111 protein-coding genes and 1 tRNA gene (1 of these 112 cut by a window edge) are annotated in these 114,280 nt (G+C 62.9%); 62 read left to right on the forward strand and 50 right to left on the reverse strand.

The features are described from left to right. The 4 genes from KGJ62_10295 to rpmH form a co-directional block, all read right to left on the reverse strand. Positions 1-943: membrane protein insertase YidC (locus tag KGJ62_10295; GenBank protein MDE2126968.1), on the reverse strand; the 943-nt coding region annotated here is incomplete at its 3' end. A 21-nt stretch (positions 944-964) separates the two neighbouring features. After that, positions 965-1,162 (reverse strand): membrane protein insertion efficiency factor YidD, encoded by a 198-nt coding sequence (gene yidD / locus KGJ62_10300; protein ID MDE2126969.1) that lies wholly within the window; start codon positions 1,160-1,162, stop codon positions 965-967. A gap of 56 nt (positions 1,163-1,218) precedes the next feature. Beyond that, positions 1,219-1,566: a ribonuclease P protein component gene (gene rnpA / locus KGJ62_10305; GenBank protein ID MDE2126970.1), complete on the reverse strand. Its 348-nt coding sequence runs from the start codon at positions 1,564-1,566 to the stop codon at positions 1,219-1,221. Between the two features lie 186 nt (positions 1,567-1,752). Further along, entirely contained in the window at positions 1,753-1,887 is a 135-nt protein-coding gene (gene rpmH, locus KGJ62_10310) for a 50S ribosomal protein L34 (protein MDE2126971.1), read from the reverse strand. A 129-nt stretch (positions 1,888-2,016) separates the two neighbouring features. Between rpmH and KGJ62_10315 the strand changes: the two genes are divergently transcribed. From KGJ62_10315 to KGJ62_10330, 4 genes are read left to right on the forward strand one after another with little or no spacing between them, the layout of a single operon-like run. Then, a complete protein-coding gene (locus KGJ62_10315) occupies positions 2,017-2,775 on the forward strand; it encodes a WecB/TagA/CpsF family glycosyltransferase (GenBank protein ID MDE2126972.1) in 759 nt (252 codons plus the stop codon). Then, a complete protein-coding gene (locus KGJ62_10320) occupies positions 2,765-3,820 on the forward strand; it encodes a Gfo/Idh/MocA family oxidoreductase (protein MDE2126973.1) in 1,056 nt (351 codons plus the stop codon). The genes KGJ62_10315 and KGJ62_10320 overlap by 11 nt, the downstream gene beginning before the upstream one ends. A gap of 58 nt (positions 3,821-3,878) precedes the next feature. Beyond that, positions 3,879-4,172 (forward strand): Dabb family protein, encoded by a 294-nt coding sequence (locus KGJ62_10325; protein ID MDE2126974.1) that lies wholly within the window; start codon positions 3,879-3,881, stop codon positions 4,170-4,172. A gap of 35 nt (positions 4,173-4,207) precedes the next feature. After that, positions 4,208-4,930: an NAD(P)-dependent oxidoreductase gene (locus KGJ62_10330; protein ID MDE2126975.1), complete on the forward strand. Its 723-nt coding sequence runs from the start codon at positions 4,208-4,210 to the stop codon at positions 4,928-4,930. 7 nt (positions 4,931-4,937) lie between these two features. Here the strand turns inward: KGJ62_10330 and hslV are convergent, their stop codons facing one another. Next, positions 4,938-5,477, reverse strand: a complete 540-nt coding sequence (gene hslV / locus KGJ62_10335) for an ATP-dependent protease subunit HslV (GenBank protein MDE2126976.1) — start codon at positions 5,475-5,477, stop codon at positions 4,938-4,940. A 161-nt stretch (positions 5,478-5,638) separates the two neighbouring features. On the opposite strand from hslV, the gene KGJ62_10340 reads away from it, so the two are divergent. Continuing rightward, complete coding sequence (locus KGJ62_10340) at positions 5,639-7,912, forward strand: right-handed parallel beta-helix repeat-containing protein (protein MDE2126977.1); 2,274 nt, start codon at positions 5,639-5,641, stop codon at positions 7,910-7,912. Between the two features lie 109 nt (positions 7,913-8,021). Here KGJ62_10340 and KGJ62_10345 read toward each other — a convergent pair whose 3' ends face one another. The 4 genes from KGJ62_10345 to KGJ62_10360 form a co-directional block, all read right to left on the reverse strand. Beyond that, complete coding sequence (locus KGJ62_10345) at positions 8,022-8,570, reverse strand: SRPBCC domain-containing protein (GenBank protein MDE2126978.1); 549 nt, start codon at positions 8,568-8,570, stop codon at positions 8,022-8,024. A gap of 35 nt (positions 8,571-8,605) precedes the next feature. Further along, positions 8,606-8,911: a winged helix-turn-helix transcriptional regulator gene (locus KGJ62_10350; protein MDE2126979.1), complete on the reverse strand. Its 306-nt coding sequence runs from the start codon at positions 8,909-8,911 to the stop codon at positions 8,606-8,608. A 146-nt stretch (positions 8,912-9,057) separates the two neighbouring features. Further along, complete coding sequence (locus tag KGJ62_10355; GenBank protein ID MDE2126980.1) at positions 9,058-9,390, reverse strand: YnfA family protein; 333 nt, start codon at positions 9,388-9,390, stop codon at positions 9,058-9,060. A gap of 24 nt (positions 9,391-9,414) precedes the next feature. Further along, the gene (locus KGJ62_10360) at positions 9,415-11,358 is read right to left on the reverse strand and encodes a phosphoesterase (GenBank protein MDE2126981.1); all 1,944 of its coding nucleotides are present in this window, start codon (positions 11,356-11,358) and stop codon (positions 9,415-9,417) included. Between the two features lie 225 nt (positions 11,359-11,583). On the opposite strand from KGJ62_10360, the gene KGJ62_10365 reads away from it, so the two are divergent. From KGJ62_10365 to KGJ62_10375, 3 genes are all read left to right on the forward strand, one after another. After that, complete coding sequence (locus KGJ62_10365; protein MDE2126982.1) at positions 11,584-12,900, forward strand: DUF1015 domain-containing protein; 1,317 nt, start codon at positions 11,584-11,586, stop codon at positions 12,898-12,900. Positions 12,901-12,911: 11 nt separating this feature from the next. Further along, positions 12,912-15,128, forward strand: coding sequence for a UvrD-helicase domain-containing protein (locus KGJ62_10370; GenBank protein MDE2126983.1), 2,217 nt, complete (start codon positions 12,912-12,914; stop codon positions 15,126-15,128). 324 nt (positions 15,129-15,452) lie between these two features. After that, the gene (locus KGJ62_10375) at positions 15,453-16,295 is read left to right on the forward strand and encodes a VIT1/CCC1 transporter family protein (GenBank protein ID MDE2126984.1); all 843 of its coding nucleotides are present in this window, start codon (positions 15,453-15,455) and stop codon (positions 16,293-16,295) included. A gap of 17 nt (positions 16,296-16,312) precedes the next feature. Here the strand turns inward: KGJ62_10375 and KGJ62_10380 are convergent, their stop codons facing one another. Next, positions 16,313-17,740 (reverse strand): hypothetical protein, encoded by a 1,428-nt coding sequence (locus KGJ62_10380; protein MDE2126985.1) that lies wholly within the window; start codon positions 17,738-17,740, stop codon positions 16,313-16,315. Between the two features lie 169 nt (positions 17,741-17,909). On the opposite strand from KGJ62_10380, the gene KGJ62_10385 reads away from it, so the two are divergent. Both KGJ62_10385 and KGJ62_10390 read left to right on the forward strand, forming a co-directional pair. Further along, positions 17,910-18,284, forward strand: a complete 375-nt coding sequence (locus KGJ62_10385) for a hypothetical protein (protein ID MDE2126986.1) — start codon at positions 17,910-17,912, stop codon at positions 18,282-18,284. Next, positions 18,277-19,695 (forward strand): amidase, encoded by a 1,419-nt coding sequence (locus KGJ62_10390; GenBank protein ID MDE2126987.1) that lies wholly within the window; start codon positions 18,277-18,279, stop codon positions 19,693-19,695. The genes KGJ62_10385 and KGJ62_10390 overlap by 8 nt, the downstream gene beginning before the upstream one ends. Before the next feature lie 80 nt (positions 19,696-19,775). Here KGJ62_10390 and KGJ62_10395 read toward each other — a convergent pair whose 3' ends face one another. The 3 genes from KGJ62_10395 to KGJ62_10405 form a co-directional block, all read right to left on the reverse strand. After that, on the reverse strand, positions 19,776-21,830 hold the full coding sequence (locus tag KGJ62_10395) for a M13 family metallopeptidase (GenBank protein ID MDE2126988.1): 2,055 nt from the start codon (positions 21,828-21,830) through the stop codon (positions 19,776-19,778). A gap of 438 nt (positions 21,831-22,268) precedes the next feature. Beyond that, on the reverse strand, positions 22,269-24,542 hold the full coding sequence (locus KGJ62_10400; GenBank protein MDE2126989.1) for a copper-translocating P-type ATPase: 2,274 nt from the start codon (positions 24,540-24,542) through the stop codon (positions 22,269-22,271). Positions 24,543-24,551: 9 nt separating this feature from the next. Then, a complete protein-coding gene (locus KGJ62_10405) occupies positions 24,552-24,833 on the reverse strand; it encodes a metal-sensitive transcriptional regulator (protein MDE2126990.1) in 282 nt (93 codons plus the stop codon). Positions 24,834-24,929: 96 nt separating this feature from the next. Between KGJ62_10405 and KGJ62_10410 the strand changes: the two genes are divergently transcribed. Continuing rightward, entirely contained in the window at positions 24,930-25,796 is an 867-nt protein-coding gene (locus KGJ62_10410; protein MDE2126991.1) for a phosphodiester glycosidase family protein, read from the forward strand. On the opposite strand, the gene KGJ62_10415 is transcribed toward KGJ62_10410, so the two are convergent. The 5 genes from KGJ62_10415 to KGJ62_10435 all read right to left on the reverse strand — a co-directional run bounded on the left by KGJ62_10415 (position 25,793) and on the right by KGJ62_10435 (position 30,248). Then, the gene (locus tag KGJ62_10415) at positions 25,793-26,350 is read right to left on the reverse strand and encodes a sigma-70 family RNA polymerase sigma factor (GenBank protein ID MDE2126992.1); all 558 of its coding nucleotides are present in this window, start codon (positions 26,348-26,350) and stop codon (positions 25,793-25,795) included. The two genes, KGJ62_10410 and KGJ62_10415, sit on opposite strands and share 4 nt — an antisense overlap. A gap of 245 nt (positions 26,351-26,595) precedes the next feature. Then, on the reverse strand, positions 26,596-27,252 hold the full coding sequence (locus KGJ62_10420; GenBank protein ID MDE2126993.1) for a DUF1559 domain-containing protein: 657 nt from the start codon (positions 27,250-27,252) through the stop codon (positions 26,596-26,598). Positions 27,253-27,316: 64 nt separating this feature from the next. Then, complete coding sequence (locus KGJ62_10425) at positions 27,317-27,823, reverse strand: hypothetical protein (GenBank protein ID MDE2126994.1); 507 nt, start codon at positions 27,821-27,823, stop codon at positions 27,317-27,319. 335 nt (positions 27,824-28,158) lie between these two features. Further along, positions 28,159-29,883, reverse strand: a complete 1,725-nt coding sequence (locus tag KGJ62_10430; protein MDE2126995.1) for a GMC family oxidoreductase — start codon at positions 29,881-29,883, stop codon at positions 28,159-28,161. Further along, positions 29,835-30,248, reverse strand: coding sequence for a gluconate 2-dehydrogenase subunit 3 family protein (locus KGJ62_10435; GenBank protein MDE2126996.1), 414 nt, complete (start codon positions 30,246-30,248; stop codon positions 29,835-29,837). The genes KGJ62_10430 and KGJ62_10435 overlap by 49 nt, the downstream gene beginning before the upstream one ends. A 100-nt stretch (positions 30,249-30,348) precedes the next feature. Here KGJ62_10435 and KGJ62_10440 point away from each other — a divergent pair, with 100 nt between their 5' ends. Continuing rightward, on the forward strand, positions 30,349-31,698 hold the full coding sequence (locus KGJ62_10440; protein ID MDE2126997.1) for a hypothetical protein: 1,350 nt from the start codon (positions 30,349-30,351) through the stop codon (positions 31,696-31,698). Between the two features lie 173 nt (positions 31,699-31,871). Further along, complete coding sequence (locus KGJ62_10445) at positions 31,872-32,480, forward strand: transposase (GenBank protein MDE2126998.1); 609 nt, start codon at positions 31,872-31,874, stop codon at positions 32,478-32,480. A gap of 922 nt (positions 32,481-33,402) precedes the next feature. Here the strand turns inward: KGJ62_10445 and KGJ62_10450 are convergent. Then, positions 33,403-35,199 carry an ABC transporter ATP-binding protein gene (locus tag KGJ62_10450; protein MDE2126999.1) on the reverse strand — a complete coding sequence of 599 codons (1,797 nt, stop codon included), beginning with the start codon at positions 35,197-35,199 and terminating at the stop codon, positions 33,403-33,405. A gap of 234 nt (positions 35,200-35,433) precedes the next feature. On the opposite strand from KGJ62_10450, the gene KGJ62_10455 reads away from it, so the two are divergent. Then, on the forward strand, positions 35,434-36,045 hold the full coding sequence (locus KGJ62_10455) for a malonic semialdehyde reductase (protein MDE2127000.1): 612 nt from the start codon (positions 35,434-35,436) through the stop codon (positions 36,043-36,045). A gap of 66 nt (positions 36,046-36,111) precedes the next feature. Here KGJ62_10455 and KGJ62_10460 read toward each other — a convergent pair whose 3' ends face one another. Continuing rightward, on the reverse strand, positions 36,112-36,900 hold the full coding sequence (locus KGJ62_10460) for an SDR family oxidoreductase (protein ID MDE2127001.1): 789 nt from the start codon (positions 36,898-36,900) through the stop codon (positions 36,112-36,114). A 78-nt stretch (positions 36,901-36,978) separates the two neighbouring features. On the opposite strand from KGJ62_10460, the gene KGJ62_10465 reads away from it, so the two are divergent. Next, positions 36,979-37,968 carry an alpha/beta fold hydrolase gene (locus tag KGJ62_10465; protein MDE2127002.1) on the forward strand — a complete coding sequence of 330 codons (990 nt, stop codon included), beginning with the start codon at positions 36,979-36,981 and terminating at the stop codon, positions 37,966-37,968. Here the strand turns inward: KGJ62_10465 and KGJ62_10470 are convergent. Further along, positions 37,965-39,032, reverse strand: a complete 1,068-nt coding sequence (locus tag KGJ62_10470; protein MDE2127003.1) for a DUF1385 domain-containing protein — start codon at positions 39,030-39,032, stop codon at positions 37,965-37,967. The two genes, KGJ62_10465 and KGJ62_10470, sit on opposite strands and share 4 nt — an antisense overlap. Before the next feature lie 78 nt (positions 39,033-39,110). Beyond that, a complete protein-coding gene (gene rpmE / locus KGJ62_10475; protein ID MDE2127004.1) occupies positions 39,111-39,317 on the reverse strand; it encodes a 50S ribosomal protein L31 in 207 nt (68 codons plus the stop codon). Between the two features lie 492 nt (positions 39,318-39,809). Here rpmE and KGJ62_10480 point away from each other — a divergent pair, with 492 nt between their 5' ends. Further along, complete coding sequence (locus KGJ62_10480; GenBank protein MDE2127005.1) at positions 39,810-40,481, forward strand: SGNH/GDSL hydrolase family protein; 672 nt, start codon at positions 39,810-39,812, stop codon at positions 40,479-40,481. Here the strand turns inward: KGJ62_10480 and KGJ62_10485 are convergent. Genes KGJ62_10485 through KGJ62_10505 form a run of 5 tightly spaced genes read right to left on the reverse strand, consistent with a single transcriptional unit; the run spans position 40,478 to position 44,883 of the window. Next, a complete protein-coding gene (locus KGJ62_10485) occupies positions 40,478-40,708 on the reverse strand; it encodes a CDGSH iron-sulfur domain-containing protein (protein ID MDE2127006.1) in 231 nt (76 codons plus the stop codon). The two genes, KGJ62_10480 and KGJ62_10485, sit on opposite strands and share 4 nt — an antisense overlap. A gap of 36 nt (positions 40,709-40,744) precedes the next feature. Next, complete coding sequence (locus KGJ62_10490) at positions 40,745-41,857, reverse strand: aminopeptidase P family protein (GenBank protein ID MDE2127007.1); 1,113 nt, start codon at positions 41,855-41,857, stop codon at positions 40,745-40,747. Positions 41,858-41,880: 23 nt separating this feature from the next. After that, positions 41,881-43,257: a cysteine--tRNA ligase gene (gene cysS / locus KGJ62_10495; GenBank protein ID MDE2127008.1), complete on the reverse strand. Its 1,377-nt coding sequence runs from the start codon at positions 43,255-43,257 to the stop codon at positions 41,881-41,883. Positions 43,258-43,297: 40 nt separating this feature from the next. Continuing rightward, the gene (locus tag KGJ62_10500) at positions 43,298-44,188 is read right to left on the reverse strand and encodes an 8-oxoguanine DNA glycosylase (GenBank protein ID MDE2127009.1); all 891 of its coding nucleotides are present in this window, start codon (positions 44,186-44,188) and stop codon (positions 43,298-43,300) included. Beyond that, entirely contained in the window at positions 44,185-44,883 is a 699-nt protein-coding gene (locus tag KGJ62_10505; protein MDE2127010.1) for a GNAT family N-acetyltransferase, read from the reverse strand. The genes KGJ62_10500 and KGJ62_10505 overlap by 4 nt, the downstream gene beginning before the upstream one ends. Before the next feature lie 233 nt (positions 44,884-45,116). Here KGJ62_10505 and KGJ62_10510 point away from each other — a divergent pair, with 233 nt between their 5' ends. Both KGJ62_10510 and KGJ62_10515 read left to right on the forward strand, forming a co-directional pair. Next, the gene (locus KGJ62_10510; GenBank protein MDE2127011.1) at positions 45,117-46,754 is read left to right on the forward strand and encodes an Hsp70 family protein; all 1,638 of its coding nucleotides are present in this window, start codon (positions 45,117-45,119) and stop codon (positions 46,752-46,754) included. A 143-nt stretch (positions 46,755-46,897) separates the two neighbouring features. Further along, a complete protein-coding gene (locus KGJ62_10515) occupies positions 46,898-48,136 on the forward strand; it encodes a tetratricopeptide repeat protein (GenBank protein ID MDE2127012.1) in 1,239 nt (412 codons plus the stop codon). Here KGJ62_10515 and KGJ62_10520 read toward each other — a convergent pair. Continuing rightward, positions 48,131-49,345, reverse strand: a complete 1,215-nt coding sequence (locus KGJ62_10520) for an MFS transporter (GenBank protein ID MDE2127013.1) — start codon at positions 49,343-49,345, stop codon at positions 48,131-48,133. The genes KGJ62_10515 and KGJ62_10520 overlap by 6 nt on opposite strands. 26 nt (positions 49,346-49,371) lie before the next feature. Between KGJ62_10520 and KGJ62_10525 the strand changes: the two genes are divergently transcribed. Together KGJ62_10525 and KGJ62_10530 are read left to right on the forward strand one after the other, a co-directional pair. Beyond that, positions 49,372-50,688, forward strand: a complete 1,317-nt coding sequence (locus tag KGJ62_10525) for an RsmB/NOP family class I SAM-dependent RNA methyltransferase (protein ID MDE2127014.1) — start codon at positions 49,372-49,374, stop codon at positions 50,686-50,688. A 65-nt stretch (positions 50,689-50,753) separates the two neighbouring features. After that, positions 50,754-51,485 carry an LON peptidase substrate-binding domain-containing protein gene (locus KGJ62_10530; GenBank protein ID MDE2127015.1) on the forward strand — a complete coding sequence of 244 codons (732 nt, stop codon included), beginning with the start codon at positions 50,754-50,756 and terminating at the stop codon, positions 51,483-51,485. A gap of 10 nt (positions 51,486-51,495) precedes the next feature. Here KGJ62_10530 and KGJ62_10535 read toward each other — a convergent pair whose 3' ends face one another. Beyond that, complete coding sequence (locus tag KGJ62_10535) at positions 51,496-52,380, reverse strand: tyrosine recombinase (protein ID MDE2127016.1); 885 nt, start codon at positions 52,378-52,380, stop codon at positions 51,496-51,498. Positions 52,381-52,406: 26 nt separating this feature from the next. Between KGJ62_10535 and KGJ62_10540 the strand changes: the two genes are divergently transcribed. Further along, on the forward strand, positions 52,407-52,766 hold the full coding sequence (locus tag KGJ62_10540; GenBank protein MDE2127017.1) for a VOC family protein: 360 nt from the start codon (positions 52,407-52,409) through the stop codon (positions 52,764-52,766). Between the two features lie 37 nt (positions 52,767-52,803). On the opposite strand, the gene KGJ62_10545 is transcribed toward KGJ62_10540, so the two are convergent. Genes KGJ62_10545 through KGJ62_10560 form a run of 4 tightly spaced genes read right to left on the reverse strand, consistent with a single transcriptional unit; the run spans position 52,804 to position 56,145 of the window. Continuing rightward, positions 52,804-53,631, reverse strand: coding sequence for a hypothetical protein (locus tag KGJ62_10545; protein MDE2127018.1), 828 nt, complete (start codon positions 53,629-53,631; stop codon positions 52,804-52,806). Next, positions 53,628-54,512 carry a hypothetical protein gene (locus KGJ62_10550; GenBank protein ID MDE2127019.1) on the reverse strand — a complete coding sequence of 295 codons (885 nt, stop codon included), beginning with the start codon at positions 54,510-54,512 and terminating at the stop codon, positions 53,628-53,630. Before KGJ62_10550 ends, KGJ62_10545 begins: the two co-directional genes overlap by 4 nt. Further along, a complete protein-coding gene (locus KGJ62_10555; protein ID MDE2127020.1) occupies positions 54,513-55,328 on the reverse strand; it encodes a hypothetical protein in 816 nt (271 codons plus the stop codon). A 37-nt stretch (positions 55,329-55,365) separates the two neighbouring features. Continuing rightward, the gene (locus KGJ62_10560; GenBank protein MDE2127021.1) at positions 55,366-56,145 is read right to left on the reverse strand and encodes a hypothetical protein; all 780 of its coding nucleotides are present in this window, start codon (positions 56,143-56,145) and stop codon (positions 55,366-55,368) included. On the opposite strand from KGJ62_10560, the gene KGJ62_10565 reads away from it, so the two are divergent. Then, positions 56,084-56,398, forward strand: coding sequence for a hypothetical protein (locus KGJ62_10565; protein ID MDE2127022.1), 315 nt, complete (start codon positions 56,084-56,086; stop codon positions 56,396-56,398). The two genes, KGJ62_10560 and KGJ62_10565, sit on opposite strands and share 62 nt — an antisense overlap. Before the next feature lie 26 nt (positions 56,399-56,424). Here the strand turns inward: KGJ62_10565 and KGJ62_10570 are convergent, their stop codons facing one another. Continuing rightward, positions 56,425-56,913: a hypothetical protein gene (locus tag KGJ62_10570; GenBank protein MDE2127023.1), complete on the reverse strand. Its 489-nt coding sequence runs from the start codon at positions 56,911-56,913 to the stop codon at positions 56,425-56,427. Between the two features lie 256 nt (positions 56,914-57,169). Here KGJ62_10570 and infC point away from each other — a divergent pair, with 256 nt between their 5' ends. The 5 genes from infC (at position 57,170) to pheT (ending at position 61,561) form a co-directional block, all read left to right on the forward strand. Next, positions 57,170-57,706, forward strand: coding sequence for a translation initiation factor IF-3 (infC, locus tag KGJ62_10575; GenBank protein MDE2127024.1), 537 nt, complete (start codon positions 57,170-57,172; stop codon positions 57,704-57,706). 99 nt (positions 57,707-57,805) lie between these two features. Further along, positions 57,806-58,009 carry a 50S ribosomal protein L35 gene (gene rpmI, locus KGJ62_10580; GenBank protein MDE2127025.1) on the forward strand — a complete coding sequence of 68 codons (204 nt, stop codon included), beginning with the start codon at positions 57,806-57,808 and terminating at the stop codon, positions 58,007-58,009. A gap of 3 nt (positions 58,010-58,012) precedes the next feature. Continuing rightward, positions 58,013-58,393 carry a 50S ribosomal protein L20 gene (gene rplT, locus KGJ62_10585; protein MDE2127026.1) on the forward strand — a complete coding sequence of 127 codons (381 nt, stop codon included), beginning with the start codon at positions 58,013-58,015 and terminating at the stop codon, positions 58,391-58,393. A gap of 105 nt (positions 58,394-58,498) precedes the next feature. Beyond that, positions 58,499-59,491 carry a phenylalanine--tRNA ligase subunit alpha gene (gene pheS / locus KGJ62_10590; protein ID MDE2127027.1) on the forward strand — a complete coding sequence of 331 codons (993 nt, stop codon included), beginning with the start codon at positions 58,499-58,501 and terminating at the stop codon, positions 59,489-59,491. A 3-nt stretch (positions 59,492-59,494) separates the two neighbouring features. Next, positions 59,495-61,561: a phenylalanine--tRNA ligase subunit beta gene (pheT, locus tag KGJ62_10595; GenBank protein MDE2127028.1), complete on the forward strand. Its 2,067-nt coding sequence runs from the start codon at positions 59,495-59,497 to the stop codon at positions 61,559-61,561. An 8-nt stretch (positions 61,562-61,569) separates the two neighbouring features. Here the strand turns inward: pheT and KGJ62_10600 are convergent, their stop codons facing one another. Beyond that, positions 61,570-62,475, reverse strand: coding sequence for a metallophosphoesterase (locus KGJ62_10600; GenBank protein ID MDE2127029.1), 906 nt, complete (start codon positions 62,473-62,475; stop codon positions 61,570-61,572). Between KGJ62_10600 and KGJ62_10605 the strand changes: the two genes are divergently transcribed. The 5 genes from KGJ62_10605 to KGJ62_10625 all read left to right on the forward strand — a co-directional run bounded on the left by KGJ62_10605 (position 62,474) and on the right by KGJ62_10625 (position 67,025). Then, the gene (locus tag KGJ62_10605) at positions 62,474-63,553 is read left to right on the forward strand and encodes a YchF family ATPase (protein ID MDE2127030.1); all 1,080 of its coding nucleotides are present in this window, start codon (positions 62,474-62,476) and stop codon (positions 63,551-63,553) included. The two genes, KGJ62_10600 and KGJ62_10605, sit on opposite strands and share 2 nt — an antisense overlap. A gap of 6 nt (positions 63,554-63,559) precedes the next feature. Then, on the forward strand, positions 63,560-64,687 hold the full coding sequence (locus KGJ62_10610) for a rhomboid family intramembrane serine protease (protein ID MDE2127031.1): 1,128 nt from the start codon (positions 63,560-63,562) through the stop codon (positions 64,685-64,687). A gap of 100 nt (positions 64,688-64,787) precedes the next feature. Continuing rightward, the gene (locus tag KGJ62_10615) at positions 64,788-65,363 is read left to right on the forward strand and encodes a sigma-70 family RNA polymerase sigma factor (GenBank protein ID MDE2127032.1); all 576 of its coding nucleotides are present in this window, start codon (positions 64,788-64,790) and stop codon (positions 65,361-65,363) included. After that, a complete protein-coding gene (locus KGJ62_10620; GenBank protein ID MDE2127033.1) occupies positions 65,360-65,938 on the forward strand; it encodes a zf-HC2 domain-containing protein in 579 nt (192 codons plus the stop codon). Before KGJ62_10615 ends, KGJ62_10620 begins: the two co-directional genes overlap by 4 nt. Positions 65,939-66,053: 115 nt before the next feature. After that, the gene (locus KGJ62_10625; protein ID MDE2127034.1) at positions 66,054-67,025 is read left to right on the forward strand and encodes a hypothetical protein; all 972 of its coding nucleotides are present in this window, start codon (positions 66,054-66,056) and stop codon (positions 67,023-67,025) included. Here the strand turns inward: KGJ62_10625 and KGJ62_10630 are convergent. The 3 genes from KGJ62_10630 to KGJ62_10640 are packed head-to-tail and all read right to left on the reverse strand — an operon-like array spanning position 67,022 to position 68,880. Continuing rightward, positions 67,022-67,723 carry a zf-HC2 domain-containing protein gene (locus tag KGJ62_10630; GenBank protein MDE2127035.1) on the reverse strand — a complete coding sequence of 234 codons (702 nt, stop codon included), beginning with the start codon at positions 67,721-67,723 and terminating at the stop codon, positions 67,022-67,024. The genes KGJ62_10625 and KGJ62_10630 overlap by 4 nt on opposite strands. A gap of 42 nt (positions 67,724-67,765) precedes the next feature. After that, positions 67,766-68,353, reverse strand: a complete 588-nt coding sequence (locus KGJ62_10635) for a sigma-70 family RNA polymerase sigma factor (GenBank protein MDE2127036.1) — start codon at positions 68,351-68,353, stop codon at positions 67,766-67,768. A gap of 32 nt (positions 68,354-68,385) precedes the next feature. After that, entirely contained in the window at positions 68,386-68,880 is a 495-nt protein-coding gene (locus KGJ62_10640) for a DUF4446 family protein (GenBank protein ID MDE2127037.1), read from the reverse strand. Between the two features lie 72 nt (positions 68,881-68,952). On the opposite strand from KGJ62_10640, the gene lepB reads away from it, so the two are divergent. Both lepB and KGJ62_10650 read left to right on the forward strand, forming a co-directional pair. Then, complete coding sequence (lepB, locus tag KGJ62_10645) at positions 68,953-69,495, forward strand: signal peptidase I (protein ID MDE2127038.1); 543 nt, start codon at positions 68,953-68,955, stop codon at positions 69,493-69,495. 51 nt (positions 69,496-69,546) lie between these two features. Next, entirely contained in the window at positions 69,547-70,047 is a 501-nt protein-coding gene (locus KGJ62_10650; protein ID MDE2127039.1) for an NUDIX domain-containing protein, read from the forward strand. Here the strand turns inward: KGJ62_10650 and KGJ62_10655 are convergent. Next, positions 70,044-70,811 (reverse strand): ThuA domain-containing protein, encoded by a 768-nt coding sequence (locus KGJ62_10655; protein ID MDE2127040.1) that lies wholly within the window; start codon positions 70,809-70,811, stop codon positions 70,044-70,046. The two genes, KGJ62_10650 and KGJ62_10655, sit on opposite strands and share 4 nt — an antisense overlap. Before the next feature lie 16 nt (positions 70,812-70,827). Then, on the reverse strand, positions 70,828-71,928 hold the full coding sequence (locus KGJ62_10660) for a DUF2961 domain-containing protein (protein ID MDE2127041.1): 1,101 nt from the start codon (positions 71,926-71,928) through the stop codon (positions 70,828-70,830). A gap of 170 nt (positions 71,929-72,098) precedes the next feature. On the opposite strand from KGJ62_10660, the gene KGJ62_10665 reads away from it, so the two are divergent. From KGJ62_10665 to KGJ62_10685, 5 genes are all read left to right on the forward strand, one after another. After that, the gene (locus KGJ62_10665; GenBank protein ID MDE2127042.1) at positions 72,099-73,031 is read left to right on the forward strand and encodes a TIGR01777 family oxidoreductase; all 933 of its coding nucleotides are present in this window, start codon (positions 72,099-72,101) and stop codon (positions 73,029-73,031) included. Between the two features lie 72 nt (positions 73,032-73,103). Continuing rightward, positions 73,104-73,940, forward strand: coding sequence for a mechanosensitive ion channel (locus KGJ62_10670; protein ID MDE2127043.1), 837 nt, complete (start codon positions 73,104-73,106; stop codon positions 73,938-73,940). Between the two features lie 89 nt (positions 73,941-74,029). Further along, positions 74,030-74,494 (forward strand): hypothetical protein, encoded by a 465-nt coding sequence (locus KGJ62_10675; protein ID MDE2127044.1) that lies wholly within the window; start codon positions 74,030-74,032, stop codon positions 74,492-74,494. Positions 74,495-74,551: 57 nt separating this feature from the next. Next, entirely contained in the window at positions 74,552-75,571 is a 1,020-nt protein-coding gene (locus KGJ62_10680; GenBank protein ID MDE2127045.1) for a Gfo/Idh/MocA family oxidoreductase, read from the forward strand. A gap of 74 nt (positions 75,572-75,645) precedes the next feature. Beyond that, a tRNA-Val gene (locus KGJ62_10685) sits at positions 75,646-75,717 on the forward strand. Positions 75,718-75,819: 102 nt separating this feature from the next. On the opposite strand, the gene KGJ62_10690 is transcribed toward KGJ62_10685, so the two are convergent. After that, positions 75,820-77,625: a VanW family protein gene (locus KGJ62_10690; GenBank protein MDE2127046.1), complete on the reverse strand. Its 1,806-nt coding sequence runs from the start codon at positions 77,623-77,625 to the stop codon at positions 75,820-75,822. Between the two features lie 168 nt (positions 77,626-77,793). Then, the gene (locus KGJ62_10695; GenBank protein MDE2127047.1) at positions 77,794-78,567 is read right to left on the reverse strand and encodes an N-acetylmuramoyl-L-alanine amidase; all 774 of its coding nucleotides are present in this window, start codon (positions 78,565-78,567) and stop codon (positions 77,794-77,796) included. 164 nt (positions 78,568-78,731) lie between these two features. On the opposite strand from KGJ62_10695, the gene KGJ62_10700 reads away from it, so the two are divergent. From KGJ62_10700 to ndk, 8 genes are all read left to right on the forward strand, one after another. Then, positions 78,732-79,001 (forward strand): hypothetical protein, encoded by a 270-nt coding sequence (locus tag KGJ62_10700; GenBank protein MDE2127048.1) that lies wholly within the window; start codon positions 78,732-78,734, stop codon positions 78,999-79,001. Between the two features lie 28 nt (positions 79,002-79,029). Next, a complete protein-coding gene (locus tag KGJ62_10705) occupies positions 79,030-79,290 on the forward strand; it encodes a hypothetical protein (GenBank protein MDE2127049.1) in 261 nt (86 codons plus the stop codon). 307 nt (positions 79,291-79,597) lie between these two features. Continuing rightward, a complete protein-coding gene (locus tag KGJ62_10710) occupies positions 79,598-80,074 on the forward strand; it encodes a TM2 domain-containing protein (GenBank protein ID MDE2127050.1) in 477 nt (158 codons plus the stop codon). A gap of 90 nt (positions 80,075-80,164) precedes the next feature. Continuing rightward, the gene (locus KGJ62_10715; protein MDE2127051.1) at positions 80,165-80,635 is read left to right on the forward strand and encodes a TM2 domain-containing protein; all 471 of its coding nucleotides are present in this window, start codon (positions 80,165-80,167) and stop codon (positions 80,633-80,635) included. 250 nt (positions 80,636-80,885) lie between these two features. Continuing rightward, positions 80,886-82,952, forward strand: coding sequence for an excinuclease ABC subunit UvrB (gene uvrB / locus KGJ62_10720; protein ID MDE2127052.1), 2,067 nt, complete (start codon positions 80,886-80,888; stop codon positions 82,950-82,952). Further along, entirely contained in the window at positions 82,949-83,992 is a 1,044-nt protein-coding gene (locus KGJ62_10725) for an NAD(P)-dependent glycerol-3-phosphate dehydrogenase (GenBank protein ID MDE2127053.1), read from the forward strand. Before uvrB ends, KGJ62_10725 begins: the two co-directional genes overlap by 4 nt. 390 nt (positions 83,993-84,382) lie before the next feature. Next, entirely contained in the window at positions 84,383-86,740 is a 2,358-nt protein-coding gene (locus KGJ62_10730; protein MDE2127054.1) for a DNA translocase FtsK, read from the forward strand. Between the two features lie 44 nt (positions 86,741-86,784). Then, positions 86,785-87,204: a nucleoside-diphosphate kinase gene (ndk, locus tag KGJ62_10735; protein ID MDE2127055.1), complete on the forward strand. Its 420-nt coding sequence runs from the start codon at positions 86,785-86,787 to the stop codon at positions 87,202-87,204. Positions 87,205-87,223: 19 nt separating this feature from the next. Here ndk and KGJ62_10740 read toward each other — a convergent pair whose 3' ends face one another. Next, the gene (locus KGJ62_10740; GenBank protein MDE2127056.1) at positions 87,224-89,050 is read right to left on the reverse strand and encodes a tetratricopeptide repeat protein; all 1,827 of its coding nucleotides are present in this window, start codon (positions 89,048-89,050) and stop codon (positions 87,224-87,226) included. Further along, entirely contained in the window at positions 89,017-90,339 is a 1,323-nt protein-coding gene (locus tag KGJ62_10745; protein MDE2127057.1) for a tetratricopeptide repeat protein, read from the reverse strand. The genes KGJ62_10740 and KGJ62_10745 overlap by 34 nt, the downstream gene beginning before the upstream one ends. 430 nt (positions 90,340-90,769) lie before the next feature. Here KGJ62_10745 and KGJ62_10750 point away from each other — a divergent pair, with 430 nt between their 5' ends. Both KGJ62_10750 and KGJ62_10755 read left to right on the forward strand, forming a co-directional pair. After that, positions 90,770-92,461, forward strand: coding sequence for a hypothetical protein (locus KGJ62_10750; GenBank protein ID MDE2127058.1), 1,692 nt, complete (start codon positions 90,770-90,772; stop codon positions 92,459-92,461). Between the two features lie 46 nt (positions 92,462-92,507). Further along, positions 92,508-93,449 (forward strand): aldo/keto reductase, encoded by a 942-nt coding sequence (locus KGJ62_10755; GenBank protein MDE2127059.1) that lies wholly within the window; start codon positions 92,508-92,510, stop codon positions 93,447-93,449. A gap of 121 nt (positions 93,450-93,570) precedes the next feature. On the opposite strand, the gene KGJ62_10760 is transcribed toward KGJ62_10755, so the two are convergent. Genes KGJ62_10760 through KGJ62_10775 form a run of 4 tightly spaced genes read right to left on the reverse strand, consistent with a single transcriptional unit; the run spans position 93,571 to position 96,591 of the window. Beyond that, positions 93,571-93,831: a hypothetical protein gene (locus KGJ62_10760; GenBank protein ID MDE2127060.1), complete on the reverse strand. Its 261-nt coding sequence runs from the start codon at positions 93,829-93,831 to the stop codon at positions 93,571-93,573. Positions 93,832-93,834: 3 nt separating this feature from the next. Further along, positions 93,835-94,617 carry an alpha/beta fold hydrolase gene (locus KGJ62_10765; protein ID MDE2127061.1) on the reverse strand — a complete coding sequence of 261 codons (783 nt, stop codon included), beginning with the start codon at positions 94,615-94,617 and terminating at the stop codon, positions 93,835-93,837. A gap of 26 nt (positions 94,618-94,643) precedes the next feature. Next, on the reverse strand, positions 94,644-95,147 hold the full coding sequence (locus KGJ62_10770) for a DinB family protein (protein ID MDE2127062.1): 504 nt from the start codon (positions 95,145-95,147) through the stop codon (positions 94,644-94,646). A 25-nt stretch (positions 95,148-95,172) separates the two neighbouring features. Next, positions 95,173-96,591: a hypothetical protein gene (locus tag KGJ62_10775; protein ID MDE2127063.1), complete on the reverse strand. Its 1,419-nt coding sequence runs from the start codon at positions 96,589-96,591 to the stop codon at positions 95,173-95,175. A gap of 374 nt (positions 96,592-96,965) precedes the next feature. Here KGJ62_10775 and murA point away from each other — a divergent pair, with 374 nt between their 5' ends. The 13 genes from murA to KGJ62_10840 all read left to right on the forward strand — a co-directional run bounded on the left by murA (position 96,966) and on the right by KGJ62_10840 (position 111,592). Beyond that, on the forward strand, positions 96,966-98,261 hold the full coding sequence (gene murA / locus KGJ62_10780; protein MDE2127064.1) for a UDP-N-acetylglucosamine 1-carboxyvinyltransferase: 1,296 nt from the start codon (positions 96,966-96,968) through the stop codon (positions 98,259-98,261). Beyond that, positions 98,249-99,271: a rod shape-determining protein gene (locus KGJ62_10785; protein MDE2127065.1), complete on the forward strand. Its 1,023-nt coding sequence runs from the start codon at positions 98,249-98,251 to the stop codon at positions 99,269-99,271. Before murA ends, KGJ62_10785 begins: the two co-directional genes overlap by 13 nt. 25 nt (positions 99,272-99,296) lie before the next feature. Continuing rightward, positions 99,297-100,046: a hypothetical protein gene (locus tag KGJ62_10790; protein ID MDE2127066.1), complete on the forward strand. Its 750-nt coding sequence runs from the start codon at positions 99,297-99,299 to the stop codon at positions 100,044-100,046. Between the two features lie 137 nt (positions 100,047-100,183). Continuing rightward, positions 100,184-100,588, forward strand: coding sequence for a hypothetical protein (locus KGJ62_10795; GenBank protein MDE2127067.1), 405 nt, complete (start codon positions 100,184-100,186; stop codon positions 100,586-100,588). 15 nt (positions 100,589-100,603) lie between these two features. After that, a complete protein-coding gene (egtD, locus tag KGJ62_10800) occupies positions 100,604-101,587 on the forward strand; it encodes an L-histidine N(alpha)-methyltransferase (GenBank protein MDE2127068.1) in 984 nt (327 codons plus the stop codon). Further along, positions 101,584-102,867 (forward strand): SUMF1/EgtB/PvdO family nonheme iron enzyme, encoded by a 1,284-nt coding sequence (locus KGJ62_10805; GenBank protein ID MDE2127069.1) that lies wholly within the window; start codon positions 101,584-101,586, stop codon positions 102,865-102,867. The genes egtD and KGJ62_10805 overlap by 4 nt, the downstream gene beginning before the upstream one ends. Continuing rightward, positions 102,864-103,610 carry an ATP-binding cassette domain-containing protein gene (locus KGJ62_10810; GenBank protein MDE2127070.1) on the forward strand — a complete coding sequence of 249 codons (747 nt, stop codon included), beginning with the start codon at positions 102,864-102,866 and terminating at the stop codon, positions 103,608-103,610. Before KGJ62_10805 ends, KGJ62_10810 begins: the two co-directional genes overlap by 4 nt. Beyond that, positions 103,607-105,097 (forward strand): ABC transporter permease subunit, encoded by a 1,491-nt coding sequence (locus KGJ62_10815; GenBank protein ID MDE2127071.1) that lies wholly within the window; start codon positions 103,607-103,609, stop codon positions 105,095-105,097. The genes KGJ62_10810 and KGJ62_10815 overlap by 4 nt, the downstream gene beginning before the upstream one ends. Beyond that, entirely contained in the window at positions 105,094-105,828 is a 735-nt protein-coding gene (locus KGJ62_10820; GenBank protein ID MDE2127072.1) for a dipeptidase, read from the forward strand. Before KGJ62_10815 ends, KGJ62_10820 begins: the two co-directional genes overlap by 4 nt. Beyond that, positions 105,825-106,385, forward strand: a complete 561-nt coding sequence (locus KGJ62_10825; protein MDE2127073.1) for an NUDIX hydrolase — start codon at positions 105,825-105,827, stop codon at positions 106,383-106,385. The genes KGJ62_10820 and KGJ62_10825 overlap by 4 nt, the downstream gene beginning before the upstream one ends. Positions 106,386-106,930: 545 nt before the next feature. After that, positions 106,931-108,292, forward strand: a complete 1,362-nt coding sequence (locus KGJ62_10830; protein ID MDE2127074.1) for a hypothetical protein — start codon at positions 106,931-106,933, stop codon at positions 108,290-108,292. A gap of 438 nt (positions 108,293-108,730) precedes the next feature. Next, positions 108,731-110,095 (forward strand): hypothetical protein, encoded by a 1,365-nt coding sequence (locus KGJ62_10835; protein ID MDE2127075.1) that lies wholly within the window; start codon positions 108,731-108,733, stop codon positions 110,093-110,095. 372 nt (positions 110,096-110,467) lie between these two features. Further along, positions 110,468-111,592 (forward strand): hypothetical protein, encoded by a 1,125-nt coding sequence (locus KGJ62_10840; protein ID MDE2127076.1) that lies wholly within the window; start codon positions 110,468-110,470, stop codon positions 111,590-111,592. Between the two features lie 74 nt (positions 111,593-111,666). On the opposite strand, the gene KGJ62_10845 is transcribed toward KGJ62_10840, so the two are convergent. Continuing rightward, positions 111,667-112,914: a hypothetical protein gene (locus tag KGJ62_10845; protein MDE2127077.1), complete on the reverse strand. Its 1,248-nt coding sequence runs from the start codon at positions 112,912-112,914 to the stop codon at positions 111,667-111,669. Next, on the reverse strand, positions 112,911-114,280 hold the 3' portion of the coding sequence (locus KGJ62_10850) for a hypothetical protein (GenBank protein MDE2127078.1). 1,048 nt of this gene lie beyond the right edge of the window; the window shows 1,370 of its 2,418 coding nt (coding positions 1,049-2,418); the start codon falls outside the window, past its right edge; its stop codon occupies positions 112,911-112,913. The genes KGJ62_10845 and KGJ62_10850 overlap by 4 nt, the downstream gene beginning before the upstream one ends.

The raw sequence follows: 114,280 nt of genomic DNA on the forward strand, positions 1-114,280 counted from the left end.
CGGCGTACAGAATAAGAATCGGGTAGTCGAATGTGGCCAGGTTGGTGGCCAGCACGTTTGGCATGTGATGCGAAAGCGCGCTGCCAATCCACAGAAACGTGCCGTTGGCGAAGTGGAACTGATAGAGCCGGATCACGCTATAGACCCACCAGGTAAGTGGAAGCGGGATCAACATGGGGATGCACCCGGCCATGGGGTTCACCCCATGCTCCTTGTACGTCTCCATGATCTTCATATTCAGGTCTTTGCTGCCCTTCATTCGCTTCTGCAGGTCCGCGATGATCGGCTGGATCCGGCGCATCTCCCGCTGACTGGCATACGACTTGAGGTAGAAGGGAAATGTGATTGCCTTTACGGCAAGTGCGATGAGTACCAGGGCAAACCAGTAGCTGAAGCCCGGCAGGCTGCCGGTAAGGCTGACGACGGAATTGAGCAGCTTGTAGCTGATGTACCGCGAGTTGCGCAGGTCGATCTCGTTCTCTATGGCGCGGCGCAGGTCCACGTTTCCGGCGGCGCCGTAGATGTGCTGGCGCGCCTGATCCGCCTCCGGCGAATCGCTGTAGGTGCTGAGAAGCTGATTCAAAACGCCATCGGCCTTGTAGCCGAGGCCGGTCAGTTCGTCTTCCTTCTCGGTGCCGCCAATCTGCCGCAGCGTTACCTGGTAGTTATCGGCATGCAGCGCGTTCCATGCCATCAAAGCCGCGCGCAGCAGCGCATCGGCCTGCACGGGCCCGTTCGTGCCGGAGTGATTCTTGACGCTGATATAGGCATCAAAAGCCCGGTCCAGTTCGTTGGAGGCCGCATCCCGCTGAGCCTTGGCAAACCGGCTGTCGAACTGCGGATTCTGCGCGCTGGCGGGCATGCCAACGGCCATCAAAACCACAAAAAGTGGAAAGAAGCGAAGAGCTGTTGTGAAGGTGAGGGTTGGTTTAGAGCGAAGCATAAATGGTGATATCGCAGGCGTTCACGGAACGGGATCGAAACCGCCGGAAGAGAAGGGATTGCAGCGCAGAATCCGACGGAAGCCGAGCGCCACTCCGTGCCACACACCGTATCGGATAATTGCCTGTGCGGCATACTCCGAACACGTGGGAGAGAATCGGCAGGATGCCGGACGGAACCGGCTGCCGGATTGATAGATGCGGATCAACCCGGTGGCGATGCGGCGCGCCGCCGGCGGCGGCTGCGCGGACCCTGAGCCTCCGATCACACCCTGGCCTAATCGCACGTTACCGGTCCTCCCGCCACGCCGGCGGCGCACAATGACTGCGCAACTTCGGCACACAATGCGCTCCACGGCGCGCGGAGCGCTTCCTTCCGACAGATTACGGCAACATCACCGGCAGCGGATCCCGGCGCCGGCGCAAAGGCGCGCACCGCTTCGCGAAGCCGCCGCTTCATGCGGTTGCGCTCCACGGAACCGCCCTGCCGTTTGCTGGCGATATAGGCAAACCGGCTTGCCGAGCCTCCGCCGGATCGGCGACGAAGTACGCGCAGAACGCAGAAACTGCCCGCTATCCTGCGGCCGCTTGCGACCGCCTTTCGCACGTCGCGGCCGGCGGCCATGGAGGGTGGCGGTTTTCCATGCGGCTTGAGGTTGCACATCGCGATAAGGGCGCGGCGCAAACCCGCAGCATGTCGCCGGCTATCCGGCGCCGACAACCAGCGGTTGCGCATCAGCACGCAAAACACTGACGAAATCGGCCCGCGCCCGGTTTCCCGGCAATCAGGGAGCCGTGCAAAGGAGGCCGTCTATTTGATCAGCTCGTGCCGACCGCGCTGGCGCCGCCTGCGCAGCGTATTCCGCCCATCATGCGTCCGCATCTTGCGGCGAAAGCCATGCACTCTTGCGTGACGGCGGTTATGCGGCTGGTAGGTTCGCTTCATCCTTGCGTCTCAATCCTGCGAGAAAGTCCAACCAGTATAGCACACACTACAGCCATCGCGCATCATCCGGATTCCGCGGAGCCGGCCAGCCTGAAAGGCAGAATCCGCAATGGGTATACTGCCACCGTTATGACCACAGTGGTGGAGCGTCCCGCGTTACCGCATATCCAGGTACTGGGTTTCGCCGTGCACGATCTTGGCATGGATGGTGCGCTCGACGCTATCGACACCTTCATCGCGGAGGGTTCGCCTCACATTGTTGTTACCGCCGACTCCTCGATGCTGGTTATGGCGCAGCACGATGAGGAGCTTGCGGCCATTCTGCGCAAGGCCGCCCTGGTTACCGTAGACAGCGCCGGCGTTCTGTGGGCGGCGCGTCGCAATGGCGCCTCGCTCCGGACGCGCGTCTCCGGCGTGGAACTGGTTGAGCAGCTCTGCAAGCACTCACAGCAGCGTGGTATCCGCCTCTACTTTCTGGGATCCGCGCCGGGAATCGCGCAGGGCGCGGCCGCGGAGATGGAGCGGCGGTATCCCGGCGCGGTCATGGTGGGTGCGTACCATGGTTACTATCCCGCCGAAGAGGAGCAGTTGGTTTGCGACGAGGTTCGCAGGGCCAGGCCCGATGTCTTGTGCGTGGCAATGGGCATTCCCAGGCAGGAGAAGTGGATCAACCAGCATCAAAACGAGATCGGCGTGCCCGTGGCGATTGGTGTCGGCGGCACCTTCGACGTGCTCTCGGGATCGGTGCGGCGGGCGCCTCGCTGGATCCAGTCCGCTCGCCTGGAGTGGCTCTGGCGCACGCTGGCCAATCCGAAAAAAGCCCACAAAGCGGCTCTGCTGCCGAGATTTGTGGTAATGAACCTGCTCAGGCGCCGTAATGGCTGCTGAAGCAGCCGCGCCGGTCAGTGTCGCGCTGGTCGGCTGCGCCACCGGCTGGCCACTGTGGGGCGCGGCGCTGCGCGTCAATCGCGCACTGAACGTTACAGCGGTTATGGATGGCGATGACTTTGCCGCTCGCACCGCCGCGCGCGGGCTGCGCAAGCCCGCCATTCACCACACCGTCACGGATCTGCTCGCCGGCGACAAGCCGGTATCGGCCGCCCTGGTAGCTCTGCCGCCGGCGGAGCGCGGTGTGGCTATAGCACGGCTCATCGAACGGGGCATGCACGTACTGGCGGAAGCGCCGATTGCCGCCACGTTGGGTGAGGCAGAGGCACTGTGCCGTGACGCGGAAGCGCAAGGCGTACTGCTGATGCCTGCATTCACGCGCCGGTTTGAACCCGATATCAACGAGCTGGCCGCAATGGCCCGCGAAGATCGTGCCCGCGAGCAGCAGGCGCGCTGCGAATGGTGGCTCCCCACCGACCGTGATCGCGACACCACCGGAGACCTGCAGCCGGAGTGGCCCGATTGGCGCGACGTATGGCGCTCGGCCGCGCTTCAGGCCGCCGACGTTGGCCGTATGCTGCTGGGAGACGCCGAGAGCGTGAGCGCGGATCTGGATGAACCGAAGGATTCGGGGCCCGGGAAGGGGCGATCGATGCAGGCCCATCTCATCGTGCGGCACCGGCACGGCACCGGTGTTCAGCATATCGGAACTACACCCGGGGTGCATACACTGGAGCGCTATACACTGGTTTGCCAGGGCTCACGGCTGCAGATCGATATCAGCCCCTGGCGCGATACCGGCGATGCGGAGGGTGAGGCGCTTGAGCGCCATACTCGCATGCTGACTCACTTTGCGGCGGCCGTGTCCGGCGCCGAAACCGCAGAGGTCACGTGCCGCGATGCCGTCGCTGCCCAGGAGATCGTAGAGGCAGCCCGAATCTCCTCGCGCGACCACATCAAGACCGCGCTGCCGCTGTTTCCGATCGATCCGGCGCGTGGCGGCGGCGGGCAGGAAGCGGAGACGGACGAGCCGGCGCGGATTTGAGGGCCACATCGGCATCGGGCTTTACAACCCGGCAGCCATCTGGAGAGGGAGAAGCAGCGTGATCGAGCATCTGGTTCTATTCAAGTGGCGCGACACCGTTACGCCACGGGACGTTGCGGAAATCCGCGAGGCGCTGCTCGGCATGCGGGGACGCATAGACGGTCTGCAGGACCTGGTGTGCGGTGAGAACTTTTCGGAGCGGGCACAGGGCTGGCAGTTTGGCCTGGCGGTGCGGTTTGAGACCCGTGAAGCGCTGGAAGCTTACGCAAGGGATCCGGTTCATGAGAAGGTTGTGGAGCAGTTCATTAATCCGGCGCGGTCCGAGGTTTTGGCGCTGGATTTCGAGATATAGCGGACCTGCCTCGCCGCAGGCCGATGGAGGGTGGAATGCGCGTGCTTGCGGTAGGTGGATCGGGCTATGTCGCCGGGCTCACGCTCCCGCTGCTGGCCCCTCGGTTCCAGTTTCGCGTTTTTGACCGGCAGCCGCCTCCGCCCGACCTGCCATGTGACTACCTCGCCGGCGATGTCCGGGATCCGGCCGCGCTTGAGCGCGCCATGACGGGATGCGACGCGCTGCTTTACATGGCGATGGGCTGCAAGGAGTTCCGATCTCCGGAGGGCGCCCTGAGCGCGTTCGATGTGAATGTTACCGGGCTCTACCTGGCGCTGCGGGTTGCCCAGGATGCCGGGATCCGCCGGGCGGTGGTCACGAGTAGTATGTCGGTCTACGAGGGCCTTTGCAAAACGCGGATTGACAGCGAGGATGAGCCGGCTGACGCCATGGGCGTATACGGGCTCACGAAGCGGCTTGGTGAGGAGGCGTGCCAAGCGGCTGCCTCGCAGTGGGGTATGCACGTGGTCACGCTTCGCCTATGTCTGCCGGTGAGCGCGGCAGAGTGGATGGAGAAGAACCCGGGCGGCGAACCGACGATTATGACGGAGGCCTCCGACACGGCGCGCGCCATCGAGGCGGCGCTTCTGCGCGATGGCGAAGGATTCGAAGCCTTTATGATCAGCGGCGACTACACCGGGAAGCACATGAGCCTGCGTAAAGCCGAACAGCTGCTCGACTGGCGGCCGATGATGCGGCCCGAAACCGCCGCCACGTGATGCGGACCTACTCGAGCTCCTCCACCACTACCTGGTCGTTGGTATAGATGCAGATTTCCGCGGCAATCGCCATAGCCCGGACGGCGATCTCGCGCGCGGTCAACTTGGTACTCCGCACCAGCGCCTTGGCCGCCGCGGCCGCATACGGCCCGCCCGATCCGATGGCGGCGATACCGTCATCCGGTTCGATTACATTGCCGTCGCCGGAGAGCACGTAGATCGTCTCGCCATCGGAAACAATCATCATCGCCTCCAGACGGCGCATCATCCGGTCGGTCCGCCAGTCCTTGGCAAACTCGATGGCGGCGCGCGTCAGGTTGCCGCTCACCGTTTCCAGCTTGCGTTCAAAGTGGTCGGCCAGTGCCTGAGCGTCGGCAACCGACCCGGCAAAACCGGCCAGGACTCTGCCCTGGTACAAACGGCGCACTTTCCGGGCGGTGTGCTTCATCACCGCATTCTGAAGCGTTACCTGCCCGTCGCCGGCCAGGGCCACGCGGCCGCCCGCCTTCACGCCAACAATGGTGGTGGATCGAATTCGCTTGGTCATGGCTGAATAGCATACCCACGGCGTGCCGCCCGCTGCGGCGCAGGAAACGCGGCGCCTCACGCGGAAGTGACCGTGAATCACAAAACCGTCACCTGCCGCCCCCTCGTTCACCCATGCCCCACTTGCTGCGCGCAGCAGCGTCCATCAGCCTGCTGATTAGCATGCAGTCTTCGCTTGCCGACACGGTTTACGTCTCGCCCTCGGGCAGTGACGGCGCCGCCGGTACCCGCGGCGCCCCGGTGCGCACGATCTCGCAGGCGCTCAGCCGCCGGGCGAACCGCATCGTACTGGAGGCTGGCCTATACCGCATCGAGGCGCCGATCACGATCGGTCCGGAGAGCAGCGGCCTTACCATTGAGGCCGACGCCGGCGCTCATCCGGTGGTCACGTCGGCGGAGCGACTGCGGCTGGTGTGGCGGCGGTGGCAGGGAGGCGTGTACCGGGCTTCCGTGCCCACGCACGTGCGCGCGATCGACAGCCTCTGGGTGGCCGGCCGCCATGAGGTGCTGGCGCGATACCCGAACTTCGACGCCGACGCGCCCTATCTCAACGGCGCCTCCTCCAGCGCCCTCTCGGCCGACCGTGCCGCGCGCTGGTCGGATCCGCGCGGGGCTATTGTTCACGCCATGCAGCAGGGTTTGTGGGGTGATGAGTGGTTTGAGATAACGGGGAAGTCGCCGGATGGCGAGCCGCTGCTGAGCCCCCCGTGGGGCAACAACCGTCCATCGCCGCCGCATCCGAACTATCGTTACGTGGAAGGGCTGCTGGAGGAGCTGGACGCTCCGGGCGAGTGGTATTTTGATGCCGCTCGCCACTTTCTGTACTACTACCCGCATATCGGAATGGATCTCGCCACGGCGGATGTGGAGGCTTCCGAGAGCGCGGAGCTGTTCCACATCGACGGCGGCGCCGGCGGTACGGTTCGCGGTGTGACGCTGAGTGGGCTCAGCTTTGAGCGCACCGCGCGCTCGTTTCGCGATACGCGCGAGCCACTGCTGCGTAGTGACTGGGAGATCGCCCGCCGAGGCGTGGTGGTTCTGGAGAACACCGATGGCTGCCGAATCGACCGGTGCCGGTTTGTGGACGTGGGCAGCAACGGCGTGTTTGTATCGGGCAGAAACCACCGCGCAGTTGTGAGCGGCTGCCTGTTCCAGGATGTAGGCGCCAGCGGCATCTGCTTTGTGGGTCGGCCCACGGCCGTGCGCAGCCCGCTCTTCCACTACTCGGAGCGCCTGGCGCTTGACCAGGTCGACCCCACGCCGGGTCCGCGTGGCGATGCCTACCCGATGGAGTGCATGGCTCAGGACTGCCTGATGCTCCGCACGGGCCGCGTCGAGCTTCAATCTGCGGGTGTGGAAATCTCGATGGCGCGGCGGATCACGGTGGACCACTGTACGATTCGCGACGTGCCCCGCGCCGGCATCAATATCGGCGACGGCTGCTGGGGCGGAGACCTGATCGAGAACTGCGATGTGAGTGACACGGTGCTGGAGAGCAGCGACCATGGTGCGTTCAACTCATGGGGCCGCGATCGCTATTGGGGCGTCGATTTCGCCGGCAAACCGATGCCGCCCGGCATGCCCGAGTGGGACACGATTGAGCCGAACGTACTGAGGCATAACCGTTTTCAGTGCGCACACGGGTGGGATATCGATCTGGACGATGGCAGCAGCAACTACGTTATTGAGGATAACCTCTGTATGCAGGGCGGCCTCAAGCTCCGCGAAGGCTACGACCGAACCGTGCGCAACAACCTGATCCTGTTCAATGGATTGCACCTGCACGTATGGTTCACCGCCAGCCACGATATCATCGAACGTAACCTGGTCTCCTCGCCCTACGCGCCGATTGAGATGCCGGCGGTGTGGGGCACGGCCGTAAATCGCAACTTCCTGTGCCTGCCTGGTCAGCCCGTGCGAACCGCCGGCGAACTGCAGCGCGTCAGTCACGCCGACGCCGACTCCCTGGAGGGCGATCCCGGCTTTGTCAACGCGGCCGCCGGTGACTATCGGCTCATTCGGAATGCTCCCGCGCTGGCGACCGGCTTTGTGCCGTTTCGGCTTTCCGGATTCGGCGTAACCGATCCGGCGCTGCAGCGGCTTGCTTCCGGCATGGTGCAGGGCGGCGCCACGCCGCCGGTGGATGGCGCCAGGCGGCGAGCAGAGCAGGCCTTTCTGGGCGGGCGCGTGGAGAACCTGACCGGCATGGGTGACGTTTCGGCCACGGGTATGTATGCCGAGACCGGTGTGCTGGTGCTGGAGGCGCCCGATGGTTCGGAGCTGCGCGAGTTGGGAATCACCGCGCGAGACGTGGTGCTCGCCTGGGACGAGACTCCGACGCCGGACGTTGGATCGTTGGTTCAGGCGGCGCGCAGGCAGCTGCACCCTGCGCAGATCACCGTGTGGCGCAGCCAGAAACGCACGCCGATTCCGTAGGCGCAGCGGCGGCGGTGCGGTTGCGTTCCAGGCTGGACGACAAACGGCATCATCCCACTGAGGTTCTTCCACGATGCGTGGGGGCGCGTAGGTTGTATGCGCAGCGCGGTTACCAGGCCGGCGGCTCGACACCGAACTGGGCCGCATACTCCTTGTTCAGGCGCTGCCAGCCGCCGAACTTCATTGCATCGCCGGCAACCATGCGGCCGATCGGCGCCCCGCTGAGCATGCGATCGAGAACGTCGAGGCAGATGTGCCAGCCCGCGGCGCCCATGGAGATATACCGGCGACCGATCCTTGCACGCAGCGTCAGCCGTGTGCCATCCGGCAGCGCTTCCAGCTCCCAACGGGTATCGAGACCGTTCCACGCGAACTCCAGCAGAGTCGGCGCCTCGGCGTGGGTCACGGTGGTCTCGGTGACGTGCGGCGACGGCGCTCCAACCGTGGTCAACTTCACCACAGCTCCTACCCGGTCCAAACTCACGTCGGCATCAAACGGCGCCCACTCGCGCAGCTGAGCCGGGTCGGTTATCGCCTTCCAGACTTTTTCCGGCGAGTGGTGCAGTTCTCTCACGAGAACGAGCAGCCAGTTCTCTCCGTCCTTCTGTACTTCCGCCCCGAATGCAGGGGCCGGCATATATGGATCGCGATCGGTCATCTTCTGCTCCTTGAGTTCCATGTTGGTGGTACAGGCTATTCGACGCGGTCCAGATGGCGCTCGAGCGCGTCCACGTGCGCGGACAAGAGCCTGCGAAACGGAGTGAGCCACGCATCAACTTCCTGCAGCGCCTCCGGTTTCAGGCGGTAGAGGCGGCGCTGTGCATCCACCGTGCACTCCACCACGCCGGCCTCCCGTAGAACGCGCAGGTGCTTGGACACAGTGGGTTGAGACATGCGCAGACGACGCTCGATCGTCCCGACCGAATGCTGCGACGAGGCAAGCAGGCTCAGTATTGCCCGGCGGTTTGGTTCCGCAATCACGTCGAACACAGATTCCATGCCAATAATATACCCATTTAGACATATACGTGTCAAGGCATATATCACGTTGAGATGATGATAGAACCACGAAACAACCGATTCCGGAATCGCGGCCGGCTGCTTGCCGCGGCCGGCCCGCGACGCGATATGGCCAAAAGACAGGCTTACCGGCGGGGCCAGTACATGATGACGGCCACCCCGACCAGGCAGATGCAGGCGCCCCAGCATTCGGCAGGGTCGGGCACTCGGCCGTCGAGCCGCCAGCCCCACAGCAGCGACATGATGATGAAGACGCCGCCGTACGCCGCGTAGATCCGGCCGAAACTGCCCTCCGGCTGCAGAACGGGCAGTACGCCATACAGCGCGAGAAGGATGGCGCCGAGGAGACCGAGCACCGGAGGTTGACCCTTCCGGAGCCACTGCCACATCAGCCAGCCGCCGCCAATCTCAAAAAGGCCGGCGCCAAGGAAGAGCAGCGCCGACCTTAAAACTATCAACGGACTGATGATGCGCGTCGCACGCTAATTCGGCGCGGGAGTTGGGTCGGTGGATGGCCTCGGATTGAAATCGGGCGGGATATTGTTCGGAATTCCCAGCCGGATATCCACGGGCGTCACGCCGGCAAGCCGGCATGGCTGTGACCCACCGGGAGGCAGACCGAGCACCACCGACTCCGGTATCTCCACGTACGAGGCAGGAAGCGGGGCGGCGATGCCTTCCAGGCGCGCCGGATCGAACGCCGACGCAAGATCGGTAACGCCTGGCGTCAAGGCGTCGGCCGGACCCAGATTGGCCAGCCCGTACCGGGTTTTGCCCAGATGACGGGCGTGTAGTTCGTCCGGCAGTTTCGCCAGCGGGATGAGTTGGAAAACGTTATCTACAAACTTCACCACCGAAGCCTGGTCGCCCTCAGCGTGCGCCACATAGTGGACGCGAGCCCACGGCGATATAAGCAGCAATGGAATCCGCGGACCATCGGTCATGCGGGATCCGTCCGGCCCAAACGTGCGGGCCGGCGGCGGGATGTGGTCGTAATCACCCTCGGAGTCATCCCACGTGATAATGATGGCGCACTGCTTCCAGTATGGGCTTTTTGCTATACGATTGATGGTGTCTGCCGCCATCGCTTCACTGATCTGCGAGTCGGAGTCGCCGGGGTGGTCGTCGTCACCTTCAAAGTCACCTGACCGGCGCGCCCTGGGCTGAACCGGTTTCAGGCCAAGCTCATTCTGGCTTCCACCCTTGATGAAGAAGACCCCGCCCGCGGCCGGCAGGGCGTGGTGAGCCACGTCCGCGGCGAAATCGTGCATGCCGTGCATTTCGGAGCGCATCCGCGGGTTGTTGGCGATATAGCCGAAATACTGCGGACCGTCGTGGTGCGTCACGAAGGAAAAGTGCTGACCTTCGGCATCGACCCGGCCGTTATCTGCCGGGCGCTTGTCATACCCCTCCTGATACCATCCGAAGCCGACCGGCCGCCGGTTTGCAGCCGTAACCGCCCGAATATCGTGGTGCACGTCGGCAAGGTCTTGAGCGGCGTTGGTATCGGCGGCGGCCGTCCGCTTCAGGCTCCGGCCGCGCAGCGTCAACGGGATGGTGGCGTATGTGAGGTTGATCTGCGGATGCGCGGAACCGCGGCCGCCTTCCGCCGGCATCTTGTTGGGGCTCGTATCCTTTTTGGATCCCCAGAAAGGATCGGCATCTCCCAGTACGGGTACGCCGCTGCCGTTTGAGCCGGGGGCGTTGAACGCCTCGTCCGGATGCAGCACCCACTGGGTTTCGCCCGATTGGGCCCCAATAATCGCCAGGTTGCCCGGCGTGGATGGGCCGGCTATCAGCTGGAATATGTGATCGAACAGAACGAAACGGTTCGCGTAGCGCCACAGCAGCGGAATCGTTGAGCAATCCTCGTGCGCCATCGTCAATTCGCCATATTGCCGGGCCTTGAGCGATGGGTTTCCGGTGTGCGTGATGCGCCGCTCTTCGGTGACGGCATACCGATCCATGCGTGGCTTGCCGCCTACTACGTCCATTTTGGCCAGAATGGCGGTATGCGCGTGTGTGACGTCGTCCTGGTCCGCGGCGTACTGCGCCGGGCCCATTCGAAACGGCTGGATGGTACCGACCGAGCCGTCGGTATTGATCAGCAGTTGATGGAAGCCTGGTGTATCCTGCGATGGGCGCGAGTAGATTCCATCGGCGCCGGGAAACGTACCGAAGTAGGAGTCGAAGGAGCGATTCTCTTGATAGATAACAAAGACGTACTTGACTCTGCGTCGAAGCAATTGCCAGATGCGCTGTGCTGAAAGGTGCGGTTCACGCGCGGCGGCGACAACAAACGGCCGGATGGCCGCATCGGGTGGGGCCGCGTGGTAGTTGACGCGCACCGGCGCATCGGCCGACGCAGACAGAACGAGCACGCCAAGCGCGCACAATGCGGGCATCACAGGTTGTAAAAGCTTCATGACGAGAGCTTCCTCCGAGTCTCATGGCGGGCGCCGGGTTTGTGCCGATCTGCGTCCGGCCGCCCGCCTCCATGGTACCTGTTGACCCGGGCCAACGCCTGTGACACAGTGGGCCGGAAAGGTTAAGTCTCGGTTAAACTGCCGTTCGAGCATACCCGGGGAGGCAGGCGGTCGCCGCGGGTATACTTGCCGACACCCGGCGGCAGGATTCTGAAAGGAGTGTCTATGGCGGTCGTTCGTCCGTTTTGCGGCATCCACTTCGATGGGGAGCGCGTCGACCTGGCTCAGGTCGCGGCGCCTCCTTACGACGTGATCTCGCCCGCCGAGCAGGAGGCTCTGTACGACAGGAGCCCGCACAACATCATTCGGCTGATCCTGAACCGCGCCGAGCCGGGAGATTCGGAGCACGCGCGGTATGACCGGGCTGGAGCCTGGCTGCGCACGGAGTTGGACGAGCAGATTCTGCGACGCGACACGCAGCCGGCGCTTTACGAATACGTACAGCGCTTCAACGATCCGATCGCACCCGCCAAGGTCCATGAGCGCCGGACGCTGCTGTGCACCCTGGAGCTTCAGCCCTACTCTGCCGGCGTGGTTCTGCCGCACGAAGAGACCCACTCGAAGGCGAAGGCCGACCGGCTGATGCTCATGACGGCCACACAGTCCAACCCGGAACCGATCTACGGCCTGTATGAGGATGCCGCCGGCGATGTCGCGGCGGCACTGGATGGGGCCACCCGCTCAGCCGCGCCACTGCTGCAACTGGGTGCGCCCGGCGACGCCGAAACGTGCGGTGAGCACACCGTCTGGCGCCACGCCGATGAGACTTTGTGCCGGGAGATCGTCGCCCTGTTTGCGCCCCGTCGCGTTTGGATTGCCGACGGCCACCACCGTTACGAAACCGCGCTTGCGTATGAGGAGCGGCAGCGTGCCGCGGGACGCGCCACCGGCGGCAGCAGTTCGCAGATACTGATCGGCCTCACAGCCTTTGAAGACCCGGGGATTGTGGTGCTGCCCACGCACCGGATGGTTCTGCGCGGCGCCATGGCTGCCGCGCACATGCCCGGCCTGTTGAATCTGCTCGGCAAGTGGTTCTCGGTCACGCGCGATGTCGATCCGGAGAGTTTCCTGGCGGGGCGCGGTGGAGAGGGTCGGTTTGTGATGCTGGCGGGCGCCGGCACGCCACGCCGGTACGGCCTGGCGCTGCGAGACCGGGCCGAGATGGAGACGCTGGCCGAGGCGGGCCATTGCGAGGCATGGCGCCGACTGGATGTCTCGGTGCTGCAGACGCTGGTTTTGGATCACAGCCTGGGTATCCGCTGGAAGGATTTGGCGGCCACAACCGAAGTTGCCTACACGCGTGACGCCGTACAGGCGGCGGAGTGGGTTGCCGCCGGCGAATGGCAGCTGGCATTTCTTCTGCCGCAGCCGAGCGTGGAGGAGGTCCGCGACGTGGCCGCAGCGGGCGACAAGATGCCGCAGAAATCCACCTTCTTCTATCCGAAGCTGTGGAGCGGCCTGATCCTCCGATCGCTGCTTTGACAGGCGTATCGATGCGCCGGGAGGATCACCGGCTTCTCGAAGGCCTGAACGAGCGCCAGCGTGAAGCCGTCACGTGGGGTGATGGACCGCTGCTCATTTTCGCGGGCGCCGGCAGCGGCAAAACGCGGGTTCTTACGCATCGGGTGGCATGGCTGGTTGCCGAGCGTGCGCTGCCACCGAGATCGATCGTAGCCGTTACGTTCACCAACAAGGCAGCGCGTGAAATGCGAGGGCGGATTGAAGGGCTTACCGGCAGCCTCACGGCGCGATCCATCGCGGCCGGCACGTTTCATTCGATGTGCGCGCGATGGCTGCGGGAGTTTGCGGACTACGCCGGAGTAAGCCGCAACTTCACCATCTACGACGATACCGACCAGATGGCGCTGATGAAGCACTGCCTGGCCGAGCTTAACGTGAACACCGAGCATATCGCGCCGCGCGCGGTGCTCTCACGCATCAGCCGTGCGAAGGAGAACCTGCTCACTCCGGAAGCGTTCGCCGGCCTTGCGTCGGACTATTTTGAAGAGCAGTGCGCGCGCGCGTACACGGCCTACCAGGAATCGCTGGCGCTCAACGACGCACTCGATTTCGACGATCTGCTGATGATGATGGTGCAGGTGATCGAGCGCTCGCAGGTGGTTCGCGACGCCATGCAAGGCCGATTTCAGAGCGTTCTGGTCGACGAGTTTCAGGATGTGAACGCGGCGCAGTACCGGCTGATACGGCGACTCGCCGAAACGCACCGCAATCTTTGCGTGGTCGGGGACGATGATCAATCGATCTACCGCTTCCGCGGCGCCGACGTCCGGTTGATCCTGCAGTTTGAGGAAGACTATCCGGACGCCCATGTGGTGAAGCTGGAGCAGAACTACCGCTCCACCAGTATCATCCTGAACGCCGCCAACGCCGTGGTGGAAAGAAACCCATCGCGCCGGGCTAAAAGGCTCTGGACGGCTGCCGAGGGTGGAAAGCCGCTGACGCGGATTGACGCCGACAACGACCAGGAAGAAGCGGTTGGTATCGTTCGGCTCATCTCGGCCGACAGCGGTCCAAACCGCCGCAGCCTGAACGAGTTCGCCGTGCTGTATCGCACCAACGCGCAGAGCCGAGTGTTGGAAGAAGCGATGCGCAACTGGTCGATTCCATACCGCATCGTCGGCGGGCTGCGCTTTTACGACCGGAAGGAGATCCGCGACATCATTGCCTATCTCCGCGTACTCCGCAACCCGGCCGACAGCGTGAGCCTGAAACGTATTGTCAACGAGCCGCCGAGGGGGATCGGCAACACCACCGTCGGGACGGCCGAGAGGCTTGCCGCCGAGCAGGGCATAACGCTGTGGAGCGCATTGGAGCAGATGGCGACAAGCGGCGATGTGGCAAATCGAACGCGCCGCGCTGTGGGCAGCTTTCTGGAGATGATGGCGCTGGTCGGCAGCCGGCGCGAAGAACTGACCGTCACCGAACTCACGGTCTCTCTGCTGCAGCACAGTGGCTATCGCGATTCTCTGAGCGAGGGTGGCTCCGAGGAGGGTTTCAACCGGCTGGAAAACCTGAACGAACTGCTTGCCGTGACGGCGCAGTTTGAGCAGCAGACCGAGAATGCCAGCCTGGACCTGTTCCTGGAACAGGTTAGCCTGGTTGCCGATGTGGACACAATGGAAGAGTCGTCCGAGGCCGTCACTCTGATGACCCTGCACTCCGCGAAGGGCCTGGAGTTCCCGGTCGTCTTTCTTTCTGGTCTGGAAGAAGGCGTGTTTCCGCACATGCGCTCGCTGGAGGGCGGCGCTGCGGAACTGGAGGAGGAGCGGCGACTTTGCTATGTAGGCATCACGCGGGCGCGCGATGAGCTTGTGCTTAGCTGGGCGTGCCGCCGGGCTTTGTACGGCGGAATCCAGTACATGCGGCCCTCGCGCTTTCTTGACGAGATTCCGGCAGAACTGTTTGGCTCCCGCGGGACGCGGAACCGCACGCCACTTCCTGAGCCCCGGCGCCGCGAGCCTGTGGAAGTAAGCGAGCTGGACTGGGCGCCGGTGCGAACCGTTCGCACGAACGTGACGCCCGATTCTCCATACCGGCTTGGCCAGCGGGTGCGCCATGCCGTGTTCGGAAAAGGTGTAGTGGTGGCGGTCGGCGCCGAGGGGAGCGAGGTTGCTGTAGACGTTGCGTTTCCGGATGTCGGCATCAAGAAGCTGATGCCTTCTTTCGTGCCGCTGGAGATACTGCCTTGATCGGCGCTTCCGCAGGAGGGCAGCGCGTTGGCTGAGAGCCGCGTTATCTCGGCGCTGCGCGCCGCTTACGACCGAGAAGCGGAAGCCGCGCAGTGCTACCGACTTTTAGCCGAGCAGCAGAAGGAGGAGCGGCGCGCTCACATATTTATCCGGCTGGCAGAGGCTGAGGAGGACCATGCCCGCCGCTTCTCCGAGCGAATTGTCGCTCTCGGAGGCGCGCCTCCCCCGCCGATTGGCCCGGCTACCGCGGCACAGCGGATGATGACGCGCACACTGGGAGCCGACGCGATGCTGCGCCGGATGGAAGCTGAGGAAGAGAAGAACATGGCGCAGTTTGCCAGGCACGCCGCAGCGCTGGCGGAGGATGCCGAGTCGCATACGCTATTCAACACGATTGAGGAGGAAGAGAAGCACCACGCCGCTTTACTGCACGGGCTCAAGCCGCCGGTAGAGCCCAAAACGCGCCTTGAGGCGCTGTTGAAGGCGGAGAAGTGGCATGTAAACACCGGCAGCTGGATCGGCGACTCGATCTACGGCATCAACGACGGGCTGGGCGCGGTATTCGGAATCGTCAGTGGTATGGCGGGTTACGCCGGCGGTCGGCATGTGGTGCTGGTAGCCGGCATGTTCGGGATGCTGGCTTCCGCGCTGTCGATGGGTTCCAGCGCCTACATGGCCGGCAAGTCGGAACGCGAGGTTTATGAGGCCGAGCTGATGCGCGAGAAGGCGGAAATCGTCGACTCGCCGGAGCACGAAAAGGAGGAGCTGGGCCTGCTCCTGCAGTTGAAGGGGCTTGACGAAGCTGACGCAACGGCGATGGCGGAGCGCATCGCGCAGCAGCCGGACCAGTTTCTGAAAACGATGGCCCAGGAAGAGCTGGGACTCAGCGAACGACACTTTCCAAATCCGTGGATCAGCGCGGTTTCAGCTCTGGTATCCACCGCGATCGGCGGTACGATCCCCGTTCTGCCCTTCATGTTCACACACGGCATGCCGGCGCTGGTGGCGGCCGCCATCGTCGGTATGGCGGCCCACTTCGTTGTTGGCGCCGCGAAGAGCGTGGTGACCGCCCGCTCATGGGTATGGAGCGGATTGGAGATGACGCTGATCGGCTTCATCTCCGGTGGAATCACCTACGGAATCGGCGCGCTGGCACACGCCGCGTAAGAGCAGCTCCGCCGGCGCTACTTTGTCTGCTGCTGCAGGAACCCCGCCCAATCCGGCGCGTTTCCAGGCTGCGATAGCGCGAGTTGGCCGTAAGAGGTCAGATAGTTCCCGGGCTGTGGTACGTAGACCGCCAGACCGTTAGAGTTGGCCTGGCCCGTACTGCCGTGGGCTGCCGTGATGACGGCGCCGGTCTGGCCCGTAAGCGCCGCCTGGAGATTCACGCCGGCCTGTTTCACATCGGAAAACGCCGTGCCGGGCACGCTTCCTCCACCGGTGCCCACCCCATTGAGGATCAGGCTGATATAGTTGTAAAGGTCCTTGTTATCATGGTAATCGTAGGCCTGCGCATTATCACGGGCGGCGCCGTAGAGAGTGGCCTCGACGCTGTTGTGCAGCGTAAGGGCTTTACCGAACGTCTCCATGGCTTGACCGACTGCCTGCATCTTCGACAGATCGATCACCGATTGCGTGATGTCGGTCGCCGATGAGTATGGCGGGTTGTTCACAAACTCCTTGACGATGCTGGTACCCACGGCGCACGGATTGGCGGCATCGGCCTTCAGATCGGTCAGCCACTTGTCGTAGGGGTATCCCGGCCCGGGCGGGCTCTCTTCGGAGCCGACCATCACGCGGGCGCTATTGCGCAGTTCGTAGGCGACCTCCACCATGCCTTCCAAAGATGCATCGAAGACGATCATGTCGAGGGGCTGCGCCAGGTTTTGCAAAGCCAGCGGAAGCTCCCACGTCTCAATCTCCCAGTTGGTTTCGTTGTCCTGCGAGACGGCATTGGCCTTTGGCGACGTGATATGCCGGTACGCGCTGCGGTATGCCGGCCGCCATCCGGAGCCATGGTCCCAAATCAGGAGCATAACGTTATCGGCCGGATAGTTGGAGACGCCCCAATGCACAAAATCGGAAAGCACCTGGTAGGCGCCCATATCCGACTGGTCCGCCGGCAGCCCGGCATCGTTCGGATTGTAGGATTTCCCATTGGTGCTGGGATCGGCAAGCCGATCGGGGTCCAAAACCGTGGTGTTTCCGTTTTCAATGGCCTGCACATCGGTGGCGTTGTGCTGTTTGATGAAGTAGCGGCGGGTGCCCACAAACGAGGCGTTTCCACAACCCGGGTCGGAACAGGTTCCCGCAGCGGCCTGTTTCCACTGTACAACGATATTCACGTTGGCATCTGAGCCGACGGATGCAATCTGACCCATGTTCAGCAGACTGTATGGCTGCAGGTCGTTAGCGGCGTTCATGTAGATAAGCACCGTCCATTTGGCGCGGCCAGCCTGGTGTGCATTGGTTGCGCATGCGGCGCGGCCGGCGGGCGGTGGAGGAACCACCGCGCCGCCGCCGCCGCCGCAGCCGGAAAACGAGGCGCCGGCAATCCCGATGATGCCGGTCCATAGCGAGGCTCGCCGCAACCAGTTGCCCGCTTTCAACATTCCTGCACCTCCTGCGTGCGCCTACCCGGCGCGAAGCGCGCACATCGCTCAAGTCTCCAAAACCGTGGGGGATTCGTTCCGGGCTGCTCGCACGCGTTGTTGCGGGGCAAAGGGGAAGAGGCTATAATAGGCTCGCCCGGTGAGGAATTATACCACGGCGGCCGTCCCCATGCTTGACGCAACTTGGCGATGGGTGATCGGTGGCGCCGCCCACCATCTCGCTTGCCTGGAGGACCACAGAGTGAAACGGAAGGCTGCCATGACTCGCCGTGAATTCTCAACGATACTAGCCGGCGCCGCTGCGGGGCTGGCCGTTCCGGCAGCAGCGCAAACGCCGGCTGAACCGGCCAAACCGCCGGTGGATGGGCGCATTGCGTGGCTGATATCGGAACGTGGCGCTTCCGGCACCGAGGCGCAAAACAGCGGTATCGCCGACCAGTTGAAGCAGATAGACGGTACCGCGGCGGCAATGCGCAAGTATCACCTGGATGATGGCGGCAGCGAACCGGCGACCGTTTTTTTCGCGGAGCGAAGCCATGCGTAAACAGATACCGGACCGGGACGTGTGGTTTCTTTCGGCCACCGAACTCGGCGCCCGCATCCGCGCCGGCGAGGTGACCTCCGTGGAGTTGACTCGCCTCTACCTCTCGCGACTGGAGCATGAGGGGCGCCGCTTGAACGCCGTTGCCGAACTGACCGCCGACCTTGCAATGAAACAGGCGAAAGCTGCCGACGCCGAGGCAGCTCACAAACGGTTCCGCAGCCCGCTGCACGGCGTTCCGTTTGGCGTGAAGGACCTGTTCGCCACCGCGGGTATTCCAACGCGCTGGGGTTCGCCGGCGCACAGCGACCAGGTTTTTCCGTACGATGCCACCGTGGTGAAGCGGCTGCGCGAGGCCGGCGCCGTGCTGGTGGCCAAACTGGCCATGGTGGAGCTCGCGGGCGGCGGCGGTTACGAAACGCCCGGCGCTTCCATCACCGGCCCGGGCCTTTGCCCCTGGAATGCCGATCGGTGGTCGGGCGGATCCTCCTCCGGCTCCGGCGCAGCCGTCGGCGCCGGCGCGGTTGGCTTCGCCCTTGGCACCGAGACATGGGGCAGCATCACCGTTCCCGCTGCGTTCTGTGGCGTTTCGGGCCTGCGGCCCACCTATGCGCGAGTGAGCCGGCACGGCGCCATGGCGCTCTGCTGGACGATGGACAAGGTTGGCGCGCTGTGCCGCTCCGCCGAAGACTGCGGCCATGTGCTGGCGATCATCGGCGGCCACGATCCGAACGACGCCACCAGCGCGCCGGGAAAGTTCGCCTTCCGGGCGCGAGCCGCAACATCATCGGCGGCTCGGCCGGTAAGGCTGGGAATCCTGCCGCAGAATTACCGTAAATCACCAGACGCCAAGCGGCTTTTTGACGCCGCCGTGGCTGTTTTCCGGGGCCTGGGATTCCATACGGCTCCTGCAAAGTATCCGGCTGGAATACCGTACGATGCGGCCGCCAATGCCATTGTGACGGCCGAGGGATCCGCCGCATTTGAAAACCTGATACGCAGCGAAAAACTGGCGCTGCTCGCCGATCCTTCGCAGCAGGCCGGGCTGCTGTCCGGCCTCGCGATGCCGGCGGCCGATTACCTACGCGCGCTCCGGATCCGGACGCAAGCCCTAAAGGCGCTGAACACCCTCTGGACGCGGTTTGACGCGCTCATCGCTCCCACGCTGCTGACCCCGGCGATACCGGCCAACGCCAACATGAACACCCTGGATGTTCCCTGGGGCGGAAACGGCGGGCCGGGCAACCTTGCCGGCTGGCCGTCTATCTCCGTGCCCATGGGCTTTACCGCCAATGAGCACCTGCCGCTGGGCCTGGAGATCATCGGCAAGCCATTCGCCGAGCAGACGATCCTCTCGATCGCGATGGCCTGGCAGAAGCATACCAGCTTCCACCGGCAGCACCCGGCGATCTAGCAGCGCCTGCCTGCTGCGCGCAGGGCGCAATTTGGCCTGCTCACATGTGGTATTCACCGGCGTTCACGGCGCCGGCGCGCCTACCAGATCATCATCTTCTGGCGCTGCGTCACCCAGTCGGGCACGGGCTGACCGAACGCCTGGTAGAACTCGGGCATAAGCGAGGTCGGACCGATAACGCGATATTCGGCTGGAGAGTGCGGATCGGTGTTGATCTGCAGGCGCAGGCTTTGGTCGCGCATCTTCTCGCGCCACAACTGGGCGTATGCAATGAAAAAGCGCTGATCCGGTGTAAAGCCATCAATCTTCGCCGGTTCCGGATGCGCCTTCTCGGCTAACTGGAATGCCGTCCAGGCGATCCGCATGCCGCCGATATCCGCCGTGTTCTCACCCAACGTCAATGCGCCGTTGATGTGCAGCGTCCCTATCGGCACATAGGCGCTGTACTGCTTTACGATGAGGTTGCTCCGCTCCTTGTAAGCCGCCGCGTCGGCCTTTGTCCACCACTCTTTGAGGTTGCCGGAGGCATCAAAACGGCGGCCCTGGTCATCGAATCCGTGCGTCATTTCGTGGCCGATCACCATTCCGATGCGTCCGTAGTTGACGGCATCGTCCGCCGCGGTATCGAAGAATGGAGGCTGCAGAATGCCGGCCGGGAAGTTGATGCTGTTATCGCGCGGAGAGTAGTAGGCATTCACGGTTGGCGGCGACATTCCCCATTCGTTCCGGTTCCGCGGTTTGCCGATTCGCGAAAGGCTGCGACGGAAGCCATATTCGGCGCCCTGCTGAATGTTGGCGAAGAACGAGCTGCGCACAATCGGCAGCCCAGCATATTTCCGCCACTTCGACGGATATCCCACATTTATCGCGATTGCATCTACCTTGTGGAGCGCCTGCTTATGCGTTGCGGCGCTCATCCAGGCTACCGAGGCAAGGCGCCCACGCAGCACAGCGCGCAGGTTCCGCACCATCATCAGCGAACGCTCACGCGCGGCAGGCGGGAATGCCCGCGCAACGTAGAGGCGGCCGAGCGCCTCTCCGAGCATCCTGTTGGTTACGGCCACGATGCGGCGCCAGCGCGGCTGGTTGACTGGAATACCTCTCAGCTGCTTGCCGGTGAAGGCGAAGTCGGCCGCCACAAAGGGTTGGCTGAGATACGGCGCAGCGCGGGCGACAACGTGCCAGCGAAGATAGGCCTGCCAATCGGGCGGCGGCGTGGTTTCAATCATCTTGCCGACAGCCGTCAGCGCGGCCGGATTACCGACGTTGACCTGGGTGTTGGTATGCATGCCCAGGTCGTTGAGGTACCGCTGCCAATCAATCCCCGGCGTCAGCGCATTGATCTGGGCCAGGGTCATCACATGCAGGGTGGCATACGGGTTTCGCCGCTTTGCTCGCTCCATGGCTGACTTAGCCATGGCCGTCTCCATCCGCATCACCGTCTGAGCATCGGCTGCCGCCTGATCGGCCGGCTCGCCGATGAGGCCGAGCATGGTGGCTACATGCTGAACGTACGCAGCGCGGATGCGGGCCATCCGCGGATTCTTGCTGAGGTAGAAGTCGCGGTTGGGCAGCCCCAAGCCGCCCTCGTCCCAACCGAAGATCGTCTTGTTGGCATCGGTTGGCAGGCCGCGCGCGCCGGCGCTGAATGCGGCTCCGACGCCTTCCATCTGCAGCTTCGCGATGGTGTCCAGCACGCCTGTAGCGTCGTAGATTTTCGCGATATCATCCAGTTCCGGCTGGATCGGCCTGTATCCGGCCGCATCGATCGCGGCACGATCCATACCGCTGGCGTAGAGGTCACCCACCTTCTGGATCGCGCTGCCGGGCGCCGCGGTTTTGTCGGCTGCCGCGTCGGTAACGATCTGGTGCAGCAAGTTCATGTTCCGCAAGTAGAGGCCATTGAAGTTGCCCCATGAGGCCTGGTCCGGCGGGATTGTCGTGGTTTTCAGCCAGTTGCCGTTTGCAAATCCATACAGGTCTTTAACGGGATCCACCGATCGGTCCATACTCGCGAGGTCCAGGCCGCGCGTCCAAACCGTGTGTCCCCCCGTTGACCCGGTTTGAGCGCGCAGCACGACCTGCGAACCGGCGGCCGACCAGCAAACGAGTACAAGGCAAAGTAACTGCTTCATGCGCGAAATCTCCTGCGGCTCAGCGGAACCAAAAACTACGAGGACAAGGGAAGGGGCACGAAAAACCCGGCGGTACATTCGATACCGATGCCGCAAAATCCTTCCTTTGTGCGGCTGAAGGGCACACAGGCGATAGATACTAGTTGTTACACATGCACCCGGCCTGAAGTGTTACCACGGTGCCCGGGGGTACAGAAGCGGCAAGTGGACCTTTACGCGGCGCGCACCCGCACACCGGCAGCCGAGCATGAGGCGTTTTGTGCCTCACACCTGGGCGTAACCCAGCCATGCTGCATATGTCACATACGGTCCATTGGTCCCATTCGGAGGCTCAGGCTCCGCGACAAGCCGGTCGCGCAGAGCGGAGATGGGACAACTACGGCAACTGAGACCTATGGGAGACACCATCACCCGAAGATCGAGCGCGGCGCAGCCACATCACGCTGTCTGCCGCTTGTATCTCGCCAACCGAAGCGCGTTACCAACCACGCTGATATCGCTCAGCGCCATCGCTACGCTGGAGACGATAGGTGAAAACACGACGCCACTGAGAAGGTAGAACAGGCCGGCAGCCATGGGTATGCCAAGTGTGTTGTAGCCGAACGCAAAGGTGAGGTTCTGACGTATATTGCGCATGGTCGCGCGCGACAGCAGGATGGCGTCAACCACACCGTTCAGGTCGCTGCCGGTCAGGATGACATCTGCTGCCTCGATAGCAATATCTGTTCCAGCGGCAATTGCGATACCTACATCCGCGGAGGCCAGAGCGGGAGCGTCGTTGACGCCGTCTCCCACCATGGCGACCACGCCGAACTCCTTCTTGAGGCGGTTGATTTCTGAGGCCTTGTTCGCCGGCAGTGTCTCGGCCACCACCTGCCGGATGCCGACCTCCGTGGCCGCGGCATTCGCCACCGCGGCACGATCTCCGGTGATCATCACCACCTCAAGGCCCAATCGCTTGAGTCGCGCCACCGCTCCGGCTGCCGACGGCTTGACGGCGTCGGCAATGCCGATGGCGGCGACAACCGATCCATTCACCGCCAGCAGCACCGGCGTGTTCGCGCGCGTTTCAAGCTCCTCGATCTCAGTCTGCAGCTCCTGCGGGATAACGGCTCGCGCCTCCTTGATCAATGCGGGTGACCCGGCAATCACGCGGCGTCCGGCGACGATCGCCCGGGCGCCACGGCCCGGTACTGCGAGGAACTGCGATACATCCGGCGCCCTGACGGCACGAGAATTGGCAGCATCCACGATCGCTCTGGCTACGGGGTGTTCACTGCCCTGCTCCACCGCGGCTGCGGCTGCCAGGGCATCCACCTCGGTCCAGCCATCCGCCACCTTGATATTCTGGACAACCGGCCGGCCCTCGGTGAGCGTTCCGGTCTTGTCCATCACCACGCATCGAACCGCGGAGAGACGTTCGAGAGCCGGCGCACTCTTGAACAGAACGCCCATGCGCGCGGCAGTGGCGGATCCCACCATGATCGAGGTTGGCGTGGCGATTCCCAGGGCGCACGGACAGGCGATGATCAACACGGCAACTGCCGCCGTGACGGCGTGGCCCAGGCGCGGATCGGGGCCAAACAGGAACCAGCCGGCAAATGTGAGCACTGCCGCCGCCAGAACCGCAGGCACAAAGATAGCCGTCACCCGATCTGCCATTCGCTGTATGGGGGCGCGTGACGCCTGGGCTTCCTGAACCAGCTGAGCGATGCGGGCGAGGGCAGTCTGAGATCCAACTGCCGTAGCCGTCATTTCAAACGTGCCATCGCGGTTCAGCGTGCCGCCGGTCACCAGGCTGCCCTCCACCTTGTGAGCCGGCTCGCTCTCGCCGGTCAGCATGCTCTCGTCCACCCAGGACTCGCCGGCAGTAACCTTGCCATCCGTCGGCACCTGGCTGCCCGGCTTGACACGCAGCCGGGCTCCGACCGTAATGGCGGTTCCCGCTATCGTAACATCTCCGCCATCCGTAACCAGAATCGCTTCCCGCGGCCGCAAATCCAGAAGCGCCTGCATCGTGTGCCTGGCGCGGCCGCGCGACCTGGCCTCCATCAACTGGCCGGTGAGGATCAGCGTGATGATCACTGCCGCGGTTTCGAAATACGCGCCGCCGGAGCCGCCGTGCGCCGCCACGTAGTGGGGTGCAACGGTAACGGCCGCCGACCACGCCCACGCGGCAAACGTACCAAGCGCGATAAGCGTGTTCATATTCGTGGTTCGACTCTTTAGAGCCGCCCATGCACCCGTAAAGAACCCGCTGCCGGCGCCGAACACGACCGGCGTGGTGAACGCCAGCTGCAGCCAGTTCCACCACGGCGCGTTCATCGTGCGAATGGGGAACAGACCCAAGTGGCCACCCATATCCATGATCAACACCGCCGCTGTAAGTACCGCGGCCACCAGAATCCGGCGCACGGCGCCGCTCGTCTCATCGTGCTCCATACCGGGCATCTGCTCGGGAGTCCCGGGTTCCGCAATCGTCGCGTGATAGCCGGCGGCTTCAATCGCCTCGATCAAACTGGCTTGCGGCGTGGCCGCTCCGGCACGAACCACGGCGCTTCCGGTCATCAGATTGACGTTAGCGTCCTCAACGCCGGGCACGCCTCGCAGAGCCTTTTCCACGTGCGCCACACACGACGCGCAATGCATTCCGGTTACGGTAAGCGTGCATGCAGCAGCCGCCGAAGTGTCACTGGAAACGGTACTCGTCATGGCCGCGCCTCATTTGGCAAACTTGTAGATAACGTCCATCATTTCGCGGTGGATCCGCTCAGCCTCAACGGGGTCGCCGCGGCGAAGCGCGTCCGTGACGCAGGTCTCCAGGTGGTTGCGCATTATCACCTTGCCTGCTGCGCGGAGGGCTTCATGGATCGCAGAGATCTGCGTCAGCACCTCCACGCAGTAGGCCTCATTCTCCACAAGGCGCTTTACCCCTCGAACCTGTCCCTCAACTCGGCTGAGCCGGTTCAGCACATCCCTCTTTGTCTGATCGATTACGGGCATGGCGATGATTATACCCCTCTAGGGTATACGATCGGCATCTCCAGCCGGTTCCATCGCGGGCGCCGCGGATTAGAAGCAGAGGAAAACCGGCTGCCCGTGGCGAACAGGAAGCTCGCTACCCCGTCGGTGAGTCTGCAGCCGTCTGTCGTCGCGAAGTACCTCCTGATGCCATTCCCTTACTTGCGCCGGTTGGCGACCGTGTTTGGTTTCGCCATCGTGTGCCATGCTGCCATGGCGGCTCCGCTGCGATCGTATCGCACCGTCGCGGCCGGTGTACCACTCATGGTGGTTGCTGTTGACCTCAACGACCAACATGTTCGCGTTACGGGAATGACGGCAGCCGGCGGCAGCGGCAGCGCCGAGGGCTTCGGCAGCATGGTGCGCCGCACGCACCCGGCGTTTGCCGTCACCGGCACCTACTTCGACCCTAAAACGCGGGTAGTACTGGGTTCTCTGGTGGTCGACGGCCAGCTGGTGCACCACGGCGGCTACGGTACCGGGCTCTGCCTGACGGACGACAACCGGTGCGAGTTTGGCGGCCCGTACATTCGCAACGGGCGTGTGTACTGGGGTGATTACGACTTCGTCTGCTGCAGCGGTCCCAGGCTGGTGCGCTCCGGTCGAGCCGGAGTTAACGCCGGACGGGAGGGATTCCACGATCACCAGCTGCTGTCGCCGGCCACGCGCGCGGCTGTTGGACTTACCTCAGACAACCGGCTCGTTTTTGCCGCCACCCGCGACAAAATCTCGCTGCCACGGATGGCGATGGTGATGAAGGCGCTTGGCTGCCGTAACGCCATCGAGCTGGATGGTGGCGCATCGCTGGCGTTCTACTACCGCGGCAGCTACCTGATCACGCCGCGGCGTCCGCTCACAAACCTGATCCTTGTCTACGACCGGCAGAAGCAGTACGCACGTTTTCGCCGGCGTTTAACGCACCATGTGGGGCAACGACCGGGCTAATCCTCGTCGTTCGCCACGCCAAGCATCTCAAACTGCGACCAGCCATGCGCCGCCAGGTAGACGCGGACCCTGGCTCTGGCGCGGCGTATTCGCTGCTCGGCAGCTTTTTGCGTGGTTCCTGTCTGCGCCGCCAGTTCGCGAACCGTGTGGCCATCCTGGCAGTGACCGATCACGAGTGCCCGCTCTTGCGGATGCAGTTCGGCCAAAGCCTCCAGTAGAGCCGCGCGCGCCATATGCAGCAAGGCGGTCGCGGCGCAAGGGTCCTCATCAGCGCCAGCGCGGCACGGCGGGCAATCCGCTGCCAAACCGTCCTGCGAGCGGTGGACTCTGCGTTCGTGTCTTAGCCAATCGCGGGCGTGGTTCCGCGCAGACTTGTAGAGCCAGCCGCCATCCAGGGAGCTTGAGAGTGGCGCTTCACGCTCCGCCGCCGCCATCCACCGCAGCAAGAAGCTGGACGCGACATCCTGTGCGTCATCCTCGTGGATGCCCAATGCCCGCGCTGCGCGGTACCCGGTCTCGCGCACCCTCCGCAGCTCAATCGCGGTCGCTCCCATCGCCAACCCCTTCAGTCAATGCGTACGTGGACCGGCATTAACCAGCGGCAGCCTCTGGCCGTCAACGCCGGCAATCAGTTCAGCCATTGCCGCATTTGCGCGATGTCGTCAGCGAATCGAGCACTGGGCGCAAGCTGCGTCCTGCGTCGTTGACACCGGCGTCACCTGGGCTGCCCAGGCAATGGCCGCTGCAAGCATGGCCACCGCAGCGAGCAAACATGCCGATCCTGCCCATCGTTTCACGATCACGGGTAACCTGGGATCGGGTGGCTCACGCCTACGCCCGCCGCTTCAGCACGGCTCAGGTTTTTGGCGTGGTTATCGGCGAACACGATATTGTATCGCCGCAATGGCACTTCCAGATCACCGTGCCAGCTGCCGGCGCCGTCGAAAAGCGTTGCGGTTTGGGCCGGGTTGGGCAGTGACTCCACAGTCTGCTGCTCCGCCGCAAGCAGGCTGTTGTAGTAGTAGCTGGTGCCAAAAGCCGAATAGCTGGAGGTTACGAAGGGAGTTACCTCGTCTGAGCCTGGAAAGAGCGATGGCGCGCCCGTGCCGGAGGGACAGTGGAAAACCTCGCGGCTGCGGGTATATGGCGCCAGCGCCACCTGTATCATGGGCAGCACGGGTATGGCCGATTGATAAGCTGGAAAGTCTGCCCAGTCACTGGCGTCGAGCTGGATGAAGGGATCCACCGCCCATGAATACCGTTCATCGTAATCTGCCGTGTACATCGCCACACCGAGGCCGATCTGATGCAGGTTCGAGAGGCATGCGCTGGTGCGCGCCGCATTCCGCGCACGGGCAAATACCGGGAACAGAATGGAGTCCAGCACGCTGACAATGCCGATGACAACCAGCATCTCAACCAGCGTAAAGGCTCTCCGCTGGGACTTGTCTTTCATGGGTGGTATCCCATTGCTGTCAGTGCGCGCCTTGCGCATAAGCGGACGACATCGCGCCTATCGTTCAACAGCTGTACAAGAGCGGGGACTGCGCGACGTGCCTTGAGATATTGACAGACACGGGCCGCGGACGACTTGACGATTCCGTACCTGCTGTCTGTTGGGTCGTCGCGCGATAGAAGCGGCACAACGGCCGTAAGAGCGCGCGCCCGGTGCCGTGCGTCAGACTCATAAGCGGTGCAATAGCATCGACAGTAATCAGAGCGTTCTCACCTGACTGCAGTGGCCGGTTGATAAGGCCAAGCAGGAAAGCAAGGTCGCTGTCGGTTATGGTGTGCGTGGTATCGACTTGATCGTTAATGGCGAGCCAGCGAAGGTAGTCTGGCTTTCGCATGATGCCGGCCGCCTGCATGCTGCTGGCGACGGCCTCGTTCGTACGCGCTACCATAGCGGCATTATAGATGCGTGCGCCGAGGAGCACGAGCAGCGCGAGGCCCACGCACAATAGCGCCATCGCCCGCATCGCGCGTGGCCGTCCCTGGCGTGAACTCGGGCGGATCCTAGGCGCCATCAGGGCCTCCCGGCTGACATTGCATCCGGACCGCGACCTGATGTCCAGCTATGGGCATGTGCGCATAGCACGGTGACTATCGCGCGCCGTTGAACACAGGGAGACACATGCCGGCGAATTGTTGCAATTTGCCGGAGTAGAACTCATGTTACAGCACGACTGGCGCCGCGGTTGGCTTGTGCGGTCTCAGCTAGTTGCTGCCTCATACTGCCTTAACGCCGCGGAGCGCCCGTTGCGACACCTTGTTTCGTACGCTCCGCTGCGAACCTGTGGACCGTGACGCCAATCGGTTCGGCAGTGACTCTCCCCGCTACACCGGGTGGAGCTTGCAGTGGTTAAAGTGCGGCCACAAAGCCGCCGATGCGGAAGGCCATCGCCATCACTGTGAGCACCGGGTTGAAGCCGCCGTTGGTCACGTGGAGCGAGGCATCGGCGATGAAGAGGTTCTGGTGGCCGTGTACGCGACCGAAGGAATCGGTCACCGAGGAGCGGGGATCACGGCCCATTCGGCACGTGCCGGCCTGATGCTGGCCGCCACTGAGGCCAAGCCCTGGCGGGCCGCCCCATATTCGGGAGGCGCCGCTGGCGCGCAGCCACTCGCAGCAGCGCTCCCAGATCGCCGCTGCCGTCTTTACGGTTTCCGGATGGGTTCTACCGCTCAGCCGGGCAACGGGGATGCCCCACCGATCACGCACGGAGCCGTCAAGCTCCACGCGCGCGTTGGGACTGGGAATCTCCTGCACCGGTCCCGTAACCTGCAGGGTGCGCCGGTAGTTCTCGCGCATCCACCGCTTGTTCTCAATGCCCCAGCGGGGCACATCGGGCGGCAGCCCATTTCGCCAGAAGATGATCGGCAACTCGATGAAGTCGTTGCACAGCATCGCGCCGCCAATAACGCCGGGATTGCCGTGGTTGAACCGGCATGTTGCAATGCAGGGGCCGGGCCCTACCCCGTCCCAGCATGGCTCCTCCATAAGCCCGCGAGCCGAAGGATAGTAGTGGCCCTGCAGGTTTCGCCCGACGTGACCCGACGCATTGCCCAAACCGTCTGGGTGCATCGACGAGCGCGAATTGAGCAGCAGGCGTGCGGTTTCAATGGCTCCAGCCGCAACAACAACCGTGCGGGCACGCACGGAGCGCAAGTTCGCCCCCGTGTAAGCCTCTTCGAGCAGCGCCACACCGGTAACTTCCCCCTTGCCATCCGTTACGATCTCCCGAACAACCGCGCCGGTGGCAAGCTGCAGCAGTCCCGTAGCCAGTCCGCGAGGAATCATGGTGCTGTGGACGCCGTTTTTGGCGTCGACCGGACATGGAAAGCCCACGCAGTGCCGGCAGTGGATGCAGGCATTGCGGCCGCCGTAGGGGATTGTGTTCATCAGCATGGGTGGCGGCAGCGTCTCCCAGCCAAGCGACGCTGCGCCGCGCGCCAGGGGAACTCCGCTCCCGGTCACTGGAAACGGTGGCATTGGGTAGCCGCGCGAACCCGATCCGGTGTATCCGTACGACGATGTGTCGCCCGCAACGCCCAACTCCCACTCGACACGCTCGTAGTGCGGCGCCAGGTCACCGTAGGTTATCGGCCAGTCTGCCAATGAACTGCCATCCGGCACACCGTACTCGGAAGCCATCCGGAAGTCTTTAGGATGAAACCGCCATGCCTGGGCGCCGTAGACGCGCGTGCCGCCGCCGACGCAGGATGCGTTGTTGTTCCACGCGCCATCGGTAGCGAGCACCGTGCGCGGAGCCGACCCGGTTGCATCCACGCGGGGGTTCTCAGCCAGGGACGGGCCGGCATTGACGCCGTACAGAGAGAGGCGCTGGTTGCGGAGATGGTCGCCGCCATCGGGATCTGGCGCCACATGCGAACCGCGCTCCACGAGCAGCGTGCGATGTCCAGCTTCGGCCATCAGGCAGGCCACGATACCGCCGCCGGCGCCCGCGCCAATCACAATACAGTCATACTCAGCCTGGATGGGCTCTGGCGCCGCATCGGCGGCGCGCGACAGGCCGGTCAAGGCGCCGAGATCTCGCCCGGTAAGAGATAGCCAACCATGCGCCATGACGTCATTTCGGGATTACCGCCGTTTCCGGGATCCGCATAGTAACCTTCCGCGGCATGGGAGGCGGCGGCCGGCAGCAGGTTCCGCGTTTCCGGGCAGGCTTCGCCCGCCGCGATCGCCACCAGCAGCTCCAGCTGCCGCTCGGAGCCGCAATCGGCGAACGGGCAGCTGAATCGTGCCACCGACTCGGCATCCAGTTCGGCAAGCGCGGACCGGTAGGCCGGCAGCATGTGGCGCAGCGGGCCGGCGAACTGCCGCATCAGGTATTGGCCAACCCCATTCCGCCAGGCCGACGGCCAATCATCTGCCGGAATAAGGCAATCCATAAAGGCACGAAGCGTGCTTAATTCAGACGGTGTCAACATGGGATTGTTTAGCCCTACGCCCGCTGTTTGGACGGCCGGTGAGGATTTACCTCCATCCGGACGGCGCGCGGGGAGCGGCGACCGGGGTAACATTCGGGCGATGCCGATCGCCGTCGTACTCCTGCTCGTCTCGCTGCTGCCTTGCTCCGCTCTCCACACCTCCATGCCGCCTCCGAAAGGGCCGTCCGCCGATCTCGCGTACTTGCGGAGTGCCGCACGCCAGGTAACGAGCGCCGCCATCGTGCGCCCCGGCGCGGCGGTTACCGGCGGTGGAGTGAACACCACCGGCACTACGCTCCGGGCTCCAGGCGGCACTCTCACCACCTATCCGGCATTCTGGATTCGAGACGCCGCCATGATGACCGGGGCGGGATTTGTTGATGCAGCTGAGCTGAACGGCTGGATCCGGGTGATTGCCGCGATACAGCCCGGCGCCGGTGGTCTTACGTTTCCGCACGGGCTGAGCGTGCCGGCCTACAGCATTCCCGATCACATTACGTTTGGCGGCGCGGCCTGCTGGTTTCCCGGCGCCTACACCGACCAGGGTGTGGGAAACTACGGCTACCTGCCGCCGGCAGACGACGCATACTATTTCATCCAGATCGTAAACGAGTATGTTCGCCTGTCGCGCTCGCCGGAAGCTTTTCGCACTGAAGTGGCCACACCCTGGGGCGAACAGCCGCTGGACACGGTGTGCGCGCACGCATTCGACTCGGTGGCCATAGACGGCGGCAGTGGCCTGGTAACATGCGGCAACACACCCACTACGCGCCGCGTCGATTGGGGCTTTTGCGACTCGATCACAAAGTCCGGCGAATGCCTGATGCCCTCACTCCTGCGCTGGCAGGCGGCCAATCGGATGGCAAATCTGTTCGATGGTATCGGCAAGCGCCGTGAGGCGCAGCGCTTTCGCGCCGCGGCCGCGTTGATTCGGCGGAGTATCCGCAGCACGTTTTACCAGCCGACGGGCGACGGAAGGGCGCTGCTGCTGTCGGCCACCGGCATCGGACGAAAGGACGACGTGTGGGCTTCGGCGTTCGCCGTATGGCTCGGCACTCTTCCGGCCGCGGAGAGCCGCGCCGTGGCGCGCCACCTCGTCGACCTCTATCTCGGCGGCGAAATCTGCGAAGATGGCCAGGTCCGTCAGCTTCCGCGCACGGGCCCGCTCGGCGGTGACTGGGAGAGCGCGAGTTCCGGTCCCGGGGCCTACCAGAATGGCGGATACTGGGCGACGCCTACCGGCTGGCTGGTGGTTGCGATGCACACCGTGGATCCGGCAGCTGCCGCACGACTGTTGCACGAGTATGCCGGGTTCGTCGCGGCACGACGGGCAGAGGGCGCACCGTATGAGTGGGTCAACCCGAGCACAAACAGCTTTGTCAACGCCAACTATGGCTCGTCAGCCGGACTGGTGGTTGCCGCGATCGAACACGCGGGGATATACAGGTAACGGCGGCAACGGCACCGTCCTGGCACCACCTTGGGACGGTACTGGGACCGCGGGCATCCTGCCCGCAACGGCCTGGATTCTGCAACCATCCCGTTGGTGCCCCTGTAAAACGGGGGTACCATGCGCGCAACTGGGGGTGATTGCAAGTGCAACCGAGCGAGCATACCGGTGGGGTGGAACGCGCAGCAGCGCGGTTCGCGTCAGCATCAGAGCCGGTGTGGCACTCCCGCGGCTACCTTCCACATTTCGAGGCCGGTGAGGTAGCGCAGCATATCGTTTTCCGCCTGGCTGACAGCCTTCCCCGACGGATTGTCGCCGCAATGGCGGCGCGACTCGCGGATCTGCCCGCGTCCCAGATCGAACTCGAACGCCGCAAACGCACCGAGAGAGTGCTCGATTCAGGTTACGGTGCTTGCTGGCTGCGCCAGCCGGAAGTCGCGCAGATCGTTGAGGGAGCGTTACTCTACTTCGACGGTGACCGCTATCGGCTGCACGCATGGACTGTGATGCCAAACCACGTACACGTTCTGGTAACTCCCCTCGGTGCCAACACCTTGTCCGGAATCGTTCACGCGTGGAAGTCCTATACGGCAAACAAGGCGAACCGCATTGTCGGGGCTTGCGGGCAGTTCTGGCAGTCGGAATACTACGATCGTGCGATTCGCGACGATACGCATTTTACCGCCGCCGTCTTTTACATCGCAGCGAACCCGGTGAAGGCCGCCCTCTGTGCAGATCCGATTGATTGGCCGTTTGGAAGCGCACGACTTAATGGCGCTTGACACGACCGGAATGTCAGGCGACGAGCCGACAGCACTTTCAATCCGTGGATTCTGGGACGGTCCTGGGACCGCGGGCATCCTGCCCGCAATTGCATGGAGTCTGCGACGGTCCCCGGGGCCATACGGAGCGGCGTGATACGTGTCATCCCGGCGCAGGCCTTACGGACGGTTGCGGGCAGGATCCACGCGGTCCCAGGGCCGTACGGAGCGGCGTGATACGTGTCATCCCGGCGCAGGCCTTACGGACGGTTGCGGGCAGGATGCCCGCGGCCCCCGAGGCCATACGGAGCGCCGTGATACGTGTCATCCCGGCGCAGGCCTTACGGACCGTGGAGGGCAGGATGCCCGCGGCCCCCAGGGCCATACTGAGCGCCGTGATACGTGTCATCCCGGCGCAGGCCTTACCTACCGTTGCGGGCAGGATGCCCGCGGTCCCAGGGCCATACGGAGCGGCGTGATACGTGTCATCCCGGCGCAGGCCTTACGGACCGTGGAGGGCAGGATGCCCGCGGCCCCCAGGGCCATACTGAGCGCCGTGATACGTGTCATCCCGGCGCAGGCCTTACGGACCGTTGCGGGCAGGATGCCCGCGGTCCCAGCGCCATACGGAGCGGCGTGATACGTGTCATCCCGGCGCAGGCCTTACGGACCGTTGCGGGCAGGATGCCCGCGGCCCCCGAGGCCATACGGAGCGCCGTGATACGTGTCATCCCGGCGCAGGCCTTACGGACCGTTGCGGGCAAGATGCCCGCGGTCCCAGGGCCATACGGAGCGGCGTGAAACGTGTCATCCCGGCGCAGGCCTTACGGACGGTTGCGGGCAGGATGCCCGCGGTCCCCGGGGCCATACGGAGCGCTACCGGGAATCTTCCTGTCCCCCGGTCTCACCCATTACCGGCCCTGCCGACACGCACGGGCCCGACTTACGGATCTTCAAACTGAACCGCGTAGAGCGCCGCGTATGCGCCGCGACGCTCGATAAGCTCGGCATGAGTGCCACGCTCTATAACGCGCCCCGCTTCCATAACCAGAATCAGATCGGCGGCCAGAATCGTGCTTAGCCGGTGCGCAATGGCGAAGGTGGTGCGCCCTTCCATAAGACCGGCGAGAGCATTCTGAATGAGCCGCTCCGACTGTGTATCCAGTGCCGAGGTCGCTTCATCGAGGATGAGGATGCGTGGGTTTTTTAGGATCGCGCGGGCGATGGCGATGCGCTGCTTCTCGCCACCGGAGAGCTTATAGCCACGTTCTCCCACAACCGTATCGTACTGCTCCGGCAGCGTCATGATATGGTCGTGTATCGCCGCGGCGCGTGCGGCGGCTTCCAGCTCCTCGCGGGTGGCGTCCGGCTTGCCATAGCGCAGGTTTTCGGAGACCGTGTCGTGCACGAGGTACGTCTCCTGCGTCACCACACCAATGAGCCCGGCGAGTGAATCCTGGCGCAATTGCCGCACATCCACACCGTCGACTCGCACCGACCCGCTCTCCACGTCGTACAGCCGAGGAATCAGGTAGGTCAGCGTGGTCTTGCCGGCGCCGGAGTGGCCAACCAGTGCGACGAGGCTGCCGGGCCGCGCTTCAAAGCTGATATCGGCAAGCGTCGGCTCGTCCTGATCATCCGAATAGCGGAAGGTGACGTGCTCAAACGACACGTCACCACGCGCCTTTGCGGCATCCACGCTCACGGCATCGGGTGCATCGACGATGTCCTGCTTCAGGTCCAGATACTCAAAGATGCGGTCGAACAGGGCCACGGCGCTGGTGACGTCCACCTGTGTGTTAAGGAGGTTGGTGAGTGGAAAGAAGAGGCGAGACTGGAGGGCAGTAAACGCCACGATGGTGCCGAGGCTGAGGGCGCCGGAGCCGTGGACGATGAGGTACCCGGCCAGCCAGTAGACCAGCGCAGGCGTGATCGAGAAGGTGAGGCCGATGAGGTTGAAAAAGCCTCGCATGATCATCGCCATCTGCACCTGAGACCGGGTCAGGGCCTCATTCTCAACGGCAAAGTGGCTCTGTGCGGTGCGGCGGCGGCCACTGGTTTTGCTGAGAAGCATCCCCGACACCGAAAGCGTCTCCTGCATCGTGGCGTTGAGAGCAGCCAGCTGGCTCTGTACGTTGCCGCGAACCGAGCGGGCGTATCCTCCCACCCTTGCCCCGATCACCGCGAAGACCGGCAGGATGCCCACCGAGAGCAGGGTCAGGCGCCAATCCATGTAGACCATCACGACCAGCGTTGAGAGCACGGTGGTCACGTTGGAGAGCACCGATGCGGCTGTATCGCTGACCACCGACTGCACCCCACCAACATCGCTAACCAGCCGCGACTGTATCTCGCCGGTTCGCGTGTTGGTGAAGAAGCGGAGCGACATACCCTGCAGATGGTCGTAGAGCCGGTCGCGCATATCTCGCATGATGCGTTGACCAACCACCACGCTGAGGTAGCCGTAGCCCAGGCTGAGCGCCGTGGTTCCGATGGTGGCGGCCAGCGTGTACAGAGTGAAGAGAGTGACCACATGCAGGTTGTGGCCAAGCAGGCCCCGATTGACGATGAGCCGCAGGTAGAGCGGTGGAAGCAGTCCAAGGCCAGCCGAACCCAGCACGGCAGCGGCCGTCCAGATGACGGCCGCTTTGTACGGCAAAAAGAGACGCGCGATTCTGGTGACCGTCTCGCGCGTGATGGGTTTACCTGGGCTGCGCATCGGCCCGTACATCATTCCCATGGGCCTATGTCTCCAGCGGAACGGCCGGCAGCGTCACCGACCAGAATCAACAATCGCCGGCCGGCGATAATCGGGCAAATAGGTGTCGCTGCGTCGGCCACGGCTCCTACCTGCACTATACCTCACGGCTGGACTAGCAATTAAAGCGGAGGCTGTTTCGTTGTATGATGTTCGGAGCCTCGCCGATCACCCACAGGCGCGGCGGAGCCCATGACTGCTACGGGGAGCGAAACCATGCCTGATTTGGAAACGAGTTTGCGCCGGCCGATCGACGCTCAAGCGCTGGATCAGCTATTCCGGAACGCACGCACGCACCGGCAGTGGCAGCCGATCCCGCTTGATGAGGCGCTGTTACGCGAGATTTACAACCTCGCCCGGCTTGGCCCAACCAGCGGCAACTGCTGCCCCGCGCGGTTCCTGTTTGTAACCACGCCGGAAGCAAAGGAGCGCCTGCTGCCCGTGCTGGCGGAAGGCAATCGCGAGAAGAGCCGCACAGCCGCCGCCGTGGCGATTATTGCGTACGATGTGGAGTTCTACGAGCAGCTACCGAAACTGAACCCGTATAGCGATGCACGGTCGATCTATGTCGGCAACGAACCGCTGATTCACGAGACGGCATTCCGGAACAGCAGCCTGCAGGGTGCGTACTTCATAATGGCCGCACGGGCGCTTGGCGTGGATTGCGGGCCGATGAGCGGCTTCAATGCCGAGCAACTGAATGCGGAGTTCTTTCCCGACGGCAAGTGGAAAGTGAACTTCGTGTGCAACCTGGGACGGGGCGACGCAGCCAGGCTCTTTCCGCGCCAGCCGAGGCTGGAGTTTGAAGAGGCGTGCCGGGTCGTTTAGGCCATGAGATGTGGGCAGGGCACATCCATCTACGATCTGAACGCCCGCGGCGGCACCAACGACCCGTTATAGACCCACGGTTTGGCCACCATCCACAAACCAGGTCTGACCCGTAACATAGGCGGCCGCCTCCGAGGCCAGAAACACCACGGCGTTCGCCAGCTCTTCGGGGCGCCCGAGGCGGCCGAGGGGTATCCGGCGTTCCATCTCCCGGCGCGCCTCATCCATCGTCGATCCGGCGGCGGCTGATCGGCGCTCCAGCAGGTGCTTGATACGGTCGGTATCAAAGCTGCCGGGCGCGACATTGTTCACGGTTATTCCGTACTCTGCAAGCTCTTGCGAGAGGGTTTTGCAAAGCCCGGCGATACCCGGACGGATGGTATTGGAAAGCAGTAGACCTGGGATGGGCTGGCGCACGGAGGTGGACGTGATCACCACGATCCGGCCCCAGCCGGCAGCCTGCATATGCGGCAGCGCGCTGCGAATTAAGCGTACCGTGGAGAGCAGCGTACTCTCTATCGCCGATGCCCATGCGGCGGACTCCAGTGTCTCGAAAGCGCCGGCCGGCGGGCCGCCACTGTTCGGCACCATGATCTGCAAGCCGCCGAACCGGTCGGCTGCCAGCTCGACAGCGCGGGTGATCTCTTCCTCTCGCGTCACATCCGCGGTCAACGCAAGCGTTTCGGCGCCGGTTTCGCGGGCGATCTGCGCCGCGGCCGCGTTCACCTCATCCGTGGTGCGCGCGCATATAGCGACTCGAGCGCCCTCGGCGGCCAATCCACGAGCCACGGCGAAGCCGAGGCCCTTGCTTGCCGCAGCCACAAATGCCGCCCTGCCCTTCAAACCCAGATCCATTTCGACCTCACTTTCGCGCCGAACCGGTAGGGCCGGTACAATAGAGCGGCGAGCCGGTAACCGGCGCGCTGAGTAACCATGAACCGACTAAAACTGATCGCCTTTGCCGCCGCCATGCTTGCTGCGCCGGCGTCCGCCGTTTGCCAATCCGCACCCCCTCCCGCCACGGCGATACAGGCGATGCGCCTATCCCTATACGCCTACGACGCTTCGCTGCCGCTGAACGCGACGCTCAAGCCGATGGATGCAACGGCAACCCATACGCGCTATCTGTTGAGCTACGACAGCGTCCATGATCAGCGCGTGCCGGCAATCCTTTCGCTGCCGGTCGGTTTCGTCGCCCCGTGGCCCGCCGTGATATTGTTGCACGGCTCCGGCGGAAACAAAGACTCCTCCTACATCCAGTGGGCCGCTGAGATGCTCAACCGCGAGGGATATGCGGCGCTCTCCATCGACACGCAGTACTGTGGAGACCGGCGCAAGCCCGGAGTGAGCGGAAATGTTTACATGCCGGACTCGTACCGGATGCGGGATGCATGGGTTCAGACTGTGGTCGATCTCCGCCGGGCCGTGGACTATCTCGACAGTCGATCCGACATCGCGCCGAAGCACATCGGCTTCCTCGGATTCAGCCAGGGCGCAATGCTTGGCGCCGTGTTTGGTGGCGTGGACCGGCGGGTCAGCTGCGTATGCCTGGCCGTGCCGGGCGGCGGCTTTGTGAACGTGGTGAAACACATCGACCGTTATCCGCTGCTGAAATCGTATTGGCCCGAGAAGGCCACGCCCTCCGTTATGCGCAAAGTGGAGATGATTGCCGGCGTAACCGACCCCATCCACTATATTGGTCGGATCGCGCCGCGGCCACTGATGATGATAGTGGCGAACCAGGACCAGGTGATACCGCCGGAGTCTTCGGCGGCGCTTGTGGCTGCCGCGGACTCGCACGGCCATGCCGATGTGGAGCGCTGGCAATCGGGCCACATCCTCAATCCCAACGCGCTGTTTGATATCCGCGCCTTCTTCGAGAAGCAGTTCGGGAAGGCCGCACCGGCGCGTCGCGCAGACTAGAGGGAGCTCGCCTGTACGGCCAACGCCGGCTCCACGCTCGTTGGGCCCGGGACCGCAGCCTCCGCTTTCATCACCGCACGCAGGGCCATGAGAGCCACCTCAATCTGGTCGGGCCTCGGTACGCGCGTTGTCAGGTACTGCGACCACATTCCGGGCGCCAGCAGCGTCATCACCACGAAGCTGCTCCGAAACCGGCCCGCCAGCTTGATCGTTTCGTACGCCAGGCCGGCTACCAGCGGCACAATAGCGAGATGCAGCGGTATGCGCAGGTACCAGACCGGGCGCGGGAGCACCACATACAGCACGAGGTTGATGAGCAGCACCACGAAAATGAAGCTGGTACCGCACCGGGGATGGATCCTGCTGGCGGCTTCGGCATTTTGCAGCGTTAGCTCCTTGCCTGCTTCCAGCGTATTGATCGCCTTGTGTTCAGCCCCGTGATACATAAAGACTTCACGAATGCCGGGCAGCAGCGAGATCAGCAGGATGTAGGCGAAGAACGTCAACATTCGGATAATGCCATCCGACACGTTGAGCTCGTATCGAGAAACGGCGCCATGCGCGCCGAACAGACCGGCGCGGTGGGCAACTCCGGTCAGCAGCGTGGGCAGCGCTACAAACAGGCCGGCGCCGGCCAGAAAGCTGAACAGCAGCGTGCCGCCGATCGCCACATCGCTCAATCGGTTACCCTCGGCCGATTTGCCTGAGTTCGGGGCGGCTGATATGACCGAAGGACTGCCCTCCGGCTCGCTGCCCGTCTCCTGTCCGAGCTGGACCCGCGATGCAAACTTGAGCGCGCGCGCGCCGAGCGCCATCGCATCGATGAGTGCCAGCGTACCGCGAAGCAGCGGCCGGCGCAGCCACTTCAGCTTCGCGAGCCACGTAGCGTCGATCGGCTCACCGCGCAGCACGATCTCGCCCGACGGCGCGCGACACGCCACGGCGAAGTGGCCGGGGCTGCGCATCATCACGCCTTCTATTACGGCCTGACCGCCATAGAGAAGATATTCCTGTTTTACCGATCCGTCAGGCGTGGGCATCTCGGGCGTTTCTGCCGCAGTCATGCAAAACGAAAGCGCCGCGGCGCCCCGGCCAATCGGCCTGCAGGCGCCGGCGGCGCATGGAAGTTACCGGTGGGGCCACTACTGTTTGCGCAGCTTGTACTTTTGCAGGAACTTCTCGACGCGACCCTCGGTGTCAACGATCTTCTGCTTGCCTGTGAAGAACGGATGGCACGCCGAACAGATTTCCAGCTTGATGGTATCTTTCGTGGAACGCGTCTCAAACGTATTGCCGCACTGGCACGTTACATGGGCCAGTTTGTATTCGGGATGGATTCCCTGTTTCATCTCGGATCACCTCTCAAACGCTTTGGGCACACTATTATATACGAAAACCGGTTCCGGCATGACTTTGCCCGGCGGCGGCGCCAGGCCGGCTCTCCCGGAATAGGACCGATGAGACCTTTGGGATGTACGACGACGATTTGCCTCACGCGGCGCCAACGCATCGTCGGCCGGCGAGCAGCAATCAATCGGCGACGACGCTCCAGCCATTGGTCCCACAGGCCGCATCGGTTGCATGCGGAGGCTCGCAGTTGCATGGTGCTGATCGGTAATGACACCTATGTGACGCATTACCGTCCGTGCGATAACGCTTGATCCGGGCCAATCTGCGTGCCGCCAACCGGCACCCTGAGCGAAGCGAAAGATCGCTCCGGCTGACGTATGCGCCTCCCTGGATGGCGGAGCGAGATGCAAACGTTTACGCGGCACACAAAGGAATTCCGCTGCGCGTAAAGGAATCGGTGCAGCCTGACACGGCTGCGATAGGAGTTGAGGATGGCTGTACAGGTTGCAGATGGGTTCTTGATGGGCCGGAACAGCCGGCTCGTATGCCTGGGCGACAGCATCACCGAAGATGCTCGGGGCTACGTTCCGTTGATGTCCGCGCTGATTGCGGCCGGCTACCCCGAGCGCAACGTGAGCGTTGTGAACGCTGGCATCGGCGGCCATCGCGCTCCCGACATGCTGGAGAGGTTCAAGCGTGACGTTCTGGAACGCCGGCCCGCGGTAGTAACCATCAGCGTCGGCATCAACGATGTCTGGCACGGTTTCACTGATACCTCACCGGATGGCTCGGGCCCGCGCGGCGTACAGCTGGACACCTACACTCTCTGTGTGCGGCAGATGCTCGCCATGCTGCGAGAAAGCACCGACGCAGAACCTGTGCTCATCACGCCAACGGTAATCGGAGAGGATATCGACAATCCGGATAACGCGCGCAATGCCAGATTACGTGGCTACGTGGAGGCGATCCGGTCGCTGGCTGACGAACACGGTACCTACCTGGCCGATGCCCACGGCGCATTCCTGCAGGCGATCCGGGCGGGCGTAGCATCGAATCCGGCGTTCCGGCTCACCACCGACGGCGTCCACACCAACGACAGCGGCGCGGCTGTACTGGCCCTGTGCCTGCTCGGCGCGTTGGGTTTCGCCGGATTGGCCGGCTAGTCCGACCCCGGAGCGCACGTTGGCGCCACCACCGGTCCGCGGAACCCGATGTCATCGTGCGAGCCGTCACAGAACGGCTTGGTCTTGGATCCGCCGCAGCGGCAGAGGAAGCAAGGCTCACCGGGCTCAATCACGACCAGCCGGCCGTCCTCACATTTGATCGTGAACGGTCCGTTGACTTCGTACGGACCATCATCCCAGATACTGATCTCTACATCTTCGGGCATCTTTACTTCCGCTTTCCATCGGCCGAGGGCCGAGCCTCACACAGGTTCAACGATCCGCAGTTCGGCCGGCGGCTCGGCATTCAGACTCCGGCTCCCGGTTTCCGTGACCGTCACGATGTTCTCGATGCGCACTCCAAAGCGGCCAGGCAGGTAGATACCGGGTTCCACGCTGAAGCACATCGATGGCTGCAGCACGGTTGAATTGCCCTGCACGATATAAGGCGGCTCGTGCGTGGATAGACCAATGCCGTGGCCAGTCCGGTGCAGGAACTGGGGGCCATAGCCGGCCTGTTGGATCACCTCACGGGCGGCGGAGTCCACCTGTTCGGCCGAAGTGCCCGGTCGGGCAGTGGATCGCGCCGCCATGTGCGCGGAGTAGACGGTGGCATACACCTCGCTAGCGCCGGGATCCCGCGGCTCGCCGAACGCTACCGTTCGGGTGATATCGGAGGCATAGCCGGTATCGGCAGAACCGATATCGATAATCACCACATCCCCGCGTTTCAGCCGGGTATCGCCGCTGAGGTGGTGCGGGTGCGCGCCGTTTTCGCCGAAGCAGACCAGGGGCGAAAACGATGGTCCTTTGCCGCGACGAGCAATCCCATCCAGAATCACGCGGCCAAACTCCCGCTCGGTAACTCCCTCGCGCAACCCGGCGAGAGACTCCTCACAGACCGCGTCGATGTCACGCGCCGCCTGCTCGAGCGCAGCCAGCTCATCCGGCGTTTTCAACTGCCGCAGCCCCGCGAGCAACTCTCCGGCCGGCTGCCAGCGCGTTGCGGGAAAGAGACGCTGTAGGTGCAGCAGGTGGACCGCAAGCAGCTCGTCATCTGCCATGGCGGCGCCCGGCGCGCCCCACTCGTTCAGCAGATCACGGACCTGCCCGTACCACTGTGGACCATCGTCCCAGCCGACCACGCGATCGACGCCCGCCGGATTGGCGGCCGCTTCCCGAGCGTTCATCGAGGGTACCAGCAGCACCGGCTCGCCCGCGGCCGGCAGCAGCAGCGCAATGAGCCGCTCGTGTCCGCCTTCCGCCCATCCGATGAGATAGCGCATCTGGTCGGTAGGCGCCACGACCAGCAACCCCGCACCGCTGTCGAGCAGTGCGCGCTGTGCCGCCGCAATCCTCTTCCGGTAGTCGAACACGATGGAGATCTCCCGAGGGCCCTTCAGATCAACTTCCGGCGTACGATGTCACCATCCGCCGAATCCAGCACTTCATATCCCATAGCAATCAGCTCGTCGCGCAAGCCGTCGCTCAGCTTCCAGTCCTTCGCGGCACGGGCGGCCGCGCGTTGCTCACGGATGCGCTGCGCTTCCGGTGGGAGGGTTTCGGCCGACTGGTGCTTCCGCTCGTCCAGCTTCAGACCCAGAATTGGATCGAACTCCCGCCACAGCGAAAAGCTGCCGTAGCCGTTCAGCAAACCGACGGCTGTGGGAATGCCAAGGTCCAGGTTGATGGCATCCAGAACCTCCTGCCGCGCCTCCATCCAGTCTTCGCGACCGCGCGCCAGTGTGTCCGACTCCGGCGACAGCGAGTAGATGCGCCGCAGGCCGGTGGTGGCCGCATCCAGCGCATCCAGGCTGAAGTTCAGCCGCGAACGGTAGTGAGCCTGCATGCAGAAATACCGGTAGGCCAGGGGATCGTAACCGGCGTCGATCAGCGACTGCAGCGTGTTGACCGATCCGCCCTTCGACTTCGAAACCTTCTCGCTGTCCATCAACAGAAACTCGCCGTGCAGCCAGCAGTTGACAAACGGATGGCCCGTGGCCGATTCGCTTTGCGCTATTTCATTGGTGTGGTGCACGGGGATGTGGTCGACGCCGCCGCAGTGCAGGTCAAAAGTTTCTCCCAGGTAACGCATCGACATGGCCGAGCACTCGATATGCCAGCCGGGGTACCCCTCGCCCCACTTGCTTGGCCAATGCATGATGTGCGTGGGCTTGTTGAGGAACCAGAGCACAAAGTCGGAGGGATGCCGCTTGGTAACGTCCTCTACGACCTCGGCCCGCGCGCCCTGGCGCTGTTCGGAGAGCTGCAAACGCGCCAGCTTTCCGTAATCCTCGTCTCGGCTTGTATCGAAGTAGACGCCTTCGCTGGTGACGTAGGTGCAGCCATTGGCCTCCAGGCGTTCAATGAGTGCGATCATCTCGGGCACGTGCTCGGTGGCACGCGGCGTTACGTCGGGCCGTTCTATATTCAGTAGGGATGTATCGTGGAAGAACGCCTCTTCATAAAACCGTGCCAACTCCCACGGTGACTTATGTTCGCGCTGCGCCGCAACCTCCATCTTGTCGTCGCCGGCGTCCGCATCGGTCGTCATGTGACCAACATCGGTGATGTTCATCACATGGTGGACGTCGAAGCCGTTGAACTTCAGCGTGCGGCGGAGCAGGTCCTCAAAAATGTAGGTCCGCAGATTGCCGATGTGGGCGTAGTTGTACACCGTGGGTCCGCAGCAGTAGAGGCGGACCTGTGGCGGATCGGCCGGCGTCAGCGGCTCTATGGCGCGCGTCATGGTGTTAAAGAGTGAGAGTGGCGGCATTCGTACGCTCCATCCTCATTATACTTTCAGGCGCGCCCGGTTACCGCTGCAGGGCATCCAGGAAGAGGTACTGCTGTGCCCAACCGGCGCGGTTTCCGTAGCGCCGGCGCCAGAGATCGCCGATCTCCTGGTAGGCGGTTGGAGTGAGCGATTTCGCCGCACTTCGGTAGCCCAGCAGTTCGATGCTGATTCGGAGTATATGCGTGTCGACCGGCACGGCCTCATCACAGCCCAACCCGAACAGGGCGATGCAATCGGCGATTTTGCGTCCGATGCCGAAGAACTGCATGAGATCGGTGCGCGCTTCGCCCCACGGAGCCGACTGCAGGGCATCCAGCCAGCCGGCATCTCGCTGCAGCAGGGAATGCGCCGCAGCAATAACTCGTGGCGCCCGGTAGCCCCACAGATCGGCGCGTAAGTCTCCCTCATCGGCTTCCGCCAGCGCCGCAGGCGTCGGGAACGCATAAAACGGCCATGGCTCGTCGGTCAGTTCTGTAACGATGCGCTCGCCATATCGCTCCGCGAGCCGTGCCACTGTGCGTTCAATCTTCACCACCGTGTTTGCGGCGGCGCACTGAAACGCAAAGAGACACTCGAGCGGAGGTTGGCGGAGAATCCGAAGTCCGGCATGGCGGCCGGAAGCAGGGCCGAGATGCTCATCGGAGCGCCAGGAGGCGTAGAGCGCATGGAGATCCTCGTCAAGCCGCAGATACCGGCTCAACGCAGGCCAGTCATCGCGTTCGGGGAACGTCTGCCAGAGGATTTGCCGAGGCGCCGCGTCCGGCTGTTCGCGTAGGGCCGCTACCCCGGCGCCGATGACGCCCCACCATGTTCCGCGGCTGTCGCGGCGCCAGCGAAACGCCTGACCACCTGCCAGCGTGCCCGGAAGATCGAGCGGGTACTGCTCGGTGCAGAAGCTATTCCAGTTCACCGGCCCGCCGAGCCGGGCGGCAGCATCATGTGATGCGGCTCTATGTTGAGAACCATCAACCGCGAGTCGTGCGTCATCCACTGCGCCTGTGGCGGGTCTTTCCAGTCGATGAACCCAAACCGTCGATAGAGTGCATAGGCGCGGTTGTTGTCTCGCATCACATGGAGGGACAGGCGTGGTCGTCCGGCGGTTACGGCCGTCGCGGCGGCATGACGCAGCAGCGAGGTGCCGATTCCGTGGCTGCGGAGGTGCGACGTAACCGCAAGCGCCTCGATGTAGAGGATATCGGGCGCACAGGGTATTCGGCGTGGCACCACTGCCAGCGTTGTGCTCACGCCTATGGCTGCGCGGAGCGCCGCGGGAAACGACAGGTGCGGCCGCACCGTTCTCAGAATCGTGCGGAACGTGGCTGCGCCGATTTCACCCGTTGTATTGTGTGCACATACCCCCACGACCGCGCCGGAGAGCGCGGCGACCCGATATCGCGCCAGATCCAGAACTCCCGCAGCATAAAGCGCCGTTTGCGCGGCAACGATCCGCTCCGTTGAGCGGCGCCCGTAGAGGGAACGGAACAGTTGCGGGAACGCATCCACCGAAATCTGAGCAATGATGCCGGCGTCAGCGAGGGCTGCTGGATAGATAACCGGCGGTGTTTCGGCGCGAATCGTGTCGTTTGGAGGTTGCGCTGAGAGCATTCAGATTCGTCCGGTGATACGCGGCCACTATGCGGCCCTACTGCACTAAACGCCGAATGAGGCGCGCCTGCCGGGTACAACATACTTCCGCGGCCACGTTCGCCACGCAGGTTAATCCGGCTTTTAGCGCGAATTGTACCTCCACCATCATTCGATCGCCGCGCCTTGCAACCGGCGCGCACGTGCCGACGCGGCGCCCGAACCGGTCAATAGAACCTATCGCAACCTGAAGTATGGAGACACACTGGGCAATCGATCTCGGCACCACCAACACGTTGATCGCGAAGTGGTCGGGCACCCATGCCACCACCATTGCGCTGGACGAAGTGGCGGAGTACGAGCTGACCTGGAACACGCCGCTGGTGCCCAGCGTCGTCTACTTTCAGGATGTAAACCGCGTCATCATCGGCAAGCCGGCGCTTTCCGCGCGTGAAATAGATCCTGCGGCCGACCTGGGGCCCCGCGGCCCGCTGGCGCGTTCGTTCAAGAAGACCCTGGCGCGAGCCAGCCAGCAGACTGTGGCGCAGGTGGGGGCCGAGACGATATCGGCGCGACAGTGCGCAACCGCATTTTTGCAGCAATTGCTCAACGTGACGCGCGAATACGAGCGCGAGCATGCCGATCCGAATCGCACCCGCAGAGAGCGCCTGATGCGCTTGCTCCGATGGTGGCGCAAGGAGGGTCAGGTCACCGATCTGACCATGACAGTGCCGGTAGAGAGCTACGAACCCTACCGGGCCGAGCTGTCGCAGATCGCGCGGCGCCTTGGAGTTTCACGCTTCCAGACCCTGGATGAGCCGGTGGCCGCCGCACTGGGTTACGGTGTGGACCTGGCCAACGAAAAGCACATCATGGTGGTGGATTTCGGCGGTGGAACGCTGGATCTGGCGATCGTTCGGACACACCCATCCGGCAGCCGAGACGGCTCCGGTGGCGCCAGTGACCGGGCAACCCTACTGGCCGCACGGGGGCTCAATCTTGGTGGCGAAACGGTGGATGAGTGGCTGGCCGAACTCGGCTGCAGCCGCCTCGATGCACATCAGGATACACTTCGTCCGCGGATGCGCGCGCAGGCCGAAGCGATCAAGAAAGATCTCAGCGTAAAGGCGCTGATATCGGATTGCGGTTACTTTCTGCTTCCCGGTGGCCTGCGTATTGAGGTTACCCGCGAGGAGTTTTTGGCCCTGCTCGATACCAACGGTCTCTACCGCTCCGTGGATACGCTCACCGAGGCAACGCTGGACGACTGCCGGCACCAGATTTCTGAAGCCGACCTCGACGCCGTTCTGCTGGTTGGCGGCTCAACGCTGCTGCCGGGCATCCGGGATCTGTTCGAGCGACGATTTGGCAGCCAGCGCGTCCACTACTGGGAACCGTTTGAGGCGGTGGTCAAAGGCGCCGCGGTTTTCGGCGCCGGCTATACCGTGGACCAGATTGTGCATCATGACTACGCTATCCGCGTCTACAACGACAACGATCAGCGTGCGGAATACGAGCGGCTGGTGCACCGCGGTACCGGGTATCCCACGCCGAACCCTTTCGAGACCCGTTACTATGCGGTTACCGACGGCCAAACCCTGTTTCGCCTGCCGGTGTGCGAAGTCGGTTACGGTGGTCGTGTCTCGCTTCCCTGGCGACGCCGAATGAACGGCAACGAATACTGGGTGCCTCAAGGTCCGGAAGAGAGCGAATGCGTGATTACGCTCAATGAGGGTGATGCCCTGCGCCTGGCGCCTCCGGGCTCAGGTCCGCAAGCGCGGCTGCGGATCGACTTTACCATTGACGAAAACCGTTACCTTTGCGCCACCATCCACGATCTGCAAAAGCAGAGGGATCTGCGTTCCGATGACCGCGTCGTGCGGCTGAGGTAAAAGCCGTCACACGCCGCTGCGCCCCCCGGATGCAGGAATAACAGCGTCTAACGCCAAATACCGGTGGAGAGTGTGGACGACGGGTTGAGACCGGCCGAGCGCACGCATTCTGGGGCGAGCGGCAGAACCAGGGAGGTGATTCCATGTCCGTCACCATGGACGCGGCGCTGACCGCCTACGCCGCCGGCGACTTTGCCGGAGCTGCGGCAGGATTTGAAGAGGCGCTTCGCGAGACGCCGGACGACGTCGGAGCGGTTTCGCACCTTGCTGCATGCTATGCGCAACTCGGGCGGCAAACAGAGGCGGTCACCGCGCAAACTCGCTGCGTTCAGCTTGCGCCCGGCAGTGCCGAGGCGAGGTATCAACTAGCGCTGTATCTGCGGGGATCCGGTTGGCTGGAGCAGGCGCGCCAGGCAGCAGAGCAGGCTCTTATGCTCGAGCCGACGCACACGGCGGCGCAAGCGCTTGTCATGGAGATCGGAGCGCCGACGCATTCGCAGGCCGCGCCGCAGCAACCCAGCGCGCTGCCGAACCAGGTTCCCGCCGGCATCGCACAGCCATACGGCGCTCAACCCGGAGGGATGCCGACCTACCTCAGTCAGCCGCACGTGGAGGACTCGTTCGACCTTCGCCAGGCCGCACGCGATATCTGGAGCGTGATCACCGGCCCAAATGCATTCTTCATGCAGCAGGTCGGTCGCGAAGGGCGCAAGGCGCCGTGCGCGATGATTCTCCTGCTGGCCATTATATCAATACCGACGTCTGCGATTAACTATGGCAAGCTCTTCGGCTGGCCTCTCGCAGTGGGCATCCTCATACTCGGCGTACCCGTGCTGTACCTGTTCGCGGTTGTCTTCACGCACATATCGGCGCGGATTCTCCACATGGTTGCGGGATGGTTCGGCAGCACTGCAAGCCTGGACAGCACATTCCGCGCTTACGTTTATGCCACGGCGGTCGGGGCACCGATGGCCGTAATCATGTTATTGTTCGCCGTGTTCTCGCCGATGTCACCCGGCTTTATGCCCGGACGGTTTCCGACGCCGCCGCCGATTACCGGTGCATACGCGCCACCCACAACCACGGGACCGGGTGCGCCGCCGCCTATTGCGGCATCGGGCGGCACACTGCCCAACGCCGGCTCCATCGCGAGCGTGCTGGCCTTATTTGGGATTGCTCTCGTGCTGGAGTTGGCTTTCGGCATCTGGATGCTCTCCGTGCTCGTTATCGGCGTTTCGACGCTTCACTCCATACCCAGCGGTACTGCGGCCGGCGTGATTGTTCTTGCCGGCCTGATTGGAAGTGCGTGTCTCGTCGTGGCCATGGTCATCGCTGATATCGTGAGTGTAGCTGTTATAGCGGCCATGTCGGGCCGATCATAGAGTGGCTTGCGCGTCGATCCGGTTTACCAAGCGCCGCCCCGTAACGGCCACAAGCGCCGCGTAGAGCGCGGCCACCGACGCGCCGGCTGCGGTGGCTGCGGCTACGCCCCACCGGTCGGCCAGCCAACTCATCGGCAGCGCGCCGAGCGGCCACATCCCGATTACCGAGATGGTAAAAAGGCTCATAACCCGTCCACGCATCTCGTGACTGGTGAGGTGCTGCATCAGGGTTTGGATGGTTGCATTAACCACAGCGCCGGCGGTTCCAACAAGAAACAGCAGGAGTAGAGCCGGCTCAAGGCTCCGGACGGCGCAGAACGCCACCAGCATAACGCCACACAGTAAGCCCGCACCAAGCGAGATCCACGCCTTGCCACGAATCGACGCCAGCCACGCAACCAGAAACCCTCCCGCAATCGCGCCGATTCCCGGCGCCGTGCGCAACGCCGCCAGAGTCGCGACACCGCCGTGAAAGAGACGAACGGCGAACACCGGCAGAAGACTCTGGTATGGCGTTGCAAAGAAGCTTAAGACGGCGAGCAGACTGACCAGCAGAAGGATGCCCGGCGAGTCGCGCACATACCGAAGGCCCGCTCCCACGTTCCGGATAACGGAAGGATTCTCTGACGCCAGGCCCTCGTGGACGCGCAGCGCCCACACCGCACCGATGACGGCGAGGTAACTGAGCCCGTTCAGGTAGAATCCCCAGGCCATGCCGAACGCGTGAACCACGGGAGCGGCCATCGCCGGTCCCAGTGCGGCTGCACCTGTAAACGTAATGGAGTTCAGCGCGATGGCATTGGCAAACTGCTCGCGCGGCACCAGATGCGGCAGCAGGGCCTGGCGGGCGGGCTGATCGACCGCCAGCAGCGCGGCGGTTACGAACGAAACCACCACCACATGCCAAACCTGAAGCCGGTCCGCAGCGACCAGCGCACCGAGAAGGATGGCGCACAGTCCGAAAAGCGTTTGTGTAACTATAAGCACTTTGCGTTTTTCAAAGCGATCGACCAGCGAGCCGCCGAAGAACGACAACCCGATGAGCGCCACTGCCCTCGCCGCGTTGACATAGCCGAGGTCGATGGCGCGGTGCGTAAGCTGGTAAACCGCGTAGTCCTGCGCCACACTCTGCAGCCACGTACCGCTGTTTGAGATCAGAAGGCTGAACCACATAAGCCGGAAGTTGCGGTGGCGCAGCGACGCGAACATTCCGCCTTCCATTTGAGGACCAACCGGTGATCTCCGAGTCAAATCCGCCCCTCCGCCCGGTCTCGCCGCGCGCGTTGGCCGCCGCCGCAGAGTTGTTGGGACTCTGGCTGGAAGATGCGAGTCAGCCTCCACTTGATCGGCTGGTCGCCCGAGCGCTACGCGAACGACGATACCTGAACTCGAGAGAGCGCCGCACGGTGGGTGACGCTGTATTTGGTGCGGCGAGGATGCTGCGCCGCCAGCGCTGGGTTTTACAGCGCCTGCAGCTTGGCGAGACACCTCTGGCGCACATCCAGTTGTGGCTTGCGTGTGAAGGCTTCGACTTTGCCGGATCGGCCGGTGAGTATTGGCTGCCGGGCCTACCCGCTGCCCTTGCGACGCTGCCCGGCATCGAGGCGCCTGCTGACGCGTTACGAGTCACGCACTCAATGCCGGACGGATTGGCTGGAGAGCTTGAAGCGCTGCTTGGGCCGGAAGCGCTTGCCGCAGCCGCCGCATTCAATCTGGCGGCGCCGGTTATGGCCAGGGTCAACACGCTAAAGACAAACCGATCGTCGTGGCTCGAGAGGCACCCCGTAATGCGGGCGTCGGCGATCAGTCCGTGGGGAGTCTGGCGTGAGAAACGCCCATCAAACGACGCCGCCACGGATGCAGCCGGCGAAATCGCATGGCAAGACGAGGGCAGCCAGCTTGTTGCGCTTGCGACCGCATGCCGTCCGGGCAACTTTGTGGTGGAGATCGGCGCCGGCGCGGGAGGCAAGGCGCTGGCAATGGCCGCCATGATGCAGAATTCGGGCCGGATCCTTGCTGTGGACATCGCTCCAAAGCGGCTGGAGATCCTTCGCGAGCGTGCGCAGGCTGCCGGTGTAACCTGCATCCGCACCTGCTGCACCTCTGTGGCCGAAGCGGAGCTGAACGGTGAGTTGACGCGTTTTGCCGGCTGCGCCGACATCGTGCTGGTGGATGCGCCTTGCACCGGTACCGGAGCTATCCGGCGCTCGCCCGATGCACGCTGGCGAACTGTCAACACGCCGTATGAGCCCGTGCAGCGGGCCATGCTTGGCGCAGCCGCCCTGCTCGTGCGTCCGGGCGGAGCGGTTGTGTACGCTACGTGCGCGGTTGAGCGGTCACAGAATGAAGCGATCGTGATCGATGGTGCGCGCAGCAGCGGCCTGGAAATCGAGGATGTCGCCGAGTCGATACGGCACACGCGCCTGCTGGACGCTCCAGCCGCCGCGGCGATCGGTGGCCAAATCCGAACTGGGGACCTGGGGTTTGCGCGCACATGGCCGCACCGCGGAGGGATGGATGCCTTCTTCATTGCCCGACTGCGGAAGCCGTGATGCCGTGCCGAAAACGGCGCAGGAGGTTACCCGTATCGCGCCGAAAGGTAAGCCGGTCACACGCCATGGAGACTGAGCCGAACCGCCGTATCTACAGCCTTCGTCTGTTTCCGCTGAATTGCGTCCTGTTTCCTCAGTTCACAATTCAGCTCAACGTTTTCGAGGACCGGTACAAGCGGATGATCCAGGAGTGCATGGACTCCGGGGCACCCTTCGGCGTGGTACTCATTCGGGACGGCGAAGAGACCGGTCAGCCCGCCGTGCCGCACGATGCCGGCTGCACGGCGCGGATTGTTTCGGTTGAACGCCTCGACGACGGACGGCTGACCGTAGTGGCGGCGGGAGAATCCCGGTTCCGGCTGCTGGATTACTCGGTTGCCGACGCCGGTTACCTGACGGGGCGCGTTGAAGACCTCGTGGATGTGTACGGCCATGGCGACGTGGCGCCGGACGTTTTGGCAACGGCCGTGGAGTTGTTTTCCACCTACCTGAAGCTGCTGGCGGAACGGGCGTCACTCTCCATTCCGCCGATTGATCTCCCGGATGAACCAGACCGGCTGGCGTACTGCATAGCGGCAATCTCGCCACTGGCGCTGGCGGTAAAACAGAAGCTGCTTGAGACGGCCGATGCCGAGTTGCGGCTGGTTATGGAGACGGAGCTGCTGCGGCGCCAGATAGCCCGGCTGGAGGAGCGCCGCGAGCATAGAGCCGACGCCGGTAAAGTGGCGATCCGGTTCCGGCCGATGGGGCAGGACGATGAGTGGCTGGCCGGCTGGGTGAAACGCTCGCGCAATTGAGCCTGAGATCTCAGGCCCGCGGGTGGGCCGCGCGGTAGGCGGCTCGAAGGCGATCTTCCGAGACGTGCGTGTAGATCTCGGTGGTGGTGATGCTGGCGTGGCCAAGGAGTTCCTGAATAACCCGCAGTCCGGCGCCACCATCCAGCAGGTGCGTGGCGAAGGTGTGGCGTAGCACGTGCGGCGTAACGCGCTGCCGAATGCCGGCGCGGATGCCGGCGCGACGCAGTATTTCGCCGATCTGCTGGCGCGACAGCGGTCCGCCATGCTGATTGGGAAACAGCCATTGCTGGGCGCCGGGCCGTTCACCGGCATCCATCGCCCACGCATCTACGGCCTGTATAGCGGCAGGCGCAACGGGTACTACGCGCTCCTTTCCACCCTTTCCCAGGCATCGCACAGTGGAAGCTTCCGGGTCCAGGTCATGCGGCGCCAGGCCGGCTAGCTCGGAGACGCGCAAGCCCGTGGCGTAAAGCAGCAGGCAGATAGCGCGATCGCGCAGGTACCATCGGTCCGAAGGCTCGAGCGCACGCAGCAGCGCAGAGACCTCCGTCGCAGTGAGAACCCTCGGGAGCGGTATGCCGAAGCCCCGAGCCTCCAGAAACTGGCAGAAGTTTCGCTCTGCCAGGCCCTCCGCAACCAGAAACTGCGCGAAACATCGAACGGCCACCACCTTGCGCCGCATAGTGGCGGCCATCGCTCCACGGGAGCGCAGATGCTCCACCCATGCCAGGGCGTCACTCTCACCCAGTCGGTCCGTGGCAGCCACGCCCCGGACGGTGCAAAGGGCGGCGAACTGAGCAAGATCGCGGCGGTAGGCATTCTGGGTGTTCGTCGCCATGCCGCGCTCGAATCTCAGTGCGCTCAGATACTGGCGGATGGCTTCGGTAATCTCCATGGGTAGTCGAAAGGCGGCAACAGATCGTGCAGATTGAGGGCGTGATTGCAACCGTAATGGTGACCGATATCGAGCGTGCCGTGCAGTTCTACTGTGATAAGCTCGGCTTCACGATCGCCGATGAAACCTGCTCATGGGTTTTGTTTGCAGAAGGTGTCGCGCTGCGAACGGCGCCGGAGGCGATGCCGGACGACGCGTTCCGGATGAACGCGGTAGCCATTACCCTGGCGGTGACCAGCGTGGAACAGGCGTGGAAGGAGCTAACGTCCCGTGGCGTGGCGTTTTACCTTGCCCCGACCATGCAGGGCGGCGTCTGCGTTGCCGCTTTTCGAGATAGCGAGAACAACGTAATGGAACTGATTGAGCTAAACGGTTCCGCGGCATAGCCAATCCACCAGGTGCCGGTCGTCGAGTGCATTGCCGTCAGCTCGTCCCGCCACCGCCGGCGCCGCTATCACCGGGTGGCGCTGAGAAGTCATCGGGATAGCGTCTCGATAGGACGATCATCAGCAGCACCAACGCCACGATAACGCCACACGCAAGGTATTTGCCGTTGGCGCCCAGGTGAGTCTCGGCGCCCAGCTCTCCGCCCCAGCTGAACACCAGATAGTACATCCGGTCAATCAGCAGAGCGAGGCGCGCCATGACCGTGGAACCGAAGATTGCCCCAAACGCAAACATCATCATCCAGCGGCCCAGCCTGGAGCTGACCTTGATCGCCGGGTTCCGATGCTCAAATGAGAAGAAGAAGTACGACAGGACGCACACCACCATCACCACGAAAATGATGTTGTTGATCGCGTCACCCGGAGTAACTGCTTTTACGGTACCAGCCGCGGCGTGCGGCAGCAACGGCTTGAATGTGGCGGAAATCTGTGGCCACTGGTCGTTCGCAAACTGCTGAAATGCCTGACCCGAGGCCACGCCGAGGAAAAACCCGATGATGAGGCGCGCCATCCAATTGTGACGGCGCGAGAAGATGAAGTAGTAGTAGAACCCGATCATGAGTTCAAACATGTACCACCACATGCCCTTATCCACCATGGGTTGATACCATTTGGGGCGAATGATATCTGTCCATGTGTTGGCAACCAGAAAGCCTGTGGCAAGCCCGAGATAGACGTGTTCAAAGAAACGGTAGAGCTTGTTCTCACGATAGAGCAGCGAATAGAGGCCGATCGTACAGAGCGCGCCGATCCAGATCTGAATGTGCGGAGCGGTTGCCGCCAGCCAGGGAGAGAATCCTCTCATGCTGAAGCCTCCTGCTCACGGCGTTTCGACGCACGTTCTATCAGCATTCCCGCGTTGCCGAGAATGATCATCAGGATGATAAGCAGGTGCGCGAAGGATGAGGAGTTGTTGAACTTGGTGGCTATTGCGGTTTCCGGTGGCAGCGGATGGCCCTCCTTCTGCTCCTCGTTCTCCACCAGCGTCTCATACTCCGCGGCCGCCGAAAGGCCCTGAAGCAAGCCCTTGATCTGGCCGCTATCGAGATAGTTGAACGACTCGGGGGCCATGACGGCTGTGACAGCAATGCCCGTTTTAAGACGGTACGGTCCGCCAACGAACTGTATGTAGGTCTGGTAACTGCTTGTCGCCGTAATATCTATCAACGCGCTGAAGTCGGCTGCCGTGTGCACTCCAGCCATTACCGGAAGGCTGCTGAGCTTGTTGCCGTGGATGTCGGTACTGAACGTACCGGGAACGTTGAGATCCATCGCTTTCAGCGAGTTGTTCATATCCACCTTAAACCCGATATTCACCCAATCGATACCCTCGCGGTAACCAAACTCCTTCCCAATGCGGATTGCCGCATTCTCGCCCTGGGTTTTGCCCTGCGGATCGGAGTATGCCAGCATGCCGAATCGCAGGTGACGCAGCATCAGGTGCCGCATAATGGCTTCCGTTTCGGGGAGGTTCTCTCCGCGGGTTCCAGCAGACCAGTCGATGCCAAGCAGCACAAAGCTATGCTCAGGAAGCGACTGAATCATGTTGAAAAGGTCGCGCGACGGCTTGGTTGGGTAGACCGGCGGATTGAACTCCAGAAAGAATGGCGCCACCACGCAGAGAATGAGCAGTGCATACAGATACCGCCGGTCGAGTCTTTGGAGGTTGTTGACGATGTTTGCCATTTATACCTGGCCGTCGAAGTAGCTGCCGCGCTCCAATCCGAGCCATACGCGCAGCGCCACGGCAAGATTGCCGATTCCCACGCCGAAGGCAATCGCCCGAACGGCGGCGGTGTTTGGAACGACGAGCAGCCAGTTGCGGATATTCTCCAGCCGGAAGCTGGAAACGAACCCTGCGTCCGGCAGCGAGTGCGTAACAAACTGCCCCAGAGATATCTGTCCCAGCATTACGACGACGGCGGTTATCAGCAGCAGGGTGGCTTCGGCGCTGCGCGCACGGAATGCGCGGTATGCGGCCGAGACGATATAGAACGCGATCAGCGAAAACATTGTCGCATCGAGCGACTGGAGGGCGCCGTCGTACAGGAGCTTATTCTCGTTGATGTTGATGAGGTTCTGATGTGGCTGCTGGAGCACGTTCACGACGAACATTATGATGAGCGAGGCGAAGAATGCCGAGCTGTTGAGCATGTCGGCGCCGCCACGAACCACGCGCTTGAAATGGATCTGGCACAGGTTCACCAGTCCAAGACCGACCGCCCAACCTACGAGCACCGGACTGACGTTACCGAATGGTTCAATGAACGGCGTGAGGAAGTTACCGGCATGCTGCGCACCCTTTGGTCCCTGCAGGTGCGTTGGCCAGAAGAACTCCACGACAAAGAACAGTCCACCAAGAAAGGTGATGCCAAACACCAGGTATCGCCGGTAGCGCTGTGGCGTTTGCATCAGCGCCAGCGTGACCACAACTGAGAAGAGGATGGCGCCAACCATCCAGGCGATTAGCGCCAACCCGTGTTTCGGGGTGAATAGTTCCATATTAGATCAGGTTATGGTGCATTGCGTTCGCGCCCTTCTACTTGCGCATGAACTGATGGACCAGCCACTCGCCCCATGGAGCATGGCCGGTGGCGATTAGAGAGCCTAAAACCATAATGGCCAGCAAAACGCCCTTACAGAAATCCTGACCAACCAGGCTGCCGAGTTGAGTGGGCTCCCTCGAGAGGTAGGCGCTGGCGGCGTAGAATTCGTCTCCAATAATCACGTAGTCACAGGCGGCAATGAAGAAGGGAATCTGCGTTGTTGCCGTTGTTCCGGCAATCTGAATAGCGCCAACCTGCTGACCCACCTCGGCGATCACCAGTGATTCCGCATAGTAGTAACCAAACAGGAAGGTAGCGGCCGCCTTCTCGCGCATGACCAGACCGGCGACGGCTGCGGCGTAGGCAAACTGGCGATTCGTGAGGAATCGCACGTCGTCGGGGTTGTAGAGTTCGGGCCTGCCTGCGGCAATGTAACTATCCCGCACCGCCTCTTCGGTAACCGGCTGCATCTGCGGGTCAAAAACCGGACAGATGGCGCGGGCGCCGAACTGAGCCGACTCGCGGATAATGTAGGTGATGATGGAGAGCGCCTGGAGCGTAACGATCTCGATGCCGCCGTTGACTCCAAGGCCGGTTGTGCAGACCATGGGACGGCCCATTTCGGTTGCACGGCCAATGGCTTCGTCGATAGCGGTAAGGCCCTGGATACGGCGGATGTAGAGGTTACGGCGGCGGGCCAGCAGTATCCCCATGATTATCGCGATGCTGAACACCGACAGCAGCACCCGTACCATGTCGTTCGCGTGGTTCATCCGTCATCTCTCCAAGGCGGTCCATCAGTCTGGTAATGTTGGCGCGATCCTGCAGAAGCTTGGCGGCCTGCTGCAGATTGCGCGGCCCAAAGATTGGCGCCAGTATTCCGGACGCCAGGATCATCGCCTGGCTTGCGATATTGCTCAATGGCCGGTGCGTTTCCAGCAACAGAATCGCCGGTGTGGCCAGTCCTCGTTTGAGAATCTGGTGGGCGATCGCTTCAATCATTTCGTCACGACGCTCGGCCGGTAGGTCGGCGTCCCAGTCAAACGCGCCGATCACTGGGCAACCCCGGCCGCCGTATCGTGGTTTGCAATGCCTTCCGCAGATGCCATGCTGGCCACGAATTGGCGTATCGTGAATTCATCTGGAGCGCTTCCGAAGCGCACATAGAGGCCCCGGAATGGCGACAGTCGATTGGTTGGCAGTACCGGGCTGAGGCGGATACCCCAGGCGTTGGAGCGCCAGTACCGTACCTGGCCCCAGCCCAACCGGGTATCGGCGATGAGAGTTCGAGCGGAGGCCCCATCGGAATCGAGTCGGTACGTTATCGGCAGTAGATAGTCGAGACTCGAGCCGACGAGCAGGCCGGCAGCTGCCAGTACCGGTAAAACCGAAGAGAACATCAACCAGACACAACTGCAACCAATAACAAGCACCATCGCCAGAACCACCAGTTTACGCGGCTGCTGCCGCAGAAGGTGTACGCGCCACTGCAGCGCCGGGCAATCGGTAGACGCCTCCGCGACGTTGGCGAATTGGTTCATAGTGCTTGCAAATGACCGATGCGCAGGTAGGCCGGGGTGTTGGACGGCCCGAACCCACGCAGCATTATAGTGAGTTCCACAACGCGTGTCAACAATGTCCGTCCGCTTCAGGCGCGCCACGCAGTTCCCCGTGTTTCGCGTTGACTTGAAAACACCCATTTGGTATACTGCCGCGTGTGTGGCGAATCGGACACATCTAACCGCCGTTTCGCCGCGCGATGGTCCGTAATCGGGCCGTTCGCCGGGAGGAGAATCGATCAACAAAGACTTTCGCATCAACGAGCAGATTCTGCGGGGCGCGCGCGACCAGCGCGTCCGTGAAGTCCGTCTGATAGACGACGAGGGGAACCCGCTGGGCGTGATGGCAGCCCGCGATGCATTGAATTTGGCGCAAGAGAAGGGCATGGACCTTATCGAAGTGGCCCCCAATGCCATGCCGCCGGTTTGCCGCATCATGGATTATGGGCGGTACAAGTATGAGCAGGGCAAACGGGATCGCGATCAGCATAAGCGTCAGAAACAGCAGGAGATCAAGGGCATCAAGATGCGCCCGGTTACGGCCGAGCATGATTTCCTGGTGCGACTGCGCGCAGCGCAGCGGTTCCTGGACGAGGGTGATAAAGTCAAGATCACAATACAGTTCAAATCTCGGGAAATCACGCACCCTGAAATTGCGCGCCGGTTGATGGACAAACTTGTTCAAGCCATGGGCGATACGATCAATATCGAAAAGCCACCCTCCATCGAAGGTCGTTTTATGACGATGATTGTGAGCCCGAAAGCCTCAAGCTGACGTGTCGCGTTGCGGGGCACGATTGGGGTATTCTTAGAGTCCTGCCGGATGGCTCCATATCGCCCGGCACTCGTGATGTGTTCGCGCCGTGAATGTGACATGAAAAGCAAACTAAAGACAAGAAAGACCGCCGCCAAGCGCTTTACGATTTCCGGCAGCGGCAAGATTATGCGCGGCAAGACCGGTCTGAACCACCTGATGCGCAAGAAGGACGGGCAGCGACGCCGGCACCTGCTGGGAGATGGCGAGCTGCACAAGAGCGATCGAAGCCGGGTGCGCCTTTTGCTGGGTGAGGGAGCTTAAAGTATGCCGCGCGTAAAACGTGGCATGATGGTGCGGAAGCGCCACAAGAAGGTTCTGGCTTCCGCCAAAGGTTACTGGGGCGGCAAGCGCAAGCTATTCAAAACTGCTCATGAGCAGTGGATGAAATCCGGTAATTATGCCTACCGGGACCGTCGAAATCGCAAGCGCGACTTCCGGCGCCTCTGGATCACCCGCATCAGTGCCGGTTGCCGTGCGGAAGGCATGCAGTACTGTCGCTTTATCGCCGGACTGAATCGAGCCGGAGTTGCGCTGGACCGCAAGGTGATGGCGCAGATCGCCGTGGAGGATCCGACGACCTTTAAGCAGCTCGTGGCGCGTGCCGCGAGCGCGCTGCAGCTACAGGCCGCTGGTCAGGGGGCGTAACCACTCGGCTTCTATTAGAAAACGCATTGCAAACGCCCCGCATACCCCGCCGTCACGCGCCGTGGCAGCAGGAAGCGGGGCTTTTTGCTGGTGGAACATCGAACTGTGAGTGACGAGACCTTGAATCGCCTGGAAAAGGAAGCGGTGGATGCAGCCCTTGCGGCCGCCTCCGCCGCGGATATCGATGCCGTGGAAACGCAATTCCTGGGCCGCAAAGGCAGTATCAACGCGCTTCGGCGCGGTATTGCCATGCTCCCTTCCGAGGACCGGCCCGGCGCCGGCGCTGCAATCAATAAGGCTGTTGAACGTGTGCAGAATCTCCTTGCCGAGCGGCGTGCGGCGCTGGAGAGCGCCGCTGCAACCGCCGCGCCGGCGCGTACGATCGACGTCACCCTCCCCGGTCAGCCGATGAACAGCGGAACCCTCCATCCGTTGACTCAGGTCTCGCAGGAGGTCAAGGCGGTACTGGGCGGCATGGGCTTCGAGTTTGTAGATGGGCCCGAGCTGGAGAGCCATCGGTACAACTTCGGCGCATTGAACTATCCTGACGACCACCCCGCGATGGACGAGCAGAGCACCTTCTTGCTGGATGGTGACCGCGTTCTGCGGACGCAGACGACCGCGCTGCAGGGCCGCGTGATGGAGAAGCGACGCCCACCGTTCCGCATCGCGACAATTGGGCGCTGCTTCCGGTATGAGGCCGTGGACGCCACCCACCACCACACGTTCCACCAGGTGGATGTGTTTATGGTGGATCAGGGCATCGGCATGGCCGAACTGAAGGGGACGCTGGCTGAGTTTGCTCGCGCCATGTTCGGAGCGGAAACCGAGGTCCGATTTCGACCGGACTTCTTTCCGTTTGTTGAGCCGGGCGTGGATTACTCGATCCGCTGGGGCGGCAGGTGGCTGGAGATTGGAGGCGCCGGACTGATTCACCCAAACATTCTCCGGGCTCACCACATCGATACGGAGCAGTACAGTGGCTTCGCGTTCGGGCTTGGTATAGAACGCATTCACATGATTCGGTGTGGCGTAACGGATTTGCGCCTCTACCTTGAGAACGACTGGCGATTCTTGCAGCAGTTTGCGGAAGGCTAAACCATGCGGATACCCGTAACCTGGCTGAAGGAGTTGGTTCCAATCGGCATCTCTGTGGAGGAGCTTGCCGCCGGCCTTACGATGGCTGGGCTGGAGATTGAGTCCGTGGAACCCGGCGTCGACGGAGAGGTACTGAACGCCTACATCACGCCAAATCGGGGCGACTGTGCGTCGATCCTGGGCGTTGCTCGAGAAGTGGCGGCAATATGGACGCTGCCACTAAGGCTGCCGAACATAGGGCCGGCGCATGCCGGTACGGCTGCCGGTTTCCAGGTGAGCGTTCAATGCCCAGAGCTTTGTCCCAGGTATGCCGCCCGCCTGGTGACGGATGTTCACGTCGGCCCATCCCCACCCGACATGCAGAGGCGCCTGACGGCAGCCGGCATGCGACCTATCAACAACGTCGTGGATGTGACCAACTATGTAATGCTGGAGCTGGGCCAGCCGATGCACGCGTTCGACCGGGAACGTCTGGCGGGTGACACGATCCGGGTTCGTACCGCCGAAAGCGGCGAGACGCTTGAGACACTGGATGGCGTACATCGCAGCCTGGAGGCCGGCACACTATTGATTGCCGATAGCAAAGCGCCGATTGCACTTGCCGGAGTGATGGGCGGGCGCGATACAGAGATTGGACCGGACACAACGTCGATTCTGCTGGAGTCGGCCAGCTTTGGCGCACGTGCGGTGCGCCGAACCTCCCGGGCGCTGGGCTTGAGAACGGAGGCTTCGTACCGGTTTGAGCGCGGCGTCGATCCGGATGGCGCCGTGCGCGCATTGGCTCGTGTCTGTGAGCTGCTCCATAAGATTGGCGCCGGCCAGCCATCCGACGAAATGGTTGATTGCCGGGCGGCGGCGTCCGAGCCCGTCTGGATCCGCTTCCGACCGGGCCGCTGCGGCAGCCTTCTCGGCATTCCCATGGATGCACGGCGCGCCGTCAACTGCATGGGCCGACTTGGCATAACTCTACGTTCACGTGGCGCGGCGTCGGAGGCGGAACTTGAGGCATTGGCCCCATCCTGGCGAAGCGACCTGAACTGTGAAGAGGATCTGATCGAAGAGACCGGCCGCATCGCCGGTTACGGGGAGATACCCGAGCGGCTTCCACACGGTGTAACCTGCCGCGGCGGTGACAGCGCACAGGGGCTTATGCTCATGGAGGTACGACGGGCGCTGCAGCAGTGCGGTCTTAGCGAGGTCGTTACACACAGCCTGGAAGCGCCGGCATCGTGGGAATCGGAGGATGAGAGCGCGACGCGGCTGCACCTCCGAAACGTCCTCTCGGCGGAGATCTCTACGCTGCGGCCATCGCTGCTGCAGGGCATGCTGGAGTCGGCTGCCGCCAATGCCTCACATGCGGCGCCCGCAACGGCGATCTTCCAGGTGGGCACTGTATGGCAGCCGGAGGAATCGCTGCGGGCGGCTGTTCTGGTCTCCGGCTCGCCCGGCGCGCGCGCATGGGATCCCGGTATGCGGCAACGCCCGGCGGATTACTACACGGCGCGCGGCGCCGCCGAGCGACTGCTCCGAGCGCTGCGGGTGGATGACGTGAGGTTTGTACAGCAGCCCGGGGGCGGTGGGATGCCGTTTGGCGGCGGGCTCATGGAGCCGGCCCGCTGTGCAGAGCTGCAGCTGGCGGACGGAAGCCGTGTCGGCGTCGCCGGCGAGATTCAGCCCGAAATCTTGCGCCAGATGGGTATCCGCCGTGCCGCTGCCGCGGTGGAGATTGACCTGAACGCGCTCCGCCGTGCAGTACCAGCCGCAGCGCCGAGATGGCGTCCCGTGCCCCGGTTTCCAGCCAGCCTCCGCGATCTGGCTCCTCGGCTGCCGACAGCCGTCTGCTGGTCGCAGGTAGACGCGGCGGTGCGCCAGGCTGCGAGCCCATTGGTTGAGCGCTTCGCCTTGACGGACCTGTACGAAGGGCCACCGCTTCCGGCCGGCGTGCGAGCGTATACCATCTCGTTCACGCTCAGATCGGCGGAACGAACGCTGGATGACGAAGACGCCGACGCCGAAATGGCAACGCTGCAGGACGCCCTTCAAGCCTTGGGCGCGACATTTGCCTCGTAAGTGGCTGCTTAAGCGGGCGTCAGATCGAAGACCGCGATTTCGGGCGGGGCGTTGATGCGCAGCGGGATGCCGATCACGCCCAGGCCGCGGCATACATACAGCCGCCCCGGGCTCAGGCCCGAGCGATACCATCCTGCGATCCACGGCGTGCCGCTATGGATGATCAGTTGCGTCAGCCCCGGGATGTTGATCTGCCTTCCATGCGTGTGGCCGGTTATTGTGAGGCAGGCGTGATCGCGCATCTTACGGAAGTAGGTCGGATTGTGCGTCATTGCAATAACCGGCGCGTTTGCAGGCACCTTTTCGAACGCCGCGACATCGTCCGGCCAGCCCTCGCGAGAGTCGTCGGCGCCAACGAGCCACAGGCCGTTTTGCAAACGCGTACTGGTGTTGGTGAGCACCGGCACACCGATATCGCGAAGGTGCCGCTGAATTACCGGCGCGCCGGTATGGTCATCGCAAACGTAATCGTGGTTGCCGAGGACCGCATAGATGCCCAGCGGCGCATGCAGCCGTGAGAGTTCTTGCGTGCACGATGGCATATAGCGCGACGAGCGGGTAACAAAATCGCCCGTAAGCAGGATGAGCGCGGGCATCTGCGCCATCGCCATATCCACAGCTTGTGCCACAAACTGCTGCGACACACACCAGGAGCGATGTAGGTCGCTGATCTGCACGGCTCGGATGGGCGCAGTCAACCCGCGTACGGGCACGCGATGGCGCGTGACCTGCATCGAACTGACCTCGCCAAGGCCCTCGCCGAGCGCAGCGGTGCCTACGACGGCGGCCAGCCGGGTAATCGCGTCTCGGCGTGTGATCCATTCGCTCGATGGATCGTCATCCAGTTGGCATGCCACCAGCGCTTTGCGGGGGGCCTGTGGCGCGGCGTCCATCGTGCTACTATTATAGAACATGAAGACTGGCATCATCGGCCTGCCGCAGAGCGGCAAGACCACGCTGTACAACGCGGTTTCGCGTTCCTCTGTAGATCTTTACGCAGACAGCGAGCCTCGTATCGCCGTCATCCAGGTTCCGGATCCCCGATTTGAACATGCGGTGGCCGTTTGCAGCCCCAAGAAGCGCACCCCCGCCACGCTGGAGATCACCGACGGCGCCGCACGGATTGAGGCTGCTGCGCACTCCAGGTCCGGCGGGCGCGGCACGGGCGACTTTCTAGCCGGTGTGAGGTTGATGGACGCGCTGGTGCTGGTTGTGCGGGCTTTTCGCGACGCGGCCGGCGCCGCTACCGATCCGGTTCGCGACGCCCAGCAGCTGATGGAGGAGCTGGTGCTCGCCGACCAGATACTGGTGGAGACGCGCCTGGAGCGGCTGGAGAAGGGTCACCTTCAGAAGCGCGAGTCACCTGCGGAGGCCGCTGAGCGTCACGCCCTCTTGAAGGTGCTGGTACACCTTGAGGCCGGCCTCGCCCTGCGGACGCTGGAGATGACCGAAGACGAGCAGCGCTGCCTTCGCGGCTTTGCGTTCGTTTCCGCAAAGCCGCTTATCGTGGTGGCCAACACCGACGAGGGGGCGGATGCCGACTCTCCGGAAATCAGTGCGCTCTCCGCGTTTGCCGGTCAGCATGGCGCCGGATTTACCGCGCTCTGCTGCAAACTGGAGGCCGAAATTGCTCAGATGAATCCCGCGGAAGAGCGCGAGTTTCTGGAGGCGCTGGGCCTGGCGGCTCCAGCGCGCGACAGGTTGATCCGCGAGGCCTACTCCGCGTTGGGGCTGATCTGCTTCTTTACCGTAGGCGATGACGAAGTCCGCGCCTGGACCGTAGCGAAAGGGACAATAGCTGTTCAGGCAGCCGAGAAGATTCACTCCGATATCGCCCGTGGTTTCATCCGGGCCGAGGTGATTGCGTGGGAGTTGTTTGAAGCGGCCGGCGGATGCTGGGACGACGCTCGCGGCGCCGGCCATGCGAGGTTGGAAGGCAAAGAGTATATCGTCCGGGACGGCGACGTTATGCACATCCGGTTCAAGGTTTAGGCTGCGTTGACCACCAACTCCGTGCGACAAGCTCGATCACAATGGCCGCCGGTTACGACCGGCCTTCTTGTGATCATTGGTCTCATTTTTGTCGCGATGATGAATGTGGGTCACCAGCGACCCGATGTTGTGGGCATGGCGTTTGGGGACCAGGAGCCCGCGATGGTGCGAGCTGGACAGTGGTGGCGCCTGATCACTCCGATTTTTCTGCACGCGAGCGTCCCGCATGTTGCGCTGAACGGCCTTTCGCTCTGGATGCTCGGAAGCTTTATGGAGCGGACCTATGGCTCGCGGCGCTTCTTCCTTATCTTTGTGGTCACGGGAATTTGCGGAAGCCTGCTCAGCCAGTTTTTTCTCCACAACGCGTCACTTGGGGCGTCGGGCGCGATCTTCGGATTGGTGGGCGCCGGCATGGCGTTTCCGATACGCTTCAAGCGGCTGGTCAATCCCGAAGCCGGCCGGTCGATCTTCCGTCAGTTACTGTTTATCACGGTTATCAACCTTGGCTACGGCTTGATGGAGTCGCAGACGATTGATAACTACGCGCATATTGGGGGCTTGATCAGTGGATTGGCAATGGGATGCCTGCTTATTCCCGAGGTTCTGGACCGCCGTCGAGACAGCCGCCGGGCGGCTGCCCTTGCCGCCACGTGCGGGGCGTTGGGTCTGCTGATACTGGTTTCCGGCGGCTTGCAGGCGCTGTGGACGCATCGGATGCTCGCAGAAGGCGGTTCGTGGGCGTACAAGCTCGAGGAATATGGGTCACAATCGGCACAACGAGCATGGCAGTGCCAGCTTCCCGTCACTTGGAAGACCGTGGAAGGCGCCTCTAACGGGCTTGGAATTGCGACTGGGCCAAATGGTTTGCAGTTGAGCGTGACGTACACGCCGGACCTACCGCGCACCGTGGTCACCGCAACGGCCGCCGCCAACGGGTATCGGGTGAGCCCGTACAGTAGCCGTGACCGTACTGTTTGGGTGCTGCCTCGCGCTACAACGGCGACTCAGTCGGCGCTGCTGTGGTCGTCGCAAGCCGGACTTCTGCAGATGTCTCTCACGGGCCCTAAGGCAAAGCGGACCCTGTTTGAAGTGCTGATTGCATTCACGGTTCCAGCACAGGGGACCGGCCGGTAGGATCGTTGTGCAGGACGTTGGCTAACGGGCCGGGAACTGAATGCGCAGCATCCCACGATATTAAGTGTTGAGAGTGACGCTTCGGAGGGAACCACGCGGTATGTACCGGCGCAACGGACAGACGGAAGACACGGCGGCGCTGTTTGAGGAGCTGCTGCACGAGCATGAAGCGGCGATATACCGCGTTGGCTTCCGCCTGACCGGCAACCACGAAGACGCGGAGGACCTTGTTCAGGATGCGCTCTTCGACGCCTTCCTGGGCTTCGACCGGTTTGAATCCGGCACGAACTTTGATCGGTGGATATTCCGGATTCTGCACACCACGTATGTGGATGCGCAGCGGCGAGCTATCAGCAGGCTGAATGGGCATCGCAACCTCAGTCTTGACGACGAAGGGCTGGAGAAGTTAGCGGACCACTCGCTTCCGCCGGACGCCAGACTAATGGCCGGCGCTCTGGATGAACCCTGGCAGCAGGGGCTGATGAGGCTGAAGCCGGACCAGCGCATGCTGCTGGTATTGTGCGATATCGAGGGACTCTCTTATGAGGAGGCGGCTCAGGTAATGGGCCGCTCAGTGGGTACCGTGCGGTCTCGTCTGCATCGGGCGCGGCTCCAGTTGCGCAAGCTTCTGCAGCCGATGCTCTCTTTAAAACCGAAGGAACCTGCGCGAAAATGAATCTTGATTGCAAACACGTAGAGGCCTATTTGGGGCTTTGGGCGGATGACAGTCTGGGCGTGAAGCAGGCCCTGGCAGTTCGGCGCCACCTGGATGACTGCCAGCAATGCAGCCTTGCGGCAGCGGAGCTCCGACGCCTGAAGCGCGACATGCTTCGGGTTGCAGCCCCTGCTGCCCGCGCGGACTTCTGGGAGCGCATGCATCACGATCTGCGAGCAATTGGCGACCGCGGGCGCATGTGTGCTGCAGCTGCACGTGCCGCGGAGCGGCGTCGCATTCGTGACCACCACAGGCGGCATGGTCAGGTGATACGGTCGGCGGCGGTAGCCGCCGTAGGTATTACGATGATGGCAGTTCTGCCGTACGTCCCATTCGCCCGCTACCGGCGGCCGGCCCTCATCGCCGGCAAGGGCTCCGCGGCGCCGAGCCAATCGATCAGTATCGATTCGATTGTTGCGGCTCACATGGCGAGCGGCGCCACTTTGCCATGGGCCGATTCCGGGCGAGCGCGATACGTGGTTGCCCAGGCCCGCGCCGCCGATTGGAGTGGCGACGGCGATCTGGACCTGAAGTAACCTTGAAGATTTGGCTCCGATGACGCGGTTCTGGCCGCAGTGCGCTGCTGTTGGTTGCTCGGCGCTAGCGGCTGCGGCAGGCGGCGCGCAGCAGCGGCCGTCGGCGGAGAGTGCGTTGCGCCGAGCGTTTAGCGCTCCGTTCCACTTACGATATGCCGGCATCCAGACCGTTCTGACATTCGCCGCCGGGCAGGGAACCGCATCGGTCACTGCGGAACTGCACCCGGCGCCGGGCAAGTTCCGCATCGCCTACATCAATCCGGCCAGCAGCCGCGGTCGCCTTGAACAGAGCGACGGGCGGGTTGATCGGCTCTACCTGCCGGCCCAACGACTCGTGGTGGTTTCAGCCGCGACGGGCCAGTCTGCCGACCCGGCCGCCATTCGGAGGTCGATCCGGCGGCTCGAGCGGAACTATCGACTCCAGATTGCGCGAAGTGTCCATGGGGTAGACGGTCGCGCTGCCTGGCGAGTGCGCATCACACCGCTTGACCACGCACGCCCGCGCCAGGTTCTTTGGATTGACCGGTCGACCTGGCTGATAACCCGGCGGGCAACCTACACGGCCGATGGCGCGGAAGCGTCGCGCAGCTCGTGGAGGCTCCTGCGGGTTGGTGGTGCGGTGCCGACCAGCTTACCCAGCTGGCACGATCCGCCACATGCGCGGGTAGTTACCACCATCGGCAGCAGCAGCAGGCTGGCGACGCCGGCGGCGGCCCAGCGCGCCACCGGCGGCGCGGTGGTGCCTGCCAGGATCGGCGGTGGTTTCGGGTTTGATTCAGCCCGCACGATGCGTGCCAAGGGTAGCACCGGGGTATTGGTGACCTATTCGGACGGACTTAACGCAGTTTCGCTGCTGCTGCTGCCGGGCCGGCGCACCATTGCCGTCTCCCCGAGCGACGTAGCGTTAAAAGCTCCGGCGATGCCTGGACGACAGGATCAGCGCGAGATGCGTCGTGGGATGCTGACGATACTTTGGTGGTACGATCCGCGCCTGAACGCCACAGCATCGCTGCAGGGCGAAGTGACGCCGCAGCTCCTGCTGAAGCTGGCAATGAACGTTGTTCCAACCGCACATAAGCAGCGTTAGCGGCGCCAGAGCTTGAGGTGCAGCTGGATCGGACTTGCGCCGCCACTTTCCGGAGTTGCCGTTATATCCAGCGAATCACCAATAGGATCGCTGGTAATCGGTACAACCAATGTGATGATGCCATGCGCAGCCTGGGCGCCCGGAACCGAAGCGGCTGCCGCTCCGGCAACACGGATGCTGTAGACCGTGCCCGTGGGGGTCACTGGCAGCTGGAGGTGCAGAAAAAGCCTGGCGCCGTTTGGCGCCTGCGTCCACTCCGCATACGAAGAGTTGGCCGGTGGCACGGCGCTTCCGTGATGCATCACCAGTTGGAGCAGCCAGCCGGGCCCAAGCTCCGCCTTCTGAACCTTGGGAACGGAAACGAATGCGCTAAGGATGATCACCGCTGCGCCGGCAAGTGCGAGCGAGCGTGGGCGCAGCAAAAGTGCGAGCGATGGAAGCGAGAAACCAACGCGCCGGCTGGGAGACGCTTCCGGCCGGCGACTGGCGATACCGGCCCACACGGCTGTGTGGAGCTCGGCAGGCGCATCCACGGCCGGCAGCGCGTCCAACTCTCGCCACAACTTGCCGACACCGTCGTACGCCTCACGGCAGCTTGTGCAGTCGCCCAGGTGTGCGGCCACGGCGACGCGCAGCGGCTTTTCCATGGAACCGCCCACGTAGTCGGAGACCAGGTCCAACACCTCGTTGCACTTCATGACCGCGGCCTTTCCAAATCGATAATCAACGGTGAGACGATGCTATGGCAGCAAGAGTTCCCGCGATTCGAGCAGGCGCGAGCGCAATGTGAGGCGGGCGCGGTTCAGGCGCGACTTCACCGTTCCAATCGGCAGGTCCATCGCTTCGGCGATCTCCTCATACGACAGTCCCTCGGTATGGTAGAGAACAATCATCGCACGCTGATAATCCGGCAGGGTTTCAATTGCCTGCTGAATGGTTTCGGCCCGCTCGCGCTGCTCTGCGACCTCGGACGGCCGCGGCGCCGGATCTTCCACCTGACGCGATACTGAACTCTCGTCCAGACTGATGTACTCCTCCAGCGAGAGGTGTGTCCGGTTTTGCGCGCGTTTCCGCCGGTCGAGGTAGACGTTGGTAACGATGCGGTACAGCCATGTGGAAAAGTTGGCGTCGCCGCGAAAGAGCTTGATCGCCTGAAAGACGCGGATAAAGGCATCCACGCTCACATCGTTGGCATCGTCGTAGTTGCCCGTAAGCCGATAGGCCAGGTTGTAGACGCGCTTTTGGTAGGTGGCCATCAACCGATCGAAGGCATTACGGTCGCCACGTTTGCACTGCTCGATGATCCGCTGCTCGCTTGCATCTTCCATGGTAAGTCGTGGACGCGTCGAACCGAACGGACCTACGTGCGACTGCGTTCCAGGGCCAGCTCTTCTTCGTGCGAGAGCGTGTGGCTCGGCTTGCCGTTTGCGCATGCCTTTGCGTAGACCTGTACGCTGTTGCGGCTGCGTACGCTGCTCAGGATCACGCCATCACCTACGGCGTTGAGCAGCGCCACAGAAAAACTCTGCTCTCCACCCACATCGTCAAACGCGTTATACCGCACCATGCCGCACCGCTGCAGACACAAGGGCAGTCCTGCCTGCAGCACCGACACCGCAGTTTCAAGTTGAGCCATATCGCCCTGAATAGTCCGCACCGCATCGATATGGTGATTCAACGCACCCTCAAAGCTTCCATCGGTGGCGCCTCGCGTCATCTGATCCAGGCGTGCCCGTAGAGCACGACCGCGGTGAATCTCGCGACCAAGAAGGATGGCCATCAGCACAAGAAGAACGGCGAGCACCACGATGGCCACGCCGGCCTCCGGCATGAGTACCCTGTTCAGTGTCTCCAAATATGCCCCTCCGCACGCGGGTATAATTCCCCCGCGGCGCCGGACCCGACGACGAGGCGCCAGGAGTTCCGGATGGCCCCCGCACGCCGCAGGCAGCAGGTGCTGCTGATTGCTTTCATACTATTAGCAACGTTCTTCGTGTTGAACTACCGTATCGCCATCGTGCGTGGCGCCTCCATGGAACCGACCTACTTCGACGGCCGCGTGATACTTGCTCGGAGATATCCCTGGCCAGACCGGGATTTGAAGCGCGGTGACGTGGTGTTGATGCGTCACGATCGCGGCATCATCATCAAGCGCGTAGCGCGCCTACCGGGCGACATCATCGACACCTCTTACCCAAACCTGCTCGCCTACGCGCAGGCGGGCGGGCTTACGGACTACTTTCAGCAGACCTCGATTCAGACCCCTCGGGGCATGCAGGTTACGTACACGGTTCCGGCAGGGTTTATTGAAGTACTGGGTGACAATCCGCGCGTTTCCGATGACAGTCGAATGTTCGGCCCGGTTTCGATTCGCGACGTAGTCGGTGTAGTGGTTGGGGCGCCTGCCGGTCCGGCTCCGCTGCCGCAACACCCGCGCTACCAGACGCCCTCGCCGGGCCAGGCTGGATGATCACCCGTATTGTAGCACCGCATCCGCGGATGGAATGAACCGACGGAAGGAATGCAAACCTGTAGAATCCCGCGCTTCCCAAGCGTGGACTGGAGGCAAGGGCGCACCACGTTTACTGCTGGAGCGCCGCCGATATCGGATCGCATCCTGGCCGCGATAGTCTTCGCCATCCAGGCTCAGCGATTTCTGTTGGCCGATATTGTTGGGCGCGGATGGTGTGTGCCGGGCGGCGGCCTGGAGCACGGCGAGACGCTGGAGGCGTGTGTCCGCCGTGAAACGCTGGAAGAAGCCGGCGCGCGATTGGGCAGCCTGGTGTATCTGGGCGTTTTCACCGTGGCCCGACGGCCGCTGCCGCCATTATGCGTCCCGGCGTACCGATCTCCGGTGCTGGCTCTGGGGCCGGTGGGTATGCCGGGTGAATCGCGTGGGGTGCGCCTGGTTCGCCCTAACGAACTCTCAACTGCCTATTACCGGTGGGATGCCCTGCTTGAAGCGGTGTTTGCCTACGCCGAGCAACACCACACGAGCGGATACCCGCCTGCCGGCGCTTAAGCGTCGGCGCGCAGCGCTTGCGGGGCGCACCAGAGCGCGGCATTGTAGAGTATGCGCCGAACCGCGGGGTGGAAATAGGTTGGAAACGTCTCGTGGCCGGGCCGGAAATAGAACGCGCGGCAGATTCCTTCGCCTTCGCCCACGCCGCCACCCGGTCCACACGCAAAGCCTTCCGTTCTACCGGGTCCCACCGTCCAGCACAACCCGGAAGGAAACGTTTCGTTTCCGAGGGGGAAGTGTGATTGAAGCACCATACAAAGCGGCGGTGGAACGTCGAACGGCGCTCCGTACATCTCTTCCTGGTGAAGCGTGAAATCCTCCACGCCCTGAGCGATGGGATGCCATGGGGCGCAGACTCGTACATGTTCCACGTCGGGCGGAGTGGTTTCGCGCCAGCCGCCTTTCAGATTGCCGGACGCGCCCACCACCCACTGGAACGCCTTGCTGTAGTGGGCGGAGTGCAGCGCTACAAGGCCCATGCCGCGCTCGTGGGCCTGCCGCTGGACACGCCCCGCAGTCTCGTCGGTAACTTCTCCATGCCGGGCGTGACCCCACCAAAACAGGACGTCGGTCGCATCCAGATCCGCCTGCGACACGCCCTGCCCCGCCTCGTCGAGGTTCCCTACCGTCACCTGAAGACGGCCGGTGTCGAGCTCTTCCAGTCCCTCTGCGATACTGCCGTTGATGCTGGTCGGGTAGATATCGCGCGGGGCATGAGACGGGTGCTCATCCCACACGCGCACACGTAACCGTGTCGAAGCCATAAAACGATCGCCTCCTCTATATCACTTCCAGTCCGTCTCGATCGGGCAGTGTTGGGAATCGCGCGTGGGGTTCGCGCTGATACCAGACAGCCAACGATGCGATGTCATCCTGAAGCGGCAGATACCGCCCGCCGGAACGCCACCCGAGCGCCTGTATGGTGACGCGTATATCGCTTTGAAACCGAATCGGGTCCGGCACGTGCCAACGGTACATGCCAAATCGCTGCTGCGAGCGGTAGAGGCCGCCGTCGCCGGCGCTGATCACCTGCGACAGGCCCAGCCATGGCGTCGAGAAGACGCAGTAGGTACCGATAGGCTGTTCAAAATCCCACGCGCCGCCAAAGTAGTCTTCAGTACCGGTGCCACAGATCGTCGGAAACTCCGTGTCACCATCCAGATAGAACTTGGCTTCGCCCTCGCCCCACCACCCGGTATTGTTGCTTTGCCATGCGATGTAGGTTCCCACATAGTGGCCCTGACCGTGTACGCCATCCAGCAAAGTATGCACGTCACCATACTTGAGTGGGTTGCTGCGACGGAACTGCGCATGCAGATAGGCGCACTCCTCCGGAACATCGGTGAGCGTGTAGGTGACCTGATAGTAGTAGCCATGGCAGACATCGTCGGAGAGGTTCTGGATGGTAATGAGGGCGGACTTCCGGAACGGCATCTCCCAGTAGCTGTTGAACCCACCGGCCGGGTTGACGGCAATAGGAGCCGAATTGACCAGGCTGCGCTGGCACCAGCCGTTACAGAAGAAATCACCCAGTGGCGCCTCTACCGAGGGCTCCGTCTCGCCGTCCCAGTAGATGCGGAGCACCAGGCGGCGCCACCACTCCGGGCTTACCGTGTTCCAGATATGTTGAATCGCGCCCGGTCCGTTGATTTCGGCCAGTGTCGTAACTGAGTTCGGCTGCAGCGATACGGATGGCGAGACCTTCCAGCCCTGGCCGAGGTCGCGAGCCGCGCGGGCGCCGGTACCCTCCGTGGCCATGCCGGCCCGGCCCTTTTCGCCGCTGTAATTCTCGGCGCTGATGGATCGCGTTTGCGCTGCGGAGAGGCGCGAGATATTGTGCAGTCCCATCCCAAGTCCATTGAACGATTCTTGCTGAGGCATCTTGCTCCCCGGTACATAGAAAGGTGCGGCGCATGGCGGCGCCGCCATCGGTTCGCCCCGTGCCCTAGCGATACCTGCCGCGGTCTGTATATAGGCGAACGGCGGCGGCGCCGGCAGCACGGAGGGTACCATCGGGCTGCAGCTTGCCCGCTACAAACGAAGGTGGAAGTATGAAATGCGTGGTCACCGGAGCTACAGGGTTTATCGGCCGCACACTGTGTGCCTACCTGAAAGGGCAGCAGCACGAGGTAACGGCGCTCTCACGCAACGCGATGCGGGCCGTTACGCAGCTGCCGCAGGGCGTTGAGTGCGTTAGCTGGGGGCCGGATGCCGAACCGGAGTGGAAGCGGCGGGTAGCCGCGGCAGATGCGGTCTTCCACCTTGCGGGCGAATCGATTGCCGCGAAACGGTGGACACCGCGGGTGAAGCAGGTGCTGAGGGCCTCGCGCACGGAGCCGACCCGTCTGCTGGTTTCGGCAATGCGCGAAGCTTCCACGCGGCCCGGGGTGCTGATCAGCGCCAGCGCAACCGGCTACTATGGCGATTGTGGTGACCGCGAGGTGACGGAAGCGACACCGCAAGGGCACGACTTTCTGGCGCAGGTATGCGGCTCGTGGGAGGCGGAAGCATACAAAGCCGGCGAGTTCGGAGTGCGTGTGGTAGTGATCCGGTTCGGCGTGGTGCTGGGCAGCGGCGGCGCCTTGACGCGCATCCTCTATCCGTTTCCGTTTCATTTATCACCATGGAAGGCGGGTCTTGCCGGCCCACTGGGATCGGGACGTCAGTGGATGCCGTGGATCGACGGTGTGGACGCGGTAAGGCTCATGTCGTGGGCAAGCGCACACACCGAGGCTGCCGGTGGCTTCAACGGGGTGTCGCCGAACCCTGTAACGAACCGCGAGTTTACGCAGACACTGGGGCGAGTGGTCGGAATGTGGACGCCGTTCCGTGTGCCGGCGTTCGCGCTCCGCCTGGCGCTCGGCGAGTTCGCCGAGACCCTGCTGACCGGGCAGCGCGCTATCCCGGCCGCGACGGAGGCACAGGGTTTCAAGTTCCACGCGCCGCTGCTGGAGCCCGTGCTGTGCGCGATCTTGGCGCGGTAGCGGTGGCCGATCCGGCGCTCCGGTGTGCTCCCGCCTCAATGCGTTGCGGTTGGCAGTAAACTAAGCGCCAGAATGGCGCACATCTTTTCGGCAGCACATTGGATGGTAACGGCGCGTGGAGCGTGGCTCCAGGCCGGATCCGCTCTCCTCCGAGTGGTGGCCGTTGTTCTGGTCTATGCCATCGTGCGGTTTGTGCTTCTGCGATCCGTTGAGGTCTTGCTTGCCGGGCTGATCCGGCGCGAACAGCGAATTGAGGCTACCGCCTTGCAGGTCGGCCGCCTGGAAACGATCCGCAGTCTGCTCCGGAGCGTAGTGAACTACATTCTCATCTTCACCTTCGGCGTTCTGCTCCTCAAGGCGGTCGGCTTCGACATGCTTCCGTTCATAACCACCGCCGGTGTGGTGGGCCTGGCCGTTGGCTTCGGCTCGCAAAAACTGGTCAAGGACGTGATCTCCGGCTTCTTCATGATCCTGGATCAGCAGTACGTCGTTGGCGAAACAGTAACCATCGCCGGATTCACCGGACTGGTTCAGGAACTGGGAATGCGTTCAACGCGCATACTGGATTCATCCGGACGCGTTGTGATATTTGCCAACGGAGATATCGGCACAGTGGTCAATCTGTCACGGCACCCGGTGATGGATCCGCTGGAGATATCGGTTGCGGCCAACACCGATCTGCAGAAACTGACTACCACCATCAACTCGGCTGCGGATGTGCTGATGCAGGGCAGCGCCGGCCGCTTGCGGGCCGCTCCAACTGTTGAGGGAATCTCGGGCTTCAGCGCTGCGGCGCTCGTGGTGCGCGTTCAGGTCACCGCGGACCCAACGCACCTGGCCGAACAGACCATGGCGGTCCGGGCGGGACTGCGCCAGGCGCTTCTCGGCGCGGGCATCGTACTGGCGTAGGCGACACGCAGGCGAACAAAACGCAGGAAGAGGCCAGGCCGATGTGGAAAAGAACCGGCGTTGCATATTGCCCAGCGCGAGGTTAAATAATGCCTGTTGAGATTGCCGTGTGTGCGAACGATTCGGCGGCGAACGTGCCCTACTCCGAGATCGCGGCGTACCTATCCGCCTTGCCCGGCGTTGTGGTGCAGGGCAACGACTTTACCTATCGCGACGAAGAGACCGGCGTTTTCTTCGTTGCCAAGCCGGCTCACGGTCCCACGGAGGCCTTCGGGGCTGATGCCGACGGAAACTGCGACCGCGTGCTGGTTCGCATTCCCGGGGAGATGGTGGCGACCACTCGCACCACCGCTGCCGACTTTTGCGCGGCGCTCGCCGCGCACTTCAACTGGAAGATCATTGGTACGGATGGCGCCGTGCTCATCTCGAGTCCCGAGGTACTAAAGAGCCTGGGCGGCGGTCCGTCGTCGGTTCGCTCGGCTGCAGCCGGATGTGGCTCGGTGATCGCTACGTTGATTCTGTGCGCCGTGCTGATTGCGGCCGCCCCCCACTAGACTGCCCTTGCTCGTCAAGCATCCGAATAACTCCGAGTGGAAGGACCCATCGTCTCGATGACAGCAACCTATCGCGTTGGTGCGGCCGGACTATCGCATGATCACGTTTGGGGCGAGCTGAATCACTGGAAGGCCGCCGGTAATGTGGTGCTGGCGGCCGCCGCCGACCCGGACCCTGCCCTGCTGGAGCAGTTTCAGGCAGCCTTCTCCGACGCGCGTGTGTACCGCGATTACCACGAGATGCTTGAGAAAGAGGAGCTTCAGTTTGTGCAGGCCGCTGCCGGCAACAGCGAAGGAGCCAACATTGTAGAAGCCGCCGCTGCTCGCGGTCTGCACGTTGTGAGTGAGAAGCCGATGGCGGCCACGCTGGATCAGGCGACGCGCATGCGTAACGCGGCAGCGCGAGCCGGCACGCTGCTGCTTGTCAACTGGCCGACCGCCTGGAGCGCGGCGTGGCAGGAGCTGGAGCGTCGCGTACTGGCAGGCGATATCGGCGAACCGCGTCACACGCGTTACCGCAGCGCGCACAGCGGCCCGATTGACATCGGATGCTCGCCACAGTTTGTGCATAACCTGATCACGCCGGAGATAAATGGCGCCGGCGCTCTGATGGATTACTGCTGCTATGGCGCCGATCTGGCAGCCCGGCTGCTTGGCCGGCCGATGGCCGTGACGGGAATGCGAGGCTGGTTTGGCGACGAGCAGGCGTACGCGGCATCCGATGACAGCGCGGTGATTGTGGCGCAATACGCGCACGCCTTTGGAGTGTGCGAAGCCAGTTGGTGCCAGCCGGTGGAGACCATCGAGGCGAACCCACTGGTATACGGCAGCGAAGGCGCCATCGGCGTGGTTCGCGGTGAATTGGTGGTATCGCACCGCGGCAAGCAGCGCGAAACGGTTCTCCCACTGCCCACCGAGGCGCCACGCCGCAGCGCCGCAGAGTACATCATTTACCTGGCAGAGAACCGGGCAGCGGCCGAAGGCTTCTGCAGTCCTGAAGTGAGCCTGGTCGCGCAGGAGATCCTGGAACTTGGCCTCCGCGCGGCGAATACGGGCTTGCGCCAGCCGCTTTCGTGACGCAGCGTTGTAAGTGAAACGCCGGGAGCCGGTTGACGCCCGGCGACCCTCCAAGTATAATTGCCGGTGCCTGCAGGCGGTTAGCTCAGTGGTAGAGCACCTCGTTGACACCGAGGGGGTCACTGGTTCAAATCCAGTATCGCCTATATAACGTCTATCGCCGGATCGGCCCGAACCGGGCCGGTTCGGCATTTTGATTCGCCCGAGTGGACGTCACTGCGGCCAGCGATAGGCACCGTGGCTGGCTCTCATTCCCGCTTCAACGATTGAATGTCTCGTTTGCTCGCAGGGCTGATTTCGGCCGCCGACCTCACGTGCCGAAGCAACTCCGTCAGAGCCGCAGCATCGCCGAACTCAAGCTCGGTGACACCATCCACGCCGTGCAGACCGCATTCCTCGGTTGCCACGATGGGCAGACCGGCGGCGGCGGCGGCCAGCAGCGCGCGCGGCGCATCCTCCACCAACGCCGGCTGAACAACGAGTCCGACACCGTTTAGCCAGCCGGCGGCGCCGCGGACTACGCGTCTCGTGCGGCATCCCTCCCAAAAGGTCTCGCCTTCCAGCTCGACGCCGCACAGCACGATTTCCAGATCCAAGGAGCGTGCTGCCTCTCGCAGCTCGAATGCGCCCTTGCGCGCGGCTGTCGGACCAGGGAAAAGGACGGCATTACCAGGCTCAAACCGCACCGCCGACGGTAGGCGCCATGGCAGCCGTAGCGCCTGGCCGGGAAACAGTGCAGCGACTGCTGCATGCGGCGTGATAATATGCTGCGCAGCGCGCAGAGCCGCGGTTTCGGCATCGACCATCCAGGCCGGCGCGCGAAACTCACCCAGCGTCTTGCGTTCGGGATTCAGCGCCATCGCGCCGTCCAGTTTGGCATGGAGCGAGGCCAGCGGCATGCGCGTCATCAATACCTGGAAGCTGCGGCCGCCGAGATGGCCATCGCGCCACAGAAATGGCAGCAGCGACTGCGCCACTGTGACGTCGGTATTATGCGGAGCAAGCGAGCCTGCAAGCGTTGTCGCCAAACGCTCCGCACCCTTAAGCTGGGCGGTCAGCCGGGCGGCGCCGTAACGGCTCAGCCTGCGCGTCTGCCACGACCGCACGAGAGATTGCAAGGAGGCGGCGCGCACGGCGGCGAAACCGGCTGTGTTCCAGGCATGCCGCGGCCGGTTCCAGCGTGCGCCGTCTAGCGGTATTGCAAGCACATCCTGGTCAGTCCGGAAGTCGGTGACGTATTGCTCGAACTCGGGCCAACGTTCATCCATGATCCAGACTCGCGCGCCGGACGGGCCGGGTGAGCGATGTGAATGTTCATATTCGCGGTGCCGGAAACAGGAGTCGACGCCGCATGTCGGGCAGCTGTGCGCCACAACATCGATGCGCGGTCGCAGCGGCAGTATCGCAATTGAGCTCTTGCGTACCGCGCGAGCCGGGGCCTGGCCCCACGCCCGGACGACGAGTTCCGCCCGGGTCATTTCCGCCTGAAGGCGCACGGGCTGCGCCGGCCGGAACCGGAGGTCGATGTAGTTCCACGCAACGGTCGCGTCACGGCCGACCTCGGCCGCCGATCCGGGAATGATGGCGCCGTGCGCGTGTCGCTCCACTATCTCAAAGCCCGCGTCGAGCGCCACGCAGTAGAGTGCGTTGGATAGCTGACACAGGCCGCCGCCAATGGCGGGGTAGAGGCAGCCTTCGCGAAGTTGGCGCCCCTGCGTATAGCCTCGTGCCGGGGTGGCTCTGCCGATCTGCTTCCAGAAGCTGAAGGTTGCGCCGGCCGGCACTGCCGCGCCGTTCAAGCGCCGCAGCGCGCAGCGAAGGTTTTGCACCTTACCCTGCTGCAGGTCGCGCTCCTGAACGGTCGTGTCACTCCAGAGCGGAGTGCGCGACTCTGCGAGCAGGTGAGGAAAACCATCTTGCGGCTGCGCGGGCCATGCCCGGATGCCGGCGCGACCATCTGCAAGAATGCGAAGGCACTGAAGGCAAAGCGCACGGGCGCGGAAGAGCGCGGCGGAAAACCGCGTCGGGCTGCCCGTACCGGCCGTTTCTTGCATGTTCAAACGCCCGATGCGGCGGAAGGTTCAGCGGCCGCGGGCTGGTCTGCAAAAGGTGATCGAAGCAGATCATGATACCACCTGGGCGCAGATAGCGTCGGAAACCTCGGCGGGCGACGGACCGTCAGACCCAGTTGCGGGCGCTTCAAGCAGAGCTCCGCGGCACATTCAAGGATCGATTGCCGGTTTCTGCGCCCCGGATGTTCTATGGTGTAAACGCCTGTTCGTTACCGCCAGAGCGCCGGCTGCCAGGGCACGGACCATCTTTCCGGCTCCGTCGGTCGAGGTGATGAACGCTTCATCGTGTGGGTTTGTGAGGACGCACATCTCCACGAGAATAACCGGGACGCGCGCGTAGATGGAGCCTTCCAGCGCGCCATGCAGGCGCCTGCCCACCTGCGTTTGCATATCCGTCATGATTCCACGATCATGCAGTGCGCCGTGTAGGGCGGCGATGAATGCATGGTGGAAGAGAGAGGCCGCAGATCTGCTCTCGATGCGCACGTATGCCGGCGGGCCGCTTACGCCGCGGATCGTACCGGCGATCGCGGGATAGTAGATACCGGCGCCGGTGGCAGAGCCGGCATCGCAGTGAAGGCGGAGAAACAGCGCGGCATGGGCTCTGTTTGCAATTCGGGCGCGCGCTCGGTTTGAAACGTTCTCGCCGGCGCTTGTCTTTGTCAACACAACGCTGCATCCGGCGTGAAGCAGGGCGCGGCGAAGAAGCAGAGCAATGTGCCAGGCAACCCGGTATTCGGCGCTATGGCGGCCGCGCGCACCAACGGTTGCCGCCGAGTGGCCCGGGTCGATGCATACGATTGGCGGGAGAACGCGTGTACGGCTGGCTGGACGGCAACTGCGCGCGGGCATTGCAACGGCGGACGCGGCAGCCCAGAGAATCGCCGCGATGGCTGCGCAGCGAACGGGGACTCGGTTCATCATAATCGTCGATTCCGGGGCGGGCAACATCAGCAGATTGCGTGTGGTTGAGAGGCGCGCGAAGCTGGAGCCGAAGCTGCCGAAATGCGTGACTTCATTGAAGGGACAACGGTTTCAAATGGGTAATAGGGTACTCGTAGATCGGGAATTTGGAGGAACTTACGTCGATGGTTTGCTCCGCTGCTCTGCCGAACTTCATCACCGAGAATTACGAAGTTGTGGAGTGGCGTAATGCGTGCGCGATTCTCGAAACGGACTTTCCGAGCGAATGGGACGATATACTGGCGGTTCTGACGCGATTCCGCCTCAAGAACGGAACCATCAATAAGCCCGGGGGAAACAAGCCAATGGCGCCGGCAGCGGACGGTGTCCGGTGCTCGTGCCTGGAATCGGCAAGTTACTCTTCACGCACGATGACGATATCGACGCTGCGATAATAGTCGCCGCTGACGACGAAGATCCAGAATGAGCGACCATATCACAGCGGGCGAAGATTTGCTGATGCGCGTCGGAAATGAGCGTTACGGCACGGTGTTGGCCGATCCGCCCCGGCATTTTGCCAACAGCAACGGCAAGATGGCCCCGGAGCACAAGCGCCTGCGGGGCTATGAGACGCTATCGTTTCAGGAGATCAACGACTTCCGGTGGTCCAACCGGCCCTACCGTGATCGCACCGGCACATTTGGGTTCCGAATGCGCCCGTTCAAGAGGGTTTGGAAGTCATGAGCCGGTGGGGCTTCACCGACAAAACTCACATCGTCTGGTACAAAACCCGAAAGGACGGCGGCCCAGACGGTCGCGGAGCAGGCTGCTATTTCCGCAAGGCTACAGAGATGTTTGCACGAGCCACGCGGGATGGTTGGAAGCAATGGGGAAACGAAGTCGATAAGAACGGTACTGTTGACGAGACAGACCGTGAAGCTCAGCTGCAGTTTGTCATGGAGACACGCGGGGGCCCTACGACCGTTGACGGGAGTTGACGCCGTCGCGGGCACCCACGTAGGAACTGGGCTCCGGCTAAAGGATTGCTACATTGTCAGTCCCTGCAAAAACCTGCGCAGCATGCGGCGCCGACGCACATCTCCAGGCCGAAAGGTGTCCGTCGTGCGGGCATGCGTTTGTGCCGCCCGATCCAGGCATCGCACCAGCCGGTCCTGTTCGGGCGCCGGCCGGATATGAGGTAACGCCAGCGGCGGGCCAGGGCGCTCGTCTGGGTACGAACGAGCCGTATGCTGCGAAGCCAATACGACAGAAGAGTAAGGTGATTGCGGCGCTCCTGGCGCTTTTCCTCGGAGGGACTGGCGCCCACGGCTTCTACCTTGGCAACAGACGGATGGGCTTTACCATACTGGCGGTGAATCTTCTGGGTATACCACTGCTGCTGATCGGAGTTGGGGTGGTGGTCATCGGCGCCGTCAGCCTGCTCTGTTTCGTCCAGACATTCGTCTATCTCATCCGCAGCGAGGCAGACTTCTACCAGGACTATGTGGTTGAGAAGCGGTGGCTTTGATTCGTCGTGGATGTGACGCAGCCGGTGCGGCACGCGGCATTGCAATGGGACGCGAGGGCAGGAAGGCAGCGTACAAACCGGAGAATCGAAATGGCAATACCTGGTAAGACCTGCGCCGCCTGCGGCGCAACAGCACATCTCCAGGCGGAGAAGTGTCCAAAGTGCGGGGCCGGCTTTTCGAGCGTGAATCCGGCTGGGCCGGCGCCTCATGGAACCGCGCAGCCAGGCTTCCAGCAGCCACTGCCGGGCCAGTATCCGTACCCGGGTGCGATGCAGCCCCATCCAGCCTTTTGGCCCGCACCCAAGAGCAACGTGACGGCCGGTCTGCTGGCGCTGTTCCTCGGATGGACGGGCGCACACGCCTTCTACCTGGGCAACCTGCCGATGGGCTTTATTATCCTGGCCATAAACCTGTTAGCCCTGCCCTTGCTGTTGCTCGGAATCGGGTTTCTGATTCTTCCGGTCGTCGGCACGTTCACTTTCGTTCAGGCGATCCTCTACTTCTGCAGCAATGAGGCAGACTTTTACCACAAGTATGTGGTTGGCAAGCGGTGGCTTTGAGCCAGGGTGGGTATTGCGGAGCCGCTATGCTCGCGCCTCGATGCACCGGACGGCAGCACGCCGGCACTCGCTCCCATCTCGCAATGGCGAGCGTTCGTCCGTTATGAACTGGCCGTAACCGGTCCGCCGTCGCGGCTCGTATGATCGGCGCGTTCCGGATTCGACCATCAGGCGCGAGTATCTTACCGGGCACGCCCTTACCTGACGGCAGGTACAATGCCGCTGAGGGCTGCGCTTTGCGGGAGATCCCATGCCTGAGTTCCAGATTGTAAGCGACTATACGCCAGGCGGCGATCAACCTGCCGCGATCGATCAGCTTGAAGCCGGCGTGCGCAGCGGCCAGCGCTTCCAGACCTTGCTCGGCGCCACCGGCACCGGGAAGACGTTCACGATGGCGCACCTGATAGCGCGGCTGCAGCGCCCCACTCTGGTGATCGCCCACAACAAGACGCTGGCTTCGCAGCTCTGCTCCGAGTTCCGGTCGTTCTTCCCCCACAATCGAGTGGAATACTTCGTAAGCTATTACGACTACTATCAGCCGGAAGCCTATATCCCATCCACAGATACCTATATTGAGAAGGACAGCAGTGTCAACAAGGAGATCGAGCGGCTGCGCCACTCCTCTACGCAGGCGGTGCTGGAACGCAACGACGTGATCGTGGTTGCCTCGGTGAGCTGTATCTACGGTCTCGGCTCGCCGGATGAGTACCGTGAGGTCTCGCTTCAGTTACAGCGTGGCGCCAGCTATCGGCGTGACGAGATTCTGACGCGCCTCATTGAGATGCAGTTTGAGCGCAATCAGATGGAGCTGCAGCGTGGCACCTTCCGCGTGCGCGGCGATATCATCGAGATAATGCCCGCGGATGAAGAGAAGGTGATCCGGGCAGAGCTGTTCGGCGACGAACTGGAGAAGATCACCGTTGTCAATATGCTCACCGGCGAAATCATGTCGGTACACGACTCGATCAACGTGTACGCCGCCACCCACTTTGTTACGTCACAGGAGCGTTTAGCACAGGCGCTGGAAACAATCCGCATCGAAGCGGATGAGCGACTCGCCTGGTTCCGTGACCGGGGCATGCTCCTGGAAGCGCAGCGGCTTGAGCAGCGCACCAACAACGATCTGGAGATGATCCGCTCGACCGGTTTCTGCAGCGGCATCGAGAACTATTCCCGGATTCTGGATGGGCGCGATGCCGGCACGCACCCAAACACCCTGTTCGATTACTTCCCGGAAGGCTTTCTGACGGTGATCGACGAGAGCCATCAGACTCTGCCGCAGTTGCGCGCCATGTACAACGGCGATCGCGCACGCAAGCAGGTGTTGATCGACTTTGGGTTCCGGCTGCCCTCAGCAGCCGACAACCGGCCGCTCAAATTCCACGAATGGGAGGCCGCTGTCGGACAGGCCGTCTTCGTCTCGGCAACTCCCGGTCCCTACGAGCGTGAACACAGCGGGCAACTGGTGGAACAGATCATCCGGCCCACCGGGCTGATGGATCCGGAGGTGATCATCCGTCCCACGCGAGGGCAGATCGACGACCTCATCGGCGAAATCCGGCAGCGCGTGGAGTCCGGTCAGCGGACGCTGGTCACCACGCTCACGAAGCGCATGGCCGAGGACCTCACGGCATATCTGCAGGATGCCAAGATGCGGGTGAGTTACCTCCATTCCGACATCAAGACGCTGGACCGTATGGGCATCCTGCGCGATCTCCGTTTGGGCGCCGTGGATGTGGTGGTCGGCATCAACCTCCTGCGCGAAGGTTTGGACCTGCCGGAAGTATCTCTTGTCGCGATCCTGGATGCCGACAAGGAGGGCTTTCTGCGGTCGGACACCTCGCTGGTGCAGACGATTGGACGAGCCGCGCGGCACGTGAGCGGCCAGGTGATCATGTATGCCGACACGGTAACGGGCAGCATGCAGCGGGCGATCGATGAGACGAACCGGCGGCGGCAGAAGCAGTCGGCGTATAACGAGGAGCACGGTATCACGCCACAGTCCGTTCAGAAGGAGGTGCGCGAACTGCTTCAAGCCTCGTACGTGTCGGAAGATCGGCCGGGCTGGAATCCGGACGAAAGCGTGGCCCGGCTGCATACCGATGCCGCGACGATCCCAGCATCGGAGATCTCGAGCGAAATCGCCAAGTTGGAGCTGGAGATGCGTGAGGCGGCAAAGTCGCTGAACTTTGAGTACGCAGCGGAACTGCGTGACGAAATCAAGGAACTTCGGCGCCTGGCGCCGGCGGCGGCGGCTGCAGCGGGCAAAGGCGGCCGGGGCGCACCCGCTCCTCCTCGCCCGCGGCGCGGTTCGTGACCGGCGCAGCGGTAGCCGTGCTTGGCGCCGGGAGCTGGGGCACCGCGCTGGCGAGGCTCCTCGCCGACAACGGATGCAGCGTGCGCTTGTGGGACAGAGACCCGGCACACTCCGCCCGGATTGGCATTGATCGCGAGAACAAGCGGTATCTTCCCGGCGCAGCGCTGCCACCTACTGTAGAGGTGACCGCCGACCTTCCGGCCGCGCTCAACGGCGCGGATGCCGTCGTGTTCGCGGTACCCGGCGGTGCGATGCGCAACGTTGCCGAGCGTGCCCGACTCGCACTTCCGCCGGACGCTCTGATCATCTCGGCCGCGAAAGGGCTGGAGCCCTCCGGGCTGCGCATGAGTGAAGTGGCTGCAGAGGCGCTGGAGTGTGGCGCCGCGCAGATCGTTGCGCTAAGTGGGCCGAATCTGGCAGTTGAGTTGGCTGCCGGCATGCCGACGGCAACCGTTGTGGCCTCCGTGGCGTCGGAGGCAAGACAGCGTGCGCAGCAGCTATTTCACACGCGTCATACCCCGGTATTCCGCGTCTATACCAGCGATGACGTCGCCGGCGTCGAGCTCGGCGGCGCGGTGAAGAATGTAATCGCTATTGGCGCGGGCCTATGTGACGGACTGGGCTTTGGTGACAACACGAAAGCCGCGCTCATGACTCGCGGACTGGCGGAGACCGTACGGCTCGGCACAGCCATTGGTGCGCGAGCCGACACTTTTATGGGGTTGAGCGGCGTTGGAGATCTTATGGCTACCGGCGCCAGCAATCTCTCTCGCAACTATCGCATCGGCGCCGCCATCGGCCGCGGAGCTTCGCTGGACGATGCGCTGGCCACCGTTGGGCAGGTGGCTGAGGGCGTTCCCACAACCAGCGCGCTTTACCGGCTTGCCGGCTCGGCGGGTATCGAGATGCCGCTCGCGTGCGCTCTCTACGGTGTACTGTTTTCCGGATCCGATCCACGCGAGGCAATCACCGCGCTGATGCTGCGACCTCCGCGAGCCGAAGGTGGTGAGACCAGGCCGGACCGATTTGAGCCGGCGTAAACGCGGGCGCTGCAAGCGGCAAACACAGCGATGACCGGGATGCCGCTCACCGGGCGCCGAACGAGACCGTCCTTTGTGTTCCTCATGGTTGCGCGCAGCGCCAACGCGCTTGATCCTGATGGGACGTATGCGATCTGTGGGACGCATCACGACACCGTGACGACGCCGGAGCTCGGCTGACGGAGCGAGACGCGTGCGTTCGCGAGGCGCCGACACTGCTGCCGTGCATAGGCGGCTCGGGAGCTGCAGTCCGATGCGGAACGCGAATGTCCCGCATCCGTAGGCAGCGCGCTAACCGGCAACTTGCATATGATGTAACACTGCTGGCAATACAGGCATTGACCGTAACCCCGCATTCGGATATACTGTGCGCCTGGAGGAAGCTGGCGGATGTCGACAGATCGGCGCAGGAGCGCCGCCGCCGCGCCGATGCCGGCGCGGAGAATGCAGGACCTCATCGGGTTGGCGCTCTTTTGCTTTGGCGCAATCAGCCTGATATCGCTTGCTACGCCTCAACCCGGACCCGTACCCACCGCGCTCAATGCAGCGCTGCGGCTGGCAGCGGGCGATGGGTCGTGGGCGATCCCGCTCGGCACAATGTTCGCCGGCTCGATGTTCCTCATCGGCTACCAGCGGCTATCACTTTCTCACTCCTCCATCGGCACACTGCTTCTCTGGCTCGCCTTTGTCTGCAGCCGGCAGTTAGACACGATGCCCGCGGGGGCAACCTGGAACCCAGCGCTGGCTTCGGGCGCAGGAGGCGCAGCGGGCTGGGCGATCGGCGCCGGTCTCTCGGCAGCCGCCGGCGGCCTGATTGCACGACTGGTGATAGTATTCTCCGCACTCGCCGGTATTGTGCTCCTGGCTGACCGCCCGCTGATTGATGTCGCCCGCCGCTGCCTCGATCTCGCCGCTCCGGCCGGGCGAGCCGGAACTGCCATGACCCGACGCGCCGGCAGTGGCTTTATCTCCCGTTTGCGGGCTTACCTGGATCGGCGTGCCGAGGTCCGGGCCGAGGCGTTGATTGAGCAGGAAGACGACGAGGAGGGTGAAGAGGATCTACGCGAGTATGACGGACTCGCTTCAACCGTGCCCGAGCCTGCGGAGATGAAGGAACCGGCACGGGTATTTGCCCTGCCGGCATCCGAAGCCGTAGCGGCCGATACCACCGCCGCTACCATCACTGCAGCGGTGGAGCAGAAGACCGAGCCGGCGCCGGTACCGCTTACCGCGCGACCGGAGAGCAACGGCAAGCCAGCCCAGCCCAGTCTAACCGGCTTTGCCCTGCCGCCGTTGAGCCTGCTGAAGGATACCGGCGCGGCTACGGCACAGCGCACTCAGGCAGAGGTGGACGAAAAGGCCCGCATCATCGAGCGCACGCTTGAGGAGTTCCGCATCGGTGCTACGGTGGTCGAGGTGGCTGCCGGACCCACAATCACGCGGTTTGAGATTCAGCTGGCGCCAGGCATCAAGGTCAGCAAGATCGTGAGTCTGGCCGATAACCTGACGATGAGCCTGGCAGCCATTGATGTGCGCGTGGAGGCGCCGATTCCCGGCAAATCTGCGATTGGCGTGGAGGTGCCGAACGCGCACCCGGTCACTGTGCGGCTGCGTGAATGCCTGAACACGCAGGAGTTTCAGGAGGCGCCATCGCTGCTCACCATTGCGCTTGGAAAGGATGTTGCCGGCCAACACCGCTACGCAGACCTGACCCGAATGCCGCACCTTCTCATTGGAGGCAGTACCAACTCCGGCAAGTCGGTCTTCTTGAACACACTCATCGCCAGCCTGGTCTATCGCGCGACACCCGAAGAGGTGAAGCTGCTTATGGTCGATCCCAAGCAGGTGGAACTCAGCCTCTGGGACGGCATTCCGCACCTGCTGCATCCGGTGGTCAAAGACGTGAAGCAGGCTGCCGGCCTGTTTCGAGCCGCACTCAAGGAGATGTCGCGGCGCTTCGATCTGTTTGCGGCGATAGGCACACGGGGTATTGATGGTTACAATTCGCGCGTAACTCGCGAGGAACGCCTGCCCTATATGGTTTTGATTGTGGACGAACTATCGGACCTGATGATGCAGCAGGGCCCTGAAGTTGAGGCGAGCATCTGTCGCCTGGCTCAGATGGCGCGCGCAACCGGCATTCATCTGGTTCTGGCCACGCAGCGGCCTTCGGTCAACGTGGTCACCGGTACCATCAAGGCCAATATCTGCTCGCGCATCGCCTTTGCCGTTGCCTCTCAGGTCGACTCGCGCACCATCCTGGATGCCGGGGGAGCGGATCGACTGATTGGCCGCGGAGATCTGCTCTTCCTGCCGTTGGATGCCGCCAAACCAACACGGATTCAAGGTTGCTATATGAGCGAGGCAGATACTAACGCGCTCGTGAGCTACCTACGCGCGCAGGGCCGTCCGGACTACTCGTTTGAGATACCGGATCCGCTCGGAGGCGGCGGACGGGACGCCGACGAGCCTGGCGACGACGTGGATGACGAGTTCTTTGAGCAGGCGGTGCGGCTGGTGGTCACGCAGGGCCAGTGCTCCGTATCGAGCCTGCAGCGCAAGTTCCGGATCGGATACACGCGCGCGGCACGCATCGCGGAGATGATGGAGGAGCGCGGGATCGTAGGCCCACCGAACGGAGCCAAGCCGCGCGACCTCCTGATCTCGCCGGTGCAGGCCGAAGAGTTGTTTCGAGTACAGATGGCGCCCGCTATGGACGGCGCAGAACGCGAGACCGACGCGGTTTGAGCAAATCAGGGGCGCAGCGCGACCGGCGGCCCATACGGAGGATCATGCAAAGAACGTTTGTTATGGTGAAACCCGACGGCGTGCAGCGCCGTTTAGCCGGCGAGATTCTGCGCCGGTTTGAGTCGCGCGGCTTGCGGATTGTCGGCCTGAAGCAGCTGGTTCCAAATCGACAGCTGGCTGAAGCGCACTACGCCATCCATGCGTCACGACCCTTCTATGGTGAACTGGTGCAGTTCATCATCAGCGGCCCTGTGGTTGCTATGGTGCTTGAGGGTACTGAGGCAATTGCACTCTGCCGTACGATGATTGGTGCTACCAAACCGCTGGACGCGCTGCCCGGCACGATCCGCGGTGACTTCACCACGGAACTGAAAGCCAATCTGGTGCACGGATCGGACAGCGAGCTGTCGGCCAAGACTGAGATCGCGCTCTGGTTCCGGCCCGAGGAACTGCTGCCCGAGTAGCGGAACGCCTGCCCGTCGATCAATCGTGCGTAGTGGTTACGCCGCTGTCGGCGCCCGGGGCGGGCGGCGATAGACGGGCGTCGCCCGCGGTCAGCTCTCGTAACGCGTCGACGGCGCTGGACTGTATATCGTTCACCTGGTCGGCGATTGGCGCCTTGAGGTAGTTTCGGAACATGTCCACCGTTTGCAGTGCGATCTGCGCGCCCTGCTGGTAGTGCGCCTGCGCCACGTCAAGCCCGGCGGCAGCCGGCAGCTTATCCAGGTAGTCGGCGGCTGCGAAAGCGCGATCGTGCAAATCCGAGGCAAAGCGCAGAAGGTCATTCTGGGTATGCGCACCGCTGGTTGCGGCCGCCAGATCCGACTGCAGCTCCGTAATCAGGTCGCGTTCACGCGCAGTGATCACCTTGACCAGCGACTTGTAAGCTTTCAGCCAGGTCTCCGTATCAGCCGGAGGCAGCAGTGACCGCTCTTTTTGCACCGCGTCGATGCTCCTGGGATATTGTGTCAGGTCGGATGCGGCCTTCAGCAGGTAGGTGTGCGCCAGCCTACTCCAGGGCAGCGGGCTTTTGGGATCCAGCTTCGAGGCATCCAGGTAGGTTTGTATAGCGGCGTCGAACTGATCCTGCGCCAGCTCGGTATCCCCCAGCGCCACTTTGAGGCTTACATCGGTTGGGTTTGCCGCTGCGGCCGCCTGGAACACCGCCGTCGCCTGCGTCACATTGCCGCCGGCTAGCAGCGCCTGGCCGTAGGCTCGCTGAAGGCCGGGGTTGGTTGGAGAAAGCGCAATGGCCCGCTTGACCTCGGCAACCGCCGAATCCGGCATGTTGCGGTCGAGATACGCCTGAACGAGCTGCTGGCGCAACCCAACGTCCATAGGCTTGTCGTTGATGGCTCGACGCAGCGCAACGATCACATTAGCTGTATCGCCCGTTTGGCGGTAACGCACGGCAAGCGCGGTGGGGTCTTCGGCAGGCGTTGCCGGCGCGCCGGTGTGTGGATCGATCTGTATGCTCGGCGTCGTTGGCGGTGTCGGCTGCTGCGCCGGCGGCAGCACGGGAGGGCCGAGGGGGTGCACGGAGTTCGGTGGCGTTATGGTTGTAGCGGGCGGCGCCGTGACGCTGGTTGCCGGTCCGACCGGCGGCCCATCCGGCGGGGGGCTCTTCGATGGCGGAGTGGCTGGCGGCGCATTACCTGCCGGTGTTTTGATGATTTTGGCTTGCGCCACCTGAACCACCGTCTTGTGGTTGAAGCGCTTGAGGCTGGCCGGCAGCCGATACGGTATCTGCAGATCGGCCGCCACGGCTTGCGCAGTTAGCGCGGCCATTTCGTCCTGCGTCAGCTTCTTTTTCTGAATCTTACTGGGCGCGGCGACATCCTGCGCAAGGTCCGTTTGCCACACGCCGATGGCCGCCTCGCTCTGAAAGCGTATCGATGTGGTGATGCCGTTTCGATCCTTTTGAGGATTGAACCAGAAGATATACTGAGCGCCGATGGCGTCGGCGATGCGCTGCTGCGCCCCGGAGTCACCAGCGTTGATCACGTCCGCCGCCTGAATCGTGTTTTCCCGGATCGCGCGCTCGACGCTGGGTTCATTCGCGCTGAACTGGATGACCTGAAACCGGTTCTCGCCGCGAAACAGCTCACGCAGCCTGAGTGCGAGCGTGGCCTGAAAGCCGCGCTTAAGATCGGCGCCATGCACCGCGGCTTCCGGGATCAGCAGCAGAGTGTTGGCGGACGATCTGTGCGCAGTATTCTGCCCGATGCATGGAGCGGTAGCCGCCAAAAGAGCGGTCGCCACCGCCGATGTGCCGATCAGGGTCCGCAAAGCTTCTTGCCCGTTTGACATACCCGGATACCCTCTCGAGCGACCTCTACATTGGAACCCGAATCGATCTGCTTCTGGTACGCGGAGATGGCGTTATCGTAGTTGGCCGATGCCGACGTGGTATCACCGAGCCGGTAGAAGGTGAGCGCGATCTGCTGGTACACATAACCGCGCTGCGAGGAGGCTCCTGCAAGCGCGGCTTGATACTCGCGCAGTGCGCCGGAGTAGTTGCCCTTCATTTTCAGGTCGTCGGCAATGGCGATTTGCGACTGCGATTCGGAGGATGGGCCAGACGCCGGCTGCGCCCCACCCTGCGCCGGCTTGGATACCGTGATGCGGATAATCGCCGGATCGGCGGGGGGAGCTTTGGCGTGGTGTCCATGGACCGGAATGACGAGCGTGCCACCATTTGGGCCATGGGTCGATTCCAGTCGAACGTGGTTCGCATCCGGCGACGTGCCCGTGGGCGCCGTTGGCTGCGAGGGTGGCGCCACCGCTGAGAGGCGCACGGGCGCCGGCGCCGGCGTCGGCACATATCGGATTTGCGGCTGCGGCGGGCTTTGTACCGGCTGTCCCGACAGCGGACCATAAATGTAGATGGGCGGCGCGCCGCCGGGAGTTGCAGGTTTCGGGGCGCCACCCGGCTGCGTGGAACTGGTGCCACTGCCCGGCAAATTGAGCGCAATGCGGCCGGGATTGAACGCTGCGGCAGGCGCAGGCGCATGGCGCTGCAAGTTGCGGAGGCGGATTGCAGCTCCGGCATAACCTAAAACGAGCACGCCAAGAATGGCTGCGACAACCAGGATTGCGCGCCCCGTCGCCCGTGACGGCGGCTGCGACGCCGCGGTGATACGAGCGGCGGCCGCCGGGTCGGAGACCCTGTCGCCATCTCGCAGCTGATCCAGCTTCATCCTGTCGGCGATGCTGCCCGGATTGCTGGCCACCACATGCTCATATTCGCCGATGGCGCGCTGGCGATCTCCGGCTCGCTCGTAGAGCTGGCCCAGAAAGGCATGGAGCGAGGTGTTGGCGGGCAGCGACCGCAGCGCCGCCCTGCAAACCTCGATGGCGCCCGGCAAGTCACCGGTCCGCGAAAGCCGATAAGCGCGATCGACAACGGCCTGAACCTGCTCGGCCTCAGGAAGCGCCTGATCGAAGGCATCCTCAGAGACGTTGGCCCGTGCAGGCGCATCCAGCGCTGCGCCGCAGTGCTTGCAGTAGGCCGCATCACGTCTATTCTGTTTGCCGCACGCGCTGCAAAACATCGCGGTATTGTCCGATTCCGGGTGCGTGACGGGGGGAGTTGACACGCGCTCATTATAGTATACGCAACGCATTTTCGCAAGGTTCTGCCGCGCGGCGAGACCGGCGCGTGCCGCCGCCGCTGCGCACGGACCTGTTCAGTTCGGCCTTCCGGGTTGGCGCCGGTCTCACGATTAAGGACTGACTGGAGCCAGGCACCACGATCCCGCCGCCGCTCAAGCCGCCCATCGGCGCCGACACACCTGGCCGCCGCCGCCACAATGACTCGGCTTGGACGGCCGCAAGCGCACCTGGGCTGTACGTCCGTTCATCCATGCGACAATGTGTCCTCTCCGGTCAGGTTTCCCGTGAGGCAACGCGCTGAATTGACAAAGGCGGAACACGCCGATTATAATGACTGATTGGGTACGAGGCAGCGTTGCGAGGTTGATCTCTGGTAGCGCGGCGTTGTTCGAACCCCGAAAGATTGACACAGACATGGCCTCGGCCACACCGGACCTTCAAAAGATTCACGTCACGCTTGCGCCCGCCGACCTTGTGATTGAACCCGGTGGCGTTGCCCAGCTTACGGTAACCGTCCGAAATACGCAGACAGAACCCGACCGCGTCTCGTTTGAGGTTGAGGGCATCGATATGGAGTGGTACGCCATTCCGGTGCCGGCTGTGAATGTTGCGCCGCGCGACTCCGCCACTGAGCGTATCATCTTCCGGATCGGACGATCCACCGATAACCAGGCCGGCGCCTACCCGTTTCTGGTTCGGGTGCAGGCGATGGAGAGCGGCGAGGTGGCTGTCGCGCAGGCGAGTCTGCAGATCAAGCCATTCCACTCGCTGCAGGTTGAGCTGATACCCAAGCGGGCCACCTCCACGTTCTTCCAGCCAAACAACCAGTTTGAGGTATCGCTCTCCAACCTGGGGAACACGCCGGTGACGCTGGATGTATCTGCCACCGACCCCGACTCGGCTTGCATGTACGAGTTTGAGACCAATGGGATGCAGCTGCAGCCGGGCCAGATACAGCAGGTCGAGCTGATTACGCGGCCAAAAGCGGCCTCACTCCTCTCCGGCGTGCGGCTCTACGGATTCAGCGTGCTGGCCCGGTCTCGCGAGGACGGGTACATCACGGCGACGGCCAATGGGCAGATTGAGAAGCACGCCATGGTGTCGCCTCTGGCCGGCATCTTCCTCTCTGTGCTCGTGCTCTGCTCGCTCGGCTGGTACCTCTTCCGTCCGAAACCGCTGCCACCGCTGATAATCCGCACCTTTTCGGCTTCTCCGGCCGCCACGCAGGAGGATAAGGACATCACGCTGACGTGGGACGTTTCGCCGGGCTTTACCCAGCTACTGATCGAGCACCGCGTATTGGGTCGCGATGCCACGGACGTGGTGGATGATGAGCCGCGGGATTCGGCGGGCAGTATCCACGTGCAGCCGGAGCCACCGCAGACCATCTACTCGCTGGTGCTGCGTGGGGCAAGCGGTCAGAAGGAGCAGCGTGAGCAGATAAAGGTGAATGTCCAGCCGCTGCCACCTCCGCCAAAGCCGGTGCTCACTGCATTCTGGGCCGATCCGCCGATCTGCCACGTCGGCGACATGGTGATGCTCACCTGGAAGGGACGCGCGGCGAATTACGTGCTCGATCCCGGCAGCATTCACCTGGAGAGCATCGACCGGTCGCATCAGGTAACGACCGATACGGTGGGTGATATGCAGTTCACGCTGCGGGCGTACGGCCAGGATCCGAACACGCCGCCATCCACCAAGACCATCACGGTGCACGTTGCGGGCAAAGACGAGAGCGTCGCGAAGATCGACCGGTTCAGTGCGTGGCCCGCTGCGCCAACGATCGGCGCTACCGTGCACCTGCGTTGGCACACGCTGTACGCAAAGGGCGGCGTGAAGATCCAGAGTAACAACGGCACGCCAATCGGCGACGCCAACGGCAACGTCGGCGCAAGCGGAACAACCGTATTCACCATCACAACGCCGACCACATTTACCATAACGGCCGTGGATGGCGCGGGCCTGCCGGCCGCGACAACGCTCACCATTACGCCTCACGCGGCGCCACCCCCCGTCTCCACCACCCCACCCGACACCACGCAGCCCGACACGTCCGGTCAGCCGGCCGGTGGCGCGAATCCTCCATCCGGAAGTCCGCCGCCGTAGTCCCCCGGGGCCGTTCGGCAGATCTCATCACCACGAAAGGCCGCAGATGGAACAACGCGCGTTGGGCACAACGGGCTTGACGGTGACCACGCTCGGGCTGGGCTGCGGCGGCCCAAGTCGCCTCGGGCTTTCCGGCGGCGCGCCGGAGGAATTGGCTGCCGGCGTCATCGATCTGGCCCTCCAGCGCGGCATCAGTTTTGTCGATACGGCGGAGGCCTACGGCAATGAGGAGGTGGTGGGCCGCGCTCTCTCGGGCCGCCGGGACCGGGTTGTGTTGTGCACCAAGGTGACGGCTCGCAGCCGGGACGGGCGTCTTTCAGCAGCGGAGTTTACGCGCCGGGCTGAAGCTTGCCTGCAGCGGTTGGATACGGGCTGCGTGGATGTGCTGTATCTCCACGGTGTTTCACCCGAGGACTACGAATTTGCGCTGGGCGAGATCCTGCCGGCAGCAGAAAGGCTGCGCGAGCAGGGAAAAGTAAGACACGTCGGCGTGACCGAAGCGTTTGGTGGAGATACCGAGCACGCCATGCTGAAGCGAGCCGCCCACGAACCACGATGGGAGGTGCTCATGGTTGGCTACAATTTCCTGAACCAGGGTGCGGCACGCAGCGTAATCGCGCCTGCCGCGGCACGAGGCGCCGGCATTGTGATCATGTTCGCCGTACGCCGAGCGCTGCGCGACAACGAAGCCCTCACGGCCGCAGTGGCAGACCTGGTTTCGCGCGAACCGGACGGCGCTTGTGCGCAGTGTGAAGCCGAAGAGCCGTTGGCAGCCTTTCTTGAGCGAAACGGCATCCCCAGCGTTCCGGATGCTGCCTACCGCTTTTGCCTTCACACTCCGGGTGTGCACAGCGTGCTGAGTGGGACGGGTGACGCGGAACACCTCACCGCAAACGTCGCCTCTGCGCTGGCGCCACCCCTGCCGGCCGCCGTCACCGAACGGTTGGAGCGGCAATTCGCCGGCGTCACCCACCTATCCGGCGGCTAACAGCCGGAAGGTAACCGGTTCACACCCATCTGGCGGGCCAGAGCGCGAGTTCAGCCGCCTGGAGCGAGCCTGCAAAGCGGATGGGAGCGCCGTTCCGCTTACGCCCTTTGGCAGCAGCCCACTACATGGTTGTGTTGCTGAGAGACTGGCGCCAGATATGGCGCAGCCAGATTCCAAAGCCGACCAGCGCGCACGCCAATGCCGCAAACATGCCCAACGATAGACCCATAGACCACAACCAGATGCCGGCGGAAGAGGCGAACCAGGCGGCCGCACAGGCGGCAAGGGGTCGGCGCTGCGCCGGCTGACCGCGCAGGAACATGATGCGAGCCGTAAGAGCAAGGCCGGCTGATGCCGCCAGGACCGCGAGAGCTATGGGCATGGCTCAGGGCCGCATGCCACCGTGCGCGAGCATGTGCGTGAGAAATGCGGCAGTGATGGCATCCACATCGGCGCCAAGAAGCGCCGTACCATGCCTTGTGCCGGCAAACAGCTTGAGCGTGTGTTCGCCACCAAGCTTCGCGATTATCTGCGCCGGCCCACTCCCTGCGATGGGGTCGCTGCTCGAGTGGAAAATGAGTACCGGAGCGGTGCAGCGTGGCGCGGCAGCCAGCGCGTTGAGGCCGCGATAGTCCGCTCCGGGCGAAAACAGCACGACGGCGCCGGCCGCACCGGGATGGGCGGCCGCGTACAGCAGAGCATTATTGGCTCCGTAGGATGCGCCAACCAGTGCAACGCGCGTACCGGGAGCCGTTTTATTCAGAACCGCGGTCACGTCGCCGCTGGTATCCCATGGTGCATTCAGGCCACTGGGTCCGGGACCGCTGGTGGACCGACCGTTACCGCGTTGATCAATAGCAATACATACTATATGTTGCTTCTGGAGCAGCAGGCACAAAGGTTTCCAGTCGGCCGCGGATCCATCGCGCTCGTGCAGCAGCACCGCTTCACCGGTCGGCTTGCGCGCATCGTACTCGTCGCCGACAATGGTCCAGCCATCGGCGGTATGGAACCTCACGGTACGCACGGTCGGGGCAGGCGCCAGATCCGGCGCCGGCGGCGCGTACGCACCTGCGCTCGTGGGATTGCGGGCGTGGCATGCGCCGACGGAGGCCGCGGCGATACCAACGGTCAAAGCGCTACAGAGTCGACGGAATCTGTCAGCCATGGCTGCCCTACCTTTCCTGCCGCCGGTTAACGCTCGGTCGAAGCACGCAGCCACTCAGCGCATTGCTGCAGGTGGTAGCCATCGTGGCCCAGCATGAGCACGGCCGTATCGCTGATGCTCAACCGCGGCACGTTCGGCAGTCGCGATCCCCATCGCAGCCACTGATCCCCGGAGAGACCGTGCAAAAACGTGAGGCTAGCCTTGCGCTCCGCCACATAGACGGCAAGTTGCGCTAGTGGATCGCACGACGCATAGTCGTTATCGATGGCCAACCGCTCTTCGTCAATGCCTTCCAGCGCCGGATGATCTTCCCGCAGAATGCGCACCATCCGAGACCGGAAGATAACCTCCCAGTCGGCCAGGTGAGCCACCATTTCGCGGAGCGTGAACCGCTCCGGATCGGGCCGATGGTTCCAGCGCCGATCGGCGACAGCCACCGGCTCGAGCATGGAGGCCAGCACCGCCGGCGTGGCGTCGAGGCCGTGAAGCAGATAGTCCGTTACTATCGGCGGCATACCCAATTCAGCCACTTTAGCGCTCCCTTTCGTAGACGATCTATGGAACGGCGGGATCAGCGACCCCGGCGCCTACCGTGGTAGGCAATTGCGGTGGTTGACTGAGCCACGTGTACTTGAGATAGTTGGCGCGGTAGGCCAGCTTGTGCACGATCTCACGTTCCCACGGGGCCAGTTGCGGGATCGTTGCAAGGTCATGCTCCAGCATCACTTCCTGGCAGACTGCGGCAAAGGGATCTATGGATCCACGGTTCACATTCCGATCGAAGAGGGTGGTCAGGCCGGCCTCCGAATGGATCACGTCGGAAACCTTACCGGTGAGCGTAACTCCGTTCACCACCACGCTGAACGTGAGGTTCGCGGGCCAGTAGAGCTGCTTTGCCATCTCGATCTGCGCTACACGGAACGCTCTGCCAAGCTGGCCGGCGTGCTGAAACACGGCAATCAGGCGCTTGTCGTCGATCAGCTTCTGCACTGCGTCCTGGTTGGTCAGCTCCGCGCCGGTATCCGGATCGATGACGTCCAGGTCGCCGCGTGCGTTGACATCTATCCCATATTGGCGGAAGTCGCTCTGAAAAGCCGTCGGGTCATCGGCCTTCTCCCGGGCAAGTACGTCGGTGAGAGATTGGTGGCCATCGCCCATGGTTATGAACTGCAGAAAGCCGACCGATACGAATCCGGTGTCGTAGGTGTTGATCGAATCGAAGCCACCCTCCTGCATGGAGACGGCCTTCATCACGCGCTGTTCGGAGCGGTTCAAACCGGCGACTGCGAAGAGCGGATCGAGTTCCGACGCCCCCAGGCTGCGCACCGGAACGCCACCGGTATCGACGCCCTCCGCGAACCGGTAGTAAGCAAACCTCGGACGTACCGGAACATGATCCTGATAGCGGTACGTGGAGCCGTCCGGAAAGTCAACGGTATAGTCCATGGGGTCCACAGCCTCGGCGAACGGAGGAGGATTGCCGCATGCCGCCACCAGCCCGTCCGGAGCTGGGCCCGGCTGCGGAGGGCTCGTCGCCGGCGCGGTCGATGGTGTGGCGCCGAACCGCGCATTGGCCGCGGCCGCCACTTGCGCTGCCTGGTATCTATCCCACGCGACGCGCGCCTGTACCCACTGCTCCCACGACTGCGTGGTTGCCGTTGTACCGGACGCATCCTGCGTTGGCGGCATGCGGGCTTGCCCAACTGCGATCTGGTATTTAAGGAACCATCGGGATGCATCGGCCGTGAGCCGAACGCAAAATGGGCCGTGCGCGCCAAGGTCAATGGAGGTTTGGTAGCGGTTCGGCTGCGCCCACCATGCCACGATGGCAGCACGCTCTGCCGGTGTAAACGCCGGTTGAACCACCGGTTTGGCCGTTGGTCCCGCAATCCCGGTCTGAGTTAGAATGAGGGTAGCGCCAAGCAGCGTGTGCTGGAGGCTGTGACGCAAAACGGTGAGGGATGCTGGCATCATGTTGGAACCCCGTTAGCGATCCGCCGTCAGAATACCTGAAGCCAAACAGCGGCGGAGAGGAGTGCTGGACGCCGCCGGCTGGCCGCGCTCTCTGATCAAATCGGTTCGCGGCGCCGTTGGCAATGCCTGAATGTCACCATCGCGTGTCTCAGCAACTCGCGGCGCTGCAGCCGGGCAACCTCTTTACGGCCCGAGCGCGCGGATGCACGCGCAATTGTGGTATGGTTGGCTGACCAGGCGTTGACCTGCGCCTCGCTCTCCAGTATAATTGCAAAGTTGGCTCCGCAGGGCGTCGTGGCTTCCTTGCATATTGGCGGCAGCGCGTGTTCCCGGCGTCTGGTGCAACAGTTCGACGGAGAGGCTCTAACAACCCATTGGACAAGATCATCATACGCGGGGGACGGCCGCTGACGGGCACGATTGATGTTGGCGGCAGCAAGAACGATTCCGTACCGATCATGGCCGCGGCACTCCTGGTGCCCGGCGTCACAGTGCTTCAGAACGTACCGCGCATCACCGACGTCTACACCTTCCTTGAGATTCTTGGCAAGCTGGGGGCAATGTGGAGATTTCGCGACGATGGCGCTCTGGAGATCGACGCCACCAACCTGAACACCTACGTGGCGCCGCACGAGCTGGTTCGCCGGATGCGCGCATCGTTCTGCCTGCTTGGTGTGTTACTCGCACGGTTCCGGCAGGCCAATGTGGCGATGCCCGGTGGCTGTGATATCGGAGCGCGGCCCGTTAACTACCACGTCAAGGGCCTGGAACAGTTGGGCTGCAATCTGCAGCTGGAGCATGGCATCTACGTTGGCGAGGTAGAGCGGTTCGTTGGCGCTACCATCCATCTGGATGGTCCCAGCGCGGGAGCAACCCAGCACCTGATGATCGCGGCCGCCACGGCTCTCGGTGTAACGGTGCTTGAGAACTGCGCCGCCGAGCCTGAAATCGTAAATCTGGCCGCGTTCCTTAACGCGTGCGGCGCCCAAATTGAGGGTGCAGGCACGCCCGTGATCCGAATTCACGGAGTTGATGAACTCAAGCCTTGTACTTTTGCCATTCTACCGGACCGACTTCAGGCGTGCACGTACATGCTGGCTGCCGCCATCACCGATGGCGACGTGACCATTCGCAATGCCAATCTGGATCACTGCCGACCCGTGATCGCCAAGCTGAAAGAGTGCGGTATCGAAGTGCGGCCGTCCCCGCACGGTATACGGGTCCGGCGCAGTGGCGTGCGGATTCTGCCCACCGACATCACCACGATGCCGCACCCCGGCTTTCCAACCGATATGCAGCAGCCGTTCTGTGCCATGCTGGCGATGGCGGATGGCGTATCGCTGATCACCGAAACCGTCTACGACGGCCGTTTCCGGTACACCACCGAGCTGGAGCGCATGGGCGCCGACATTCGCGTACAGGGCCGAACGGCCAAGATAACCGGCGTTCCGAGGCTTACCGGCGCGCCTGTAACCTGCACCGACCTGCGAGCGGGCGCCGCGCTTGTGGTAGCCGCGCTGGCCGCAGAAGGTGAAACGGAGGTTTCGGGCCTGGAACACCTGGACCGTGGGTACGAGGACTTTTCTCTGAAGCTGATGGGGTTGGGAGCGGAGATTCACCGCGCCACCGGCACATCGGATCCCGGCGATCTACGGCTTTGTTCGGCCTGACCCCGGACCTTGGCGTTGACCTCGGCACTGCCAACATTCTGGTCTATTTGCGCGGCAAGGGCATTGTGCTGCGGGAGCCTTCGGTTGTAGCGATTGCGGCGCACAGCCGGCGCGTACTTGCGGTAGGCGAAGAAGCGCGCCTGATGCTTGGCCGAACTCCGGGCGATATTGTAGCGATACGGCCGATGAGCGATGGGGTCATCGCCGACTACACCACGACGCAGAAGATGCTGGAGTATCTCTTTCGCAAAGTGGTTGGCCATAAGCGCATCTTCAAGCCACGCGTATTGATTTGCGTGCCCTCGCAGGTTACCAGCGTTGAGAAGCGTGCCGTTATTCAGGCGGCGCGTGAAGCCGGCGCCAGCGAGGCCTTTACCATTGAAGAGCCGATGGCCGCCGCGATTGGGGCGGGTCTGCCGATCTCCTCACCGGGCGGCAACATGGTGGTTGACATCGGCGGCGGCACGACCGATATTGCAGTCATTTCGTTAGATGGTATTGTAACCAGTGAAAGTCTGCGCGTAGCCGGCAACCGAATGGATGAGGTTATCATCCGTCACGTCAAAGCGGCCTACAGCCTTATGATCGGCGAGCGGACCGCCGAAGAGATCAAGACGCGCATCGGTTCGGCTTATCCATTGGAGGATGAGTTGACGATGCAGGTGCGTGGTCGCGACATGGTAGCCGGCCTACCGAAGACGGTGGAAGTAACTTCCTTAGAGGTACGGACTGCCTTGTCGGAGCCGGTAATGGCCATTGTGGAGAAGGTGAAGCGCGTGCTGGAGAAGACGCCTCCGGAACTTGCCGCCGACATCATTGAGCGCGGAGTCGTATTGACCGGTGGTGGCGCTCTGCTGAGAGGTCTCGACAATCTGCTTTCGGCCGCCACCGGTATTCCGGTTGTGGTGGCGGAGGATCCGCTATCGTGCGTTGCCATCGGCACCGGCCGCGCGCTGGACGAAATGCCCGCCATCCGCGAGAGCGCCTACATGGCAGGCGCATACCGGTAGCGGTTCTGCGGTTGGGAGGCGAGAGATGATGCTGCGAATGAAAGTGAACAGGCTTCTCGGCTCGGCGTGGTTGCTGTGCCTGACTGCGTCCGCCATTCCATGCGCGGCTCAGGGTGCGTTGCCGCGCGACGTGCCGCGGAGCAACTGGGCGGCTAAAAGCGTGCATGCCTGCCTGGCCAACGGCGTGATGCGCACCGCGGGCGGTCTGTTCCGTGGTTCGGCCGAGGCTACCCAGCAAGATGTGGTAATCGCGCTGGCGCAGCTTGGGCGCCTGCTGTACGCGGGCAGGTGGCAGGGCGGCCCGTCGCGGCCCGTAAACACCGAATCATCACGGGCCTCCATCAACAACACCCACTTCTTTCATGGAACTGTTACGCGCTATGTACTGGCCGATTCGCTGTGCCGCATGGCCGATTACTTCCAGAACGCTGTGCACCTCCCGTGGAAGGGCGGCAAGCAGCTTGGCCACTCCGCGGCGCTGCCGGCCATCGTCAAGTCGCGGCTGCCGGCTGGCAATCCGGCAAGGGTGGCGTTTGCGTATCTGGCCACTCATCGCGAATTATGGCCGGATAGCCCTCTTCTGCACGCCACACACGCCGGTATAACGGGTGATGAACTCAGCTCGGCGCTCGCTGAGCTTGTGGTGGGGCTGAACAATCTCAGGACGCCTTTGGGTCTGGACGCCAATGGCAACACGCCCGATTTCACCTTCCACAAGCGGACGCCTAAATCGGTGCGACCCGGCGCCCCCGCTCACAAGGTACCGGGCGTCTGAACGCGGTTGTGAGTCCCTCGACGGATGGCTCTGAGGCGCCACGCTGCCACTGTCGCCGGCACGAACCGACGATGCTGCGCTGCGCGCGGTGCACCGTGCCAATCTGCCCCGCCTGCACCGTGTCGGCGCCGGGCGGAATGATCTGCAAGAATTGCGCTACCACGCATGTGCGCTCCATTGTGGAGATCGAGCCGGGACCGGCCGTGCTCTCAGCTGCTGCCGGCTTTGCCGTATCTGCCGCGGGTACGTGGTTGATGCTCCACATCCCGTTCGGCGGCTACTTTGTTCTGATTTTGAGCTGGGTACTTGGACGCGCGGTGGGAGAGGTTGTTCTCCGTGTGTCCGGACGAAAGCGTGGGCAGACGCTTGAGCTGCTCACGGGCGTCGCGGCTGGTGTGGGGTATCTTGTTGGGTCCATCGGTCCCTCGCTGCTTTCAGGCGTGCCGATAGCCTGGGTCGGGCGGGAACTCATCGATCCCTGGCTGCTGATCGGCCTCGGAATCACCATCTGGGCGGCCGTATCGCGAATCCGCTACCTGTGAGCTTGCACCAACCCCATGGCAAAACCGGATCGGATCCGCCTCCTGACGGCGCCGCACACCGATACGACGCAGGCACTGCTGGGCGTGGTGATGGCTGGTCTCCAGGCGCCGCAGAAGCACCTGCCATGCCGGCTGCTCTACGATCGGCGCGGTTCGGAGCTGTTCGAGCAAATCTGCCGCCTGGACTCCTACTACCTGACGCGCTGCGAACAGGCAATCTTTGACGCTTCTGCGGCACAGATTGTACAGGTGGCCGACATGCCGCGCGATGTCGTGGAGTTCGGCTGCGGCTCCGCCCGCAAAACGCGTGCTCTGCTGGAGGCGGCCGGCGGCCGGCGCAGACCCATGCGGTTCACGGCGATCGACATCTCTCGCGACTTCCTGATCGGCAGCGCTCAGGCTCTGCTGGATGAGTTTCCGCTGATGCAAATCACATGCATCGCTGCGGAATACAACGCTGCGCTCACCATGCTGCCCGCTGCAAGTGGGCCAAGGCTGTTTCTCTTCCTCGGCAGCAATATCGGTAACTTTGATGACCCGGATGCCGTAGCGTTTCTCACGAGTGTACGCGCCGTGATGGCTCCCACCGATCACTTGCTTACTGGTGTCGACCTGGTAAAGGATCCGGCCCTGCTTCACGCCGCTTACAACGACCCGGAAGGCGTTACCGCCGCGTTCAATCTCAACATCCTCTCGCACCTGAACCAGGCGTTCAACGCCAACTTCGCACCGGAACAGTTTCTTCACGAGGCTGTATGGGCTGCCGAGCCGGGCCGGATCGAAATCTCGCTTCGGAGCCGGTGCGACCAGGAGGTCTGGATCGGCGCTGCGGGAGCACACGTTCGGTTTGCCTCGGGTGAGCGGCTGTATACCGAAAGCAGCAACAAATACGATGGAGCCCGATTCGCCGCTATCAGCCGGTCAGCCGGGCTGAAGCCGGTGAACCAGTGGCTTGATGATCGTGGTTGGTTCGCTGAGTTTCTATCCAGGCCCGCATGATGACCACCACGGCCCGCAAAGCAGCGCTCGCTGCCGAAATGGCTGCCACGCGCTTGCGGACCATACAGTTGATGAGCTTCGCACCGACCGCCTGGTGGAACCTCAGGGTGCATGATTTCTACAGTCCGATAGGCTGGCACTTCGGCCACATCGGCATGACCGAGGAGCTTTGGACGGTTTGCCGTACCGGCGCGCAAAGCCCGCTGGACGACGGCCTCGCCTTCCTGTTTGCCAACGTCCCGGAGAACCCGAAGGAAGACCGCGTCCGGGTGCCGGATCCTGAAACAACATCACGCTACCTCAGCGCCACGCGGGATCGGTCGCTGGAGGCGATGGCGAGCGCCGGGTTCGAGAACAACGACCGGCTGCTTCAAAACGGTTATGCGTGGGAGTTTGCGCTGAGGCATGAGCAGCAGCACCAGGAAACGATCGCCGAACTGCTGCACATTCTGACCCTGCACGCCGGATCGCCATCAGAGAGTTTGCGGAGCCTTGCAGACCCGGTGTCGTCACGGACCGGTTATGTACAGCATCCCGCCATCACGTTCGAAATGGGTTCTTGCAACCCGTTGCACTACGACAACGAGGGCCGAAGGCACGCCGTACGGACCGATGGATTCGAACTTGCCGCACTTGCCGTTACATGCGGAGAGTGGCTGGCGTTTATGGCCGATGGCGGGTATCGACGGCGCGAATTGTGGGGTGAGGCCGGCCGCGCGTGGTTGGAGTCCTTTGGGCTTGCGCACCCGGCGTACTGGCGGGAAGCGCCAGATGGCGGATGGGTGTCGGCCGGTCTGCAAGGTTACCGCGAACTTGCGGCGGACGAGCCGGTTTTTGGCATCTGCGCCCTGGAGGCCGAGGCATACGTCCGATGGGCCGGAGCGCGCCTTCCTACCGAGGTGGAGTGGGAGGCCGCTGCCTCTGGCGGCTGTAAAACCTATCCATGGGGCGATGAGGAGCCGGATGGTGAGCGCGCAGACTTTGCTCTGAACGGTCACTCGCCGAGTGCCGTTGGCGCGCACCCGGCAGGCGCGACCGCAGCCGGGATTCAGGATCTGGCCGGCGGGGTGTGGGAGCACACGGCCACCATCTTTGCCCCATATCCCGGGTTTGAGCCATATCCGTACGACGGCTATTCGCTGGAGCATTTCAACGGCGAACACCGGGTATGCCGCGGCGGATCGTTCGCGACGGCCGGCCCGCTGCTGCGCTGCACGTTCCGCAATTGGTACATACCCACATATCGCCAGGGGTTCTTGGGCGTGAGGCTGGCAAGATGATTCGATTTGAGGGTGTAAGCCGGAAGTTTGGTGCAGTACGCGCGCTGGACCAGGTAAGCCTGGAGGTACAGACGGGCCGTACCACGGCGCTCATCGGGCCGAGCGGATGCGGAAAATCAACACTGCTCAAGCTGGTGCTGCGGCTCCTGGCGCCAACGGAGGGTCGCATTCTGCTGGACGGAAAGCCGATTGAAGCGACGCCGGCGGCGGACCTGCGCCGCCGCATTGGGTATGTGACGCAGGATGGTGGCCTGTTTCCACATCTTACCGCGCGGCGAAATGTGACGTTGATGGCCCACCATCTGCAAATGGACGCCGAGAGCGCTGCTCTGCGTGTATCCGAGTTGTGCCGGCTGACGCGCTTTCCCGAAAGTGCGCTCGACCGATATCCCCTTGAGATATCGGGCGGGCAGCGTCAGCGCGTCGCGCTCATGCGCGCTCTGATGCTCAAGCCCGAGCTGCTTCTGTTGGACGAGCCGCTGGCTGCGCTTGACCCAATGGTACGTGCCGGGCTCCAGACCGATCTCAAGGCGATCTTCGGCGAATTGGCGACCGTGGTGTTCGTAACGCATGATATGGCCGAGGCGGCGTACCTTGGCGACGAGATTGTGCTGCTTCGAGATGGCCGCCTGGTGATGAACGGCTCGCTGGAAGACCTGTGTCTTCGGCCCGCCGACGGCTTCGTCACTGAGTTTCTTGCGGCCCAACGCGGATTCCAGATGCCGATGGAGGCGTCCCGATGATGCGACTTGCCTTACGGGTCGGCGTCGTATTCGCACTTGCCACCCTTACCGTCGTTGGCAACGCGCAGAGCGTCATCGTCGGCTCGAAGCGGTTTACCGAAAGTTACGTTCTGGGCGATATCGCGCAGATGCAGCTGCGGCGCGCTGGGATAGCCGCCCAACACAAGCAGGGCATGGGCGGGACCATCATACTCTGGCGCGCCCTTACCAGCAACGCCATTTCGCTCTACCCGGAGTACACGGGCACCATCAGCGAAGAGATTCTGAAGCACCCGTCGGCAATGACCGACGATGCGCTTCGAGCCGCGCTGAAGCCGATGGGAATCGGCATGACGCCGGGATTGGGCTTCAACGACACGTACGCCCTGGTTATGCTGGCCAGCCGTGCGCGCGCGCTGGGCATCAGCCGCATCAGCGACCTCCGGAACCATCCGAACCTCGTTTGTGCACCAACTCCGGAGTTCCTGGGCCGCAAGGATGGATGGAAGCCGATGTGTGCGCGATACGGTCTGCACATGACCAATGTGCGCGGCGTTGACCACGCCCTTGGCTACGAAGCGCTCAAGAAGGGCGAAATCGACCTCAAGGATGCCTACTCCACCGACGCCCAGATTGCAGACGATCACCTGACGGTACTCACCGACGATCTCAACTTCTTCCCGGGATACCGCGCCGTATACCTCTACCGCCTGTCGCTTCCCCAGACTGCGGTGTCGGCGCTGGATCGCCTCTCCGGTACGATTGACGACGCCAAAATGCAGCAGCTGAATGCGCTGGCGGAGCACCAGAAAGACTATCGGGCTGCCGCCCGAGCGTACTTTGGTGAAAGCCCTCACGCCGGCGGCGGCCGACTGCGCCTTGCTCGTGACATTGTCGGCTACACACTGGTGCACCTCAAGCTTACGGGCCTCTCGCTGCTGCTGGCCGTGGTGGTCGGCATTCCGCTCGGCATCGTCGCCGCGACTCCCGGCGCGCGGGCTTCGGTGATCCTCGGCGCCGTCGGCACCATTCAGACGATCCCGTCGCTGGCGCTGCTTGCACTGCTGGTTGCCGTGCCGATGCTTGGCATCAGCGCCCGGACAGCCATCGTGGCGCTTTTTCTCTACAGCCTGCTGCCAATTGTGCAGAACACGGCGACCGGCCTGCGCGATATACCCGCGCCGACTCGCGAGTCGGCGGAAGCGCTTGGCCTTCCATCCACAGCGCGCCTGCGAAGCATCTATCTGCCGATGGCGTCGAGATCGATTCTGGCGGGCATCCGCACCAGCGCGGTCATCAATGTTGGCACGGCAACGTTGGCGGCCCTCATCGGCGCCGGTGGACTGGGTGAGCCCATTATCAGCGGACTGAACCTGAACGACACCGGCCTGATTCTGGAGGGAGCGATCCCGGCAGCAGTACTGGCGCTGCTGCTCCAGTGGGGCTTCGAACTGCTGGATCGCGTGGTGATCCCGCGTGGACTGCGGCTACAGAACGTAAAGGATTGAACGGAGAGCATATGTGGGACTATTCGCCGACTGAGCCGGTGAGCCGGGTTCGCAGCGTGCCGATTGTGGAGTGTGGCGAGCCACTGACCGATTACATCACCGGCTGTCCGCGCCTGCTGGTCCGGGTGGGCCGGTACCGCTATCGGCGCGAGACGCTCTTGCGTACTACACCGGCGCAGATGCTGTGTGAGGCAAGCCGCCTGCTGCCGCCGGGTTACCGCCTGGCAGTGGTTGAGGGATGGAGGCCGCCGCACATTCAGCGCCGGATGTATCTCGCGGCCTGGCGGATGTTTCGAGATCGGCATCCCGACTGGAGCGAAGTGACGCTCAAGCGCGTGGTAAACCGCTTTACAGCTCCCGTGAATTCGCGGGTGCCACCACCCCACTCGACCGGCGGCGCGGTTGACCTGATGCTGACGGATGAGTCAGGGACGGTGCTGGACCATCGCACGCCTTACAAGATGGATGACCCGCGGGCGTTCTCGATGGATGCGCCCGGACTCTCCGGCACGGCGATGGAGGTTCGGGCGATACTGACGGCGGCGATGCTCTCTGCCGGCTTTACCAACTATCCCAGCGAGTTCTGGCACTGGAGTTACGGGGATCAGGGCTGGGCCTACCGCGGCGGCCACCCGAACGCCATCTACGGGCCAATCACTCCGGAAGGCTACCTGCCGGCGCCGGAAGATGACGTTGAGGCGCCGCTCGAGCTTCTGGAGCAGCCAATATGAGTTACGAGCGCGTGCGCAGTCGCGACACGATGTACCGCGGCATTATCCTGTCGCTGGATCGTGTCACCGTGCAGCTGGAGGACGGGCGCGAGGCGATCCGCGAAATCGTACGGCATGACGGCGCCGTTTGCATTGTCCCGGTTCTGGATGACGCCAGCATCGTCTTCGTGCGGCAGTTCCGCCTGGCCGCGGCGGGCGAACTGCTGGAGATTCCCGCCGGCAAGCTTGAGGCGGGTGAAGATCCGGCCGAGGCAGCTGCTCGCGAGCTATCTGAGGAGACCGGATATCGGGCGGGAAAGATTCGCAAACTTGGCAGCTACTTCCTGGCGCCGGGATACTCCACCGAGCTGATGCACACCTACCTCGCCACCAGTCTAACTCCGGGCGAAACGCAGCCCGATGAAGACGAACACGTCTCCGTAGAGATCGTGCCGGCTGAGCGCATTACCGAGATGATCGCTGAAGGCGCTATCCGCGACGCGAAGACCCTTGCGGCGCTGATGCTGGCGCGCATTGCCGGAGTGCAGCAGGCTGCGCCTAAAGACGGCGGCAGCTGATGCAGGGAGTCATCCGAGCATGGCCGGCGCGATGCGGAGCAGAATGTGAAGCCCGTATGCCGTGCAGAAGCCGCCCGCGCGTACAGCACTATCGCCGTGGCGTATGCGATTGAGAGGTCCACGGAGGCGCGGATCCGACAGGTCGATGAGATCCATTCGGTGCCGGCTGTTATTGAGGGCGATTTACGGCATCACACGCTGCGCTTCGCTAATGGGTGGAATGACTCTGCTGCGATGCGTGATAATGGTCTTCTAGCGCCACGAACGTTTTTGACTCCGTCTTCGCCGTGTGTTCAGGTGACGCCCCGCCCATGGCAGTACGCGTTGGTGAGCCTCACGTTAAACTGCTCGCAGCGCCGCAATTCAGCCAGTGACGCGCGCGAAAGGGTGATTAGTTTGCACTCATGTGGTCAATTGGCGACATGGCAAGCAGGATTCTAAACTGTGCGCCTGTAACCTTCTGTCGTGTTGTCAACTGCGTCGACTCGTGACGGCGCCGGTAACCGGCGCATGCAGAACTCTACAGAATCAGGAGGCTGTTGGAAATGAAGGTACCGGCACGTAACGCGATCGGTGTGTTGCTGCTAATGATTTCCTGCAGCACGTCCCAGGCTCAATGGCGCCATACTTTCGCCGATCCGCTGAAGGCGGGTGGGACTACCGGTTGCATTGGGATGGGCGTGGATGCCAACGGAAACGTGGATGCGCTGTTTACTGTAGCCACGACCTCGGCAACCAATCCATTTACATTTGTAATAGCCCAATACAGCCAGTCCGGCGCCAGGATATGGGAACGCACCGGACCGGCAGGCTGCCTGGCAGGATCCCTACTAGTTCGACCTGCCGGCGACATTTACATCAGCGCACAACTGGAATCACCCTTCAGCGCCATGCTGTTTCACCTTGCATCCAACGGTGCATATCTGTTCGCTCGCACATACAGCGGTGTACCGTTCAACGCGTTTCCGGTGACCTCTTCGCGGGGATTGGCTTCGGACAGCAGCGGTAATGTGTCTATCGCTATGGCAGGCCTGCGTATCGTGTTTTTGCCGTCAGCTACCGACCAGCCTATTGCGGTTGTGTTGAAAGTGAATCAGAACGGATTCCCTCTGTGGGCCAACTCTTACGTCGGCACAGCAGGCGCGGCTTTGACCGGCATTGCCACCGACGCCGTCGGGGACGTGATATTCGAAGGGACCCGGCTTTCTTCGAATCCAACCGAACTCACCGGAATGTTCGCGACCGGTAACGGACAACTCCTTTGGGCGCGGCAGTTCCAGGATCCAGGGAATCTCGGCGCGGCGGGGCTCGGCATCGCCTCCGACCCGCTGAGTGGGGCGATATTCACGGCAGGATCGGCCCAGATTAGTTCGTCCAACGCTGGAGTGGTGCTGCAGAAGCTGGACGTTGCGGGCCAGGTGCTGTGGCGCCGTGTGTTGTCGAATGGCGACTTTGCCAACGCCGTCTATCCACATATCGCCATTGACGCCAATGACAACGTATTCATCGGAGGCTCGCAAAACGGCGAGCCAGGCGTGGCGCAGTTCGACGCGAACGGCGACTTCCGCTGGCTGCGCAAATATGCGATGCCGGCCGGGTTTGGCCCGCCCTCCGTCTTTGGATCCGCGGTCTCAAACCTCGCCGTAACCAAAAGCGGAAACTCGATAATCGACGGAGCCATGTTCTCAACAGCGAACGGCGGCACCGGCTACTACTTTGTGCTGAAGTACTCGCCAACCGGAGCGAGGCTGAACGCAGACTTCGTCAAAGCGCCAGTCGGCTTCACATTCGATCAATCCAGCGCCGGCCTGGCTTCGGACCTGTCGGGACATATCGACTGGATAACCGACCAACTGAAGGAACAAGACAGCTCCGGCGAGGTAGGGGTGTTGGGCCAATTCCCCTAGACGCCGCGCAGTGCGATTGCAGGCGCCTGGACAGCACTTCCTGACGCCGGTGCTGACGTCAGAGCGCGGACCGGTTTGCGCATCTGACTGGCCGGTGGAGCGGTAATCCGGAAGGCTCGCAACTGCGGGATTACCGCTCATTTACCTCACCAGTGCCCTATGTTCAGGCATCCGTGACGACCGCCGAAGTTGGCCTAACACCACCGTGACGCTTCGGAGGGACACGCGCGGGGCGGTACTCTTCCGCACGGCGGTCGCACCTGCGATGCCTGAAGTCCCAGGAGTCTCTTGATATCGGACGGCAAATTCACATTGTGGAAAAGAAGGATGATTAATGGTGCGCATGCAATCTTCTGCACTGTTGTCAACTGCGTCGACTCGTGACGGCGCCGGTAACCGGCGCATGCAGAACTCTACAGAATCAGGAGGCTGTTGGACATGAAGACCCGGGTACATGACCTGATTTGCGCGCTGGTGCTAACGCTCTGTTGCGGAGCGGCACACGCGCAATGGCGCCATACCGTGCAAGATCCGCTGTTCGTCGGTGGTTCAACGCACTGCATCGCCATGGGTGTAGACGCCAATGGCAATGTCGACGCGCTGTTTCAGGACGCGACAACTGCCAATGCCAGTCCGGTCACGTTTGTGATAGCGCAGTACAGCCAAGCGGGCGCCAAAATCTGGGAACGGACGGGTCCTTCGAATTGTACGCCATTGTCGCTTCTAGTTCAGAAGACTGGAGATATCTACATCACTGCAGAGCAGACATCTTCCACACCTGCGCCAATGCTGTTTCACCTGGCATCCGACGGCACGTATCTGTTCGCGCGCACCTACATTGGCGTACCGTTCGGCGCTACTCCGATTGAGGCTCCGGGCGGCGTGGTAGCCGATAGCAATGGTAATATTTCGATTGCGTTGGGCGGTCAACGCCTCGTCTCAACCAACACGGAGTATATTGCGGTTGTGATGAAAGTGAATTCGAACGGCTTCCCGATGTGGACCAGCTCTTACACGGGCACTGGAGGCACGGCGCTGGCCGGCATCGCGACCGACAGTGCGGGGAATGTGATTTTCGAGGGTACCAGATTCGCTTCGGCGAGCAGCCTCGCAACATCGAGTCAGCTCACCGGAATGTTTGCATCCGGTACCGGGCAACTGGTCTGGACGCGGCAGTACCACGACTCCGTCGGCGGCGCCGACCTTGGTCAGAACCTCGTTGTAGACACGCTTAGCGGCGCAATATTCACGGTGGGGTCGGCTCGCGTCTCCGCCACCGTCGAAGGCGTCGTACTGCAGAAGCTGGACGATTCCGGCCAGGTCTTCTGGCGCCACGTCTTATCAGACGGCCCCTTCGATTTGGCTGTCTACCCAAATATCGCCATCGATGCTAATGATGACGTATTCATCGCCGGCTCGCAAAACGGCCAACCGGGAATAGCACAGTTTGATGCGAATGGCGACTTTCGATGGCTGCGCCGGTACGCGTTACCCGCCGGGTTCATCAGCATATTCAACAACAACAGTACGAGTAACCTCGTGGTTACCAAGAGCGGTAACGCGATATTGGATGCCTCCATGGTTTCGACCGCCAACGGGGGAACCAGCTATCTCATCGTCCTGAAGTACTCTCCAACCGGCGACAGGCTGAGTGCCGACTTCGCTAAGGCGCCGACCGGCTTCGACATCTTGACCGACCCGGCCGGCCTGGCATCGGACCTTTCGGGCCACATTGACTGGATAGCCGATCAGTTCCCGGCCACCGGCACCGGGTTTGCCGGCGTTATCGGTCAGTTTCCGTAGCGCCGATAGGCCGTTGAGGCTGTAACGGCCCAGGCAAAGTGCAGCCCCGGATTGCCCGTGGGCGGCATCCGCAGGCGGGCATGTCCGCCTTGCCATTGGGTGGGCAATCCGGCAGGCTGCAGCTGCCGGACTGCCGACCCAATGGCTATACGACTGCATGGTTTGTCCTCTGTGCGGCAACCGCCAAACGTGGGATCGCCCGGTCGTGGCTCAGCGCTTCAACGCACAAGAGATGCGATTCCTACGTGCACAGCCAGGGAACGCATGCACCGGCAGCGCTGAACCTTAGCGACTTGCGCGCGTCTCTCTCTGTAACCGTACCCGGCACAGCGTGTCGGCATAGTTTGCCCTGTGAGGAAGATGCCCATGTATTTGCGCAGATTATTGGTTCAGCGGGCCCTTGCGGCGGGCTTCGGAACGATCCTTCTTGCCGCTGACATCGGCCTGGCAGCGGCACAAAACAGCCTCAGCGGCGCCAATGGTTCGTCGTTTAGCACACTCCTCTCCGGAACGCCGCAACACACTCTGCTGCGGCCCGCCACAACCGGCGACGTTACCGGCGTAGCCATGCCGTGGCTGGCACTACCGGCGAATCGGCACACCTATCCGCATCCCCGGCTGACGCAGCTGGCGCTGTTTCGCGATCCCGCCGTGGAAGCCGCATTTGCCTCGCCGGATTTCGGAGCGCAGTTGGCCGCCTCTGCGCAACGCACCATCGCGGTGATCGGGCTGCCGGTGGCGCCCGGAGAGTTTGGCAGTTTCAGCATGTTCAGCGGTCCGTTTGCGCTCCGGAAGGCGGCTGCCGCCAGGACCGCGCCGGCGGCAAACGCTGCGGCTCCTGCCGGCGCAGCCCTGCCGGCTCCAGCGCCCACATCCGCCGCCGGCTTGATACGGCAAATCCGCGTGACACCGGCCCAGCGTTTGGCGAACGCCCGCCGCGTGATGATCGACCGTTTTGACGCGTGGGTAACGCTGGATCGTGACAACAAGGGAGTCACGCTGCATGTGGTCGGCAGCCTGCCGCCGGCGCTCAACAGCAACACGCCCGTAAACCTCACCGTGGAAGCGACGCAGTACGACTCATCGAGCAACCAGGGAACCGGCCTCCAAACGCCATCCGCCTCCGTGCTGCTGGACAAGGAGCTTTTACCGGCGGCCGTCGACGGCGGCGCGCAGTACTTTTACGCCTCGTATCCGCTCACCGCTCCGGCGCCGGGCACGCAGACCAACCTCCTGATCCGCTACTGGGGGGATCCTGGTGTAGCGCTGACGCAGGCGATTGCGATAGCGCGATCGTCCAGTCGCTCCCCCAGTTCGCCACGATCGTGGGTGGCCGTACCGGCATCGCGGCTGCAGTTGTACCGCTTGCCGATCGAATACCTGGTGATCAACCGCGCGCAACCCGGCGACGCGCTCAACTACAATCAAACGCTGCGCCAGTTGGGCGTGGCGTACGTACGGCTAAAAGCAGCACAGAAGAAGAAGCCGGGGACCTGATATCGGCTCGACGCCGGCCGACCCGGCCGCCGCGGAGCGCGGCGACCGGATCCCAGGGCCAGGCGGCGGTACGCTCACTCCGGTACCACAAAATCGCTTAACCGGTACCGCGTCGCCATCGCCTTTATGCTTTTGGCGGTCACCGGAAAGCGCCATTGGCGGAACACAGGAACCAGGTCGACGCGCGCCTCGCGCGCAAGAATCGCGGCAATCAGATTGATCTTTCCCTCGGGCGTTTGCGGTGGCTTCAGACCGGCGTCCTGAAGCTTGCCGTATGTGCGGTACCAGCCTCGGAAAATGCGCCAGCCATATGCCACCTGCAGCCGTTGGAAAAAGGTGTGCATTTCGTCCGAGGAGAGCGTGTCCCACGTCCGGTGCGGATCGGCCAGGTAGCGGTCGCCTACCAGCAGGAAGAACCGCTCTACCAGCTGAGGGCCGGTAAGGCGCATGTTTTGATCAGGCGATGGGTAGCCGGGCGCCTGGAACGTCCACTTGATGCGAAACGACTGGTCTTTGATGTGCTCAAATGCGTAGCAGAGTTTGAAGTTTGCCTGGAACTCTGCAGCCGCTCCGCTCCAGATGTACCAATCGCCCAGCGTATCAAAGTTGTGGCCCATTTCGTGCACCCAGCCAAACGAAATAAGGCCGTCGTCGAAGTCCTTCAGGGTGGAGGCAACGTAGTCGGTGTTCAGAATCATGTGCTCGCCGGCATACGCCCACCAGGGATGCGGCGGCGATTCCTGGAACACCATGCGCCGACCCTGAAACGGAACCTGACCGGTGAGCTGAATCATCGCCTGGTACGCCTCGTCCATCCAACGCAGCGTTCGATTCAGCTGGTGAAACTGTAGATAGCGCGACCGCATCAGCGCCAGTTCAACGGTTTTGCCGCGGACCGTCTTTAGCGGCTCCGGCAGCACGGCTGCCGGCACGGTGATGGTATAGGGAATCCGCAGGCGTGAGCCTTCCGCCAGCACGGTGAACGCGCCATGGATTTCGGCGGAGCCCGGCCGGGCGGCGGCTGCGACGGTGGACGGCAGCTCTCCAATTTCACTACGCGTTACCGTTGCACGGGCAGCCAGGCTCTGTCCGATATTCCCGCCCCACGGATCGCCCACTCGCTTACCGCCGGCAACCCAGTGCGCCGACCACTTCACCAACTGCACCGGCGCGGCCGTGCCATTCGTGATAACAAACTGATAACCGCCCCACCCGCCGGCCATCCATCCGGTTGTCTGGGTGTTTGCGGCCTTTATCGTCACAGACGGCGTTTGGATCATCGCCGCAAGCGCAGCGACAAACGGCGCAGGAGCAAGCCTCATCGCGCCGCGGGGCTTATTCGCCCGAGCGGAGCGCTCAGAACGGTAACCGACCAGGCCGGAAATGTATGTGCGAAGGCAGCGCGCAAGCGCACCGGCGCCCGGAGTCTGGGCGCAACGGCGGCCGGATCGGATGCGGTGTTCTCGGCGTCCGGGCTGGCGGCTGTAAGCACCTGCTGTTCGGCGATGAGGCTGCGCCGTCCAAGGGCCGGTATCTGCACATCGGCAACCTCGTTTGCGGAAGCGCTATTCACGACCGTGATAATAAGTCGCCGATGCGTGCTATCGATACCGGCCGACGCGAAGAGCGATGGCGGTGGTGCGTCGGTAACCGACTCCACCAGTCGACCATCCAGCCAGCATCGGATCGTGGCGCCGGCAACCTGAATACGGATCCGGTACCACCGGCCGGTCTCCACATGATCCGGAACGTAGCCGCCTACCAGCGACTTTCCGCCATCTACCGACTTTTCGATTCCATCCTGCGTGTTTGCCCAACCGCCGATGTTCCACCACGTCCAGTTGCGGGCATCCTTCACGTGGAACATCACCAGAAAGCCCTCCGATCCTCCAAGCTTCCGGGCATCCAGCGTCAGCGTGTAGTTTGTCCAGCTCGGATCACCCGCCGTGCCGAAGTGGTTGTCGCCGGGGGCGGTCTGCTCCAGGCCATCGTCACCGTTGCTCCATGCCCCACTTTGCGGCGCGAAACCGCCACCACTGCCGACGGTCAGTGGGCCGTTCAGGAGCCTGGCGCCGTCCGGCGCCGTCACCCTCACGTTCCGGAACACAGCCTGGGTGTTCCAGGTTCCAAGTCCGATGCCTCCGGATGCGGCCGCCGGCGCCGGCGCAGGCTGCCGGAGCTTGAGTGGAAGCATGACTGTTGGTCGGTTCCGGCCAAACATCTGCTGTACATAGTACGAGGGCGTGCCCCATGAGTGCGCGTCGTTGAACTGGATGGCGTCGGGGTTCCAGAACCGGTCGTGCACGTTCACAAAGAGCGGCGCATACGAGGCCATGCGCACGATGTCGGAGTTCCGTTCCAGGCCGGTCATAAAGGCCGCCTCCGCCACCGCGGCACGCAGGTTACCGTGGCCGCAATCCTGCGTTACGGCGTACTCACCCACGAAGATGCGGGGTCCGCTCCGCTTGTAGCTATCGTATCGCGCGGCATTCTGGAAAAACCACTGCGGTGATGCATAGTAGTGCTCGTCCAGATAGTCCATCGGGCGGCTGGTAACGGGCCAGGTGGCAATCAGCCGGAGGTACGGGTAGTGTGCCTTGAGCGCGTCGTAGAACATGGCGTAGCGCGCGTTGTATGCCGGCCCACTCTCTTCGTTGCCCACCTCCACCAGCCTCAGGTTGAACGGTC

This window comes from Armatimonadota bacterium (assembly GCA_028871815.1).
Taxonomy (GTDB): domain Bacteria; phylum Armatimonadota; class Chthonomonadetes; order Chthonomonadales; family Chthonomonadaceae; genus REEB205.

Bases quoted from the DNA above. Each gene is read 5' to 3' on its own strand.
- KGJ62_10315 (MDE2126972.1), top strand. From the start codon at position 2,017: ATGACCACAGTGGTGGAGCGTCCCGCGTTACCGCATATCCAGGTACTG.
- egtD (MDE2127068.1), top strand. From the start codon at position 100,604: ATGGCAAAACCGGATCGGATCCGCCTCCTGACGGCGCCGCACACCGAT.
- KGJ62_10805 (MDE2127069.1), top strand. From the start codon at position 101,584: ATGATGACCACCACGGCCCGCAAAGCAGCGCTCGCTGCCGAAATGGCT.
- KGJ62_10845 (MDE2127077.1), bottom strand. From the start codon at position 112,914: ATGAGGCTTGCTCCTGCGCCGTTTGTCGCTGCGCTTGCGGCGATGATC.
- KGJ62_10415 (MDE2126992.1), bottom strand. From the start codon at position 26,350: ATGGGAGCGACCGCGATTGAGCTGCGGAGGGTGCGCGAGACCGGGTAC.
- KGJ62_10510 (MDE2127011.1), top strand. From the start codon at position 45,117: ATGGAGACACACTGGGCAATCGATCTCGGCACCACCAACACGTTGATC.
- KGJ62_10405 (MDE2126990.1), bottom strand. From the start codon at position 24,833: ATGCCCGTAATCGATCAGACAAAGAGGGATGTGCTGAACCGGCTCAGC.
- KGJ62_10605 (MDE2127030.1), top strand. From the start codon at position 62,474: ATGAAGACTGGCATCATCGGCCTGCCGCAGAGCGGCAAGACCACGCTG.
- KGJ62_10380 (MDE2126985.1), bottom strand. From the start codon at position 17,740: ATGTTGAAAGCGGGCAACTGGTTGCGGCGAGCCTCGCTATGGACCGGC.
- KGJ62_10460 (MDE2127001.1), bottom strand. From the start codon at position 36,900: ATGGATCTGGGTTTGAAGGGCAGGGCGGCATTTGTGGCTGCGGCAAGC.
- KGJ62_10570 (MDE2127023.1), bottom strand. From the start codon at position 56,913: ATGAACCAATTCGCCAACGTCGCGGAGGCGTCTACCGATTGCCCGGCG.
- KGJ62_10555 (MDE2127020.1), bottom strand. From the start codon at position 55,328: ATGGAACTATTCACCCCGAAACACGGGTTGGCGCTAATCGCCTGGATG.
- lepB (MDE2127038.1), top strand. From the start codon at position 68,953: ATGGCCCCCGCACGCCGCAGGCAGCAGGTGCTGCTGATTGCTTTCATA.
- KGJ62_10690 (MDE2127046.1), bottom strand. From the start codon at position 77,625: ATGCAAGAAACGGCCGGTACGGGCAGCCCGACGCGGTTTTCCGCCGCG.
- KGJ62_10520 (MDE2127013.1), bottom strand. From the start codon at position 49,345: ATGTTCGCGTCGCTGCGCCACCGCAACTTCCGGCTTATGTGGTTCAGC.
- KGJ62_10320 (MDE2126973.1), top strand. From the start codon at position 2,765: ATGGCTGCTGAAGCAGCCGCGCCGGTCAGTGTCGCGCTGGTCGGCTGC.
- KGJ62_10375 (MDE2126984.1), top strand. From the start codon at position 15,453: ATGGCGCAGTTTGCCAGGCACGCCGCAGCGCTGGCGGAGGATGCCGAG.
- KGJ62_10365 (MDE2126982.1), top strand. From the start codon at position 11,584: ATGGCGGTCGTTCGTCCGTTTTGCGGCATCCACTTCGATGGGGAGCGC.
- KGJ62_10480 (MDE2127005.1), top strand. From the start codon at position 39,810: ATGGCTGTACAGGTTGCAGATGGGTTCTTGATGGGCCGGAACAGCCGG.
- KGJ62_10815 (MDE2127071.1), top strand. From the start codon at position 103,607: ATGATGCGACTTGCCTTACGGGTCGGCGTCGTATTCGCACTTGCCACC.
- KGJ62_10535 (MDE2127016.1), bottom strand. From the start codon at position 52,380: ATGGAGATTACCGAAGCCATCCGCCAGTATCTGAGCGCACTGAGATTC.
- KGJ62_10635 (MDE2127036.1), bottom strand. From the start codon at position 68,353: ATGGAAGATGCAAGCGAGCAGCGGATCATCGAGCAGTGCAAACGTGGC.
- rpmE (MDE2127004.1), bottom strand. From the start codon at position 39,317: ATGAAACAGGGAATCCATCCCGAATACAAACTGGCCCATGTAACGTGC.
- KGJ62_10615 (MDE2127032.1), top strand. From the start codon at position 64,788: ATGTACCGGCGCAACGGACAGACGGAAGACACGGCGGCGCTGTTTGAG.
- KGJ62_10470 (MDE2127003.1), bottom strand. From the start codon at position 39,032: ATGACTGCGGCAGAAACGCCCGAGATGCCCACGCCTGACGGATCGGTA.
- KGJ62_10545 (MDE2127018.1), bottom strand. From the start codon at position 53,631: ATGAGAGGATTCTCTCCCTGGCTGGCGGCAACCGCTCCGCACATTCAG.
- KGJ62_10385 (MDE2126986.1), top strand. From the start codon at position 17,910: ATGCTTGACGCAACTTGGCGATGGGTGATCGGTGGCGCCGCCCACCAT.
- KGJ62_10795 (MDE2127067.1), top strand. From the start codon at position 100,184: ATGATCTGCAAGAATTGCGCTACCACGCATGTGCGCTCCATTGTGGAG.
- KGJ62_10750 (MDE2127058.1), top strand. From the start codon at position 90,770: ATGGCCTCGGCCACACCGGACCTTCAAAAGATTCACGTCACGCTTGCG.
- KGJ62_10350 (MDE2126979.1), bottom strand. From the start codon at position 8,911: ATGGAATCTGTGTTCGACGTGATTGCGGAACCAAACCGCCGGGCAATA.
- KGJ62_10485 (MDE2127006.1), bottom strand. From the start codon at position 40,708: ATGCCCGAAGATGTAGAGATCAGTATCTGGGATGATGGTCCGTACGAA.
- rplT (MDE2127026.1), top strand. From the start codon at position 58,013: ATGCCGCGCGTAAAACGTGGCATGATGGTGCGGAAGCGCCACAAGAAG.
- KGJ62_10660 (MDE2127041.1), bottom strand. From the start codon at position 71,928: ATGCCTCAGCAAGAATCGTTCAATGGACTTGGGATGGGACTGCACAAT.
- KGJ62_10740 (MDE2127056.1), bottom strand. From the start codon at position 89,050: ATGTCAAACGGGCAAGAAGCTTTGCGGACCCTGATCGGCACATCGGCG.
- KGJ62_10530 (MDE2127015.1), top strand. From the start codon at position 50,754: ATGGAGACTGAGCCGAACCGCCGTATCTACAGCCTTCGTCTGTTTCCG.
- hslV (MDE2126976.1), bottom strand. From the start codon at position 5,477: ATGACCAAGCGAATTCGATCCACCACCATTGTTGGCGTGAAGGCGGGC.
- KGJ62_10370 (MDE2126983.1), top strand. From the start codon at position 12,912: ATGCGCCGGGAGGATCACCGGCTTCTCGAAGGCCTGAACGAGCGCCAG.
- KGJ62_10715 (MDE2127051.1), top strand. From the start codon at position 80,165: ATGGCAATACCTGGTAAGACCTGCGCCGCCTGCGGCGCAACAGCACAT.
- KGJ62_10670 (MDE2127043.1), top strand. From the start codon at position 73,104: ATGGCGCACATCTTTTCGGCAGCACATTGGATGGTAACGGCGCGTGGA.
- KGJ62_10515 (MDE2127012.1), top strand. From the start codon at position 46,898: ATGTCCGTCACCATGGACGCGGCGCTGACCGCCTACGCCGCCGGCGAC.
- KGJ62_10790 (MDE2127066.1), top strand. From the start codon at position 99,297: ATGATGCTGCGAATGAAAGTGAACAGGCTTCTCGGCTCGGCGTGGTTG.
- rpmI (MDE2127025.1), top strand. From the start codon at position 57,806: ATGAAAAGCAAACTAAAGACAAGAAAGACCGCCGCCAAGCGCTTTACG.
- KGJ62_10425 (MDE2126994.1), bottom strand. From the start codon at position 27,823: ATGGCGCCTAGGATCCGCCCGAGTTCACGCCAGGGACGGCCACGCGCG.
- KGJ62_10675 (MDE2127044.1), top strand. From the start codon at position 74,030: ATGCCTGTTGAGATTGCCGTGTGTGCGAACGATTCGGCGGCGAACGTG.
- KGJ62_10430 (MDE2126995.1), bottom strand. From the start codon at position 29,883: ATGGCGCATGGTTGGCTATCTCTTACCGGGCGAGATCTCGGCGCCTTG.
- KGJ62_10760 (MDE2127060.1), bottom strand. From the start codon at position 93,831: ATGCCCATAGCTCTCGCGGTCCTGGCGGCATCAGCCGGCCTTGCTCTT.
- pheT (MDE2127028.1), top strand. From the start codon at position 59,495: ATGCGGATACCCGTAACCTGGCTGAAGGAGTTGGTTCCAATCGGCATC.
- KGJ62_10465 (MDE2127002.1), top strand. From the start codon at position 36,979: ATGAACCGACTAAAACTGATCGCCTTTGCCGCCGCCATGCTTGCTGCG.
- KGJ62_10420 (MDE2126993.1), bottom strand. From the start codon at position 27,252: ATGAAAGACAAGTCCCAGCGGAGAGCCTTTACGCTGGTTGAGATGCTG.
- KGJ62_10705 (MDE2127049.1), top strand. From the start codon at position 79,030: ATGAGCGACCATATCACAGCGGGCGAAGATTTGCTGATGCGCGTCGGA.
- KGJ62_10390 (MDE2126987.1), top strand. From the start codon at position 18,277: ATGCGTAAACAGATACCGGACCGGGACGTGTGGTTTCTTTCGGCCACC.
- KGJ62_10680 (MDE2127045.1), top strand. From the start codon at position 74,552: ATGACAGCAACCTATCGCGTTGGTGCGGCCGGACTATCGCATGATCAC.
- cysS (MDE2127008.1), bottom strand. From the start codon at position 43,257: ATGCCGCCACTCTCACTCTTTAACACCATGACGCGCGCCATAGAGCCG.
- ndk (MDE2127055.1), top strand. From the start codon at position 86,785: ATGCAAAGAACGTTTGTTATGGTGAAACCCGACGGCGTGCAGCGCCGT.
- KGJ62_10560 (MDE2127021.1), bottom strand. From the start codon at position 56,145: ATGAACCACGCGAACGACATGGTACGGGTGCTGCTGTCGGTGTTCAGC.
- KGJ62_10730 (MDE2127054.1), top strand. From the start codon at position 84,383: ATGTCGACAGATCGGCGCAGGAGCGCCGCCGCCGCGCCGATGCCGGCG.
- KGJ62_10695 (MDE2127047.1), bottom strand. From the start codon at position 78,567: ATGATGAACCGAGTCCCCGTTCGCTGCGCAGCCATCGCGGCGATTCTC.
- KGJ62_10630 (MDE2127035.1), bottom strand. From the start codon at position 67,723: ATGAAGTGCAACGAGGTGTTGGACCTGGTCTCCGACTACGTGGGCGGT.
- KGJ62_10505 (MDE2127010.1), bottom strand. From the start codon at position 44,883: ATGCTCTCAGCGCAACCTCCAAACGACACGATTCGCGCCGAAACACCG.
- KGJ62_10565 (MDE2127022.1), top strand. From the start codon at position 56,084: ATGATTATCGCGATGCTGAACACCGACAGCAGCACCCGTACCATGTCG.
- KGJ62_10450 (MDE2126999.1), bottom strand. From the start codon at position 35,199: ATGGGAATGATGTACGGGCCGATGCGCAGCCCAGGTAAACCCATCACG.
- KGJ62_10440 (MDE2126997.1), top strand. From the start codon at position 30,349: ATGCCGATCGCCGTCGTACTCCTGCTCGTCTCGCTGCTGCCTTGCTCC.
- KGJ62_10600 (MDE2127029.1), bottom strand. From the start codon at position 62,475: ATGTTCTATAATAGTAGCACGATGGACGCCGCGCCACAGGCCCCCCGC.
- KGJ62_10830 (MDE2127074.1), top strand. From the start codon at position 106,931: ATGAAGGTACCGGCACGTAACGCGATCGGTGTGTTGCTGCTAATGATT.
- uvrB (MDE2127052.1), top strand. From the start codon at position 80,886: ATGCCTGAGTTCCAGATTGTAAGCGACTATACGCCAGGCGGCGATCAA.
- KGJ62_10765 (MDE2127061.1), bottom strand. From the start codon at position 94,617: ATGGCTGACAGATTCCGTCGACTCTGTAGCGCTTTGACCGTTGGTATC.
- KGJ62_10360 (MDE2126981.1), bottom strand. From the start codon at position 11,358: ATGAAGCTTTTACAACCTGTGATGCCCGCATTGTGCGCGCTTGGCGTG.
- KGJ62_10700 (MDE2127048.1), top strand. From the start codon at position 78,732: ATGGTTTGCTCCGCTGCTCTGCCGAACTTCATCACCGAGAATTACGAA.
- KGJ62_10825 (MDE2127073.1), top strand. From the start codon at position 105,825: ATGAGTTACGAGCGCGTGCGCAGTCGCGACACGATGTACCGCGGCATT.
- KGJ62_10835 (MDE2127075.1), top strand. From the start codon at position 108,731: ATGAAGACCCGGGTACATGACCTGATTTGCGCGCTGGTGCTAACGCTC.
- KGJ62_10395 (MDE2126988.1), bottom strand. From the start codon at position 21,830: ATGAAGCAGTTACTTTGCCTTGTACTCGTTTGCTGGTCGGCCGCCGGT.
- KGJ62_10775 (MDE2127063.1), bottom strand. From the start codon at position 96,591: ATGATGCCAGCATCCCTCACCGTTTTGCGTCACAGCCTCCAGCACACG.
- KGJ62_10550 (MDE2127019.1), bottom strand. From the start codon at position 54,512: ATGGCAAACATCGTCAACAACCTCCAAAGACTCGACCGGCGGTATCTG.
- KGJ62_10650 (MDE2127039.1), top strand. From the start codon at position 69,547: ATGCAAACCTGTAGAATCCCGCGCTTCCCAAGCGTGGACTGGAGGCAA.
- KGJ62_10620 (MDE2127033.1), top strand. From the start codon at position 65,360: ATGAATCTTGATTGCAAACACGTAGAGGCCTATTTGGGGCTTTGGGCG.
- KGJ62_10345 (MDE2126978.1), bottom strand. From the start codon at position 8,570: ATGACCGATCGCGATCCATATATGCCGGCCCCTGCATTCGGGGCGGAA.
- rnpA (MDE2126970.1), bottom strand. From the start codon at position 1,566: ATGGCCGCCGGCCGCGACGTGCGAAAGGCGGTCGCAAGCGGCCGCAGG.
- KGJ62_10665 (MDE2127042.1), top strand. From the start codon at position 72,099: ATGAAATGCGTGGTCACCGGAGCTACAGGGTTTATCGGCCGCACACTG.
- KGJ62_10455 (MDE2127000.1), top strand. From the start codon at position 35,434: ATGCCTGATTTGGAAACGAGTTTGCGCCGGCCGATCGACGCTCAAGCG.
- KGJ62_10340 (MDE2126977.1), top strand. From the start codon at position 5,639: ATGCAGTCTTCGCTTGCCGACACGGTTTACGTCTCGCCCTCGGGCAGT.
- KGJ62_10810 (MDE2127070.1), top strand. From the start codon at position 102,864: ATGATTCGATTTGAGGGTGTAAGCCGGAAGTTTGGTGCAGTACGCGCG.
- rpmH (MDE2126971.1), bottom strand. From the start codon at position 1,887: ATGAAGCGAACCTACCAGCCGCATAACCGCCGTCACGCAAGAGTGCAT.
- KGJ62_10435 (MDE2126996.1), bottom strand. From the start codon at position 30,248: ATGTTGACACCGTCTGAATTAAGCACGCTTCGTGCCTTTATGGATTGC.
- KGJ62_10655 (MDE2127040.1), bottom strand. From the start codon at position 70,811: ATGGCTTCGACACGGTTACGTGTGCGCGTGTGGGATGAGCACCCGTCT.
- KGJ62_10330 (MDE2126975.1), top strand. From the start codon at position 4,208: ATGCGCGTGCTTGCGGTAGGTGGATCGGGCTATGTCGCCGGGCTCACG.
- KGJ62_10400 (MDE2126989.1), bottom strand. From the start codon at position 24,542: ATGACGAGTACCGTTTCCAGTGACACTTCGGCGGCTGCTGCATGCACG.
- KGJ62_10755 (MDE2127059.1), top strand. From the start codon at position 92,508: ATGGAACAACGCGCGTTGGGCACAACGGGCTTGACGGTGACCACGCTC.